At 69.6% G+C, this 111,744-nt stretch carries 115 protein-coding genes and 2 pseudogenes (2 of these 117 only partly in view); 39 read left to right on the forward strand and 78 right to left on the reverse strand.

Features of this window, described 5'->3' with window-relative positions:
• The 4 genes from dapD to ACSQ11_RS00785 all read left to right on the forward strand — a co-directional run.
• Nucleotides 1–581, forward strand: the 3' portion of a protein-coding gene (gene dapD / locus ACSQ11_RS00770; RefSeq protein ID WP_436002123.1) for a 2,3,4,5-tetrahydropyridine-2,6-dicarboxylate N-succinyltransferase. Its footprint begins 343 nt before the window's first position; only the last 581 of its 924 coding nucleotides appear in the window; the start codon falls outside the window, past its left edge; its stop codon occupies nt 579–581.
• Nucleotides 581–1,468, forward strand: a complete 888-nt coding sequence (locus ACSQ11_RS00775; protein ID WP_436002125.1) for a hypothetical protein — start codon at nt 581–583, stop codon at nt 1,466–1,468. The genes dapD and ACSQ11_RS00775 overlap by 1 nt, the downstream gene beginning before the upstream one ends.
• Nucleotides 1,469–1,533: 65 nt before the next feature.
• Entirely contained in the window at nt 1,534–2,175 is a 642-nt protein-coding gene (locus ACSQ11_RS00780; RefSeq protein WP_436002126.1) for a TetR/AcrR family transcriptional regulator, read from the forward strand.
• A gap of 87 nt (nt 2,176–2,262) precedes the next feature.
• Nucleotides 2,263–4,599: an MMPL family transporter gene (locus tag ACSQ11_RS00785; RefSeq protein ID WP_436002128.1), complete on the forward strand. Its 2,337-nt coding sequence runs from the start codon at nt 2,263–2,265 to the stop codon at nt 4,597–4,599.
• Between the two features lie 122 nt (nt 4,600–4,721).
• Here the strand turns inward: ACSQ11_RS00785 and ACSQ11_RS00790 are convergent, their stop codons facing one another.
• The 3 genes from ACSQ11_RS00790 to fdxA form a co-directional block, all read right to left on the reverse strand.
• The gene (locus ACSQ11_RS00790; protein WP_436002130.1) at nt 4,722–6,020 is read right to left on the reverse strand and encodes a citrate synthase; all 1,299 of its coding nucleotides are present in this window, start codon (nt 6,018–6,020) and stop codon (nt 4,722–4,724) included.
• Nucleotides 6,021–6,123: 103 nt separating this feature from the next.
• A complete protein-coding gene (gene dapC / locus ACSQ11_RS00795) occupies nt 6,124–7,266 on the reverse strand; it encodes a succinyldiaminopimelate transaminase (RefSeq protein WP_436002132.1) in 1,143 nt (380 codons plus the stop codon).
• A complete protein-coding gene (gene fdxA / locus ACSQ11_RS00800; RefSeq protein ID WP_035947089.1) occupies nt 7,263–7,589 on the reverse strand; it encodes a ferredoxin in 327 nt (108 codons plus the stop codon). The genes dapC and fdxA overlap by 4 nt, the downstream gene beginning before the upstream one ends.
• 20 nt (nt 7,590–7,609) lie before the next feature.
• On the opposite strand from fdxA, the gene ACSQ11_RS00805 reads away from it, so the two are divergent.
• Nucleotides 7,610–8,671 (forward strand): GNAT family N-acetyltransferase, encoded by a 1,062-nt coding sequence (locus ACSQ11_RS00805; protein ID WP_436002135.1) that lies wholly within the window; start codon nt 7,610–7,612, stop codon nt 8,669–8,671.
• 7 nt (nt 8,672–8,678) lie between these two features.
• Here ACSQ11_RS00805 and ACSQ11_RS00810 read toward each other — a convergent pair whose 3' ends face one another.
• From ACSQ11_RS00810 to ACSQ11_RS00835, 6 genes are read right to left on the reverse strand one after another with little or no spacing between them, the layout of a single operon-like run.
• A complete protein-coding gene (locus ACSQ11_RS00810) occupies nt 8,679–10,394 on the reverse strand; it encodes a VanW family protein (RefSeq protein WP_436002137.1) in 1,716 nt (571 codons plus the stop codon).
• A 37-nt stretch (nt 10,395–10,431) separates the two neighbouring features.
• Nucleotides 10,432–10,917, reverse strand: a complete 486-nt coding sequence (locus ACSQ11_RS00815) for a flavin reductase family protein (RefSeq protein WP_436002139.1) — start codon at nt 10,915–10,917, stop codon at nt 10,432–10,434.
• 20 nt (nt 10,918–10,937) lie between these two features.
• Nucleotides 10,938–11,834: a PIG-L family deacetylase gene (locus ACSQ11_RS00820; RefSeq protein ID WP_436002141.1), complete on the reverse strand. Its 897-nt coding sequence runs from the start codon at nt 11,832–11,834 to the stop codon at nt 10,938–10,940.
• Complete coding sequence (locus ACSQ11_RS00825; protein ID WP_436002143.1) at nt 11,831–13,645, reverse strand: ABC transporter substrate-binding protein; 1,815 nt, start codon at nt 13,643–13,645, stop codon at nt 11,831–11,833. Before ACSQ11_RS00825 ends, ACSQ11_RS00820 begins: the two co-directional genes overlap by 4 nt.
• A gap of 52 nt (nt 13,646–13,697) precedes the next feature.
• The gene (gene typA / locus ACSQ11_RS00830) at nt 13,698–15,599 is read right to left on the reverse strand and encodes a translational GTPase TypA (protein ID WP_436002145.1); all 1,902 of its coding nucleotides are present in this window, start codon (nt 15,597–15,599) and stop codon (nt 13,698–13,700) included.
• 25 nt (nt 15,600–15,624) lie between these two features.
• On the reverse strand, nt 15,625–16,080 hold the full coding sequence (locus ACSQ11_RS00835; protein ID WP_436002147.1) for a (deoxy)nucleoside triphosphate pyrophosphohydrolase: 456 nt from the start codon (nt 16,078–16,080) through the stop codon (nt 15,625–15,627).
• 192 nt (nt 16,081–16,272) lie between these two features.
• On the opposite strand from ACSQ11_RS00835, the gene ACSQ11_RS00840 reads away from it, so the two are divergent.
• From ACSQ11_RS00840 to ACSQ11_RS00875, 8 genes are all read left to right on the forward strand, one after another.
• Nucleotides 16,273–17,946 (forward strand): ABC transporter substrate-binding protein, encoded by a 1,674-nt coding sequence (locus ACSQ11_RS00840; RefSeq protein ID WP_436002149.1) that lies wholly within the window; start codon nt 16,273–16,275, stop codon nt 17,944–17,946.
• A gap of 87 nt (nt 17,947–18,033) precedes the next feature.
• Nucleotides 18,034–19,044 (forward strand): ABC transporter permease, encoded by a 1,011-nt coding sequence (locus ACSQ11_RS00845; protein ID WP_436002151.1) that lies wholly within the window; start codon nt 18,034–18,036, stop codon nt 19,042–19,044.
• A 5-nt stretch (nt 19,045–19,049) separates the two neighbouring features.
• Nucleotides 19,050–20,072 carry an ABC transporter permease gene (locus ACSQ11_RS00850; protein ID WP_436002153.1) on the forward strand — a complete coding sequence of 341 codons (1,023 nt, stop codon included), beginning with the start codon at nt 19,050–19,052 and terminating at the stop codon, nt 20,070–20,072.
• Between the two features lie 7 nt (nt 20,073–20,079).
• Complete coding sequence (locus tag ACSQ11_RS00855; protein WP_436002155.1) at nt 20,080–21,153, forward strand: ABC transporter ATP-binding protein; 1,074 nt, start codon at nt 20,080–20,082, stop codon at nt 21,151–21,153.
• Complete coding sequence (locus ACSQ11_RS00860) at nt 21,150–22,325, forward strand: ABC transporter ATP-binding protein (protein ID WP_436002157.1); 1,176 nt, start codon at nt 21,150–21,152, stop codon at nt 22,323–22,325. The genes ACSQ11_RS00855 and ACSQ11_RS00860 overlap by 4 nt, the downstream gene beginning before the upstream one ends.
• A 142-nt stretch (nt 22,326–22,467) precedes the next feature.
• A complete protein-coding gene (locus ACSQ11_RS00865; protein WP_436002159.1) occupies nt 22,468–22,776 on the forward strand; it encodes a 4a-hydroxytetrahydrobiopterin dehydratase in 309 nt (102 codons plus the stop codon).
• Entirely contained in the window at nt 22,769–23,491 is a 723-nt protein-coding gene (locus ACSQ11_RS00870; protein WP_436002161.1) for a VIT1/CCC1 transporter family protein, read from the forward strand. Before ACSQ11_RS00865 ends, ACSQ11_RS00870 begins: the two co-directional genes overlap by 8 nt.
• Nucleotides 23,491–24,210, forward strand: a complete 720-nt coding sequence (locus ACSQ11_RS00875) for a type 1 glutamine amidotransferase (protein WP_436002163.1) — start codon at nt 23,491–23,493, stop codon at nt 24,208–24,210. Before ACSQ11_RS00870 ends, ACSQ11_RS00875 begins: the two co-directional genes overlap by 1 nt.
• 83 nt (nt 24,211–24,293) lie before the next feature.
• Here the strand turns inward: ACSQ11_RS00875 and malQ are convergent, their stop codons facing one another.
• The 3 genes from malQ to ACSQ11_RS00890 form a co-directional block, all read right to left on the reverse strand.
• The gene (malQ, locus tag ACSQ11_RS00880) at nt 24,294–26,432 is read right to left on the reverse strand and encodes a 4-alpha-glucanotransferase (protein WP_436002165.1); all 2,139 of its coding nucleotides are present in this window, start codon (nt 26,430–26,432) and stop codon (nt 24,294–24,296) included.
• A gap of 92 nt (nt 26,433–26,524) precedes the next feature.
• Complete coding sequence (gene mctP, locus ACSQ11_RS00885) at nt 26,525–28,174, reverse strand: monocarboxylate uptake permease MctP (protein ID WP_436002167.1); 1,650 nt, start codon at nt 28,172–28,174, stop codon at nt 26,525–26,527.
• Nucleotides 28,171–28,554 (reverse strand): DUF3311 domain-containing protein, encoded by a 384-nt coding sequence (locus ACSQ11_RS00890; protein WP_436002169.1) that lies wholly within the window; start codon nt 28,552–28,554, stop codon nt 28,171–28,173. Before ACSQ11_RS00890 ends, mctP begins: the two co-directional genes overlap by 4 nt.
• 170 nt (nt 28,555–28,724) lie before the next feature.
• Between ACSQ11_RS00890 and ACSQ11_RS00895 the strand changes: the two genes are divergently transcribed.
• Both ACSQ11_RS00895 and ACSQ11_RS00900 read left to right on the forward strand, forming a co-directional pair.
• On the forward strand, nt 28,725–28,943 hold the full coding sequence (locus ACSQ11_RS00895; RefSeq protein WP_436002171.1) for a hypothetical protein: 219 nt from the start codon (nt 28,725–28,727) through the stop codon (nt 28,941–28,943).
• A gap of 119 nt (nt 28,944–29,062) precedes the next feature.
• On the forward strand, nt 29,063–30,238 hold the full coding sequence (locus tag ACSQ11_RS00900) for a serine hydrolase domain-containing protein (protein ID WP_436002173.1): 1,176 nt from the start codon (nt 29,063–29,065) through the stop codon (nt 30,236–30,238).
• Between the two features lie 71 nt (nt 30,239–30,309).
• On the opposite strand, the gene ychF is transcribed toward ACSQ11_RS00900, so the two are convergent.
• The 3 genes from ychF to ACSQ11_RS00915 are packed head-to-tail and all read right to left on the reverse strand — an operon-like array spanning nt 30,310 to nt 32,123.
• Complete coding sequence (ychF, locus tag ACSQ11_RS00905; RefSeq protein WP_436002174.1) at nt 30,310–31,395, reverse strand: redox-regulated ATPase YchF; 1,086 nt, start codon at nt 31,393–31,395, stop codon at nt 30,310–30,312.
• Nucleotides 31,396–31,407: 12 nt separating this feature from the next.
• The gene (locus ACSQ11_RS00910) at nt 31,408–31,632 is read right to left on the reverse strand and encodes a hypothetical protein (RefSeq protein WP_436002175.1); all 225 of its coding nucleotides are present in this window, start codon (nt 31,630–31,632) and stop codon (nt 31,408–31,410) included.
• Complete coding sequence (locus tag ACSQ11_RS00915; protein WP_436002176.1) at nt 31,629–32,123, reverse strand: NUDIX domain-containing protein; 495 nt, start codon at nt 32,121–32,123, stop codon at nt 31,629–31,631. Before ACSQ11_RS00915 ends, ACSQ11_RS00910 begins: the two co-directional genes overlap by 4 nt.
• Before the next feature lie 54 nt (nt 32,124–32,177).
• On the opposite strand from ACSQ11_RS00915, the gene ACSQ11_RS00920 reads away from it, so the two are divergent.
• Nucleotides 32,178–33,368 carry a DNA recombination protein RmuC gene (locus ACSQ11_RS00920; RefSeq protein ID WP_436002177.1) on the forward strand — a complete coding sequence of 397 codons (1,191 nt, stop codon included), beginning with the start codon at nt 32,178–32,180 and terminating at the stop codon, nt 33,366–33,368.
• Nucleotides 33,369–33,457: 89 nt separating this feature from the next.
• Here the strand turns inward: ACSQ11_RS00920 and ACSQ11_RS00925 are convergent, their stop codons facing one another.
• Both ACSQ11_RS00925 and ACSQ11_RS00930 read right to left on the reverse strand, forming a co-directional pair.
• On the reverse strand, nt 33,458–34,105 hold the full coding sequence (locus ACSQ11_RS00925; protein WP_436002178.1) for a M23 family metallopeptidase: 648 nt from the start codon (nt 34,103–34,105) through the stop codon (nt 33,458–33,460).
• Nucleotides 34,106–34,132: 27 nt separating this feature from the next.
• On the reverse strand, nt 34,133–35,158 hold the full coding sequence (locus ACSQ11_RS00930; protein ID WP_436002179.1) for a 4-hydroxy-3-methylbut-2-enyl diphosphate reductase: 1,026 nt from the start codon (nt 35,156–35,158) through the stop codon (nt 34,133–34,135).
• A 91-nt stretch (nt 35,159–35,249) separates the two neighbouring features.
• Here ACSQ11_RS00930 and xseA point away from each other — a divergent pair, with 91 nt between their 5' ends.
• Together xseA and ACSQ11_RS00940 are read left to right on the forward strand one after the other, a co-directional pair.
• Nucleotides 35,250–36,494, forward strand: coding sequence for an exodeoxyribonuclease VII large subunit (gene xseA / locus ACSQ11_RS00935; protein ID WP_436002181.1), 1,245 nt, complete (start codon nt 35,250–35,252; stop codon nt 36,492–36,494).
• Nucleotides 36,495–36,504: 10 nt separating this feature from the next.
• The gene (locus ACSQ11_RS00940; RefSeq protein ID WP_436002183.1) at nt 36,505–36,756 is read left to right on the forward strand and encodes an exodeoxyribonuclease VII small subunit; all 252 of its coding nucleotides are present in this window, start codon (nt 36,505–36,507) and stop codon (nt 36,754–36,756) included.
• 9 nt (nt 36,757–36,765) lie between these two features.
• On the opposite strand, the gene ACSQ11_RS00945 is transcribed toward ACSQ11_RS00940, so the two are convergent.
• Entirely contained in the window at nt 36,766–37,317 is a 552-nt protein-coding gene (locus tag ACSQ11_RS00945; RefSeq protein ID WP_436002185.1) for a DUF4245 domain-containing protein, read from the reverse strand.
• A 159-nt stretch (nt 37,318–37,476) separates the two neighbouring features.
• Here ACSQ11_RS00945 and glpX point away from each other — a divergent pair, with 159 nt between their 5' ends.
• From glpX to ACSQ11_RS00970, 5 genes are all read left to right on the forward strand, one after another.
• On the forward strand, nt 37,477–38,475 hold the full coding sequence (gene glpX / locus ACSQ11_RS00950) for a class II fructose-bisphosphatase (protein ID WP_436002187.1): 999 nt from the start codon (nt 37,477–37,479) through the stop codon (nt 38,473–38,475).
• Nucleotide 38,476: 1 nt separating this feature from the next.
• A complete protein-coding gene (locus ACSQ11_RS00955; protein WP_436002189.1) occupies nt 38,477–39,415 on the forward strand; it encodes a PfkB family carbohydrate kinase in 939 nt (312 codons plus the stop codon).
• A gap of 8 nt (nt 39,416–39,423) precedes the next feature.
• Nucleotides 39,424–41,139, forward strand: coding sequence for a fumarate hydratase (locus ACSQ11_RS00960; RefSeq protein ID WP_436002191.1), 1,716 nt, complete (start codon nt 39,424–39,426; stop codon nt 41,137–41,139).
• Nucleotides 41,136–41,651, forward strand: coding sequence for a beta-class carbonic anhydrase (locus ACSQ11_RS00965; RefSeq protein WP_436002193.1), 516 nt, complete (start codon nt 41,136–41,138; stop codon nt 41,649–41,651). Before ACSQ11_RS00960 ends, ACSQ11_RS00965 begins: the two co-directional genes overlap by 4 nt.
• Nucleotides 41,652–41,736: 85 nt before the next feature.
• Nucleotides 41,737–42,591 (forward strand): MOSC domain-containing protein, encoded by an 855-nt coding sequence (locus tag ACSQ11_RS00970; RefSeq protein ID WP_436002195.1) that lies wholly within the window; start codon nt 41,737–41,739, stop codon nt 42,589–42,591.
• 24 nt (nt 42,592–42,615) lie between these two features.
• On the opposite strand, the gene ACSQ11_RS00975 is transcribed toward ACSQ11_RS00970, so the two are convergent.
• Entirely contained in the window at nt 42,616–43,266 is a 651-nt protein-coding gene (locus ACSQ11_RS00975; protein ID WP_436002197.1) for an NAD(P)H-binding protein, read from the reverse strand.
• A gap of 2 nt (nt 43,267–43,268) precedes the next feature.
• Nucleotides 43,269–43,697, reverse strand: a complete 429-nt coding sequence (locus ACSQ11_RS00980) for an organic hydroperoxide resistance protein (RefSeq protein ID WP_147064833.1) — start codon at nt 43,695–43,697, stop codon at nt 43,269–43,271.
• Nucleotides 43,698–43,742: 45 nt separating this feature from the next.
• Between ACSQ11_RS00980 and ACSQ11_RS00985 the strand changes: the two genes are divergently transcribed.
• From ACSQ11_RS00985 to ACSQ11_RS01000, 4 genes are all read left to right on the forward strand, one after another.
• Entirely contained in the window at nt 43,743–45,101 is a 1,359-nt protein-coding gene (locus ACSQ11_RS00985; RefSeq protein WP_436002199.1) for a GH1 family beta-glucosidase, read from the forward strand.
• Between the two features lie 139 nt (nt 45,102–45,240).
• Nucleotides 45,241–46,074, forward strand: a complete 834-nt coding sequence (locus ACSQ11_RS00990; RefSeq protein WP_436002201.1) for a transporter substrate-binding domain-containing protein — start codon at nt 45,241–45,243, stop codon at nt 46,072–46,074.
• A gap of 94 nt (nt 46,075–46,168) precedes the next feature.
• The gene (locus tag ACSQ11_RS00995) at nt 46,169–46,996 is read left to right on the forward strand and encodes an amino acid ABC transporter permease (protein WP_436002203.1); all 828 of its coding nucleotides are present in this window, start codon (nt 46,169–46,171) and stop codon (nt 46,994–46,996) included.
• Nucleotides 46,997–46,998: 2 nt separating this feature from the next.
• Complete coding sequence (locus tag ACSQ11_RS01000; protein WP_436002205.1) at nt 46,999–47,859, forward strand: amino acid ABC transporter ATP-binding protein; 861 nt, start codon at nt 46,999–47,001, stop codon at nt 47,857–47,859.
• A 101-nt stretch (nt 47,860–47,960) separates the two neighbouring features.
• Here the strand turns inward: ACSQ11_RS01000 and glmM are convergent, their stop codons facing one another.
• The 3 genes from glmM to rplM form a co-directional block, all read right to left on the reverse strand.
• Nucleotides 47,961–49,307 (reverse strand): phosphoglucosamine mutase, encoded by a 1,347-nt coding sequence (gene glmM / locus ACSQ11_RS01005; protein ID WP_436002207.1) that lies wholly within the window; start codon nt 49,305–49,307, stop codon nt 47,961–47,963.
• A gap of 156 nt (nt 49,308–49,463) precedes the next feature.
• Entirely contained in the window at nt 49,464–49,985 is a 522-nt protein-coding gene (gene rpsI / locus ACSQ11_RS01010; RefSeq protein WP_436002209.1) for a 30S ribosomal protein S9, read from the reverse strand.
• The gene (gene rplM, locus ACSQ11_RS01015; RefSeq protein ID WP_436002211.1) at nt 49,985–50,428 is read right to left on the reverse strand and encodes a 50S ribosomal protein L13; all 444 of its coding nucleotides are present in this window, start codon (nt 50,426–50,428) and stop codon (nt 49,985–49,987) included. The genes rpsI and rplM overlap by 1 nt, the downstream gene beginning before the upstream one ends.
• Before the next feature lie 279 nt (nt 50,429–50,707).
• Between rplM and ACSQ11_RS01020 the strand changes: the two genes are divergently transcribed.
• Genes ACSQ11_RS01020 through ACSQ11_RS01030 form a run of 3 tightly spaced genes read left to right on the forward strand, consistent with a single transcriptional unit; the run spans nt 50,708 to nt 53,235 of the window.
• Nucleotides 50,708–51,319 carry an ArsR/SmtB family transcription factor gene (locus ACSQ11_RS01020; protein ID WP_436002213.1) on the forward strand — a complete coding sequence of 204 codons (612 nt, stop codon included), beginning with the start codon at nt 50,708–50,710 and terminating at the stop codon, nt 51,317–51,319.
• Entirely contained in the window at nt 51,316–52,605 is a 1,290-nt protein-coding gene (locus ACSQ11_RS01025) for an MFS transporter (RefSeq protein WP_436002215.1), read from the forward strand. The genes ACSQ11_RS01020 and ACSQ11_RS01025 overlap by 4 nt, the downstream gene beginning before the upstream one ends.
• A gap of 33 nt (nt 52,606–52,638) precedes the next feature.
• Nucleotides 52,639–53,235, forward strand: coding sequence for a dihydrofolate reductase family protein (locus ACSQ11_RS01030; protein ID WP_436002217.1), 597 nt, complete (start codon nt 52,639–52,641; stop codon nt 53,233–53,235).
• A gap of 158 nt (nt 53,236–53,393) precedes the next feature.
• Here the strand turns inward: ACSQ11_RS01030 and ACSQ11_RS01035 are convergent, their stop codons facing one another.
• On the reverse strand, nt 53,394–56,498 hold the full coding sequence (locus ACSQ11_RS01035) for an alpha-amylase family glycosyl hydrolase (RefSeq protein ID WP_436002219.1): 3,105 nt from the start codon (nt 56,496–56,498) through the stop codon (nt 53,394–53,396).
• A gap of 196 nt (nt 56,499–56,694) precedes the next feature.
• On the opposite strand from ACSQ11_RS01035, the gene ACSQ11_RS01040 reads away from it, so the two are divergent.
• Nucleotides 56,695–57,357 (forward strand): LmeA family phospholipid-binding protein, encoded by a 663-nt coding sequence (locus ACSQ11_RS01040; RefSeq protein WP_436002221.1) that lies wholly within the window; start codon nt 56,695–56,697, stop codon nt 57,355–57,357.
• 18 nt (nt 57,358–57,375) lie between these two features.
• On the opposite strand, the gene truA is transcribed toward ACSQ11_RS01040, so the two are convergent.
• A complete protein-coding gene (gene truA, locus ACSQ11_RS01045) occupies nt 57,376–58,221 on the reverse strand; it encodes a tRNA pseudouridine(38-40) synthase TruA (RefSeq protein ID WP_436002223.1) in 846 nt (281 codons plus the stop codon).
• A gap of 168 nt (nt 58,222–58,389) precedes the next feature.
• Between truA and ACSQ11_RS01050 the strand changes: the two are divergent.
• The 3 genes and pseudogenes from ACSQ11_RS01050 to ACSQ11_RS01060 all read left to right on the forward strand — a co-directional run.
• A pseudogene (locus ACSQ11_RS01050) lies at nt 58,390–58,806 on the forward strand (MFS transporter); the annotation flags it as partial.
• Entirely contained in the window at nt 58,807–59,697 is an 891-nt protein-coding gene (locus ACSQ11_RS01055) for an MFS transporter (RefSeq protein WP_436006666.1), read from the forward strand.
• A 10-nt stretch (nt 59,698–59,707) separates the two neighbouring features.
• Nucleotides 59,708–60,010, forward strand: a complete 303-nt coding sequence (locus tag ACSQ11_RS01060) for a DUF2087 domain-containing protein (RefSeq protein WP_436002225.1) — start codon at nt 59,708–59,710, stop codon at nt 60,008–60,010.
• Here ACSQ11_RS01060 and ACSQ11_RS01065 read toward each other — a convergent pair.
• The 9 genes from ACSQ11_RS01065 to infA form a co-directional block, all read right to left on the reverse strand.
• Nucleotides 59,974–62,529, reverse strand: coding sequence for a glycoside hydrolase family 65 protein (locus ACSQ11_RS01065; RefSeq protein WP_436002227.1), 2,556 nt, complete (start codon nt 62,527–62,529; stop codon nt 59,974–59,976). The two genes, ACSQ11_RS01060 and ACSQ11_RS01065, sit on opposite strands and share 37 nt — an antisense overlap.
• Complete coding sequence (locus ACSQ11_RS01070) at nt 62,526–63,239, reverse strand: HAD family hydrolase (RefSeq protein WP_436002229.1); 714 nt, start codon at nt 63,237–63,239, stop codon at nt 62,526–62,528. The genes ACSQ11_RS01065 and ACSQ11_RS01070 overlap by 4 nt, the downstream gene beginning before the upstream one ends.
• 137 nt (nt 63,240–63,376) lie before the next feature.
• The gene (rplQ, locus tag ACSQ11_RS01075; protein ID WP_436002231.1) at nt 63,377–64,084 is read right to left on the reverse strand and encodes a 50S ribosomal protein L17, sunset domain variant; all 708 of its coding nucleotides are present in this window, start codon (nt 64,082–64,084) and stop codon (nt 63,377–63,379) included.
• A 27-nt stretch (nt 64,085–64,111) separates the two neighbouring features.
• Nucleotides 64,112–65,152, reverse strand: coding sequence for a DNA-directed RNA polymerase subunit alpha (locus tag ACSQ11_RS01080; protein ID WP_436002233.1), 1,041 nt, complete (start codon nt 65,150–65,152; stop codon nt 64,112–64,114).
• A gap of 207 nt (nt 65,153–65,359) precedes the next feature.
• Nucleotides 65,360–65,968, reverse strand: coding sequence for a 30S ribosomal protein S4 (gene rpsD / locus ACSQ11_RS01085; RefSeq protein ID WP_436002235.1), 609 nt, complete (start codon nt 65,966–65,968; stop codon nt 65,360–65,362).
• A 32-nt stretch (nt 65,969–66,000) separates the two neighbouring features.
• Nucleotides 66,001–66,405, reverse strand: coding sequence for a 30S ribosomal protein S11 (gene rpsK, locus ACSQ11_RS01090; protein ID WP_147064796.1), 405 nt, complete (start codon nt 66,403–66,405; stop codon nt 66,001–66,003).
• Entirely contained in the window at nt 66,405–66,782 is a 378-nt protein-coding gene (gene rpsM, locus ACSQ11_RS01095) for a 30S ribosomal protein S13 (protein WP_147064793.1), read from the reverse strand. The genes rpsK and rpsM overlap by 1 nt, the downstream gene beginning before the upstream one ends.
• Nucleotides 66,783–67,007: 225 nt before the next feature.
• The gene (rpmJ, locus tag ACSQ11_RS01100; protein WP_009775928.1) at nt 67,008–67,121 is read right to left on the reverse strand and encodes a 50S ribosomal protein L36; all 114 of its coding nucleotides are present in this window, start codon (nt 67,119–67,121) and stop codon (nt 67,008–67,010) included.
• A gap of 92 nt (nt 67,122–67,213) precedes the next feature.
• A complete protein-coding gene (infA, locus tag ACSQ11_RS01105) occupies nt 67,214–67,435 on the reverse strand; it encodes a translation initiation factor IF-1 (protein ID WP_006946284.1) in 222 nt (73 codons plus the stop codon).
• Between the two features lie 224 nt (nt 67,436–67,659).
• On the opposite strand from infA, the gene ACSQ11_RS01110 reads away from it, so the two are divergent.
• Entirely contained in the window at nt 67,660–68,907 is a 1,248-nt protein-coding gene (locus ACSQ11_RS01110) for a CPBP family intramembrane glutamic endopeptidase (protein ID WP_436002240.1), read from the forward strand.
• A 64-nt stretch (nt 68,908–68,971) separates the two neighbouring features.
• Here the strand turns inward: ACSQ11_RS01110 and meaB are convergent, their stop codons facing one another.
• The 3 genes from meaB to ACSQ11_RS01125 are packed head-to-tail and all read right to left on the reverse strand — an operon-like array spanning nt 68,972 to nt 73,891.
• Nucleotides 68,972–69,952 (reverse strand): methylmalonyl Co-A mutase-associated GTPase MeaB, encoded by a 981-nt coding sequence (meaB, locus tag ACSQ11_RS01115; RefSeq protein WP_436002242.1) that lies wholly within the window; start codon nt 69,950–69,952, stop codon nt 68,972–68,974.
• Nucleotides 69,953–69,989: 37 nt separating this feature from the next.
• Nucleotides 69,990–72,179 (reverse strand): methylmalonyl-CoA mutase, encoded by a 2,190-nt coding sequence (gene scpA / locus ACSQ11_RS01120; protein ID WP_436002244.1) that lies wholly within the window; start codon nt 72,177–72,179, stop codon nt 69,990–69,992.
• Nucleotides 72,176–73,891 carry a methylmalonyl-CoA mutase subunit beta gene (locus ACSQ11_RS01125; protein ID WP_436002246.1) on the reverse strand — a complete coding sequence of 572 codons (1,716 nt, stop codon included), beginning with the start codon at nt 73,889–73,891 and terminating at the stop codon, nt 72,176–72,178. Before ACSQ11_RS01125 ends, scpA begins: the two co-directional genes overlap by 4 nt.
• A gap of 212 nt (nt 73,892–74,103) precedes the next feature.
• Between ACSQ11_RS01125 and ACSQ11_RS01130 the strand changes: the two genes are divergently transcribed.
• Together ACSQ11_RS01130 and ACSQ11_RS01135 are read left to right on the forward strand one after the other, a co-directional pair.
• On the forward strand, nt 74,104–74,745 hold the full coding sequence (locus ACSQ11_RS01130) for a dihydrofolate reductase family protein (protein WP_436002248.1): 642 nt from the start codon (nt 74,104–74,106) through the stop codon (nt 74,743–74,745).
• Nucleotides 74,745–75,314: a dihydrofolate reductase family protein gene (locus ACSQ11_RS01135; protein ID WP_436002250.1), complete on the forward strand. Its 570-nt coding sequence runs from the start codon at nt 74,745–74,747 to the stop codon at nt 75,312–75,314. Before ACSQ11_RS01130 ends, ACSQ11_RS01135 begins: the two co-directional genes overlap by 1 nt.
• A gap of 6 nt (nt 75,315–75,320) precedes the next feature.
• Here ACSQ11_RS01135 and map read toward each other — a convergent pair whose 3' ends face one another.
• Nucleotides 75,321–76,169 carry a type I methionyl aminopeptidase gene (gene map, locus ACSQ11_RS01140; protein ID WP_436002252.1) on the reverse strand — a complete coding sequence of 283 codons (849 nt, stop codon included), beginning with the start codon at nt 76,167–76,169 and terminating at the stop codon, nt 75,321–75,323.
• A 66-nt stretch (nt 76,170–76,235) separates the two neighbouring features.
• On the reverse strand, nt 76,236–76,796 hold the full coding sequence (locus tag ACSQ11_RS01145; protein ID WP_436002254.1) for an NADPH-dependent FMN reductase: 561 nt from the start codon (nt 76,794–76,796) through the stop codon (nt 76,236–76,238).
• Nucleotides 76,797–76,891: 95 nt separating this feature from the next.
• On the opposite strand from ACSQ11_RS01145, the gene ACSQ11_RS01150 reads away from it, so the two are divergent.
• A complete protein-coding gene (locus tag ACSQ11_RS01150; RefSeq protein ID WP_436002256.1) occupies nt 76,892–77,377 on the forward strand; it encodes a DinB family protein in 486 nt (161 codons plus the stop codon).
• A 164-nt stretch (nt 77,378–77,541) separates the two neighbouring features.
• On the opposite strand, the gene ACSQ11_RS01155 is transcribed toward ACSQ11_RS01150, so the two are convergent.
• The 24 genes and pseudogenes from ACSQ11_RS01155 to ACSQ11_RS01270 all read right to left on the reverse strand — a co-directional run bounded on the left by ACSQ11_RS01155 (nt 77,542) and on the right by ACSQ11_RS01270 (nt 90,656).
• Nucleotides 77,542–78,117 (reverse strand): adenylate kinase, encoded by a 576-nt coding sequence (locus ACSQ11_RS01155; RefSeq protein ID WP_436002258.1) that lies wholly within the window; start codon nt 78,115–78,117, stop codon nt 77,542–77,544.
• On the reverse strand, nt 78,117–79,433 hold the full coding sequence (secY, locus tag ACSQ11_RS01160; protein WP_436002260.1) for a preprotein translocase subunit SecY: 1,317 nt from the start codon (nt 79,431–79,433) through the stop codon (nt 78,117–78,119). The genes ACSQ11_RS01155 and secY overlap by 1 nt, the downstream gene beginning before the upstream one ends.
• A gap of 185 nt (nt 79,434–79,618) precedes the next feature.
• Entirely contained in the window at nt 79,619–80,107 is a 489-nt protein-coding gene (gene rplO / locus ACSQ11_RS01165) for a 50S ribosomal protein L15 (protein WP_436002262.1), read from the reverse strand.
• A 2-nt stretch (nt 80,108–80,109) separates the two neighbouring features.
• On the reverse strand, nt 80,110–80,292 hold the full coding sequence (rpmD, locus tag ACSQ11_RS01170) for a 50S ribosomal protein L30 (protein WP_035931789.1): 183 nt from the start codon (nt 80,290–80,292) through the stop codon (nt 80,110–80,112).
• Nucleotides 80,292–80,966, reverse strand: coding sequence for a 30S ribosomal protein S5 (gene rpsE / locus ACSQ11_RS01175; RefSeq protein WP_436002264.1), 675 nt, complete (start codon nt 80,964–80,966; stop codon nt 80,292–80,294). The genes rpmD and rpsE overlap by 1 nt, the downstream gene beginning before the upstream one ends.
• 43 nt (nt 80,967–81,009) lie before the next feature.
• Entirely contained in the window at nt 81,010–81,384 is a 375-nt protein-coding gene (gene rplR, locus ACSQ11_RS01180) for a 50S ribosomal protein L18 (RefSeq protein WP_436002266.1), read from the reverse strand.
• Between the two features lie 3 nt (nt 81,385–81,387).
• A complete protein-coding gene (rplF, locus tag ACSQ11_RS01185) occupies nt 81,388–81,924 on the reverse strand; it encodes a 50S ribosomal protein L6 (protein WP_436002268.1) in 537 nt (178 codons plus the stop codon).
• 11 nt (nt 81,925–81,935) lie between these two features.
• On the reverse strand, nt 81,936–82,334 hold the full coding sequence (gene rpsH / locus ACSQ11_RS01190; protein ID WP_035931779.1) for a 30S ribosomal protein S8: 399 nt from the start codon (nt 82,332–82,334) through the stop codon (nt 81,936–81,938).
• A gap of 156 nt (nt 82,335–82,490) precedes the next feature.
• Nucleotides 82,491–82,676 carry a type Z 30S ribosomal protein S14 gene (locus ACSQ11_RS01195; RefSeq protein ID WP_035902511.1) on the reverse strand — a complete coding sequence of 62 codons (186 nt, stop codon included), beginning with the start codon at nt 82,674–82,676 and terminating at the stop codon, nt 82,491–82,493.
• Between the two features lies 1 nt (nt 82,677).
• Complete coding sequence (rplE, locus tag ACSQ11_RS01200; RefSeq protein WP_147064760.1) at nt 82,678–83,244, reverse strand: 50S ribosomal protein L5; 567 nt, start codon at nt 83,242–83,244, stop codon at nt 82,678–82,680.
• Between the two features lie 5 nt (nt 83,245–83,249).
• Nucleotides 83,250–83,597: a 50S ribosomal protein L24 gene (gene rplX / locus ACSQ11_RS01205; RefSeq protein WP_035946962.1), complete on the reverse strand. Its 348-nt coding sequence runs from the start codon at nt 83,595–83,597 to the stop codon at nt 83,250–83,252.
• 3 nt (nt 83,598–83,600) lie between these two features.
• Entirely contained in the window at nt 83,601–83,969 is a 369-nt protein-coding gene (gene rplN, locus ACSQ11_RS01210) for a 50S ribosomal protein L14 (protein WP_035913313.1), read from the reverse strand.
• A gap of 64 nt (nt 83,970–84,033) precedes the next feature.
• On the reverse strand, nt 84,034–84,333 hold the full coding sequence (gene rpsQ, locus ACSQ11_RS01215; RefSeq protein WP_436002272.1) for a 30S ribosomal protein S17: 300 nt from the start codon (nt 84,331–84,333) through the stop codon (nt 84,034–84,036).
• A 32-nt stretch (nt 84,334–84,365) separates the two neighbouring features.
• Nucleotides 84,366–84,578 (reverse strand): annotated as a pseudogene (gene rpmC / locus ACSQ11_RS01220) (50S ribosomal protein L29); the annotation flags it as partial.
• Nucleotides 84,578–84,997, reverse strand: coding sequence for a 50S ribosomal protein L16 (gene rplP / locus ACSQ11_RS01225; protein ID WP_009775958.1), 420 nt, complete (start codon nt 84,995–84,997; stop codon nt 84,578–84,580). The pseudogene rpmC and the gene rplP, both read right to left, overlap by 1 nt.
• The gene (gene rpsC / locus ACSQ11_RS01230; RefSeq protein WP_147064756.1) at nt 84,997–85,818 is read right to left on the reverse strand and encodes a 30S ribosomal protein S3; all 822 of its coding nucleotides are present in this window, start codon (nt 85,816–85,818) and stop codon (nt 84,997–84,999) included. The genes rplP and rpsC overlap by 1 nt, the downstream gene beginning before the upstream one ends.
• Nucleotides 85,818–86,186 (reverse strand): 50S ribosomal protein L22, encoded by a 369-nt coding sequence (gene rplV / locus ACSQ11_RS01235; RefSeq protein ID WP_436006668.1) that lies wholly within the window; start codon nt 86,184–86,186, stop codon nt 85,818–85,820. The genes rpsC and rplV overlap by 1 nt, the downstream gene beginning before the upstream one ends.
• Before the next feature lie 38 nt (nt 86,187–86,224).
• Nucleotides 86,225–86,506: a 30S ribosomal protein S19 gene (gene rpsS, locus ACSQ11_RS01240; RefSeq protein ID WP_009775961.1), complete on the reverse strand. Its 282-nt coding sequence runs from the start codon at nt 86,504–86,506 to the stop codon at nt 86,225–86,227.
• A gap of 17 nt (nt 86,507–86,523) precedes the next feature.
• Nucleotides 86,524–87,360 (reverse strand): 50S ribosomal protein L2, encoded by an 837-nt coding sequence (gene rplB / locus ACSQ11_RS01245; RefSeq protein ID WP_436002275.1) that lies wholly within the window; start codon nt 87,358–87,360, stop codon nt 86,524–86,526.
• 31 nt (nt 87,361–87,391) lie between these two features.
• Complete coding sequence (rplW, locus tag ACSQ11_RS01250) at nt 87,392–87,700, reverse strand: 50S ribosomal protein L23 (RefSeq protein WP_147064751.1); 309 nt, start codon at nt 87,698–87,700, stop codon at nt 87,392–87,394.
• On the reverse strand, nt 87,697–88,665 hold the full coding sequence (gene rplD, locus ACSQ11_RS01255) for a 50S ribosomal protein L4 sunset domain variant (protein ID WP_436002277.1): 969 nt from the start codon (nt 88,663–88,665) through the stop codon (nt 87,697–87,699). Before rplD ends, rplW begins: the two co-directional genes overlap by 4 nt.
• A gap of 5 nt (nt 88,666–88,670) precedes the next feature.
• On the reverse strand, nt 88,671–89,327 hold the full coding sequence (gene rplC / locus ACSQ11_RS01260; protein WP_436002279.1) for a 50S ribosomal protein L3: 657 nt from the start codon (nt 89,325–89,327) through the stop codon (nt 88,671–88,673).
• 10 nt (nt 89,328–89,337) lie between these two features.
• Nucleotides 89,338–89,646 carry a 30S ribosomal protein S10 gene (rpsJ, locus tag ACSQ11_RS01265; RefSeq protein ID WP_009775966.1) on the reverse strand — a complete coding sequence of 103 codons (309 nt, stop codon included), beginning with the start codon at nt 89,644–89,646 and terminating at the stop codon, nt 89,338–89,340.
• Nucleotides 89,647–90,077: 431 nt separating this feature from the next.
• Nucleotides 90,078–90,656 carry a hypothetical protein gene (locus ACSQ11_RS01270; RefSeq protein WP_436002281.1) on the reverse strand — a complete coding sequence of 193 codons (579 nt, stop codon included), beginning with the start codon at nt 90,654–90,656 and terminating at the stop codon, nt 90,078–90,080.
• A 234-nt stretch (nt 90,657–90,890) separates the two neighbouring features.
• Here ACSQ11_RS01270 and ACSQ11_RS01275 point away from each other — a divergent pair, with 234 nt between their 5' ends.
• Nucleotides 90,891–91,925, forward strand: a complete 1,035-nt coding sequence (locus ACSQ11_RS01275) for a family 43 glycosylhydrolase (protein ID WP_436002283.1) — start codon at nt 90,891–90,893, stop codon at nt 91,923–91,925.
• Between the two features lie 90 nt (nt 91,926–92,015).
• Here the strand turns inward: ACSQ11_RS01275 and tuf are convergent, their stop codons facing one another.
• From tuf to ACSQ11_RS01350, 15 genes are all read right to left on the reverse strand, one after another.
• Nucleotides 92,016–93,212, reverse strand: a complete 1,197-nt coding sequence (gene tuf, locus ACSQ11_RS01280) for an elongation factor Tu (protein WP_436002285.1) — start codon at nt 93,210–93,212, stop codon at nt 92,016–92,018.
• A gap of 151 nt (nt 93,213–93,363) precedes the next feature.
• Nucleotides 93,364–95,481, reverse strand: a complete 2,118-nt coding sequence (gene fusA / locus ACSQ11_RS01285) for an elongation factor G (protein WP_436002287.1) — start codon at nt 95,479–95,481, stop codon at nt 93,364–93,366.
• A 130-nt stretch (nt 95,482–95,611) separates the two neighbouring features.
• A complete protein-coding gene (gene rpsG / locus ACSQ11_RS01290) occupies nt 95,612–96,082 on the reverse strand; it encodes a 30S ribosomal protein S7 (protein ID WP_035946945.1) in 471 nt (156 codons plus the stop codon).
• The gene (gene rpsL, locus ACSQ11_RS01295) at nt 96,082–96,456 is read right to left on the reverse strand and encodes a 30S ribosomal protein S12 (protein ID WP_147064741.1); all 375 of its coding nucleotides are present in this window, start codon (nt 96,454–96,456) and stop codon (nt 96,082–96,084) included. The genes rpsG and rpsL overlap by 1 nt, the downstream gene beginning before the upstream one ends.
• 384 nt (nt 96,457–96,840) lie before the next feature.
• Entirely contained in the window at nt 96,841–97,374 is a 534-nt protein-coding gene (locus tag ACSQ11_RS01300) for a GNAT family N-acetyltransferase (protein WP_436002290.1), read from the reverse strand.
• A 163-nt stretch (nt 97,375–97,537) separates the two neighbouring features.
• Nucleotides 97,538–101,428 carry a DNA-directed RNA polymerase subunit beta' gene (locus ACSQ11_RS01305; RefSeq protein ID WP_436002292.1) on the reverse strand — a complete coding sequence of 1,297 codons (3,891 nt, stop codon included), beginning with the start codon at nt 101,426–101,428 and terminating at the stop codon, nt 97,538–97,540.
• A gap of 113 nt (nt 101,429–101,541) precedes the next feature.
• On the reverse strand, nt 101,542–105,030 hold the full coding sequence (rpoB, locus tag ACSQ11_RS01310; protein ID WP_436002294.1) for a DNA-directed RNA polymerase subunit beta: 3,489 nt from the start codon (nt 105,028–105,030) through the stop codon (nt 101,542–101,544).
• Between the two features lie 511 nt (nt 105,031–105,541).
• On the reverse strand, nt 105,542–105,931 hold the full coding sequence (gene rplL, locus ACSQ11_RS01315; protein WP_147064732.1) for a 50S ribosomal protein L7/L12: 390 nt from the start codon (nt 105,929–105,931) through the stop codon (nt 105,542–105,544).
• Nucleotides 105,932–106,013: 82 nt separating this feature from the next.
• Nucleotides 106,014–106,631 (reverse strand): 50S ribosomal protein L10, encoded by a 618-nt coding sequence (gene rplJ, locus ACSQ11_RS01320; protein WP_436002297.1) that lies wholly within the window; start codon nt 106,629–106,631, stop codon nt 106,014–106,016.
• 315 nt (nt 106,632–106,946) lie between these two features.
• Complete coding sequence (locus tag ACSQ11_RS01325; protein ID WP_436002299.1) at nt 106,947–107,720, reverse strand: hypothetical protein; 774 nt, start codon at nt 107,718–107,720, stop codon at nt 106,947–106,949.
• An 83-nt stretch (nt 107,721–107,803) separates the two neighbouring features.
• A complete protein-coding gene (locus tag ACSQ11_RS01330; RefSeq protein ID WP_436002301.1) occupies nt 107,804–108,550 on the reverse strand; it encodes a hypothetical protein in 747 nt (248 codons plus the stop codon).
• Nucleotides 108,534–109,025 (reverse strand): hypothetical protein, encoded by a 492-nt coding sequence (locus tag ACSQ11_RS01335; protein WP_436002303.1) that lies wholly within the window; start codon nt 109,023–109,025, stop codon nt 108,534–108,536. The genes ACSQ11_RS01330 and ACSQ11_RS01335 overlap by 17 nt, the downstream gene beginning before the upstream one ends.
• Nucleotides 109,022–110,293 carry an MCE family protein gene (locus ACSQ11_RS01340; RefSeq protein WP_436002305.1) on the reverse strand — a complete coding sequence of 424 codons (1,272 nt, stop codon included), beginning with the start codon at nt 110,291–110,293 and terminating at the stop codon, nt 109,022–109,024. Before ACSQ11_RS01340 ends, ACSQ11_RS01335 begins: the two co-directional genes overlap by 4 nt.
• Nucleotides 110,290–111,546: an MCE family protein gene (locus ACSQ11_RS01345; RefSeq protein ID WP_436002307.1), complete on the reverse strand. Its 1,257-nt coding sequence runs from the start codon at nt 111,544–111,546 to the stop codon at nt 110,290–110,292. Before ACSQ11_RS01345 ends, ACSQ11_RS01340 begins: the two co-directional genes overlap by 4 nt.
• A protein-coding gene (locus tag ACSQ11_RS01350) for an MCE family protein (RefSeq protein ID WP_436002309.1) crosses the window boundary here: on the reverse strand, nt 111,543–111,744 show its 3' portion. The gene runs 1,040 nt beyond the window's last position; 202 of the gene's 1,242 nt are visible here — the last part of the coding sequence; its start codon lies off the right edge, out of view — the gene reads right to left on this strand; its stop codon occupies nt 111,543–111,545. Before ACSQ11_RS01350 ends, ACSQ11_RS01345 begins: the two co-directional genes overlap by 4 nt.

Consider the following 111,744-nt stretch of genomic DNA (forward strand, 5'->3'; position numbering starts at 1 on the left):
GCTTCGAGTCGACCCGTCTCGCCCTGCTCGCGCGCGGTCCGGTGCAGGTGTTCGGGGTCGACAAGTTCCCGCGGATGACGGACTACGTCCTGCCCTCCGGCGTGCGGATCGCCGACGCCGACCGCGTGCGCCTCGGCGCCCACCTCGCCAGCGGCACCACCGTGATGCACGAGGGCTTCGTCAACTTCAACGCCGGCACGCTCGGCAGCTCGATGGTCGAGGGCCGCATCTCCCAGGGCGTCGTCGTGGGCGACGGCTCCGACATCGGTGGTGGCGCCTCGACGATGGGCACCCTGTCGGGCGGCGGCACCGAGCGTGTCTCGATCGGTGAGCGCTGCCTCCTGGGGGCGGAGTCGGGCCTGGGCATCGCGCTCGGCGACGACTGCGTCATCGAGGCCGGCCTCTACGTCACGGCCGGAACCAAGGTCACGCTCCCCGACGGGACGGTCACCAAGGCCAGCGAGCTCTCCGGCCAGTCGAACCTGCTCTTCCTGCGCAACTCGGTCACCGGCACCGTCGAGGCCCGGCCGCGCGACGGCCACGGCATCGTCCTCAACTCCGTGCTCCACGCCAACGACTGATGGGCTCGAGCCGCCGCGCCCTCACCCTCGCCGAGGAGCGCCCGCGCCGCGGGCCCGCCCGGTGGGTCGCGCGCGGGCTCGTGCTCGCCCTCGTGGCCCTCGTGGGACTCGGCGCCTGGTTCGGCGGGAAGAGCCTGTTCCAGAACGTCCTGGGGACCCGCTGCCAGGCCACCGCGGCCGGGAACTCGGTGGACTTCGACCCCGAGCAGATGAGCAACGCCGCCACCATCACCGCGATCGCGCTGCGCCGTGGCCTCCCGGCGCGGGCGGCGACGATCGCGCTGGCGACCGCCATCCAGGAGTCCAAGCTGCGCAACATCCGCTACGGCGACCGGGACTCGGTCGGGCTCTTCCAGCAGCGCCCGTCGCAGGGCTGGGGCACGGTCGAGCAGATCCTCGACCCCGAGTACACGACGAACAAGTTCTACGACGCCCTCGTCAAGGTCAAGGGCTGGGAGACCGGCACGATCACCGTCGTCGCCCAGAAGGTCCAGCGCAGCGCCTACCCCGAGGCCTATGCCGATCACGAGCAGGAGGGACGCATCCTCGCGTCGAGCCTTGCCGGACACTCCCCGCGCGGTGTCGGCTGTCGACTCGACGACCCCGAGGGCGAAGCCGACGTCGCCCTCATCGGACGCCTCCTCGACGCGGAGTACAAGCTCACCGCGAGCGGCGGCGCCGGTGGCAGGCTCACCGTCCAGGCCCCGAGCGACCAGATGGCCTGGTCGGTCGCCTCGTGGTCGGTCGCCAAGGCCGTCGACACCGGCATCACCGGCGTGACCATCGGCGACCGGACGTGGACCCGCAGCCGGGACTCGTCGGCCTGGGAGTGGCGCACCGCCAGCACCCCGGTGGGCGCGCAGGAGGTCGTGCTCCACCTCTCCTGAGGCCGTGCCCTGTCCGCGCACGCAGGGGATTTGCACCCTCACCCTCATGAGTGCAAAATTGCACCATGACCGCAGGAAGTGCAATCTCCCGACGTGAGCAGACCTCCCGTGTCATCACTCGTTGCGCCCAGGACCTCGCGGTCGAGCACGGCTTCGACGGCTTCACCCTCGAGGACCTCGCCGAGCGCGCAGGGGTCTCGCGCCGGACGCTGTTCAACTACTTCCCGGGCAAGGAGGCCGCCGTGCTCGGCGGTCCGGCGGCCCTTGACCCCGACGTCCTCGAGGCGTTCGTCGCGGGCGGGCCCGCCGCCACGACCGCCGCAGGCGCCGACACCCCAGCCGGCGACACCATCGCCTCCCCGACCGGCAACCGGCTCCTCGAGGACCTCGCCACGCTCGTCGTGAGCACCTACACCCGCGAGGACCCCGACCGCACCGACTGGCACCGGGTCCATGCGCTGTTCGAGCGCAACCCACGCCTCATCGCCGCCGCCAAGGACCGCTTCGAGGCCCTCGTGGGCGAGGTGCGCGCCGCGACCGAGGCCCGCGAGCACCTCCCCGCCGGGCACCCACGCGCGCGGGTCGCCGTCGCCGTGATCGCCGGCATCTTCCACGACAGCCTCGGCCGCTTCCTCGCCGACGAGGACATCGACTTCCCCACCGACTTCCTGGCTGGTGTCGACGAGGCCACCCGACTGCTGCGCTGAGCACGACTGAGCACGACCCTGCAGGACCCGCGGTCGCCGACGCCCGCACCCCCCACCCCACCCACTCCACCAAGGAGCGACTCCGTCATGGCGACGTACCTCTACCGACTGGGCCGGACGGCATACCGCCGTTGGCCGTACTTCCTCGCGGCCTGGCTCGTCGCGCTCGTCGCCGTCGGCGGCGTCGCGGCGACGTTCTCCAAGCCGATGGTCGACTCGTTCTCGATCCCCGGCATCCCCTCGGAGCAGGCGCAGGAGCTCCAGCAGGAGCTCTTCCCGAGCTCCGGGGACGCCTTCGACCAGGCGACGGCCACGGTGGTCCTCGCCGCGCCCGAGGGCCAGCGGCTGTCCGACCCCGCGAACGCCGCGACGGTCGACGACCTCCTCGCCCGCCTGCGGGACGTGCCCCAGATGCCCGCCGCCGACTCCCCGGCCGGCGCCCAGCTCGTCAGCCCCGTCGCAGCGGCGCAGGGTCAGCGCGAGCAGATGGTCGCGGCCGCCAGGGAGCAGGGCCAACCCGTCGAGCAGGCCGAGGCCAACGCCGCCGCCCTCTCCCCGCTCAGCACGGACGGGCGCATCGGGACCGTGACGTGGAGCTTCGACGTTGCCAGCGTCACCGACGTCGAGCCCGCCACGCAGGACGCCGTCCTCGCCGCCCTCGACACCGCACGCGACTCCGGCCTCACCGCCGAGGTCGCCGGCGCCGGCATGCAGAGCTTCGCCCCGCCCGGTGGCACCTCGGAGCTCATCGGCATCGCCATCGCCGCCCTCGTCCTCGTGCTCACCTTCGGATCGCTCGTCGCCGCCGGCCTGCGCATCGTCACCGCGCTCGTCGGGGTCGGCATCGGGTCGCTCCTCGTCGTCGGTGCGACTGCCTTCTGGGAGCTCGGCACGATGACTCCGACCCTCGCGACGATGCTCGGCCTCGCCGTCGGCATCGACTACGCGCTGTTCATCCTCAGCCGCTACCGCAGCGAGCTGCGGCACACCGACGACCGCGCCGAGGCCGCCGGACGCGCGCTCGGGACCGCGGGCTCGGCCGTCGTCTTCGCCGGGCTCACCGTGATCATCGCCCTGACCGCGCTGTCGCTCGTGCGGATCCCGTTCCTCACGACGATGGGTCTCGCCGCCGCCGCGACCGTGCTCGTCGCGGTCCTCATCGCGCTGACGCTCACCCCGGCCATCCTCGGCATGCTCAAGGGCAAGGCGTTCGCCGGTCGCGTGCGCCGCGAGACGTCCGACGAGGGCGAGGTCGTGAACAACGGCGTGCGCTGGAGCCGGCTCGTCGGCCGGGCCCCGGCCCTCGTCGCCGTCGTGGCCGTCGTGGTCCTCGGCGCGCTCGCCGTCCCCATGAAGGACCTCCACCTCGCCCTGCCCTCGGACTCGACCGCGCCGAGCGAGACGACGCAGCGCAAGGCCGCCGACCTCATGACCGAGGCCTTCGGTCCGGGCCGCCAGGGTCCGCTCGTCCTCGTCGTCGACGCACGGAAGGTGAGCGACCCCGCGGAGCGCTCCGCGGCATACGGAGAGGTCGTCGCGTGGGCCTCAGGTCAGGACGACGTCGCCAACGCGCAGGTCGTCGGCATGAACGAGGCCGGCACCGGCGCCCAGGTCCTCATCACCCCGAGGAGCGGCCCGGACGACGAGGCCACCCTCACCCTCCTCGACGACCTGCGTGGGTCGAGCGCCAAGATCGAGGCCAACACCGGGACGACGGTGGGCGTCACCGGCCTCACGGCGATCCAGACCGACGTCTCGGAGAAGCTCCAGGGCGCCCTGCTCCCCTACCTCGCGGTGGTCGTCGGGCTGGCGTTCCTCCTGCTCATGGTGGTCTTCCGCTCGGTGCTCGTCCCCCTCACGGCCACGCTGGGGTTCCTGCTGTCGGTGCTGGCCACCCTCGGCTCGACGGTCCTCGTCTTCCAGGAGGGACTGGGCGGGCTGTTCGAGGGCGCACCACTCATGAGCTTCATGCCGATCCTCGTCATCGGGATCGTGTTCGGGCTCGCGATGGACTACCAGGTCTTCCTCGTGACCCGGATGCGTGAGGCGTTCGTCCACGGCGACAGCGCCCGCGAGGCGGTCGTCGACGGCTTCCGCCACGGCGCCCGTGTCGTCGCGGCGGCCGCGGCCATCATGATCTCGGTGTTCGCCGCGTTCATGCTCCAGGACGAGCCGCTCATCCAGTCGATCGGGTTCGCCCTCGCGGCGGCCGTGTTCTTCGACGCCGTCATCGTGCGGATGACCCTCATCCCGGCGCTCATGTACCTCATGGGCGACAAGGCGTGGTGGCTGCCGCGCTGGCTCGACCGCCTCCTGCCCGACGTCGACGTCGAGGGCGAGAAGCTCGGCCGCCCCGGTCGTCACCCGTGGGCCGGGTCCGACGAGCCCGAGCTGGTCGTCGCGGGCCTCGGCTCGCGCGCCTGACCGGTCCGCAGACGCCAGAGCCCCCGTCCCGCATCGCGGGTGTCGGGGGCTCTTGCGTATGCCGTCCGGCTGGCTGGCGCTGTCTGCTCGCCGGCGTGGCCGGGCTCGACGGCGCAGGCGGCTCAGCGACCGGTGATGGCGCGGTACTCGCGCTCGGTCTCGCCGGTGTAGATCTGGCGCGGACGGCCGATCTTGGTGGCCGGGTCCTCGATCATCTCGCGCCACTGGGCGATCCAGCCCGGCAGGCGGCCGAGCGCGAAGAGGACCGTGAACATCTTGGTCGGGAAGCCCATCGCCTTGTAGATGAGGCCGGTGTAGAAGTCGACGTTCGGGTAGAGCTTGCGCTCGATGAAGTAGTCGTCCTCGAGGGCGCGCTGCTCGAGCTGCAGGGCGATGTCGAGGAGCGGGTCGCGCACGCCGTCCTTGTTGAGGATCGTGTCGGTCGTCTTCTTGATGATCGCGGCGCGCGGGTCGTAGTTCTTGTAGACGCGGTGGCCGAAGCCCATGAGCTTGACCCCGTCCTCCTTGTTCTTGACCTTTGTGACGAAGGTGTCGACGTCGCCGCCGTCCTTGAGGATGCCGTCGAGCATCTCGAGGACCGCCGAGTTGGCGCCACCGTGCAGCGGGCCGGAGAGGGCGTGGATGCCGGCCGAGACCGAGTTGAAGAGGTTGGCGTGGGCCGAGCCGACAAGGCGGACTGTCGACGTCGAGCAGTTCTGCTCGTGGTCGGCGTGGAGGATGAGGAGCTGGTCGAGCGCCTTGACCATGTCGGGGTCGATGTCGTAGTCGGTCGCCGGGACGCCGAACGTCATGCGCAGGAAGTTCTCCTGGAGCGACAGCTCGTTGTCGGGGTAGAGGAACGGCTGGCCGATGCTCTTCTTGTAGGCGTAGGCCGCGATCGTGGGGAGCTTGGCGAGGAGGCGGATCGTCGAGATCTCGACGTGCTCCTTGTCGAACGGGTCGAGGCTGTCCTGGTAGAACGTGCCGAGCGCCGAGACGGCCGACGACAGGACGGGCATCGGGTGCGCGTCGCGCGGGAAGCCGTTGAAGAACGCCTTGAGGTCCTCGTGGAGCATCGTGTGCTGGCGGATGCGCGCGGTGAAGTCGTCGAGCTCGGACTGCGTGGGCAGCTCGCCGTAGACGAGGAGGTAGGACACCTCGAGGAAGCTGGACTTCTCGGCGAGCTGCTCGATCGGGTAGCCGCGGTAGCGCAGGATGCCCGCGTCGCCGTCGATGTAGGTGATCGCACTGTTGCACGACGCGGTGTTGACGAACCCGATGTCGAGGGTGGTGTCGCCGGTCTCCTTGAGCAGGGCCGAGATGTCGTACCCGTTGTTGCCCTCGGTGGCCTTCACGAGGGGGAAGCTCAGTTCCTTGTCGCGGACCTGGAAGGTCGCGGTCGAGGCTGCGTCGGTGCTCATCGTCTCTTCAATCCTCACGTCTCGGGCGAGCTCGCAGTGGGCGCCGCTCGCGCACCAGTGACGCTACCTCAGAGGCTCACGACGGCGAAAAGCGCGTTCGGGATCAGGACCCGGCGCCGAGCCGCGCGGCCGCCGCGGCGATCCGCTCGTCGGAGGCGGTGAGGGCGATCCGCACGTGCTCGCGACCGGCCGTGCCGTAGAACGTCCCGGGGGCAGCGAGGATGCCCCTCTCCGCCAGCCGACGGAGCGTGGTCCAGGCGTCCTCGCCCGCGGTCGCCCAGAGGTAGAGGCCCGCGTTGCTGTGCGTGACGTCGAGCCCGAAGGCGCGCACGCCCTCGAGCAGCATCGCGCGCCGCGCGGCATACGTGGCCTTCTGCGCCTCGACGTGCGTTGCGTCGCCCAGAGCCGCTGCCATCGCGACCTGGACGGGCCACGGGACGATCATCCCGGCGTGCTTGCGCACCTCGAGGAGCCGTCGCACGAGGGTCGGGTCGCCGGCGACGAACGCAGCGCGGTAGCCCGCAAGGCTGGACTGCTTGGACAGCGAGTAGACGCAGAGGAGACCCTCGTGCGAGCCGCCCGTCACCCGCGGGTCGAGGATCGAGGGCGTCGTCGGAGCCGTCTCGGAGCCGCGTTCGGTGCGCCAGTCGAGCTCGGCGTAGCACTCGTCGCTCGCCACGACGACGCCGTTGCGTCGCGCCCAGGCGACGACCTTGGCGAGGTGCTCGAGTCCGAGGACCTGGCCGGTGGGGTTGCCAGGAGTGTTGAGCCACAACAGCTTCGGCGTCGTCGACGTCGTCAGGGGCCCGAGGGCGGCGAGCCCGTCGACGACCTGGGGCGTCGCTCCCGCGAGCCGGGCGCCGACGTCGTAGGTCGGGTACGCCGCCGACGGGAAGCCGACGATGTCGCCAGAACGCAGACCGAGCAGCGTCGGCAGCCACGCGACGAGCTCCTTGCTGCCGATGGTCGGCAGGACGCCGTCGGGGTCCAGGTCGGGGACGCCGCGGCGGGTCGCGAACCACCGCGCCACGGCCTCACGCAGGGCCGGGGTCCCCCAGGTCTGCGGATAGCCCGGCGCGTCCGACGCCGAGCGCAGCGCCTCCTGCACGACGTCGGGGGTCGGGTCCACGGGCGTGCCGACGGAGAGGTCGACGAGGCCCAGCCCGTCGTCCGTGGCAACAGAACTCGCCCGCTCCTTGACCGGAGCGAGCGAGTCCCAGGGAAAGTCAGGAAGCGAGAAGGTCACTCGTCGTGTTCCTGCGGCGGGAGCGCCGCGATCAACGGGTGGTCCTTGGGGATGAGCCCCATCTTCGCCGCGCCACCGGGGCTGCCGAGGTCGTCGAAGAACTCCACGTTGGCCTTGTAGTAGTCGGCCCACTGCTCCGGGGTGTCGTCCTCGTAGTAGATGGCCTCCACGGGGCAGACCGGCTCGCACGCACCGCAGTCGACGCACTCGTCGGGGTGGATGTAGAGGGACCGCTCACCTTCGTAGATGCAGTCGACGGGGCATTCCTCGATGCAGGCCTTGTCCTTGAGGTCGACACAAGGCTGCGCGATCACGTACGTCATGCCGCCATAGTATGCCGCTCGTGCCCACGCCTCTCGACGCCGTCCACCTCGGCGCGCGCGTCGTCGTCAGATCGCGACTCGCCCCCGGCCCCGAGGCCCCCGGCGACGGCCCGTCGATGACCGACGCGGTCGGCACGCTCGTCTCCCGGACCGCGGACGAGGTCGTCGTCGCCACCCGCCACGGCGACGTGAGGATCCCGGTCGACCGCATCGTCGCGGCCAAGGAGGTCCCGCCCCGCCCGAGCCGTCGCGGCGCACCGCACCTCGCCGTCTCGGTGGCCGACCTCCAGCGCGTCATGGGCCCGGCCTGGGGCGCCATCGAGCGCGAGTCGCTCGGCGACTGGGAGCTGCGCGCCTCACAGGGCTTCACCCAGCGCGGCAACTCCGTGCTGCCCGTCGGGGACCCGGGGCTCCCCCTCGCCGAGGCCGTGGACCGGGTCGAGGCCTGGTATGCCGTCCGCGGCCTCCCTGCCCGGGTGTCCCTCGCCGGGCCGACCGGCTTCGAGCCGGCCGACGACCCGCTGGGCGCCGAGCTGCTGTCGCGCGGCTGGACGAGCGGTGACCGGACCCTCAACCTCACGTCGTCGACCGAGACCGTCGCCGCAACCGCGGCGGCGACCCCCGACACCGGTGGCGCCGAGGTCCGGATCTCCGCCGACCTCGACGACGCCTGGCTCGACGCCTACTCCCAGAGCCGCCCCCTCGACCGCGACATCGCGGCGCAGGTGCTCACCGGCAGTCCCGACCAGCTCTTCGCCGCCATCGGCCTCGGTGGCGGGCTGGCCCAGCGTCTCGGCATGTCCACCCCCGGGTCGCGCGACCCGCGACCCGTCGCCATCGGCCGCCTCGCGCTCGCCCAGGGGTGGGCCGGTCTCGCGGCAGTGTGGACCGACCCGGCGATGCGCGGGCGTGGGCTGGCGACTCGCGTCACGACCGCACTGGCCGTGCGGGCGCGGGCGGACGGCATACGACTCGTCCACCTGCAGGTGGAGGCCGACAACGCGACCGCCATCCGTCTCTACGAGCGCCTCGGGTTCGAGCGGCACTCGAGCTACGTCTACCTCACGGCCCCGCGGCGCTGAGCGAGGGCTACTTCGCCTCGGGGTGCGTGCAGGTGACGTCGTCCTCGGGGTTGTAGTGCGTGTTGAACGCCTGGGTCCGCACCGTGGCGCCACGCTGGCGGAAGATCCGCGTCACGGTGACGTCGAAGCCGGGGGTCGGCGCCTGGGTGATGCACTTCGGCGACGGGTCGGTGATCTTCTTGGGCTGGACGACGTTGCGTCGCGGGCCCTTGTTGGCCACGACGTCCCACTTCTTGGTCCCGTAGAACGCGACGGTGACCTGGCCTCCGGTCGAGCTGGCGCGGATGTGGATGCCACCGTCGGTGGTGTTGACCCAGCGGTTGTCCGGGTACGGGTAGGAGATCGTGGCCTCGCGACCCTCGGGGTAGCGCGAGATGTAGAAGCCGTGCGCCATGTACTGCTTGAACTCGACACCGGCGAAGAAGGCCGCGTTGAACAGCGTCGTCGAGACCTGCGAGATCCCGCCGCCGTAGTTCTCGCTGAGTCGGCCCTCGGAGATGACGCCGCCCTTGACGTAGCCCTTCTCCGGGGTGCGTCGGCCGAGCACCTCGTTGAGGCTGAACGTGGCGCCCGGCGGCACGTAGGTGCCGTTGAGGGTGCGCGCGGCGAGGCGGATGTTGCTCACCCGACCACCGCCGTTGGCGTTGAAGTACGTCGTGAACGTGGAGATGAGGCCCTTGGGCAGCGTCGCGTTGGCCTGCGCCGTCGTGAACTCCGGCTGGGTGACCTTGACCGGGAGGATCGCGGCCCGCTCGGGCGAGGTCAGCGCCGCGGTCACCGGCTCGACGAGCTTGGCCGGGTCCAGCTCGACACCGGTCTGCGAGGGGACGACCGAGGGCTGCTGGCCCCGGAACCTCACGCGCGCGTCAACGGCCTCCTGCGTCGCGCCGGCCTTCTCGGCTGCCGCCGTCACGGCGGCGACGAGGACCTTGTCGTCGAACTTCGGGGTGATCTTGCCTTCGGCGTCGGCCGGGAAGGAGATGGCCGGGGCGAACGCCGCGGCCGGCATCTCGAACGTCTTGTCGCCCGCCTTGATGCTGATCGGGCCCGACATGGCCTTGTCGGCGAACTCGGTCTTGACCCGGTCGAGCTCCTCGCCCGAGACCTTGGGCGCCTTCTCGGTGACCGGGGCGACGAACGGTGCCGAGCGCGGCCACGACGACGCGACGGTCTCGGCGGTCGGGTCGACCTCGACGTTCTGGCCCGTGACCGGCTGGACGACCGTGACCTTGCCGCCGGTGAGGGCGATGGAGCCCTCCTTGGGAGCGACGGCGAGCGAGGCCGCGGCCTTGGTCACCGCTGCCTTGAGCTTGTCGTCGTCGACCTTGGTGCTGAGGGGGAGGTCCGAGCCGCCGGTGAGGTGCCCGACGACCTTGACCGGGTTGAGGCTGAAGCCGGTGAGGTCGGCGACCGACTGGTCGAGGTCGACCTCGAGACCTGCGTCGGCCGGGGCGAACGTCGCCTTCTTGTCACCGGCAGTGAGTGTCACCGGCGCGGCAGCACGCTTCTGCACACCCTTGGCGATCGCGTCGCGCGCCGCGGACGGCTGCAGGCCACCCACCTGGACCCCGCCGACCGTCGTGTCGCTCGCGATGCGGCCACTGGCCCATGCCGCGACCCCGACGTAGCCCGCCACGAGCAGCGCAAGGGCCCCGAGGATCGAGGCGGCGGCGACGCGCTTGCGTCGTCCTTGGCCCGGGTGGGGGTCGAATTCGCTGGTCATGACTGTCCTCGGTGGTGTGGTTGAGCCGTGTCGTCGGTCACGGGAGCGCGGAGTACTGTCCGCGGAAGTGTACGAGGGCGGGCCTCGGATCCCCGCCAAGCCGGGCGTCGCGGACCTCTCCCACGATGATGCTGTGGTCGCCTGCCGGGTGCACGTCGCGCACCGAGCACTCGAGGGTCGACAGGGCCCCGTCGAGCAGTGGGACACCCGACTCGGTGAGCGTGTGGGGGGCGCGGGCCATCTGTCCCGGCAGCGGGCGGCCGGGCGTCGAGAACCAGACCGCGGTGGCCCGCTGGTCGGCGGCGAGGACGCTCACGCCGAAGGTCCCGCTCTCGATCACCGCGTCGTGGAAGCGGGCGTCGGTCTCGACGCAGACGAGGAGGAGCACCGGGTCGAGCGAGACACTCGTGACCGAGTCGGCGGTCAGGGCGTGGTGGTGACCGGCGGACGTCGTCGTCACGACAGCGACCCCCTGGGCCAGCCGGCCCATGACGTGCCGGTAGACGTCGGTGTCGACCTCCACCGCTCCCCCGTCCGCCGTCGTCACAGCTCTGTCCCGACGAGCCCCGGGCGGTCGACGCCGGTGGGGCCGCTGGGGGCCACGAGCTGGCCGGTCACGGGGTCCATCACGGAGTAGCCCTCGCGGCCGGACAGGCGCGAGACCACGTCGTTGGACAGCGCGAACCAGCCGTCGCCGACGACGACCTGGGTGGCGTGCGAGCGTAGGGCCTCCTGCTGCCGCTCGACGACCGAGGGGTCGACGACGGCGTGCGTCACGAGCGCGTCGGCGACCACGGAGGGCGCGACGGGGTCGGACGGTGAGGGGACGGCATACGGGCTCCCGGGTGCGATGTGGGAGGCGAGCCAGGCACGGTCCTCGGCGACCCACGAGCTCGGTGTCAGGGTGACGAAGAGGGTCGGTGCGGTGGGCATCTGGGCCAACGCACCGCGCACCGCCTCGTGGACCCGGATGTGGTCGGGATGCCCGTAGCCGCCCTGCGGGTCGTAGGTCACGACGATGTCGGGAGCGATCGCCTCGACCGTCGAGCGCATGAGCGCACCGACCTCGGCGAGGTCGGCGCCGGCGAACGACCGCTCGTGCTCGAACGCGGCCGAGCCGACCATCCCGGAGTCGCGGTATGCCGGCCGACCCGGATCGTCCGACCCGTCGTCACCGGGCGTCGGGAGACCGAGGAGGTGGGAGGTCACGCCGAGCGTTCGCGCAGCACCGGCGAGCTCGCCGCGACGGTGCTCGGCCAGCGGGTCGCCCACGGCGCCCTCGAGGTGGGCGAGCTCCGGAGGGATGACCTCGCCCTCCTCCCCCAGCGTGCACGTGAGGACGTGCACGTCGTCGCCACGCTCGACGTGGTGCAGGATCGCGACGCCCGTCGCCAACGTCTCGTCGTCGGGGTGGGCGTGCACGAAGAGCAGTCGGGTCACTGCCGCACCGCGATGTCGGCGAGCTCCACGACGCCGCCCGTGACCTCGTTGGCGGAGAGGTTCCGCACGTCGCTGCCGGCGATGTAGAGCGCCCGCCGCTCCGCGAGGGCGATGTAGGCGCCCTGCGTGAGGAGCTTGACGTCGAGTGCGGCCCAGGCCTCCTCGCGCTTCGTCCGGTCCGCGATCGCCCCGATGATCGGGATCTCGGCGTTGACCTTGGCGTCCGCGAAGTAGCCGTAGTCACGACCCGGCCCTGCGGCGGAGACGTTGATCGAGCTGTCGAAGAGGGCCGGCAGGATCGTGCTGGCCGACGCCCATGCCGGCGACCAGTTCGACCAGAACACGTCATAGCTCTTGGCGGCCGAGGGCTGCCCGATCGTCGCGAAGTAGTCGTCCTTGAGGGGCGTGAGCTTCGGCGCGAAGCCGGCCTCGGTCCACCCGGCGACCAGGGCGGCCATGGCCTTGTCCGCGACGGGGCTCGACCGGTAGACGACGCGCAGGGGCACCGGGAGGCTCAACCCCGCCTTGCTCAGCAGCATCTTGGCCCGGTCGGCGTCACCGCGGTTGCCCGCGGCGAGGGGGTCCTCGTCGTGGTGCGCGGGGAGCGACTGAGGGATGAGCGTGCTCGTCGGACGGCCCGTCGTCGCGCCACCGAGGGCCGTGACGTAGGCCTCGCGGTTGGTCGCCACGGCCAGGGCCTGCCGGGCATCCACCGTGGCGAAGATCGGGCTCTTGAGGTTGGGCGCGAGGTAGTCGACGAGACCCGTGGCCGCGGTCACCGAACGCTCCTTGAGGGCGTCGACGGTGACGATGTGCTGCTGGATCGCCGGTGGTGCGGACCCGAGCGAGACGGCCGCGCGCGAGCTGTCGCCGTCGGCCATGACCTGCTGCGCCACCGTCTGGGTCTCGATGCCCTCCTGGTAGTCGATGCGGTCCGGGTAGGCACGACGCACCTCGTCCGTCGAGGCCTTCCAGTGCGGGTTGCGCTCCCACGTTCCGCCGGTGGAGGCCCGCCACGGCGCCGCGAGCTTGTAGGGGCCGTTGGAGAACACCTCGTAGGTGCCGTCCTTGCCCTTGTCCGCGGACTTCTTGACCGGGGCGAACGCCGGCTGGGTCACCATCTCGTTGAAGTCGCTCACCGGCGTGCTCAGGGTGAAGGTGATTGTCGAGCCCTTGCAGGCCACGGCCTTGTCGTAGGCCGCTGCGCCCGCGTTGCCGGGGACGGTCTTGGCGAAGGGACCGGCGTAGACCGACCCGCCGTTGGGCCGCTTGGGCACGGCGAGGACCGCGAGGGCGTCGGTGGCGCCGCCCTGGATCTCCGTCGTCGCGAAGGTGCGGGAGATGCCGTACTTGACGTCCTCGCAGGTGACAGGCGAGCCGTCCTCCCAGGCGATGCCCTCGCGCAGCGTGAACGTCCAGGACGTGAGGTCCTTGTTGGGCGTGCCGGCGTCGGTCGCGAGGTCGCCGACGAGTCGGGACTGGTTGCGGGGGTCGGTGCTCGGCTGGTAGGCGGTGAGGGTCCGCAGGAACGTCCGTCCGGCGAAGGCAGCGTCGTCGCGGGCACTGATCCGCTGCGGGTCCCAGCTGAGCACCGGTCCGAGCGAGAGGGCCTTGAGCGTGCCGCCCCGCTCGTCGACCCGGTCGTGGGCGGCGGCGACCTGCGGGGTCGAGGACTTCCGGTCGCCGTCCCCGCCCATGACGCTGCACCCGGCCATGCCGGAGACGAGGGCCACGACGAGAGCAGCCAGCATCGCCCAGACGCGGTTGCTGCGCTGCTGTCGTGGGCGGTGCCGGCTGCTTCGGGTGTTCACGTGCGGGTACTTCCTGGGACTTCCTGGGTGGGGACGGCGGCGGTGCGACGCCTCAGTTCTTGCGGGCGCGCGAGGCCGTGCGGCCACGCACGGTCTGGTCGAGCTCGACCTTGCGGATGCGCACGGCCTCGGGGGTCACCTCGACGCACTCGTCCTCCCGGCAGAACTCGAGGGCCTGCTCGAGGGTGAGGCGCCGCGGCGGGACGACCTTCTCGAAGTTGTCGGCGGAGGAAGCGCGCACGTTGGTGAGCTTCTTCTCCTTGGTGATGTTGACGTCCATGTCGTCGGCGCGCGAGTTCTCGCCGACGATCATGCCTTCGTAGACCTCGGTCGAGGGCTCGACGAAGAGGGTGCCGCGCTCCTGGAGGTTGACCATCGCGTAGGCGGTGACGGGACCGGTGCGGTCGGCGACGAGCGAGCCCGACGTGCGGGTCGTGATCGTGCCGAACCACGGCTCGTAGTCCTCGAAGACGTGGTGGGCGATGCCCGCGCCCCGCGTCTCGGTGAGGAACTCGGTCCGGAACCCGATGAGGCCACGCGAGGGCACGAGGAACTCCATGCGCACCCAGCCGGTGCCGTGGTTGGTCATCTGCTCCATGCGGCCCTTGCGCGCGGCGAGGAGCTGGGTGATGGCGCCGAGGTACTCGTCGGGAGTGTCGATGGTGAGGCGCTCGACCGGCTCGTGGAGCTTGCCGTCGATCTGCTGCGTGACCACCTGCGGCTTGCCGACGGTGAGCTCGAAGCCCTCGCGCTTCATCTGCTCGACGAGGATCGCGAGCGCGAGCTCGCCACGGCCCTGGACCTCCCAGGCGTCGGGACGCTCGGTGGGCAGGACGCGGAGCGAGACGTTGCCGATGAGCTCTTTGTCGAGGCGGTCCTTGACCATGCGGGCCGTGACCTTGGAGCCGCGGACGCGGCCGACCATGGGGCTGGTGTTGGTCCCGATCGTCATCGAGATGGCGGGCTCGTCGACCGTGATGACGGGCAGCGGGACCGGGTTCTCGGCGTCGGCGATGGTGTCGCCGATCATGATCTCGGGGATGCCTGCGATGGCGATGATGTCACCGGGGCGGGCGGACTTGCCCTCCTCGAGCGGCTTGCGCTCGAGCGCCTCGGTCATGAGGAGCTCGGTGATCTTGACGCGCTCGATCGAGCCGTCGTGCTTGCACCACGCGACCTGCTGGCCCTTCCTGATCTCGCCGTTGAACACGCGCAGGAGCGCGAGGCGGCCGAGGAAGTTGGAGGCGTCGAGGTTGGTGACGTGCGCCTGCAGCGGCGCCTCGGTGTCGTAGGTCGGGGCCGGGATCGTCGAGATGATCGTCTCGAACAGCGCGGTGAGGTCCTCGCCACCGGGCAGGCCGCCGTTGTCGGGACGCTCGAGGGAGGCGCGGCCGTTCTTGGCCGAGGCGTAGACGATCGGGAACTCGATCTGGTCCTCTGAGGCGTCGAGGTCGATGAAGAGCTCGTAGACCTCGTCGACGACCTCCTGGATGCGGGAGTCGGGGCGGTCGACCTTGTTGATGCAGAGGATGACCGGCATCTTGGCGGCGAGCGCCTTGCGCAGGACGAAGCGCGTCTGGGGCAGCGGGCCCTCGGACGCGTCGACGAGGAGGACGACGCCGTCCACCATGGACAGGCCGCGCTCGACCTCGCCACCGAAGTCGGCGTGGCCGGGGGTGTCGATGATGTTGATCGTCAGGCCGTCGGAGAGCCCGGCGTCCGTGGCGGCCGTGCCGCTGTAGTGGACCGCGGTGTTCTTGGCGAGGATGGTGATGCCCTTCTCGCGCTCGAGGTCACCGGAGTCCATGACGCGTTCGCCAGTGGTCTCGACGGTGGCTCGTTCCGCGAAGGCGCCGGCCTCCCAGAGCATCTTGTCGACCAGAGTGGTCTTTCCGTGGTCGACGTGCGCGACGATCGCGACGTTTCTGATGTCGTCGCGTGTAGTGATGGGCATGATGCCCAGTCTCTCAGGATTTCGCTCAGGGACGAAAACGGCGGGGAACCGCCATGAGCGCGCCCAGTGCGTCCACGATCGGGAGGTCGCCGGGAAGCCAGGGCACGGCATACAGGTCCTCCGCCGCGAGCCACCGGAGGAGGTCGTGGTCCTCGATCGGCGCGGGGTCGCCCTGTGTCACCACGGCGAGGTGCACGGTCATCGCGTATGCCGTCCCCAGCGGCCAGCGACCGCGCGCCAGTGGGCCGTCGACGCGGTCGCCCAGGGCGACCTCGACGCCGAGCTCCTCGCGGAGCTCACGGTGCAGGGCCTGAACCGGCTCCTCCCCCGGGTCGACCTTGCCTCCGGGGAACTCCCAGCCACCCGCGAGCGCCGGGGGTTCGGTGCGTCGCGCGGCGAGGAGCCGGGTCGGCGAGGAGAGGTCGTCCACGAGCGCGGCGGCGACGACCTCGACGGGGTCGTTGGGGTCGTCCGGGGGCATGCCGCAGGTCCTTCCCGTTCGCGGGTCTCACTCCGATAAACAAATGCATTGTGCAGTCGAGACGGCGGGGAATGTCGCTAGGGTCAACCCGTCCGTCGCAGCGAAGCACGACACCGTGCCCGACTGCCTGGTCGCTCCACCCTTCGGGGGCCAACCGTGGCTCCGAGGTTCGCACATCCAAGCGAGGTATCGATGACGTTCAAGCGCAAGGCGACGCCGTTCGCCGTGCTGACGGTTGCAGCGCTGGCCCTGACGGCCTGCGCCCAGTCCGACCGTGACGACTCCGGGTCGGACTCCGGCTCCTCTTCCGGGGGCGGCACGTCCACGTTCACCTTCGGCGCCGCCGGCGCTCCCAAGGTGATGGACCCCTTCTACGCCACCGACGGCGAGACCTTCCGCGTGACCCGCCAGATGTTCGAGGGTCTCGTCGGCATCAAGGCCGGCAGCGCCGAGGTCGAGCCCGAGCTCGCCGAGAAGTGGGAGCCGGACGCGAGCGGCACCAACTGGACCTTCACCCTGCGTGAGGGCGTGAAGTTCAGCGACGGCGAGCCGTTCAACGCCGACGCCGTGTGCAAGAACTTCGAGCGCATGTTCGACCAGAACGCCGCCGGCCAGGTGGCCGCCGAGTACTGGGCGACGACGTTCGGTGCCTTCAAGGCCAAGGCCGCCGAGTCCCTCTACAAGGGCTGCGAGGTCAAGGACGAGAAGACCGTGGTCCTCTCCGTCACCCGCCCGACCTCGGGCTTCCCGACCTTCCTGTCGCTCGACGCGCTGTCGATGCAGTCGCCGAAGGCCATGGACGCCGGCAAGGCCAACGAGGTCGTCGCCCAGGGCGAGGGCTTCACCTACCCGGAGTACGCCAAGAACGCGATCGGCACCGGCCCCTACAAGCTCGACAAGTACGACGAGGCCAACAAGACGGTCACGCTCGTGCGCAACGACGACTACTGGGGCGACAAGGCCAAGAACGCCAAGGTCGTCTTCAAGATCATCCCCGACGAGAGCACCCGTCGTCAGGAGCTCGAGGCCAAGAGCATCAACGGCTACGACCTCCCGAACCCCGCTGACTGGAAGGGCCTCGAGTCCGCCGGCAACAAGGTCGAGATCCGCCCGGCGTTCAACGTGTTCTACATGGGCCTCAACCCCACCAAGAACCCGAAGCTCACCGACATCAAGGTGCGCAAGGCCATCTACCAGGCGCTCAACCGCGACGAACTCGTCAAGACCCAGCTCCCCGAGGGCGCCAAGGTCGCGACGCAGATGATGCCCGACACCGTGAGCGGCTACAACAAGTCGCTCGAGGCGGTGAAGTACGACCCCGCAGCGGCCAAGGCGGCCATCAGCGCGGCCGGTGGGCTCACGCTCAACTTCGCGTACCCGTCCGAGGTCTCGCGTCCGTACATGCCCAACCCGCAGAAGCTCTACCAGGCGATGGCGGGTGACCTCGAGGCCGCCGGCATCAAGGTCAACACCATCACCAAGCCGTGGAACGGTGGCTACCTCGACGGGGTCGACGCCAACGCCTTCGACGCGTTCCTCCTCGGCTGGACGGGTGACTACGACTCGGCGCACAACTTCATCGGCACCTTCTTCGGCAACATGGACGCCAACAACTTCGGTCTCGCCAAGCAGTCGTTCGGCAAGACCCTCGTGGCGGACCTCGCCAAGGCGGACTCGATCGTCGACGAGGCCGAGCGCAACGCGGCCTACGAGAAGCTCAACCAGCAGATCCAGGAGGAGTACCTCCCGGCTCTGGCGATCAGCCACTCCCCGCCGGCGCTCGTCGTCGGTGAGGGCGTCGAGGGCATCGTCGCCTCGCCGCTCACCGCGGAGGAGTTCAGTGGAGTGACCGTCGGCGGCAAGTGAGCCTTCCCGCTCTCAACCGTTGACGGAGGTGGCCGTCCCGGCGAAAGATCGCCGGGGCGGCCACCGCCATGATGCAAGGAGGAACCCGTGCTGAGGTTCATCGTCAGACGCCTGATCCAGATGGTCGGCGTGCTCGTCGTGCTGTCGTTGTTGTTGTTCCTGTGGCTGCGCTCCCTTCCCGGAGGGACCGTCTCGGCCATCCTCGGTGAGCGCGCCACCCCGCAGTCCCGCGCCGCCATGGAAGCGCAGTTCGGCCTCGACCAGCCGATCTGGGTCCAGTACGGCAAGTTCGTCGGTCGTGTCCTCCAGGGCGACTTCGGCCCGTCGACCAGCGTGCTCCCCGGCCGGGACGCGCTCGAGATCTTCTTCCAGCGCTTCCCCGCGACGATCGAGCTGAGCTTCTTCGCGATGCTCATCGCGATCGCGCTCGGCATCCCGCTCGGCTACTTCGCCGCCCGCCGCCGCGCCAGCTTCTTCGACAACGCGTCGGTGATCTTCTCGCTCGTGGGCATCGCCGTCCCGGTCTTCTTCCTCGCGTTCCTGCTCAAGTACTTCTTCGCGATCAAGCTCGGGTGGCTGCCTGTGTCCGGGCGCCAGTCCGGCGACGTCGACGCGACCCGGGTCACCGGCTTCTTCGTCCTCGACGGCCTGCTCACGCGCGAGTTCGACGCTTCGTGGGACGCCCTCAAGCACCTCGTGCTCCCGTCGGTGGCGCTCGCGAGCATTCCGTTCGCGGTGATCTTCCGGATCACCCGCGCGGCGGTCCTCGACGTCCTCGACGAGGACTACATCCGCACCGCCGAGTCCAAGGGCCTGACCAACCGGGTCATCCGTGGCCGCCACATCCTGCGCAACGCGATGCTCCCCGTGACGACGACGATCGGTCTCCAGACCGGAGCGCTGCTCGCCGGCGCCGTGCTCACCGAGCGCGTGTTCTCGTTCGGTGGTGTGGGCGAGGCTCTCGCCCTGTCGTTCGAGCGCCGTGACTACCCGGTGCTGCAGGTCGTGATCCTCGCAGCCGCGGCCGTCTACGTCCTCGTCAACCTGTTGGTCGACATCATGTATGCCGTCATTGACCCCCGAGTCCGGACGAGGTGACCGCGATGCCCCCCTCCCCCATGGATCCGCGCCCGAACGCGAAGAAGGACCGCATCGACTCGCTGGCCAGCACAGCCGGCGAGTCCGGCGGTGCCGCCACGGCCGTCAAGGACGTCCACGTCGGTGTGGCCGGCAAGGTCAAGGACACCGGAGGCGTGTCGCTCATCGCGAGCGCCTGGGCGCGCCTGCGACGCAACCCGGTGTTCCTCATCGGCGCCGCCATCACGCTCCTCTTCGTCCTGCTGGCGCTCTTCGCACCGCTTCTCGCGCCGCACGACCCGACCAAGCGGATGCCCGAGCTGCTCGCGAACCTCAGCCGGTCCACCAACCCGGTCCCCGGTCCGCAGGACGGCTTCCCCCTCGGCTCGGACGACTTCGGCCGCGACCTACTCTCCCGGCTCATCGGCGGAGCCCGGCAGACCCTCATCGTCGGTGTCTTCGCCACGCTCTTCGGGCTCACCGGAGGCATCGCCCTCGGCACCCTCGCCGGCGCCTTCGGCGGCTGGGTCGACTCGCTCGTCATGCGTGTCGTCGACGTCATGCTGTCGATCCCGTCCCTGCTGCTCGCCGTGTCGATCGCCGCGCTGGCCCCCAAGCCGTCGCAGTGGACGGTCATCATCGCCATCGCCGTGGTGCAGGTCCCGATCTTCGCGCGGCTGCTGCGTGGTTCGATGCTCGCGCAGCGCAGCAGCGACCACGTGCTCGCCGCACGCGCCCTCGGTGTGAAGCAGAGCGCGATCGTCTTCCGGCACATGCTCCCGAACTCGCTCGGACCGGTCATCGTGCAGTCGACCCTGGTCCTCGCGACCTCGATCATCGACGCCGCCGCGCTGTCGTTCCTCGGGCTCGGCAACCCGGACGACCGCCAGCCCGAGTGGGGCCAGATGCTCGGTGCCGCACAGCAGTACATCCAGGACTACCCGCACCTCGCGTTCTACCCGGCGGCGTGCATCATCGTCGTCGCGCTCGGCTTCACCCTCATGGGCGAGTCGCTGCGCGAGGCCCTCGACCCCAAGAGCCGGAGGTGATCCGCGCATGAGCAACGCCACTGCATCGAGCACGAGCAACCCGGGCACGGACACGACCAACGTCGCCGACCGTGACAAGGCGCGCCGCTGGCGCGAGGGCGGCAGCGAGCCGCTGCTCAGGGTGCGTGACCTCCGGGTGACGTTCCAGCGCCAGGGACAGGAGCCCTTCGAGGCCGTCCAGGGCGTGAGCTTCGACGTCCACCCCGGCCAGACCGTCGGCCTCGTCGGCGAGTCCGGCTGCGGCAAGTCGGTGACCTCGCTCGCGATCATGGGTCTGCTGCCCGAACGCGGCAACAGGGTCAGCGGGACGGTCGACTACGAGGGCACCAACCTCCTCGAGCTGTCCGACCAGCAGATGCGCGACAAGCGGGGCAAGGACATCGCGATGGTCTTCCAGGACCCGCTGTCCTCCCTCAACCCGGTCATCCCGATCGGCCTGCAGGTCACCGAGGTGCTCGAGCGGCACCGCGGCATGTCCCGCAAGGCGGCCACGCCCGTCGCCCGCGAGCTCCTCGACCGCGTCGGCATCCCCGACCCGGACCGGCGTCTCAAGGACTACCCGCACCAGCTGTCGGGCGGCATGCGCCAGCGTGCGCTCATCGCCATCGCCCTGGCCTGCCAGCCGCGACTGCTCATCGCCGACGAGCCGACGACCGCGCTCGACGTGACGATCCAGGCCCAGATCCTCGCCCTGCTCAAGGAGCTCGTCGAGGAGACCGGGACGGCGCTCGTCATGATCACGCACGACCTCGGCGTCGTCGCCGGTCTCTGCGACGAGGTCAATGTGCTCTACGGCGGCCGCATCGTCGAGCGCGGCGACCGGCACGACCTCTTCGCGCAGCCGCGCCACCCCTACACCAACGGCCTGCTCGCCTCGATCCCCCGGATGGACGCCCCGCGTGGGCAGCGCCTGCAGCCCATCCCGGGCTCGGTGTCCGACAACCTGCCGTGGACGAGCGCCTGCGCCTTCGCCCCGCGGTGCTCGCAGCCGATCGAGGTCTGCACCCAGCAGATGCCCGAGCTCGAGGAGCACCACCAGCGTGCCCTGCGCTGCTTCAACCCCGTGGAGGCGACCCGATGAGCCAGACGACCACCGACGCGACGCAGCCCACGGACGGGGAGCACACGGCATACGACAGCAGTGACGTCCTCGTCGACGCCAAGGGCGTCAAGGTGCACTTCCCGATCAAGCGCGGCGTGATCTTCGACAAGACGATCGGCCACGTCTACGCCGTCGACGGTGTCGACCTGCAGATCCGCCGAGGCGAGACCTACGGCCTCGTCGGCGAGTCCGGCTGCGGCAAGTCGACGCTGGGTCGGGCGATCCTCAACCTCGAGCCGCCGACCGACGGGTCGGTGGTGTTCGACGGGGTCGACATCGCCACGCTCAAGGGTGAGGAGCTCCGCAGGAAGCGCCAGGACATCCAGATGGTCTTCCAGGACCCGCTGTCGAGCCTGGACCCGCGCCAGTCGGTCGAGTCGCTGCTCTTCGAGGGGATGAAGGCGCACGGCATCGCCAAGAACGCCAAGGAGGCCCGGCCCCGGCTCGTCGAGCTGCTCAATGCCGTCGGCCTGCCCGAGGCGGCCCTGGCGAAGTATCCGCACGAGTTCTCGGGCGGCCAGCGCCAGCGCATCGGCATCGCCCGCGCGCTGTCGGTCAACCCCAAGCTCATCGTCGCCGACGAGCCGGTGTCGGCCCTCGACGTCTCGGTGCAGGCGCAGGTCATCAACCTGCTGGAGGACCTCCAGGAGGAGTACGGCCTCACCTACCTCGTCGTCGCGCACGACCTCGCCGTCGTCCGCCACATCAGCGACCGGATCGGGGTCATGTACCTCGGGGCGCTCGCCGAGGAGGCCGTCGCCGACGACCTCTACGCGCAGCCGCTGCACCCCTACACGCGGGCGCTCATGTCCGCCGTGCCGGTGCCGGACCCGGTCATCGAGGACCGTCGCGAGCAGATCCTGCTCACCGGCGACCTGCCCTCGCCGTCGCACCCGCCGACGGGGTGCCGCTTCCACACGCGGTGCCCGTGGCGGCAGGAGACCAAGTGCGACACCGAGCGGCCGGTGCTGCGCGTCCCGGACATCCCGGGCGTCTCGCAGAGCCACCGGGTGGCGTGCCACTGGACCGAGCAGATCGAGTCCGGTGAGATCGAGCGGCACGAGGTCGTTCCCGAGGTCACCGACCTCAGCGACCTCCTCGACGGCGACGACTCCCTCATGGGCCCGGCGTCGATCTCCGAGGCGCTCTGACGCTAGCCCTGCTCGTCCGTGAGGCCGGTTCCGCGATGCGGAGCCGGCCTCACGGCACACGGCGCAGGTATGCCGTCCGCTCCCGACGTCGGGTAGGCGCGCCTTGCTGGACGGGTGCCCTCGCGAGGGACAGGCTGGGGCCATGAGCCGCCAGCTGACCGACGAGGAGATCGAGCGCCAGCTCGCCGACCTCCCCCTGTGGACCCGCGAGGGCGACGCCATCGTCGCCACCATCGAGGCGCCGGACTTCCCGGCCGCGATCCGGATCGTCGCCGACGCGGCCGACGTGGCCGAGGAGATGAACCACCACCCGGACATCGACATCCGGTGGCGCACCACGTCGTGGCTGCTCACGACGCACGACGCCGGCGGCCTCACCCAGCTCGACATCGAGCAGGCCCACCGCATCACCGAGATCGCCCAGCAGCACGGGGTCGTCATCGATGGCTGAGCCCTCCGCGGCTCTCGCCGACCACGACGAACCGCACGACCAGTCCTTCGGCGAGCGCCTCAACTGGCTGCGCGCCGGCGTCCTCGGCGCCGGTGACGGCATCGTCTCCACCGCCGGTCTCGTCATCGGCGTCGCGGCAGCGACGACCGACCGTGGCGCCATCCTCACCGCCGGTCTCGCCGGCCTCGCCGCCGGCGCCATGAGCATGGCGGTCGGGGAGTACGTCTCGGTGAGCACCCAGCGCGACGCCGAGCTCGCCCTGCTCAACAAGGAACGGCGCGAGCTGCGCGAGGAGCCCGAGGCCGAGCTCCAGGAGCTCGCCGAGCTCTACCAGGCCAAGGGGCTCAGCCCGGAGCTCGCGCAGGACGTCGCCGTCCAGCTCACCGCGCACGACGCCCTCGCCGCCCACGCCGAGACCGAGCTGGGCATCGACCCCGAGGCGCTGACGAAGCCCTGGCACGCCGCGTGGGCCTCCTTCATCGCCTTCACCGTCGGCGCCCTCATCCCGCTCGTCGCGATCGTGGTCTCGGGCGTCTCCGCCCGGGTGCCCGTCACCGTCGCAGCGGTCGTGCTCGCCCTCTTCCTCACCGGCTGGGCGAGCGCCCGGCTCGGTGGCGCCCCCATCCCACCGGCGGTGCGCCGCAACGTCCTCGGCGGCATCCTCGCCATGGCCGTCACCTATGCCATCGGCTCCCTCGTGGGCACCCAGGTCTGATGACGCGGTACCTCGTCGTCCAGCACGAGCCCGAGGCGCCCGGGGGCTGGCTCACCGAACGCTGGACCCAGGTCGGCATCACCGTCGACACCGTCCGCGGCGACCTCGCCGAGCCCGTCCCACGACACCTTGAGCACGACGCGCTCGTCGTCCTCGGTGGCGCCATGAACGCCGACGAGGACGACGCCTTCCCCTGGCTCGCACCGACCAAGTCCCTCATCCGCGCCACGGTGGCGGCCGGCATACCGACCCTCGGGGTCTGCCTCGGGCACCAGCTCATGGCCTCCGCCCTCGGCGGCGAGGTCGTCCTCAACCCCCGCGGCCGCACGAGCGGCCTCGTCCGCCTCTCCCTCGGCGCTGCCGGCGAGTCCGACCCCCTCCTGGTCGGACTCGAGGGCGTCGACGTCGTGCACTACAACGGTGACGTCGTGAGCCGCCTGCCCGACGGTGCCGAACGCCTCGCCACCGCACCCGACGGCTCCGTCCAGGCCGCGCGCTTCGGCCCCCGCGCCTGGGGCGTGCAGTTCCACCCGGAGACGACGCCCGAGATCTTCACGGGGTGGATGACGAACTTCGCCCCCGAGCCCCACGAGGCCCCCGACTCACCCGCGACCTGGCTCGCGCAGATGGAGTCCCGTCGCGAGGCCAACCGCATGACCGGGTACGCCGTCGCCGACGCCTTCGCTCGGGTGCCCCTTGCGTTCCGCGTGACGCGCTAGCGAACCTCCATCCGTCGCGCCCCCTTCCGCGTGGCAGAGACCGCGAGGGGCGACCCGACGCGCGGGCCTGGGTGGAGCGGCGCTCAGTCGCCGTCGGTGGCGCGGAAGAGGGGCTCGGCGAGCGTCGACTGCATCGCGTCCTCGAGTGAGAGCGGCTGACCGTCGGGCCCGGCGAGGGGGAGGCGCCAGTTGGGGTACTCGTCCTCGGTGCCGGGCTGGTTGATGGCGCGGCGGTCGCCGACGACGTCGGAGAGCGAGACCGCGCGCAGCACGCTCGGGGTGTGGCCGATCCAGCGGTGCATCGCCTCGACCATGGACGACGGACCGGCGCCGGGCTCGAGCCAGCCGCGGGCGACGAGGGCGTCGCGGACCGTGGCGATCGAGCGCTCCTCGGTGGCCCGCTCCTCCTCGACGGGTCGGGTGAGCAGGCCGAGGCGCTCGCGGATCGCGACGTGCTCGAGCGCGAGGAAGCCTGCGGTGGGCGGCAGGTCGTGGGTCGTCACTGACGACAGGCACAGCTCGCGGTAGTCCTCGGGCGGGATCGGGGCTCCGTCGGCGTTCTCGAACCACATGATGCTCGTGCCGAGGACGCCGCGCTCCTTGAGGTAGTCGCGGGCGTTGGCAGGCACGACGCCAAGGTCCTCGCCGATGACGACGGCGCCGGCGCGCTCCGCCTCGAGGCAGAGGATGCCGATGAGCGCTTCGTGGTCGTAGGCGACGTACGTGCCGTCGGCGGGTGTCAGTCCCTCCCCCTGCGGGATCCACCAGAGGCGGAAGAGTCCGATGACGTGGTCGACTCGGATGCCGCCGGAGTCGCGCAGCACCGTGCGGACCATGTCGCGGAAGGGGGCGTAGCCGAGCTCGGCGAGGCGCTCGGGGTGCCAGGGCGGCTGCGACCAGTTCTGGCCGAGCTGGTTGAACTGGTCCGGTGGGGCGCCGACGGTGACGCCCGTGGCGAGCGCGTCGGCCAGCCCCCACGAGTCGGCGCCGTGCGGGTGGACGCCGACGGCGAGGTCGTGGACGACCCCGAGCGACATCCCCGCGTCGAGGGCCTCGCGCTGCACCTCACCGAGCTGGCGGTCGAGCAGCCACTGGAGCCACATGTGGAACTGCACGAGGTCCTGCTGCGCGGCGGTGAACGCGGCGACGGCCGGGGAGGTCGGGTCGTGCAGCTCGACCGGCCAGTCCGTCCACGGGAGCCCGTGCCGCTCCGCGAGCGCGCACCACGTAGCGAACGTCGTCAGCCCCTCCCCCTCGCGCTCCCGGAAGCGCTCAAAGTCGCGGGCCCGCCGTCCCTCGAGTCCGAGTGCGTGGACGATGCCCAGCGCCTCACGCTTGGCGGTCCATGCCGCGTCGCGGTCGATGAGGTCGGAGGTGTTGAGTGCGCGCGCCGCCTCCCCGAGCGCGTCGACCCGGGCCCGGTCGGCCTCGTCGAGCCGCAGGACCTCGGGGATGTCGGAGATCCGGAGGTAGACCGGGTTGACGAAGCGGCGCGTCGTCGGGAGGTAGGGCGACTCCTCCATCGGCGCGATCGGCTCGGCCGCGTGCAGCGGGTTGACGAGGACGAACTCGGCGCCGAGGTCGGTCGCGGCCCACGAGGCGAGCTCCCCGAGGTCGCCGAGGTCGCCGACACCCCACGACTGCGCCGACCGCACCTGGTAGATCTGCGTCATGAGCCCGGTGACGCCGCCGTGACGCACGACCTCGGGCAGCTCGAGACGCTGCGGCGTGACGATGAGGGTGGCGGTGTCGGTCCCGTCGGCCAGTGGGGCGCCGTCGAGGTGGGCGACGATCCGGTGCCACCCGGTGGGCAGGTCCCCCGGCAGCTCGAAGGTCGCCTCGCCGACCTCGCGCCCGTCGACCACCCGGGGCTCGACCCACCGCTCGACCTGGGCCACCTCGCGCGTGCCGCCGCCCTCGAGCTCGACGGTGAGGCGTACGCCCTCCCCGTGGGGCACATGGGCGAGAACCCACGGGGTCCAGCCCTCACGGCATACGACGGTTGCGGGAAGGGTGCGCCGCCACGGACGGTTCGCGGCGTCCGCGAGCGAGGCCGCGACCGCCTCCTCCGACTCGGCGTCAACGCCGAGGGCGCCGAGGATCGTGCGCAGCGTCGTGTCCGAGATGACGGTGTGGGCACCGAGCCAGTCGTGGAAGTCGGTCGCGACGCCGTGGGCGTGAGCGAGCTCGACGAGGGCGGCGGACGGCGCTGAGGAGGTCACGCACCCATCCTGCCCGCCGACCTCGCCGGGACCGGCGAAGGGCGCCACCGCGTGTGCGGTGACGCCCTTCGTCGTGGCCGAGTCGGCTCAGGTCACGGGCTGGCCGTGGTCTCGTGGATCCCCGTGTCGAGCTTCTCGACGCGCGGGTCGCCCGCGTCGGCGAAGTAGTCGCCCTTGATGGTCTCGTCCACGCCGTTCGACACCTTCATCGCGTTGAGGACCGCGCTGATGACGGCGGCGATGACGAGGTTGATGACGAACGCCGTCATCGCGATGTAGCCCATCTGCGCGATGCCGGGGATGTTGGCGAGCGAACCACCGAAGTGCGCCCCGGTCACCGGGTTGACGACGTTGTATGCCGCGTACGTCCCGTAGACCATGCCGATGGCCCATCCGACAAGCAGGCCCCAGCGGTGGAACCAGCGCGTGTAGAGGCCGAAGACGATCGACGGGAACGTCTGAAGGATCCAGATGCCACCGAGGAGCTGGAAGTTGATCGCGTTCTGCTTGTCGAGCAGGAGCACGAAGACCAGCGCGAACGCCTTGACGACGAGCGAGACGAGCTTGGAGACCTTGGCCTCCTGCTGCGGCGTTGCCTCCGGCTTGAGCCACTCGCGGTAGATGTTGCGGGTGAACGTGTTCGCCGCTGCGATCGACATGATCGCGGCGGGCACGAGGGCACCGATCGCGATGGCCGCGAACGCGACACCCGCGAACCAGCTCGGGAACATGTCCTCGAACAGCTGCGGGATGACGAGCTGCGCGTTGGGCTTGCCGTCGAGGCCGATCGGCTTGGTGCCGGCGGCGATGGCGACCCACCCGAGCAGGGCGAGGAGGCCGAGGACGAACGAGTACGCCGGCAGGATCGCGGCGTTGCGCCGGATGACGTTGCGGCCACTGGCCGACAGGCTCGCCGTGATCGAGTGCGGGTACATGAAGAGCGCGAGCGCGGAGCCGAGGCCCAGGGTCGCGTAGGCCCACATCTGGGTGCTGCCGGGGATGAACGCGCCCGTCGGCTTGGCCGGGTCGGCCACGCTCGGCTTGGCCATCTTCTCCTGTGCCGCACCGAAGATCGCGTCCCAGCCACCGACCTTGGAGGGCAGGTAGATGATCGCGACGATGATGACGAGGTAGATGAGCGTGTCCTTGACGAACGCGATCACGGCGGGGGCCCGCAGGCCGCTGCTGTAGGTGTAGGCCGCGAGCAGCGCGAACGCGATGAAGAGCGGCGCGTCCTTGGCGAGGATGTTGTCGCCGCCGCCGAGCCCGACGACCTCGAGCACGGCCTGGATGCCGACGAGCTGGAGGGCGATGTAGGGCATCGTCGCGAGGAAGCCGGTGACGGCGATCGCGAGCGACAGCGGACGGCTGCCGTAGCGACCCTTGACGAAGTCGGCCGGCGTGACGTAGCCGTGGCGGTGGCTCACCGACCACAGCCGCGCCATGAAGACGAAGATGATCGGGTAGAGCACGATCGTGTAGGGCACGGCGAAGAAGCCGGCGACGGCTCCCGTCGCGAACATCGCGGCCGGGACCGCGACGAACGTGTATGCCGTGTAGAGGTCGCCTCCGAGGAGGAACCACGTGATCCACGTGCCGAACGAGCGACCGCCGAGGCCCCACTCGTCGAGGGACTCCATGCTCGTCGGGCGGCGCCACCGGGTGGCCATGAAGCCCATGACGGTGACGGTGCCGAAGAGCAGCACGAGGATGACCAGAGCGGTCCAGTTGACGTTGCTCATCGCTGGCCTCCATCGGCGTCGAACGGCTGACCGTCGTGCAGGTCGGTGTCGGTGGAGTCACCGATCGTCGCGCCGCCGGCGTGGCCGTGGTGGCCGTGCCTGCGGTGCGGTCGCCGCTGCGCCTCTCCCATCGGGCGGTGCGGGCGTGCCCGGAGCACGAGCTTGTAGGCGGTCCAGGTCATCGCGGAGCAGAGGAAGACCCAGAGGAACTGGTACCAGATGAAGAACGGGAAGCCCCAGAGCTTCGGCTCGATCTTGCTGTAGGAGCTGACCCACATCAGCGCGACGATCGGGATGGCCAGGAGCACCCCGGCCGCAGCGAGCAGCCCCTTGTTGGCGGGTGGGACCGTGTCATGGTCCACGACCTCGTGTTCGTCCACGAGAACAACCTCTTTCGTCTCGGATGCGGGCACCGTTGAGCGCACCACCGGTGAACACTAGGGGGTCGACGTGCTCCAGGTCACAGGGCGCGCCGCCTGTTCCCGGGCCTGCCCGAACCGTGATCTTTCTCCGTTGCGCGGCCGTATGCCGTCCTGCCACCCTTGCGCGCGTGGGCACACCGACCGGGTTCGACTGGACGCAGCGCACGGACGGCAGCGTCGTCATCACGCACCACGGTGCGGTGGCGACGGTCCTGCGCGGACGTCGCGCGCAGGACTTCGTCGACGACGCGGAGTCTGGCGACGAGCAGGAGCTCATGGCGCGGGTCACCGGCAACTACAAGCACGGCAACGAGCGCACGGCGAAGAACCACCCGCGCAACCGCTGAGCCGGTCGGCGACGACCGCGGGCCGCACCGCGGTTCTCGTCACGGCGTCACCTGTCGCGTGTTTGTGAGGACGCCGGACAGGGGCCTCCGGCGGGAGTAGCGTCGGGATGGAGGACGCCATGACGCCGTGGACCCGCAGCAGTGCCGCCGTCGCGCTCGGTGTCCTGCTGTGCGCCTGCTCCGCCACCGAGACCACGGTGCGCCCGACGCCCAGCCTCCCCGCCCGGCACACCATCGAGCCCGGGCTGCCGTGGCCGGCGCTGACCGCCGCGCCCGTCGCTCCTGTCCGCCGTGACCAGATGCAGAAGGAGCTCGAACGGTGGGTCTCCACCGGCCTGCTCCCGGGGGTCACCGCCGCGGTCGTGGGACCGGTCGGGACCTGGAGCGGAGCCGCCGGCAAGGACGGGATGGGCACCCCGCTGCGACCGGACACCGGCATGGCGCTGGCCAGCATCACCAAGACCTTCGTCGCCGCGGAGGTGATGGCGCTCGCCGAGCAGGGCAAGCTCGACCTCGACGCCCGGGCCGCGACCTACGTCAGGGTGCCGTGGGTCGCGAACGGCGTCACCGTGCGCCAGCTGCTCGGTCACCGGTCGGGCATGAGGCCGGGGCCGGACGACGCGTACGCCGACCTGTACTCCAAGCCGGCCCAGCGGTGGTCCCCCGAACGCTTCCTCGGCACCTTCCCCGTGCCCACAGGGCCTCCCGGACAGCGCTTCGAGTACGTCAACGGCAACTACACGCTTCTCGGGCTGCTCGTCGCCAAGGTCTCGGGCACGACGACGGCAGAGGCGCTGCACCGTGACCTCCTGCTGCCGCTCGGCCTGACCCGCGTGGCCTACCAGGACGACGAGGCACTCCCTCCCCCGGTCGCCGCGCACGGCGTCGACGGAGACCTCGCGGCGCCCACGAGGGCCGAGACGTACGTGCCGTTCCGCTCGGTCGCCAGCGCCGCCGGTGCCGCCGGCGGGATGGCCGCGGATGCCGCTTCCGTCGCCCGCTGGGGGTACGCGCTCTACGGTGCGCAGCGGCTCAAGCCCGCGTCGGTCGACCAGATGACCGACTTCTCCGACGGTGACGGCTACGGCCTGGGGACGTTCGACTTCACGGCCGATTACTGGCAGAACTTCGGCATGGACGGTTTCGGGCACGTCGGCGAGATCGACGGCTTCCGCACGGTGCTCGTCGTGCTCCCGGAGCACCAGCTGTCGATCGCGATCCTCAGCCCGTCGAGCACCCAGACCCACCCCTTGGTCCGCCAGCTCGTCGCCGCCGGTTCCCTCCTCGCCGACTGAGACGACAAGGTCCCACGGAACGCGACCTCTATGCCGCGTTCCGTGGGACCTTCTGGGCCGAGCCCGAGGCGTCAGACGTTGAAGCGGAACTCCACGACGTCGCCGTCCTGCATGACGTAGTCCTTGCCCTCCATGCGGACCTTGCCGGCAGCCTTGGCCGCGGCCATCGTGCCCATCTCGTCGAGGTCGGAGAACGACACGATCTCGGCCTTGATGAACCCGCGCTGGAAGTCGGTGTGGATGACGCCGGCGGCCTGCGGCGCGGTCCACCCCTGCCCGATCGTCCATGCCCGCGACTCCTTGGGGCCGGCCGTTAGGTAGGTCTGCAGCCCCAGCGTGTGGAACCCGGTGCGCGCGAGCTGGTCGAGCCCGGACTCGGTCGCACCGAACCCCTCGAGCATCTCCTGCGCATCCTCGGGCGACATGTCCATGAGGTCCATCTCGAGCTTGGCGTTGAGGAACACCGCGTCGGCGGGCGCGACGAGCTCGCGCAGCGACGACTGCAGACCTTCGTCGGTGAGCTGGTCCTCGTCGAGGTTGAACACGTAGATGAAGGGCTTCGTCGTGAGCAGCCCCAGCGCCTTCGCCTCGGCGAGGTCGACACCGGCAGCCGGCCCGCCGGCATACAGGGTCGTGCCCTCCTCGAGGACCTTCTGGGCAGCCAAGGCGTTGTCCAGCAACGGCTTGGACTCCTTCTTGATGCGGGCCTCCTTCTCGAGGCGCCCGACGGCCTTCTCGAGGGTCTGGAGGTCGGCGAGGACGAGCTCGGTGTGGATCGTCTCGATGTCCGACTCGGGCGAGACCTTGCCGTCGACGTGGACGACGTCGCCGTCCTCGAAGGCGCGCACGACCTGGCAGATGGCGTCGGCCTCGCGGATGTTGGCGAGGAACTTGTTGCCCAGGCCCTCACCCTCCGAGGCGCCGCGCACGATGCCGGCGATGTCGACGAACGAGACCGTCGCGGGGAGGATCTTCTCGGACCCGTGGATCTCCGCGAGCCGCTCGAGGCGCGCGTCCGGCAGCGGGACGACGCCGACGTTGGGCTCGATGGTCGCGAACGGGTAGTTCGCGGCGAGGACGTTGTTCTTGGTCAGGGCGTTGAACATCGTCGACTTGCCGACGTTGGGGAGCCCGACGATTCCGATGGTGAGTGCCACGGGGACAGGAGTCTAGTCGCGCGCGGGCCGTGCCCCTGCCACGCGTCGGGCCACCCAGCCGGCGAGGAGGCACGCGACGAGTCCTCCCGCGAGCAGGGCGAGGTAGGTGCCGGCCGCCGATCCGTTGCCCTCGACGAGGGCGAAGACGAGCGCGGCCAGGCAGACGACGACCCACGTGAGCAGCAGCGCCCCGACGAGCATGGCGACGAGCGCACCGAAGAAGCCCTTCGCACTCACCCGAGCCCGCCGGGGATCTCGCTGTTCTCCATGTAGGCCGCGTGCTCGCCCTGCAGGACCTGCTCCAGCATCCGGACGTTGTAGGGCGCCACGTGCGCGGCCACGTCCTCCGGAGCCACCCAGTGCACGGCCTTGAGTTCGCGCTTGAGCAGGGTGAGGTCGTCCGTGAAGGAGCGCGACACCGTGCCGAGGTCGTAGAGGAAGAGCACCGCGTCGTCCCACCCGCGCCACGGTGGCAACCAGTTGACGGTGACGAGCCCCTCGATGCCGACGCTCACCCCGAGCTCCTCGCTGATCTCGCGGACGACGCAGGCCGCCGGCGACTCCCGGGGATCGACGACACCCCCGGGCAGGTCCCACTCGGACTTGTAGGTGAGCTCGCACAGCAGGACGTCGCCGTCCTCGTTGCGGAGCAGCCCCTGGGCGATGTTGCGCTTGCGCGGCAGCCGTTCGTTGAGCACGTGGATGAACGAACGCCCACTGTCAGCCATGGCCCGAGGCTAGCCTGCGGCCCGCTGTCGGCACCCCGTGGCACGGTGTCGCCCATGAACCCGTGGATCGCGTTGGTGGTCGGCATCGTTCTCGGTGCGCTGACGGCATACCTGCTTCTCAGGCAGGCGTATGCCGTCCGCGCGGCCTCCGTGGCCACCGAGCGCGACCTGCTGCGCGAACGGGTCGTCGACCTGGAGGCATCGCTCGCCGAGGACCTCGAGACGGCCTCGCTGCTCGCTCCCCTGCGCGACGCCCTCGGCCGGGTGGAGCGCCAGGTCGGCGTGCTCGAGCGCGACCGGGTCGAGCAGTTCGGGGCGATCCGGGCGGTCATGGGGCGGGTCGAGTCCGAGGCCCAGCACCTCGGGCGTCAGACCCAGTCGCTCGCCGGCTCGCTGCGCTCGTCGTCGGTGCGCGGGTCATGGGGTGAGGTCCAGCTGCGTCGGGTCCTTGAGGCGTCCGGCATGCTCGCCCGCTGCGACTTCGAGGAGCAGGTCCGGGCTCGCAGCCGCCACGACCGCGAGGTGCGGCCCGACGTCGTCGTCCGGCTGCCCGGCGACCGCGCCCTCGTCATCGACGCCAAGGCGCCGATGGCGGCGTTCCTCGACGCCCAGACCGAGGACCTGCCCGACGACGAGCGCTCCGAGCTCCTCCGCGACCACGCCCGGGCCCTGCGCCAGCACGTCCACGGCCTCGCCGCCAAGGACTACTGGTCGGCGTTCGACACCACCCCCGAGATGGTCGTCTGCTTCGTCCCGAGCGACGCCATGCTCGCCGCGGCGCTCGCCGCCGACCCGGGGCTGCACGAGCGGGCGATGGGCGACAAGGTCGTGCTCGTCGGCCCGGGCGCGCTGCTCGCCCTGCTGCGCACCGTGGCGTTCGGGTGGCAGCAGGACTCGCTGTCGACGAGCGCCCGTGAGCTGCTCGCGCTGGGCCAGGAGCTCTACCGCCGGCTCGCGACGCTCGGCACCCACGCCGCCAAGATGGGGCGCTCGCTGCACGCGACCGTCGAGAGCTACAACCAGTTCGTCGGCGCTCTCGAGTCGCGGGTCTTCGTCACGGCCCGACGGATGCAGGACCTCGAGCTCGTCACCGACGACCTCCCCGACCTCGGGCCGGTCGAGACGGGTCCGCGTGTGCTCACCGCCGTGGAGCTGCTCGAGGTCGTCGGCGCCGAGGACGGTCGCGCCGAGCTGCTCCTCGACCCGCCCCCGCCGCAGGACAGCTCGGGCTCGCGAGCCGGGTGACCGCTCGCGCGCCTGGACAATCGGGCTCGCAAGAAGCACCTGGGCTTGCGAGCCGGCGTGAGAGCGACCGCATGGCGGGGTTCGCTGGCTCAGCGACCGACGCGGACGACCTCGCCCTCGCCCGGTACCCCGACCGTGCCGTCGCCGCCACGGAAGGCGAGCGGGACACCCCGGGCGCCGATCCCGTCGAGGGCGTCGCTCACCTGGACGTGGACGTGCGGCTCGGTGCTGTTGCCGCTGTTGCCGCACTCCCCGACCGGCTGACCGACCTCGACGGTGTCCCCCACCGCGACGCGGGCGGAACCCCGCCTCAGGTGGGCGAGCAGGACATACGGCCCACCGTCCGCGAGCGCGATGCCCACGTGGTTGCCCGCCAGCCCCACCACACCGCGTCGGGCGCGCCGGGCCTGACCCAGCATGTAGGCGGCCAGCCGCACCTGCGAGCGCCTGGCCCCGTGATCGAGCTCGGTGTCGTGCACGGCGACGACGACCCCGTCGACCGGCGCGAGGACCGGTGCGCCGAACCCGACGAACGTCTCGGGCGCCTCCACGGCCACCCACGTCCTCCACGTGTGCGGCGCCGACAGCCCTCGCTCGTCGACGGCGACGAAGTCGATGGCGTGCGAGACCCCGAACGCCTCCGTGCCGTGGCTCGGCACCCGGCGCGCGGGCGAGTTCTCCGCCCGCCACAGCCCGGTGAAGGGATAGGCGAGGACGACCGGCTCGGGTGCGCTCACGGCATACCTTCGCTGAAGCCCGGTGGGTCAGTGCAGCGAGCCGGCCTCGGCGAACGAGCCGTCGTGGCGCATCTTGTCGGACATGCCCGCGGCCTTGAGGTCGCGACGGATCTCGTTGGGCAGCGAGAACATGAGCGACTCCTCCGCCGCGACGACGGGTTTGACGTCCTCGAAGCCGTGCTCGACGAGGAAGTCGAGGACCCCGCGCACGAGGATCTCGGGGACCGATGCTCCCGACGTGACGCCGACGGTGCGGACGCCGTCGAGCCAGGTCTCGTCGATCTCCTCGGCGTAGTCGACGAGGTGGCCGGCCTTGGAGCCGTGCTCGAGCGCGACCTCGACGAGTCGCACCGAGTTCGAGGAGTTGCGCGAGCCGACGACGATCATGAGGTCGCAGTCCGGGGCCATGTGCTTGACCGCGAGCTGGCGGTTCTGGGTGGCGTAGCAGATGTCGTCGCTGGGCGGGTCCTGCAGCTGCGGGAACTTCTCGCGCAGGCGCCGCACGGTCTCCATGGTCTCGTCGACCGAGAGCGTCGTCTGGGAGAGCCACACGACCTTGTCGGGGTCGCGCACCTCGACGTTGTCGACGTCGTCGGGGCCGTCGACGAGGGTGATGTGCTCGGGCGCCTCGCCCGCGGTGCCGACGACCTCTTCGTGCCCCTCGTGGCCGATGAGGAGGATGTCGTAGTCGTCGCTGGCGAAGCGCACGGCCTCGCGGTGGACCTTGGTGACCAGCGGGCAGGTGGCGTCGATCGTCTTGAGGCCGAGCGCCTTGGCCTCCTCGTGGACGACCGGGGCGACGCCGTGCGCGGAGAAGATCACGGTCGCACCCTCGGGGATTTCGTCGGTCTCCTCGACGAAGATCGCGCCGCGCTTCTCGAGGGTCGTCACGACGTGCTTGTTGTGGACGATCTCCTTGCGGACGTAGACCGGTGCGCCGTAGAGGTCGAGCGCCTTCTCGACCGTGACGACGGCCCGGTCGACCCCGGCGCAGTAGCCGCGGGGCGCGGCCAGGAGGACGCGCTTGGTGGCCTGGTCAGTCGTGGCGGTCATGTCCCCCATCGTACGGGCGGACCTCAACGCTCCCTGTATGCCGGCCCCGCTGGGTCGCTGCGCTGACACCGCCCGCTCCTAGAGTGTGCGCGTGAGCGAACCCGCCCAGCGACCAGCCCTCCCGGAGCGCGCCGCCGACACGACGGCCGAGTCGCCGTGGCCGGTGCGGTTGCTGTCGATGAAGATCGCCGACTACGTCGAGAAGATGTCGGTCGTCTGGGTCGAGGGACAGGTCATCCAGCTCAACCGCCGACCGGGGGCGCGGACGGCCTACCTCACGCTGCGCGACGCCGACGTCGACATGTCGCTCTCGGTCTCCATCCACGTCAACGCCCTCGACGCGATGGCGGCCCCGGTCACCGAGGGCGCCCGCGTGGTCGTCCAGGCCAAGCCGTCCTTCTGGACCCAGCGCGGCACGCTGACCATGGACGGACGCCAGATCCGACCCGTCGGCGTCGGCGAGCTGCTCGCGCGGATCGAGTACCTCAAGCGCAACCTCGCCAGCGAGGGCCTGTTCGACGCCGACCGCAAGCGTCCCCTGCCCTTCCTCCCCCGACGCATCGGCCTCATCTGCGGCCGGGCGAGCGCCGCCGAGAAGGACGTCGTCGAGAACTCCCGCCGGCGCTGGCCGACCGCGCGCTTCGAGATCCGCCAGGTCGCGGTGCAGGGCGCGACCGCCGTCACCGAGGTGACCCAGGCACTCGGCGAGCTGGACGGCATACCGGATGTCGACGTCATCGTCATCGCGCGCGGCGGCGGCAACGTCGAGGACCTCCTGCCCTTCAGCAACGAGGCGATGCTGCGCGCGGTCGCTGCAGCGCGCACCCCCGTCGTCAGCGCGATCGGGCACGACGTCGACACCCCGCTGCTCGACCTCGTGGCCGACCACCGCGCCTCGACCCCGACCGACGCGGCCAAGGCGATCGTCCCCGACGCCGAGCGCGAGCACCAGGCCGTCGACACCGCCCGGTCGCGGTCGCGCCGGGCGGTCCAGGCCCGGCTCCACCACGAGCGACGGCGTCTCGTCGAGCTGCGCTCGCGCCCCGTGCTCGCCGACCCGGGCGCCTTCGTGCGCGTGCAGCGCGAGGTCGTCACGGCACTCCGCTCGCGGGCCCGGCACCGGGTCGAGGCGCAGGTGCACCGCCACCAGGACGGCATCGGACACCTGCGGGCACAGGTCCGCACGCTGTCGCCGCAGTCGACGCTCGACCGGGGCTACGCGATCGTGCAACGGGTCGACGGGTCCGTCGTGCACGACCCCACCGACCTCGAGGTCGACGAGCTGCTCCACGTCACGGTCGCGCGCGGCGACTTCGGCGTCCGGACCGAGGGTTAGGGTGCTCGACATGGCCAAGGACACCCCGCAGCCCGAGACGGTCGACGCCGAAGGCGCCGCCCCGGCCGCTGACGACGCCAACGCCGACGTGGCGCAGATGAGCTACGAGGCCGCGCGCGACGAGCTCGTCGACATCGTGGCCCGCCTCGAGAACGGCCAGGTCGGGCTCGAGGACAGCATGGGCCTCTGGCAGCGCGGCGAGGCGCTCGCCGCGCACTGTGCGCAGTGGCTCGACGAGGCCGAGGCGAAGCTCAGCGACTGAGCGCGGCGCTCACTTGACCGGGCCGAGGTGCTCAGCCACGAAGACCATCTCCTCGAAGGACCCGGTGCCGGTGAGCAGGGTGGTGAGCTCGCCCGGTTCGGTCCGGCGGTTGACGAGGCTGTTCTGGACCTTGCCGCCACGCTCGTACTTGACCCACGTCAGGCCGGCCGCCTGGAGCTCGCCGATCCGGCGGGCCCGGTTGGTCTGGGCCTCGACCCACGTGCGGGTCGCGTCGCGGGTCTGCTCGACGGCCACGTAGTTGCCCGACGGCGCCTGGTAGCCCGCGTGCCACGTCATGAGCCCGTCGGTGCCCTTGACGTAGCGGGCACTCGTCGTCTTCCAGTCGGCGGGCAGGTCGACGGCCTCCGAGATGGGCCACCCGCTCTGCTGCTTGACCTCGAGCGCCGTGCCGTGGACGTCGACGACGGGGCCGCCGAGGGTGTTGACGCGCGGCGTCATGAACCAGATGAGGGCCATGAGCGCGCCGATGACGACGAGGGAACGCACCATGTTGGGGGTGGACCCCATGGAGTAGCGGCTCTTGGTCGGCGTCTGGCTCACCCCTCCATGGTCGCTGATGACCGTCGGTTTCCCTATATCGGGTCGGCGATAGAGTCGGGGCCGCAGGTTCACGCACCCCCGAAGCACCCTCTTCGCGTCCCACGCGTCCCGGACCAGACGGGCGCCCCCGCCGCGCCCGTCAAGGAAGACAGGTTCCCCATGCCCGACGTCCCGTCCTCGAACGTCCCCGACCGCAACCTCGCGCTCGAGCTCGTCCGGGTCACCGAGGCCGCCGCGATGGCAGGCGGCCGCTGGGTCGGCAGGGGTGACAAGAACCGCGCCGACGGCGCCGCCGTCGAGGCGATGCGCGCGCTCATCTCCACCGTCGAGATGCGGGGCACCGTCGTCATCGGCGAGGGCGAGAAGGACAACGCGCCGATGCTCTTCAACGGCGAGAAGGTCGGCGACGGCACCGGGCCCGAGGTCGACGTCGCGGTCGACCCGATCGACGGCACGACCCTCACCGCCAAGGGCATGCCCAACGCCATCGCCGTCATGGCGGTGAGCGACCGCGGCTCGATGTACGACCCGAGCGCCGTGTTCTACATGGACAAGCTCGTCGCCGGTCCCGAGGTCGCCGACGTCGTCGACATCCGCCTCCCCGCTGCCGAGAACGTCCGCCGCATCGCGAAGGCCAAGAAGCAGCAGCCCGAGGACGTCACCGTCGTCATGCTCGACCGCCCGCGCCACGACACGCTCGCCCAGGAGGTCCGCGACAGCGGCGCCCGGATCAAGCTCATCTCCGACGGCGACGTCGCCGGCGCGATCTCGGCGGCCCGCGAGACCACCGGAATCGACCTCCTGCTCGGCGTCGGCGGCACCCCCGAGGGCATCATCACCGCCTGCGCCATCAAGTGCCTCGGGGGTGTCATCCAGGGTCGGCTCTGGCCGCAGGACGACGACGAGCGGCAGAAGGCCATCGACGCCGGCCACGACCTCGACAAGGTCCTCACCACCGACGACCTCGTGACGAGCGACAACTGCTTCTTCGTCGGCACGGGGATCACCGACGGCGAGCTGCTCCAGGGCGTGCGCTACTCCCGGGGCCGCGCCACGACGAACTCGATCGTCATGCGCAGCAAGTCCGGCACCGTGCGCGTCATCGAGAGCCATCACGTGCTCGACCGGACGGCAGGCCTCCCGCGGAGCGAGGGCTGACATGAGCGAGAGCGCCGTGACCACCGGCCCCCGCGTCCTCGTCGTCGGCGAGACGCTGGTCGACATCGTCCACACGCCCGACGGCTCCGTCGCCGAGCACGTGGGCGGCTCCCCCGCCAACGTCGCCATGGGCATCGCCCGGCTCGGGCACGAGACCGTCCTCGCCACGACCCTCGGCGACGACGACCACGGCACCCGCTGCCGCGAGCAGATCACCGACCACGGCGTCACCATCGAGAACCTCGACGCAGGTGGTCACGGGACCTCCACCGCCAAGGCCACGCTCGACGACTCCGGCGCGGCCGAGTACGACTTCGACCTGCACTGGGAGCTGCGCCCCGTCAGCGACCTCGGCCGCTTCGGCCACGTGCACACGGGGTCGATCGCCGCGACCCTGCTGCCCGGCGCCGAGGTCATCACGCAGACCCTCAGCGACGCCCGTGAGCACGCGACCATCTCCTACGACCCCAACGTCCGCCCGACGATCATGGGCTCGGTCGACGAGGTCCGCGTCCGGATCGAGGAGCTCATCACGGTGAGCGACGTCGTCAAGGCGAGCGAGGACGACGTCGAGTGGCTGTATGCCGGCCGCTCACTTCCCGAGGTCATGGCCGCGTGGGGTGGGCTGGGCCCCGGACTGGTCGTCATCACTCGGGGCGGCGACGGCGTGACCTACCGCGTGAGCTCCACCGGCGACGTCGCCGAGGCACCCGCACGTGTCGACCGGGTCGCCGACACCGTGGGCGCCGGAGACTCCTTCATGGCCGGTCTCGTCTCGGGCCTGCTCGATGCCGGCCTGCTCGGTGACGCCGGCGCCCGCGAGCGCCTCCGGGCCGCCGCCCTCGATGCCGTCGCCCCCGCGGTCGACCGAGCCATGGGGACGAGCGCCGTCACCGTTGGCCGCTCCGGCGCCTACGCCCCCACCCGCGAGGAGATCTGAAGGACACCATGGCTGACTTCGCCTACGAGGACCTGCTGCCGATCGGCAGTGACGACACGGCATACCGGCTCCTGACCACCGAGGGCGTCGAGGTCGTCGACGGGCCCGGAGGACGCCAGTTCCTCCAGGTCGCGCCCGAGGCGCTGCGCCTGCTCAGCGAGACCGCGATGCACGACATCGCGCACTACCTGCGCCCGGCCCACCTCCAGCAGCTGCGCACCATCCTCGACGACCCCGAGGCGAGCAACAACGACAAGTTCGTCGCACTCGACCTGCTCAAGAATGCCAACATCGCGGCCGGGGGTGTCCTGCCGATGTGCCAGGACACGGGCACGGCGATCGTCATGGGCAAGCGCGGCCAGCACGTGCTCACCGACGGCGTCGACGAGCGCGCCCTCTCGCGCGGCATCTACGACGCCTACACGACGCTCAACCTGCGCTACTCGCAGATGGCGCCCGTGACGACCTGGGAGGAGAAGAACACCGGCTCCAACCTCCCGGCCCAGATCGAGCTCTACGCCGACACCGCCCCCGGGCACGAGACGGCATACAAGTTCCTCTTCATGGCCAAGGGCGGCGGCAGCGCCAACAAGTCGTTCCTCTTCCAGGAGACCAAGGCCGTCCTCAACGAGACCGCGATGATGCGCTTCCTCGACGAGAAGCTGCGCGGCCTCGGCACGGCGGCCTGCCCGCCCTACCACCTCGCCATCGTCATCGGCGGCACGAGCGCCGAGTTCGCCCTCAAGACAGCGAAGTACGCAAGCGCCAAGTACCTCGACACCCTCCCCACGAGCGGCGACTCGGCCACCGGGCACGGCTTCCGCGACACCGAGCTCGAGGAGCAGGTGCTCGGCCTGACGCGTGAGTTCGGCATCGGCGCCCAGTTCGGCGGCAAGTACTTCTGCCACGACGTCCGCGTCGTCCGCCTGCCGCGCCACGGGGCCTCGCTGCCGGTCGCCATCGCCGTGTCGTGCTCGGCCGACCGCCAGGTGCTCGCCAAGATCACCCCCGAGGGCGTGTTCATCGAGCAGCTCGAGACAGACCCCGCGCGCTTCCTGCCCGACACGACGCACGCGGGCCTCGAGTCCCACGACGACGAGGCGACCGGCGCCGGGTCGACCGGCCAGGGTGCCGTGGTCGAGGTCGACCTCAACCGCCCCATGGACGAGATCCTCGCCGAGCTCACGGCCTACCCCGTCAAGACCCGGCTGTCGCTCACCGGCCCGCTCGTCGTCGCCCGCGACATCGCGCACGCCAAGATCAAGGAGCGCCTCGACGCCGGTGAGGAGATGCCCGACTACCTGCGCGACCACCCCGTCTACTACGCCGGCCCCGCGAAGACCCCCGAGGGGATGCCCTCCGGCTCGTTCGGTCCGACCACCGCGGGCCGCATGGACTCCTACGTCGAGCAGTTCCAGGCTGCCGGCGGCTCCAAGGTCATGCTCGCCAAGGGCAACCGGAGCAAGGTCGTCACCGACGCCTGCGCATCGCACGGCGGGTTCTATCTCGGGTCCATTGGTGGCCCTGCGGCCCGACTCGCCCAGGACTGCATCAAGAGCGTCGAGGTCCTCGAGTACCCCGAGCTCGGCATGGAGGCGATCTGGAAGATCGAGGTCGAGGACTTCCCGGCGTTCATCGTCGTCGACGACAAGGGCAACGACTTCTTCGCCTCCGTGACCAAGCCCCTGGCCATGACCATCCCCAAGAGAGCAGGACTGCTGTGAGCGAAAACCCCACTGCCGCAACCGAGTTCGACGACCTTCTCGACGCGAACCGGGCCTTCGCCTCGGACTTCGCGCTCGGTGGCTTCGACGGCATCGCCAAGGCCGGCGTCGCCCTCGTCACCTGCATGGACTCGCGGATCGACCCCCTCGGGATGCTCGGCCTCTCCCCCGGTGACGCCAAGATCTTCCGCAACCCGGGTGGCCGCGTCACGGCCGCCGCGCTCGAGGCGCTCGTCCTCGGCGTGCACCTGCTCAATGTGCAGCGCATCCTCGTGGTCCCGCACACCCGCTGCGCCATGACCAAGCACTCCGAGGCCGAGCTCCGCGAGGTCATCAGCGAGAAGTCCGGCACCGACGCGTCGTGGCAGGGCTTCCACGTCATCGCCGACCAGGAGGCCGCGCTCAAGGCCGACGTCATGGCCGTGCGGTCGCACCCGCTCATCCCCGACACGGTGGCAGTCGGCGGCTTCCTCTACGACGTCGACAGCGGCCTGCTCGACCGCCGCATCTAGCCTCGACTGATTGCCCTGCCGGGACGGCGAGCGCCAGCGAGCTGTCCCGGCAGGGCAATCAGTCGAGAGAGAGAAGGGGTATGCCGTGTCGTCACCTCGCGTCGTCGCGCTCAACGTGCACCCGGTCAAGAGCTGCGCCATCAGGCCGGTCGAGACCGCCACGGTCGAACGGGCCGGGTTCACCGATGACCGACGGTGGATGGTCATCGACGCGGAGTCCCGGCTCGTGTCGGCTCGCGAGCTCCACCAACTCTTCTCCGTCGTCCCCGACACCGCTCACACCGCCTCGGACGTCACCCAGGGACTGCGACTCCGGGCGCCCGGCGTCGCCGACCTCCACGTGCCGGACGTCGCGAGCGACGGTGAAGTCATCGGAGTCCGGCTGCACCGGCACGACCTCACCGGCGCCCTCGTCTCCGCCGAGGCCGATGACTGGGTGAGCACGGCGGTCGGCCAGCCCGGCCTGCGCCTCGTGCGCTGCGTCGACCCCACGGCCCGTGCCCTCAACCCGGCGTTCAGCCGCGAGGGTGACCACACGGCATACGCCGACGGTTATCCGGTGACGCTCGCGAGCCGGACGTCGCTCGCCCGGCTCAACGACTGGATCGCCGAGGCCGCGGTCGAGCGCGGCGAGAGCGTGCCCGAGCCGCTGCCGATGGCGAGGTTCCGCCCCAACGTCGTCGTCGACGGTGAGCTCGAGCCGTTCGTCGAGGACTCGTGGGCACGGGTGCGGCTGGGCGAGGTGACCTTCCGGGTCGCCAAGCCCGTCGACCGCTGCGTCATGACGACCATCGACCTCGACTCGCTCGCGACCGGCAAGGAGCCGATCCGCACCCTGGCCCGGCACCGTCGCTGGGACGGCGCCACGTGGTTCGCCGTCCAGCTCGTCCCCGACGGCACCGGGGTGGTGCGCGTCGGGGACGACGTGACGCCCGGCTGAGCCGGTCGCGACGCGCGACCTGCGTCAGACGAGGGCGTCGAGCGCCTCGGCGACCGGGGTGTCACCGTTGTTGAAGCGGATCGTCCGGCCGGCGAGGTGGGGGTGGTCGACGACGTGCGCGATGACCGCTGCCACGTCGTCGCGCGTCACCTCGCCGCTGTCCGCGACGTCGACCTCGATGCGACCGGTGCCGGCCGAGTCGCTCAGGGTGCTCGGGCCGAGGACGACCCAGCGCAGGTCCGAGCCACGCAGGTGCTCGTCGGCCGCTGCCTTGGCCTCGGCGTAGGCGAAGAACGGGTTGTCCTGCGGCACCCCGTGATCCGGCTTCGCGCCGAAGTACGAGACCATGACATAGAGGGGGTCGCCGATGGTCGCAGCGGCCTCCATCGAGCGCACCGCGGCCTCGTGGTCGACGGCGCGGGTGCGCTCGGCAGAGCCACCCCCGGCACCGGCCGACCACACGACGACGTCGGCGCCCGCGAGCGCGTCAGCCATCTCCTCGCTCGTCATGTGCTCGGCGTCGTGCACCGCAGCGGTGGCCCCGGTCGCCTCGACGTCGGCGGCATGGTCGGGGTTGCGCACCCACGACGTGACCTCGTGCCCGGCACCGGCGAGGAGGCGAGAGGCGCGCAGGGCGACCTTGCCGTGCCCACCGATGATCGTCACGGCGGCCACGGTCAGGACCCCCGGACCGTGACGGTGACGTCGATGTTGCCGCGCGTGGCCTTCGAGTACGGACAGGCCTGGTGGGCGGCGTTGACGAGCTCCTGGGCCGTGTCGTCGTCGACGCCGGGGATGACCGCCTCGAGGGCCACCGCGAGGCCGACGCCGGAGTCGGTGCGGCCCAGGGTGACGCTGGCGGTCACCGTGGACTCGCTGACGTCGAGGCCCTCGCTCGCGGCGACGCTGATGAGGGCGTTGCCGAAGCACGCGGCGTACCCGGCGGCGAAGAGGGTCTCGGGGTTGGCCTTGGGATTGGACTTGCTCCCGGGCTTGCCGAGGACGAGGTCGATGACGCCGTCCTCGCTCGTGACGTGTCCCTGCCTGCCACCCTTGGCAGTGGCCGCGGTGACGTAGAGGGGGGTGGTGATCGCTTCATGGGGCATGGGAACACCCTGCCCCACAAAGGACGGCCGGACTAGGTTGGGTCCATGACGTTCGACACGAGGTTCCCCGACGGATTCCTGTGGGGCGCGGCGACCGCCTCCTTCCAGATCGAGGGGTCGACGACCGCCGACGGTCGCAGCCCGTCCATCTGGGACACCTTCTGCGAGATCGAGGGCAAGGTCGTCAACAAGGACACGGGTGACCCGGCGTGCGACCACTACCGCCGCATGCCGCAGGACGTCGTCCTCATGAAAGAGCTCGGCCTCGACGCCTACCGCTTCTCGGTGGCATGGCCCCGCGTCATCCCCACCGGCACCGGGGCCGTCAACCCCGCGGGGATCGACTTCTACTCGCGCCTCGTGGACGACCTGCTGGAGCACGACATCCGGCCGTTCGTCACGCTCTACCACTGGGACCTCCCGCAGGTGCTCGACGACCGCGGCGGATGGCTCAACCGCGACATCAAGGACTGGTTCGCCGAGTACACCCAGACCGTCGTCAGCCACCTCGGCGACCGCGTCACCAACTGGACGACGCTCAACGAGCCGTGGTGCTCCTCGCTCCTCAGCTACTCGCTCGGCCACCACGCACCCGGACACACGGACCCGGTCGAAGGGCTCGTCGCGGCCCACCACCTCATGCTCGCCCACGGCACCGCGGTCCCGGTGATCCGCGAGAACTGCCCCGGGGCCGAGGTGTCGATCACCCTCAACCCCACCCAGGTCTACGGCCCCGACGACGCGACGGACGCTGACGCCGACGCGGTCCGCCGCGCCGACAACGCCCTCAACGGCATCTTCTTCGGGCCGCTCTTCCACGGCGCCTACCCGCAGTCGCTGCTCGACGACACCGCACACCTCACCGACCACGCCTGGATCCACGACGGCGACCTCGAGGTCATCAGCGCCAAGCTCGACAACCTCGGCGTCAACAACTACTTCCCCACGCGGGTCAAGGCGACCGAGGGCGCCGTCCACCCCCTCCCCGGGGGCGATGGCGTCGAGGAGACCGACCCGCACCCGCCGCTCACCGACATGGGCTGGGAGATCTCCCCGCAGGGGCACCACGACATCCTCATGCGCTCGGCGCAGGAGTGCGGGCTGCCCATCTACATCACCGAGAACGGCTCGGCCTGGCCCGACGAGGTGAGCGAGGACGGCGCGGTCCACGACCCGGACCGGACGGCATACCTGCACGGCCACCTCGACGCCGTGAAGCGGGCCATCGACGACGGCGCCGACATCCGCGGCTACTTCGCGTGGTCGCTCATGGACAACTTCGAGTGGGCGTTCGGCTACAGCAAGCGCTTCGGCATCGTCCACGTCGACTACGACACCCAGAAGCGCACGGTCAAGGACTCCGGCCACGAGTACGCCCGGATCATCGCCACCCACCACGGCTGAGCCGCGTCACACGGTCGCAACACAGGTCACGATTTCGGCCCTGAGACGGGAAATACGGTCGTATGCCGTGTGCCGCTGGGTAGGGTCGGCGCCAGTCGGTCGTGGGTCGACCACGCCAACACCTCAACAAGGAGTACCCGTGAGCACCTCACGCCCCCGCCGGGTCGGCGCCTTCGCCGCAGCGGCCCTCATCTCCGTTCTCGGCCTCGCCGCCTGTGGGTCCGACGACGGTGACGGCGACGCAGCCGCCACCAACGCCAGCGGCGTCTCGACCATCACCCAGGGCAAGCTCAAGGCCTGCACGCACCTCTCCTACAAGCCGTTCGAGCACAAGGAGGGCGCCAAGGTCGTCGGCTTCGACGTCGACCTCATGGACCTCGTCGCCAAGAAGCTCGGGCTCGAGCAGGAGGTCGTCGACATCGAGTTCGCGACGATCACCTCCGGTGCTGCCTTCGCAGCCAAGAAGTGCGACGCCGCCTACGGCGCGACGACGATCACCGACGAGCGCAAGAAGGCCGTCCTGTTCTCCGACCCGTACTTCGAGGCCACCCAGGCGCTCATCGTCAAGAAGGACTCGGGGATCACCGACCTCGCCGGCCTCAAGGGCAAGAAGCTCGGTGTCCAGACCGACACCACCGGTCAGAGCTACGCCGAGGACAACAAGGGCGCCAACGGCTACACCCCCGTCGTGTTCGAGGACCTGCCGACGCAGCTCGCGGGTGTCCTGTCCGGTCGCGTCGAAGGCGCCATCAACGACAACGGCCCCCTGTTCGACTACGTCAAGGACAACCCGACGACCGCGGTCGTCAAGGAGTTCGAGACCGGCGAGAAGTACGGCCTCATGTTCAAGCTCAACGACCCCAACGGCCAGAAGCTGGCCGACGCGGCCAACGAGGCCCTCAAGGCCGCGCAGGCCGACGGCACCTACAACACGATCTACAAGAAGTGGTTCGGAGTCGACGCACCGAAGTGACCCTTCCACGACGTCGGGGGCGGCGGTACGGTTTCGACCGGCCGCCGCCCCTCGGCGTTGCGGTCCATGACCCCTCAGGTCGGCAGGAGAACTCATGAGCAGCACCAGCACCACGGAAGCCCCACCGAAGAAGAAACTGTCCCCTCGCAAGCGCGCACAGCGGAGGCGGTGGGCGCAGTACGCCCTCCTGGCAGTCGTCGTCATCGTCTTCGTGCTCACGGCGGACTGGGCCCAGATCCAGAGCGTCTTCTTCCGCACCGACCTCATCAAGGCGACCCTGACCGAGGGGATCGGCAACGCCCTCAAGAACACCGTGGTCTACACCGCCGGCGCGTTCCTCATCGGACTGCTGCTCGGCACGGTGCTCGCGCTCATGCGGCTGTCCTCCGTCGCGCCGTACCGCTGGATCGCGACGGTGTGGATCGAGTTCTTCCGAGGGCTGCCGGCCATCGTCGTCTTCATCGCCTTCAGCCTGCTGCCGCTCGCGTTCGCCGGACTCGTCATCCCGTTCGACCCGTACGGCACCGTCTGGGTCGCCCTCGGCTTGGTCGCCTCCGCCTACATGGCCGAGACGATCCGCGCCGGCATCCAGGCCGTCCCCCCGGGCCAGATCGAGGCCGCCCGGTCCCTGGGTATGCCGGCCGGTGCCGCGACGCGCAAGATCGTCCTTCCGCAGGCGTTCCGGATCATCACCCCTCCCCTGACCAACGAGGTCATCCTGCTCGTCAAGGACTCCTCGCTCGTCTACGTCCTGGGACTCGCGGCGACCGGGTACGAGCTCACCAAGTACGGCCGCGACCTCTCGAGCTCCAACGTCAACCTCACCCCCCTCGTGGTGGCCGGGTTCTGCTACCTGATCATCACGCTGCCGCTGTCATACCTCGTGCGCCGCATGGAAGCCCGCCAGAAGAAGGAGCGCTGAGCATGACCACGTCAGCCACCCGGACGGGTTCACCCGTCGTCGAGGTCACCGACCTCCACAAGTCCTTCGGGACCAACCACGTCCTCCAGGGCCTCAACGCCACGATCGCGCAGGGCGAGGTCGTCTGCGTCATCGGCCCGTCGGGGTCGGGCAAGTCGACCTTCCTGCGCTGCATCAACCTGCTCGAGGAGCCGACGAGCGGCTCGATCAAGGTCGGTGGGGACGAGGTCACCGACCCGGACTGCGACATCGACGCGATCCGTCGCAACATGGGGATGGTCTTCCAGCAGTTCAACCTCTTCCCCCACTTGTCGGTGCTCGCCAACTGCACCGTCGCGCAGACGACCGTGCTCAAGCGGGGCAAGGAGGAGGCCGAGGCCAAGGCCCGCGAGAACCTCGAGAAGGTCGGGCTCTCGGAGAAGGCCGACGCCTATCCGGCGCAGCTCTCGGGTGGCCAGCAGCAGCGCGTGGCCATCGCCCGCGCGCTGTCGATGGACCCGCAGCTCATGCTCTTCGACGAGCCCACGTCGGCCCTCGACCCCGAGCTCGTCGGCGACGTCCTCTCCGTGATGCGCCGGCTCGCGAGCGAGGGCATGACGATGTTCGTCGTCACCCACGAGATGGCGTTCGCCCGTGAGGTCGCCGACCGGGTGATCTTCATGGACGGCGGCAACATCGTCGAGGAGGGCGCCCCCAGCCAGGTCATCGGCGACCCGCAGGAGGAACGCACCCGCGTCTTCCTCCAGCGCGTGCTCGACCCGACGCACGTCGACCCGGGAGCCGAGGACACGGCATACGCCAAGCGCCACGAAGCGGGCGCGAGCGCGCCGCACACCGACCCCACGGTCGAGAACCACCACTGATCCCAGCTTGTGCTCCCCATGGGGAAACCTTGAGGGGCCGGACGGAACATTTCCGTCCGGCCCCTCAAGGTTTCCTCCCCAGGAGCACAAGCTGAGGCGCGTCAGAGGGCGAGGCGCTCCTTGACGACGCTCACGAGGCGGTCGGCGACGGCCTTGGCCTCGTCGGCGGTGGCCGCCTCGACCATGACGCGCACGACCGGCTCGGTGCCCGACTTGCGCAGCAGCACGCGACCGGAGCCGTCGAGTCGCGCGGTCTCCTCGGCGACGGCCGCCTGCACACCCTCGTCGGTCTCGACGCGGGCCTTGTCGACGCCCTTGACATTGATGAGCTCCTGCGGGAGCCGGCTCATGACGGTGCCGAGCTCGGCGATCGTCTTGCCGGTGGCGGCCATGCGGGCGGCGAGCATGAGGCCGGTGAGGACGCCGTCGCCGGTGGTCCCGTGCTCGAGCAGGATGACGTGGCCGGACTGCTCTCCGCCGAGTGTGTGGGCTGAGGCCCGCATCTCCTCGAGGACGTAGCGGTCACCCACCCCGGTCTGCTTGACCTTGATCCCCTCACGCTCCATGGCGTGGAGGAGGCCGAGGTTGCTCATGACCGTCGCGACGAGGGTGTCGTCGTGCAGGGCGCCGCGCGACTTCATGTCGACGGCGAGGATCCCCATGATCTGGTCGCCGTCGATCTCGTTGCCGTCGGCGTCGACGGCGAGGCAGCGGTCGGCGTCGCCGTCGTGGGCGATCCCGATGTCGGCGCCACGCTTGACGACGGCGTCCTTGAGGTGCTGGAGGTGAGTCGAGCCGTAGCCGTCGTTGATGTTGAGGCCGTCGGGCTCGGTGCCGATCTCGAAGACGTCGGCGCCGGCGAGGCGGAAGACCTCCGGCGAGACGGACGAGGCCGCGCCGTGGGCGCCGTCGATGACGACCGTCAACCCGTCGAGCCGGTTGGGCAGGGCCTCGAGCAGGTGGGCGACGTAGCGCGCCTGGCCCGCGCGGTTCTGGAGGACCCGGCCGACCTGGGCGCCGGTGGGCCGCTCCCAGTCCTTGCCGAGACCGGCCTCGATCTCGTCCTCGACGGCGTCGGGCAGCTTGTGCCCGCCGGACGCGAAGAACTTGATGCCGTTGTCCGGCATGGCGTTGTGCGACGCCGAGAGCATGACCCCGAAGTGGGCGTCCATGTCGGCGGTGAGGAACGCGACGGCGGGCGTCGGGAGCACCCCGACGTCGTGGACGTCGACACCGGCGGAGGCGAGACCGGCGATCACGGCGGCCCCGAGGAACTCACCCGAGGCACGTGGGTCGCGCCCGACGACAGCCTTGGGCTTGCGGCCCGACTCGCGCGCCTCGCGCCCGAGCACGTGCGCCGCCGACACGGCGAGCTGCAGTGCGAGGTCGGCGGTGATGTCGACGTTGGCGAGCCCCCGGACTCCGTCGGTCCCGAACAGTCGTGACATACGTGTGCCGTGCCTTTCGTGGTTCTGTCGTGAGTGCAGGTGGCGGCGCTCCGGAAGAGGCCGACGAGACAACCTATCCCCCGCACGCCGAAGGCGGCATCCCGTGAGGGATGCCGCCTTCGGTGCAGGGAGCCCCACGAGGGGCTGCGGCTGCGATCAGCGCTTGCTGTACTGGGGCGCCTTGCGGGCCTTCTTGAGACCAGCCTTCTTGCGCTCGGGGACGCGGGCGTCACGGGTGAGGAAGCCGGCCTTCTTGAGCGCCGGACGGTTCAGCTCCTCGTCGACCCCGTTGAGCGAGCGGGCGACACCGAGACGGACGGCACCGGCCTGGCCGGAGGGGCCACCACCGTGCACGCGGACGAGCACGTCGTAGGCGCCGTCGAGCTCGAGGACCTTGAGCGGCTCGTTGACGATCTGCTGGTGGACCTTGTTGGGGAAGTAGGCCTCGAGGGTGCGGCCGTTGATCTTCCACTCACCGGTGCCGGGGACGATGCGCACGCGGGCGACGGCCTGCTTGCGACGACCGGTCGCGGCGCCGGGGGCGGACGCGGACGGACGACGGGCCGGCTCGCCGGCGACCTCACCGGAGGACTCCGAGGTGTACTCGGAGATCTCCTGGTCGTCGGCGTCGGTGCCGAACTCGGCCTCGGTCACGTCGAGGTTGGTGTTCTCGGTCATTACTGGGCCACCTGGGTGATCTCGAAGGGCTTGGGCTGCTGGGCAGCGTGGGGGTGCTCGGAGCCGGTGTAGACCTTGAGCTTCGTCAGCTGCTGACGGCCGAGGGAGGTGCGGGGAAGCATGCCGCGGATGGCCTTCTCGACGGCCTTCTCCGGGAACTTGTCGAGCATCTCGACGTAGGTGCGGCTCTTGAGACCACCCGGGAAGCCGGAGTGGCGGTAGGCCTTCTTCTGCTCCGCCTTGGCGCCGGTGAGGGCGACCTTGTCGGCGTTGATGATGATGACGAAGTCACCGGTGTCGACGTGGGGGGCGAAGATCGCCTTGTGCTTGCCGCGCAGGAGGGTCGCAGCCTGGCTGGCGAGGCGACCGAGCACGACGTCGGTGGCGTCGATGACGTGCCACTGCCGCGTGATGTCGCCCGGCTTCGGGGTGAAGGTACGCACGATGTTGCCTAACGTGTGAATGGAACGGGAGGACCTGTCGGTCCCGTCGAGAGACGCAACCGCAGGGGTATGCCGTGTGCTCCCGCCAGGGTTCTCACCTCTCGGGCCACCCTGGGAAGGGCGCACGGCACAACAGTCCTCAAGTTTACGGAGAACCCGCCCCGCACCCAAATCCCCCCAACCACACCCCGAAACCAGGCCTGACCTGCACAAACACACTCTGCCACACGGCATACACAATAGTTGTGCAAACAGACTGTGCAGAGGTATTGTGCACGCATGGCCCCCGACATCCCGCTGCACCCGGACCACCTCACCGGCATCCGCCTCGACGCCGCATCGCTCAAGGTGCTCGCCCACCCGCTCCGCTCGAGACTGCTCTCCACGCTCCGGCGCAGCGGCCCCGCCACGGCGACCGACCTCGCCACCGCCCTCGGCACCAACACCGGCGCGACGAGCTACCACCTCCGCAAGCTCGAGTCGGTCGGCCTCGTCGCCGACACCGGCGACGGCGAGGGCAAGCGCCGCCTGTGGCGCGCCGCCACCGAGAGCCACCAGTTCGAGCCGAGCGACTTCGCCGGCGACGAGGACTCCGAGACCGCGCTCAACTGGCTCGTGCGCGACTACACCCGGCACTTCGCCGAGCAGTTCGAGAAGTGGCTCGACGTCGAGGCCGCCTGGCCGGCATCGTGGCGCGACGCCGCCGGGATGAACGACTCCTACGTCATCGCCACACCCGCCCAGCTGCAGGAGATGAAGGCCGAGATCGACGACGTCGTCGACCGCTACCGCCGGGTCGGCCAGGGCAACCCGGCCGCGCGCCGACTCGCCGTCTACAACGTCACCTACCCGCTCGACCTCGACCGCATCCCGCGAGGTGAGGACGCATGACCACCACCCTGTCCCCCACGGCGGCCCGCCGCGTCTTCTACCTCCTGTCGACGACACGCTGGCTGCCGGTCGGCTTCGTCGTCGGGATCTTCGCCCTCGTGGCCCGCGAGCGCGGGCTGTCGGTCGAGCAGATCACGCTCTACATGACCGCGCAGGGGATCATGGTCTTCCTGCTCGAGCTGCCGACGAGCGGCTTCGCCGACGTCCTCGGTCGCAAGCCCGTCCTCCTCGCCGCGGGCGTCATCAACATCGTCGCGGGCTTCGCCTACCTCTTCGCGCAGTCGTTCTGGACGTTCGCCCTCGCGGCCGGGCTCATGGGCGTCTACCGCGCGCTCGACTCCGGTCCGCTGGAAGCCTGGTACGTCGACACCGTCCACGAGCGCCAGCCGGGGGCCGACGTCCACGGCGCCATGTCGATCCAGGGAGTCCTCGTCGGTGTCGGCATGGGCGGTGGCGCGCTCGTCTCCGGCGCCCTCGTGGCGTGGCACCCCTTCAAGGAGTCCAGCGCCCTGCTCCTGCCGATCCAGGTCTTCGTCGCGCTGTGCGTCGTGCACCTCGTCGCCACCCTTGCCCTCCTGCGCGAGTCGCCCCGAGGCGAGGGCCGCCTGGGCGCCCGCCTCGGGTCCTCGGTGCGCGAGACACCGGGCGTCATCCGCGACGGGCTCCTCCTGCTCCGGACCAACACCGTCCTGCGCAACCTCGTCCTCGTCGAGCTCTTCTGGGTGGTCGGGATGATGGCCTACGAGACGCTCATGCCCCTGCGTCTGGCCGAGCTCCTCGGGTCCGAGGCGCGGGCCGGTGTGTGGATGGGACCGGCGGCCGCAGGTGGCTGGGCGCTGTTCTCGTTCGGCTCGTGGCTGGGTGGGCGTCTGGCGGACCGCCTCGGGCTGGTGCGGGCGGCCATCGTCGGCCGGGTCGTCAACGGGCTGGGCGTCGTCGCCATGGGCCTCACCCTCGGCCCCGCCGCGCTCCTCGTCGCCTACCTCTTCACCTACACGATGCACGGTGCCGCCAGCCCTGCCTACACGGGCCTGCTGCACCGCGAGGCCTCGTCGCGGAACCGCGCGACGATCCTGTCGATGAGCTCGCTCGTCATGCAGGCCGGTGGCGCGCTCACCGGACCGCTCCTGGGCGTGCTCGCCGCTCGCACCTCGATCGGCACGGCGATGGTCGTGGCCGGTGTCGTGAGCACGATCGGCTTCGTGTGCTTCCTCCCGGCCCGGCGTCGCGAGCGCCAGCAGCGCTCCGCAGTCGAGAATGCAGGAGTCGCCCCCTCCCAGGGCTGACCGTCCGAGCAGCCACGACCCGAGGAGCACGGCGTGCGCAAGGTCATCGTCAGCGAGATCCTCTCCCTCGAGGGCCACTTCACCGGGCCCGGTGGGGACGTCTCGGTCATGCCGTTCGACGCGGGATTCAGCGAGAGCAACGCCGCGCTGCTCCGGGGTGCGGACACCGTGCTCCTCGGCCGCACGACGTTCCTCGGGTTCCGGGACTACTGGCCCGGGGTGAGGTACGACCCGGGCCAGCCCGAGCTCGAGCGCGAGATCTCGAGGCTCAACTGGACCGTGGACAAGGTCGTCGTGTCCGACACGCTCACCGCCGCAGACACCGAGCCGTGGTCCGAGACCACCCGGATCGTCCCGCGCGCCGAGGCGCACGACGTCGTCTCCGCGCTCCGGGCGGGCGACGGCGGCGACGTCGTCGTCTTCGGCAGCCACGTGCTGTGGAACGACCTGCTCGAGCACGGACTCGTCGACGAGCTGGTGCTCATGGTCGGCCCTGGTCTCGTCGGAGCCGGTGGCGTCCCCGCGTTCACGGCGACGCAGCCCGCGCGGCTGCGGTTGCTCGATGTGCAGCGCCCTGACGGCTCCGACCTCGTCCGTCTCCGGTATGCCGTCGACTCAGCTCAGCCCTGAGCGGACCCGCGCCCGCACGGATCCAGCCCCCGCCTCAACTTTTGCTCCTGGGGAGGAAAGGTTGAGGGTCCGGACGGAAAGTTTCCGTCCGGACCCTCAAGGTTCCCTCATGGGGAGCAAAAGCTGGGGTGGGCGACACCCTCAGCCCGTGGTGGGTGTCAGGGGGCGACGACGGCGCTCGTCACCGTGGTGCGGTGGGTCGCCGAGTCGTAGACGAAGTTCGTCCGCGCCCCGTCGGCCGGGACCGTGAGCGTGATGGGCGCGCCACCGGGTGCACCGCCGTCGCCGTAGGTCTCGGTCATCGAGCGGTCGTGGGCGACCACGAACGTGTAGGTCCCCGCGGGGATCTTCGTCGTCGCCCAGGTGAAGACGCCGTCACCGTCCTTGTCCTGCAGCCACGGGCGCATACACGTGGCGCTGTTGTCCGCCGGGCAGCCGAGCTCGGACTGGAAGGTGCCGGGCGTCGTGATGATCTCGGTCTCCTCGTCCGAGGTCGCCCAGTGCGTCGTCGGGTCGTAGAAGAACGTCACGGTGCCGTCCGCCGTCTCGAACGAGATGTTCGGACCCTCTCGCACGCCCTTCTCGCCGTAGTTCTCGGTCCACGACTTGTTGATCGTCGCCTTGTACGAGTACGGCCCGGCGGGCAGGGTGAACGCCTTCTTCCAGATCTTGTCGGCCGGGTCGAGGGCCAGCTGCGAGGTGTCGCACAGCTCGTCCCAGTCCTTGCTGCAGCCCATCTCGGAGTTGTGCGTGCCGGTCGTGCCGACGGTCGAGGGCTGGGTCGCCGGCGAGTCACCGATCTCCCCTTCCGTCGAGCCGCCCGTCTTCGGCGCCACGACCGAGGCCCAGGAACCACTCGCCGCGACCCGTCCAGCCGCGTCCTTGACGACCGCGCGGTACTCGAGGACCGAGCCCAACGGCATACCCGCCACGTCGTGGAAGACGCGGAAGGGAGCGTTGTCGTCGGTCCCGATGGTCCGCCACAGCTTCGTGCCGACGGGACGGTAGAGGAACGTGGTCTGGGCGAAGGTGCTCGCGGAGACGTCGGCCGAGACCTCGGCACGGTCGGCGACCGTGTGGTCGGCGCCGGTCGAGACCGTGACCGTCGGCGCGGCACCCGCGGTCGAGATCGGTTTGTTGGCGCGCCAGATGCTCACCGACAGCGGCGGCACGTTGACGGTGATCGAGCCGTCGGCAGCCGCCTTCACCGCGCGCCTGGCCCCGGACACCGGCGTGAACACCACGCCCTTGCCCTTGCTCCAGGTCGGGATGGTCGCCCGCGACGTCTTGGTGGCGTTGTTGGCGGCCACGACGTACTCGACCTTCTGCTTCGCGTCGATCCGGGAGACGGCGAAGATGCCGGCACCGGCAGCCACGAAGCGCTGGACCTGCGCACCGTCCGCGAGCGCCGGGTGCTTGGCACGCACCGCGGACAGGTCGCGGATGTGGGTGTAGAGCGGGTGGGTCGTCGAGAAGCGGTCGCGCGAGCCCTCGGGCCCGGCGAGGACGTCCTCGGTGTTGTAGACGTCGACCTTGCTCGCGAACATGTCCTCGCGGGCGAGCTGGTCACCGCCGGTGCCGATGAAGCCCTGCTCGTCGCCGTAGTAGGTCACCGGGTTGCCGCGCGTCGCGAACATCAGCGACTCGGCGAACTTCACCCGGGCGAGGTGCTCGGCCTCGCTCGTGGTGCCGTCCTTGAGGAACATCGCGACGCGGCCCATGTCGTGGTTCCCGAGGAACGTCGGCAGCTGGTAGGCGTTGCTGTCGGGGTCGGTGTACCAGTCGTCCTTGCCGAAGAAGTCGGCGAGGACGTTCGCGGGCTTGCCCTTGGCGAAGTCGACGCCCTGCTGCTGGAACCCGAAGTCGAGCGTGGCCTGGAGCTTGCCGCGGGTCGTGTACTCCGACATCACCGCCGGGTTGCCGTCGTAGACCTCGCCGAACGCGAAGAAGTCGTCGTTCTTGACCGCCTTGGCCTCGCCGAGGATCGCCGGGACGAACTTCTGCCAGAACTCGAGGTTGACGTGCTTGACGGTGTCGATGCGGAAGCCGTCGATGCCGAAGTCGACCCACTTCTTGTAGATGTCGCCCATGCCGTCGACGACCTCGGGGCGCTCGGTGAAGAGGTCGTCGAGGCCGATGAAGTCACCGTACGTCGAGGACTCGCCGGCGAAGGTCGAGTCGCCCCGGTTGTGGTACATCAGCGGGTCGTTGAGCCACGCCGGCGTCTTGGCCTTCTCGTCACCGGGGTGGAGGAACGGCGTGTACGGGAACGACGTGGCGGGGTTCATCGCCGGGAACGCCTTGTTGACGTAGTCGCGGTCATCGAACGCCTTGCCCGTCGCGTCCTTGTACGGGTAGTTCTTCTTGGAGCGGTAGGTGTACTGCCCCTCCTTGTAGTCGATGACGTCGGCCGTGTGGTTGGTGATGATGTCGAAGAAGACCTTCATCCCCTTCTTGTGCGCGGCCGCGATGAGCGCCTTCATCTCCTCGTTGGTGCCGAGGTGGGGGTCGATCTGGGTGAAGTCGGTGATCCAGTAGCCGTGGTAGCCCGCGCTCTCCTCGCCCGGCTTGCCCTGGACCGGCTTGTTCTTGAAGCTCGGCGTGAGCCAGATCGCCGTCGTGCCCATGCCCTTGATGTAGTCGAGCTTGTTCATGACGCCCTTGAGGTCGCCACCGTGGTAGAAGCCCTTGTGCGTCGGGTCGAAGCCGGTCGTGAGCGGACCACCGGTGAGCCCACCGCGGTCGTTGTCGGTGCGGCCGTTGGCGAACCGGTCGGCCATGAGGAAGTAGAACCGCTCCCGCGTGAGCGGCGAGCGCAGCGAGCTCTGGGCGAGGGCGGCGTCCGCGGAGGTCGTGCCGCCGGAGAGGTTCTTGGGCGTGACGCTGACGACGTGGGTCGTGTGGTCGTAGGTGAACTCCAGCGTCGCCGGACCCTCGAGCACGAGCGGGATGTTGGGGCCGTTGAACACTCCCCCGGCGCCGTAGTTCGTGTCCCACGAGTCGTTGAGCGCGACCTTGTACTCGTAGGTCCCGGCCGGGACCGTGAACGTCTTCGTGTATGCCGTCGTGTCACCGACCCGGGCCAGCTCCGACGCCGCGCACTCGGGCTTCCAGTCGTCGGCGCAGCCGATCTCGGACTGGAGCGAGCCGACGAGGGCGACGGAGACCGTCTCCGCCGAGGCGGGGACCGACACCCCCAGGGCTGGGACCAGGGCGACAGCGGCACCCGCTGCGACGGCATACAGACGGCGTGGACTGGGCATCGTTGCTCCTCCGGGCTGTCCCGCGGCACCGACGGTGGCGCTCGCGGCTGAAACGTCTGCGGTGGAGGCTAGCTGCGTAAACGTTTTACATGTAGCCCCCTGATGACCCGTTCTGTCCGGTCGCGGTGGCCCGGCAGCGTCAGCGACCACGTGACCCGCGATCCCCGGACCGTCGGGTGCGGGCAGGATGGGCGTCGTGAAGCAGTTCCTCCTCGGTGCGGTGACCATGCTCGTGGCGCTCGTCGTCGCTGCGCTCGCCCTCGTCTGGTCGGTGGGGAGTCCGGGGACCGGCACCGACGTGCCCGTGCCCTCGGCATCGCCCTCCACGGGGCCGACGTCGCCGAGCGACCTCCGCGACGGCGAGACCTGGCTCGGGGACGTTCGCCTCACGAGCAGCCAGGTCGTCACGGGCGACGGTGGGCTCACGGACGTCACGGCCGTCGGTTCTGGTGTGACGCTCACTGGCGACGGGCTCCGCGCCTCGCGGCTCGACATCGACGCCTCGATCCCGTTCACGACCGCCGCGTCACAGATCGGAGGCGGCGTCACCCTCTTCGCCGCGGGCGACGGTCTCGCCGGCCTGAGCCGCCGGGTCAGCGTCCTCGGCCAGGACGTCGAGGTCCGAGCGGCCGGTGTCGTGCGCGCCCAGGGCGGCCAGCTCGTCATCGAGCCGCGGACGATCGACCTCGACGGGCCCGACTGGCTCGACACGGCGGCCTCATCGATCGTGCGGCGGCTCGTGACCATCCGGCACACCATCGAGGGCGTGCCCGAGGGCATGGCGTTGACGTCGGTCTCGGTGCAGCCCAACGGGTTCCGCGCTCATTTGCGGGGCGCCGAGGTCGCCGTCTCTCCCTGACGAGGTGCTGTCGCTGACTCAGTCGTCGAGTGACCTCGTCGCCCGGGCCTCCCGTGCGCGTGCGGCGAGGTCGGCGTCAGCCGGGTAGTCGACCTCCTCGAGCGAGAGACCGTGCGCCGGCATGACCGTGACCCGGGGGTCGCGCGCCCGTGCGGTGAGCACGTCGAGCGGGAACTGCACCGGCGCGCGACCGAGGCCGACCGGCACGACGGACCCGACGAGCGCGCGAACCATGCTGTGGCAGAACGCATCCGCGACCACCGTGGCCTCGACCGTGCCGTCGGGCGCGCGCGCCCACGAGTACTCGAGGAGCGTGCGCACCGTCGTCGCGCCCTCCCGCTTCCTGCAGAACGCCGCGAAGTCGTTGAGCCCGACGAGCCGGCCCGCCGCCTCCTCCATGGCGCCGACGTCGAGCTCGTCCTTGACGACCACGGTGTCGTGTCGGCGCAGCGGGTCGAGCTGCCCGGTGCGGTCGCAGATCCGGTAGAGGTAGCGCCGCTGGGTGGCGGAGAACCGGGCGTCGAAGCCCTCGGCCGCGGGCGACACCTCGCGCACGACGATGTCGGCGGGGAGTATGCCGGCCAGCCGGGTGAGTGCCGCCTCCTCGGGTGAGCGGGTGGACCGGCCGGGGGTCACGGCCCAGGCCGTCGGGTCGACGTCGGCGTGGGCGACCTGTCCGCGGGCGTGGACTCCGGCGTCGGTGCGCCCGGCGACGGTGAGCCGCACCGGTTCCGACGCCCTGAGCAGTGTCGTGAGGGCGTTCGACAGCTCGCCCTCGACCGTCCGCCGACCGGGCTGGGCGGCCCAGCCCGAGAAGCCGGTGCCGTCGTAGGCCAGGTCGATCCGCACCCGCAACAACGTCATGGCTCCGCAGCCTAGCCAGCCGAGCGTGCTGCGCCTTCGGCGCGCGGAGCCGGGTCGGCCCCAGGTGTATCCCGCTGGAGGAGTGTCTTTGCGTCATGTGGCGGGAGCAAAGACACCTCTCCACCGGGTGCATCTCGGCACGGCCGTCAACACGCTCCACCACGCACCGCCCCGGCGCGGCCCGCGGAATCCGGCCCTCGCACCCTCCACCCGTGGCACGCTGCACGGGTGGACCTGCGCCCCTCCCGCATCGCGATCAGCGCGGCCTTCTTCGTGCAGGGCCTGCTCTTCATCTCGCTGACCCTGCGGCTGCCCGTCGTCCGCGATCTCTTCGACCTGTCAGAACTGGCCCTGTCCGGGCTCATGCTCATGCTCGTCCTGCTCGCCGGCCTCGGCTCGGTCGTCGCCGAACGCCTGGCGGCGCGCACCGACAGCGCCACCACGCTCCGCCTCGCGCTCGCCCTCATCACCCTCGGCTTCGCCGTCATCGGCGTCGGAGTCCGCGGCGACGGGACGTTCGCCGTCTTCGTCGCCGGCGTGGCCTGCTACGGCCTCGGCCTCGGCGCCAACGACGCGGCGAGCAACATGCAGGCCGTCGCCCTCGAGCACCGCGTCGGCCGTCCCGTCCTCCCCTCCTTCCACGCCGCCTGGACCGCGGGGGGCCTGCTCGCCACCGGCCTCGCCTTCGTCCCCGTCTCCTTCCCCTTCATGGCGTGGCTGCTCGCGCTCACGCCACTGGCCGTCACCGCCGCCCCGCTCCTGCGACGTGACGTCCCGACGACCGCGGCACCTCCCTCGGTGCAGGACCTCGGCCTGCCGTGGCGCCGCATCGCCCTCGTCGGCGCCGCCCTCGTGCTCTTCTACATGGTCGACACCGCCGCCACCGCCTGGGGACCGACCTACCTCAGCAGCACCACCGTCTTCGACGACCCACCCACGAGCAGCGCCATGTTCGCTCTCGCCACACTCCCCTACCTCGCCGCCACCCTGCTCGCTCGCCTCCTCGGCGACGGCCTCACCGCCCGGTTCGGCCCCACCACCGTCATCCGCGTCGGCGCCCTGCTCTCGTTCGCCGGGCTCGCGGTCGTCGTCTTCGCACCCGGCTCGATCTGGCAGGTCGCCATCCTCGGCTTCTTCGTCGTCGGTCTCGGCGTCGCCGTCATCGCTCCCCTCGCGTTCTCGGCCGCCGCCCGGATCGCTGCGGACTCGACCGATCCCCACGCCGCCGACCCCGCGGCGCGACAGGCCAGGGTCGACGCCACGATCGCCCGCTTCAACCAGTTCAACTACCTCGGCGCCCTGCTCGGAGCGGTCCTCACGGGCGCGATCGGAGCCGGCAACCTACGGATCGGGTATGCCGTCCCGCTCGTCCTCGTCCTGGCACTCGTCCCGCTGGCCCGGCACTTCGCCGGGCCCACGCCCCGCCACACGCGCGCACCCGAGAACTCGCTCGCCCCCGGGACCCCCGCTTCGTAGGCTCGAGGACATGGACCGCCCCGCACTCACCCACGCCCTCGAGAACCGCGACGCCGTCCTGCGCGCCTTCGTCGGCGCCGACGGCCGGCTCTCCGCCATTCCGACGAAGATCGCCAAGCGCCTCGTCGTGCTCGATCTGCTCGCGCAGGACTTCGAGCTCGGCGAGATCTATCCCGAGGCCCGCGTCAACGAGATCCTGCAGCGCCGCCACGCGGACCATGCCGCGCTGCGGCGCTACCTCGTCGAGGAGGGCTTCCTCGAGCGTCGGGACGGGACCTACTGGCGCTCGGGCGGCACCGTCAGGCTCGACTGACCACTGAAGGACGCCTGCACGGCCGCCTCCTCCGCCAGCGTCTCGGGATCGGTCGGGACACCGGCGGTGATGACGGTCCCGTCCGCCCGCACGACCGGGGCAGGCTGACGCGGCACGAGGTGCGTGAGCCGCGGCCCCTGGTTGTCGAGCTCGACCCGGGTGGGCCCGTCGGCCCCCACCTCGTGGTCGGCACCCCTCACGCTCACCGTGATCGGATCGCCCTCGACGAGGGTGAACGTCATCGCGTCCTGCTCGACCTCGACGCGGATCCGGGTGCCGTGCACCCGCAGAGGGAAGGCGAGGCGCGGCCACGCAGCCGGCAGGCGCGGGTCGAAGGTCAGCCCGTCGCCGTAGTCGCGCATCCCGGCGAAGCCGTAGACGAGCGCGTTCCAGACCCCACCAGCCGAGGCGATGTGGACGCCGTCCGAGGTGTTGCCGTGGAGGTCGGCGAGGTCGACGAAGAGCCCGGACAGGAAGTAGTACATCGCCCACTGGTGGTGCCCCACCTCGGCAGCGATGATCGACTGCACGACCGCGCTGAGCGACGAGTCACCCGTGGTGATCGGGTCGTAGTACTCGAAGTTGCGCCGCTTCTCCTCGAGCGTGAACCGGTCGCCCTGCAGCAGCATCGCGAGCACGACGTCGGCCTGCTTGAGCACCTGGAACCGGTAGATCACGAGCGGGTGGTAGTTGAGCAGCAGCGGGCGCTTCTCCGGCGGCGTCTGCGACAGGTCCCACAGCTCGCGGTCGAGGAAGTTCTCGTCCTGCGGGTGGATCCCCAGGTCCTGGTCGAACGGCACCGCCATGTGGGCGGCGCACTCCTCCCACTCGGTGACCTCCTCGTCGTGGAGGTTGAGCCGGGACTGCAGACGCGTGTATGCCGTCGGGTCACCCTCGCGCAGGTCGCGCACCGTCGCGGCGGCCCGCTCGAGGTTGAACCGGGCCATGACGTTGGTGAAGAGGTTGTTGTTGACGACCGTCGTGTACTCGTCGGGCCCGGTGACGCCGTGGATGTGGAAGGTCCGGCCGCCGTCGACCCGCCAGAACCCGAGGTCGGCCCACATGCGGGCGGTCTCGACGAGGATCTCGGCGCCGTCGCGGCGCAGGAAGTCCCGGTCGCCCGTCGCGTCGCTGTACCGGCTCACGGCATACGCGACGTCCGCGTCGATGTGGTACTGCGCCGTGCCGGCCGCGTAGTACGCGGACGCCTCGAGCCCGTTGATCGTCCGCCACGGGAAGAGGGCTCCGCGCTGGGCCAGCTCACGCGCCCGGGCGCGGGCGTGGTCGAGCAGGTTGACCCGGAAGCGCAGCAGGTTCTTCGCCGCCGTCGGGAAGGTGTAGGCGAGGAACGGCACGACGTAGATCTCGGTGTCCCAGAAGTAGTGGCCCTCGTAGCCGCTGCCCGTCACGCCCTTGGCCGCGACGCCGAGCTGGTCGGCGCGCGCCGACGCCTGCGCGATCTGGAAGAGGTTCCAGCGGACTGCCTGCTGCACCTCTGGGTGGCCCTCGACCTCGACGTCGGCGTTGGCCCAGTACTTCTCGACCCAGTCTCGCTGCTGGTCGAGCTCGCGCTGGACGCCGTCGCGCCGGACCCGGTCCAGGGTGCGGCGGCAGCGGTCGAAGAGCTCGCGCGCGGGCACGCCCCGTGAGGAGTGGTAGGCCACGCACTTGGTGATCGTGATGGTGCGGCCCTCGGCGGCGTCGACCCGGTAGACCTTCTTGCCCAGGTCGGGCTGGGTGTCGATGAGCTCCTCGACGACGTTGTCGGTGTCGATCGCGTGGTCGGCGCCGACGGCGAGCGTCATGCCCGACCGGGCGCAGCGGTAGCCCAGGATCATCCGCCGGTCGCTGTGCCAGTCGCCCTGCGGCTCGAGCACCCGCGAGGTGAACCGTCCCGCCTGGCGCGGGTCCCAGCCGGACTTGCGGTTCATCGCCTCGCGGTCCTGGTACTCGTCCGCGCCGTCCTGCCGGTTGAGGATCTGGCTCGAGATGACGACGGGCGCGCTCCCGGCCAGCATCGTCACCTCGATGGTCATGATCGCGAGGTGCCGCTCGGTGAACGAGATCATGCACGTCGTGTCGACCTGGACGATCTTGCCCGAGGGGGTGCGCCAGATCAGATGGCGGCGCAGGGTCCCGTCACGGAAGTCGACCGAGCGCTCGTACTCCACGAGGTCGGCCGTCGACAGCAGGAGCGGCTCGTCGTCGACGTAGAGCTTCATGACCTTGCTGTCGGGCACGTTGACGATCGTCTGGCCGGTGTGCGCGAACCCGTACGCCTGCTCGGCGTGGTGGATGTCCCACGTCTCGTGGAACCCGTTGACGAACGTGCCGTGCGCCGACGACGGGCGGCCCTCCGGCGGGTTCCCGCGCATGCCGAGGTAGCCGTTTCCGATCGCGAAGAGGGTCTCGGTGAGCCCGAGGTCGTCGTCGCTGGGGAAGGTCTCGACGAGCCGCCACTCGTCGACAGGGAAGCGCTCGCGGTCGAGCGGGTCCGTGCCGTCGAAGTCGAGCCTCACGGGAGGAGCTCCTCGAGGTCCGTGACGACGACGTCCGCGCCCGCATCGGTGAGACCGTCGGCACCGGCGCCGCGGTCGACGCCGACGACGAGGCCGAAGTCCCCGTCCCGCCCCGCCTTGACCCCCGACGTCGCATCCTCGAGGACGACCGCGCGATCCTTGTCCACCCCGAGCTCCCGGGCCGCGTGGAGGAAGGTCTCGGGCGACGGCTTGCCCGCGAGACCGAGCTCGGCCGCCACCGCACCCGACACGACGACGGGGAAGCGGTCGGCGATGCCCGCGGCCTCGAGCACCGCCGGCGCGTTCTTGGACGACGAGACCACGGCCATCTTGGTGCCACGCTCGGCGAGGGCGTCGAGCAGCCGGATCGAGCCGGCATACGCCTCGACGCCGTCCCGGGCCAGGACGGCGTTGAACGCGTCGTTCTTGCGGTTGCCGAGTCCGCTCACGGTCTCGGCCTCGGGGCTGTCGGACGGGTCGCCCTCGGGCAGCTCGATCCCCCGCGAGGTGAGGAACGCACGGACCCCGTCGTAGCGCGGGCGCCCGTCGACGTGGTCGAAGTAGTCCTGGTCGGTGTAGGGCTCCTCGATGCCCTTGGACGTGAGGTAGGCGTTGAACATCTCGTCCCAGGCCCGCATGTGCACCTCCGCCGTCGGGGTGAGCACCCCGTCGAGGTCGAAGAGGGCAGCGTCGTAGGCGTTCCAGTCCATGGCGGCCAGCCTACGGAGCCACACCGCCCGGCGACGAACCGGCAGCCCAGGGTCCCGCGGCGGACGGCATACGACGAGGGCCGGTCACCTCCCGCAGGAAGTGACCGGCCCTCGTTCGTATGCCGTGGTGCAGCAGGTCAGGCGTCGTCGCCCTCGGCCTGCTTGGTCTCGCCGCCGGCCGGCTCGAAGCCGGCAGCCTTGGCGTCCTCGGCCGAGGCGAACCAGAACTCGGCCTCGGTCTGGTCGTACCACTGCGAACCCTCGACGTGGTACTTGCCGGAGTCGGCGTTGCCCTTGACCGAGTAACCCTCGGGAGCCGAGCCGTCCTCGTTCGCGGCGACGGCACCCTTCGGGAGCTCGACGACCGCGGCAGCCTCGGCGGCCGGGGCCTCCGTGGTCTCGGCGGTGGCCTCGTCGGCAGCCTTGGACTCCTTGGCGGCACGCTTGGTCGCGCCCTCGGCCTCCTTGACGGTGGCCTTCTTGGCGACGGGCTCGCGGACGAGCTCGATGACCGCCATGGGGGCGTTGTCACCCTTGCGGGCACCGATCTTCGTGATGCGCGTGTAGCCACCCTGGCGCTCGGCCATGTCGGGGGCGACCTCGACGAAGAGGCGGTGCACGACGCCCTTGTCACGCACGACCGTCATGACCCGGCGACGGGCGTGGAGGTCACCGCGCTTGGCGAAGGTGATGAGGCGCTCGGCGAGGGGGCGCAGGCGCTTGGCCTTCGACTCCGTCGTCGTGATGGAGTCGTGCTCGAAGAGCGAGGTCACGAGGTTGGCCAGGATGAGCCGCTCGTGAGCCGGGCCGCCTCCGAGACGGGGACCCTTGGTGGGGGTAGGCATGTCTTTACTCCTTGATGTGGGTCAGCGTCAGAGCTGCTCGTCCTCGGCGAACGACGCGTCCTCGGCGTCGTCGGCGTCGGAGAAGCTGAACTCGTCGTCGTAGGAAGCGATCTGGCTCGGGTCGAAGCCGGCGGGGCTGTCCTTGAGAGCCAGGCTCATGCCGTGGAGCTTGGCCTTGACCTCGTCGATGGACTTCTGGCCGAAGTTGCGGATGTCGAGCAGGTCCGCCTCGCTGCGACCGACGAGCTCACCCACGGTGTGGATGCCCTCGCGCTTGAGGCAGTTGTAGGAGCGGACCGTGAGGTCGAGGTCCTCGATCGGGAGGGCGAGGTCCGCGGCGAGCGCGGCGTCCGTCGGCGACGGGCCCATGTCGATGCCCTCGGCCTCGACGTTGAGCTCACGGGCGAGGCCGAAGAGCTCGACGAGGGTCTTGCCGGCGGAGGCGAGCGCGTCACGCGGGGAGACGGCCTGCTTGGTCTCGACGTCGAGGACGAGGCTGTTGAAGTCGGTGCGCTGCTCGACTCGGGTCAGCTCGACCTTGTAGGTGACGTTGAGGACCGGGCTGTAGATGGAGTCGACCGGGATGCGGCCGATCTCCTGGTCACCGGACTTGTTCTGGGCGGCGGAGACGTAGCCGCGACCGCGCTCGACGGTCAGCTCCATCTCGATGCTGCCCTTGTCGTTGAGCGTCGCGATGTGCAGGTCGGGGTTGATGACCTCGACGCCGGCCGGCGGCGCGATGTCAGCAGCCGTGACGGCGCCGGCACCCTGCTTGCGCAGGTACATGACGACCGGCTCGTCGTGCTCCGAGGAGACGACCAGACCCTTGATGTTGAGGATGATCTCGGTGACGTCTTCCTTGACCCCGGGGATCGTGGAGAACTCGTGGAGCACGCCGTCGATGCGGATGCTCGTGACCGCGGCACCGGGGATGCTCGAGAGCAGGGTGCGGCGGAGGCTGTTGCCGAGCGTGTAGCCGAAGCCCGGCTCCAGCGGCTCGATGACGAACCGGCTCCGGTTCTCGGAGATGACGTCCTCGGAGAGGAGTGGACGCTGTGCGATGAGCACGGTGATTTTCCTTCCCACGGGCGACCGCTATATGACGCCTCGTGAAACTGCCGGGTCCTACCCGGCGCCCTGGTCACCTCTGTCTGCGACCAGGACAAGCATTCGGTATGCCGTGGCGCACCCAAGTGCCCACGGCCCCGACGTATTGCCCGTTTGGGACAACTCGCTGGAGCTCGTCGTCCCAAACGGGCAAGACGTCGGCTGAGATCAGTTCTTGGAGTAGAACTCGACGATGAGCTGCTCGGTGAGCTGGCTGTCGATCTGCGCCCGCACGGGGAGGGAGTGGATCAGGATCTGCAGCGAGCCCGGGACGACCTGGATCCAGGCCGGGGTCGGGCGGTCGCCGAAGGTCTCACGAGCGAGCTGGATCGGCAGCTTCTCCGTCGACTGCTTGCGCACGGTGATGATGTCGTACTGCTCGACGCGGTAGGACGGGACATCGACGCGCTGGCCGTTGACCTCGAAGTGACCGTGCGTGACGAGCTGGCGCGCGGCACGACGGGTGCGGGCGAGGCCCGCGCGGTAGATGACGTTGTCGAGTCGCGACTCGAGGATCGTCAGGATGTTCTCACCGGTCTTGCCGGGGCGGTTCGCCGCTTCCTTGTAGTAGCGACGGAACTGCTTCTCCATGACGCCGTAGGTGAAGCGAGCCTTCTGCTTCTCCTGCAGCTGGGTGAGGTACTCCTTCTCCTGCATCCGGCGACGGCCGTGCTGGCCGGGCGGGAAGGGACGCAGGTCGAAGTTCTTGTCGCCGCCGACGAGGTCGACCTTGAGGCGACGCGACTTCTTGGTGATGGGGCCGGTGTAACGAGCCATGTTCTAGTTCTCTTTTCCGTCTTCTCAGGCGCTCAGACGCGGCGGCGCTTGGGCGGGCGGACACCGTTGTGCGGCGAGGGCGTGACGTCCTGGATGGACCCGACCTCGAGACCGGCAGCGGTCAGCGAGCGGATCGCGGTCTCACGGCCAGAGCCGGGACCCTTGACGAAGACGTCGACCTTGCGCATGCCGTGGTCCATGGCGCGACGGGCAGCGGCCTCAGCGGCGGTCTGCGCGGCGAACGGGGTGGACTTGCGCGAGCCCTTGAAGCCGACCTGGCCGGCCGAGGCCCAGCTGATGACGGCACCGGTGGGGTCGGTGATCGAGATGATCGTGTTGTTGAACGTCGACTTGATGTGGGCCTGGCCCACGGCGATGTTCTTCTTCTCCTTGCGGCGCACCTTCTTGGCGCCGGTCAAACGGCCCTTGGGAGGCATTACTTACCAACCTTCTTCTTGCCGGCGACGGTGCGCTTCGGACCCTTGCGGGTGCGCGCGTTGGTCTTGGTCCGCTGACCGCGAACGGGCAGGCCCGAGCGGTGACGACGACCCTCGTACGAACCGATCTCGACCTTGCGGCGGATGTCGGCCTGGACCTCACGGCGGAGGTCACCCTCGACCTTGAGGTTCTCGTCGATCCAGTCGCGCAGGGCGACGAGGTCGGCGTCGGTGAGGTCCTTGACGCGGGTGTTGGCGTCGACGCCCGTGGCGGCGAGAGCCTTCTGCGAGCTGGAGCGGCCCACACCGAAGATGTAGGTCAGTGCGATCTCGACGCGCTTCTCGCGCGGGAGGTCGACTCCTTGGAGACGTGCCATCGTGTGATGGTTCCTGTTCTGGTGTTCCGGAGGTCTGGTGCAGTCGCCGGTCCGGACTCTGATCCGGTCCCCGGCCTCCGGGCCGGGGGTGACGTCCCTCGCTCACCTCTACAGGTGACGGACAAGGGGGTCGGGCGCTGCGTTCTCAGTCATTCTTTTGTGCGTGTGCTCGAAGCCGTGCCTCGTGCAGGTGCTTCGTCCCGGGGGACGGAGCTGGCGATCTGGTCAGCCCTGGCGCTGCTTGTGGCGCGGGTTCTCGCAGATGACCATGACCCGGCCGTTGCGGCGGATCACCTTGCACTTGTCACAGATCTTCTTGACGCTCGGCTGAACCTTCATTGCCTCTGCTGTCTGTGTCGATCGGCCCGGCACGACGGAGGTCGTGCCCGGTGGAGCTGGTGGAGCGTGCTGCTGCTGAGAGCCGAGGCCGGTCAGCGGTAGCGGAAGACGATGCGGCCTCGGGTCAGGTCGTAGGGGCTGAGCTCCACCACCACGCGGTCCTCGGGGAGGATCCGGATGTAGTGCTGGCGCATCTTGCCCGAGATGTGGGCGAGCACCTTGTGCCCGTTGGTGAGCTCCACGCGGAACATCGCGTTGGGGAGCGCCTCAACGATGGTGCCCTCGATCTCGATGACGCCGTCCTTCTTGGCCATACCCTCTCAATCCTTTGCTGGTCCCACCCTGGGTGCGGCCCGGGGGCCACCAGTGAAACCATGGGGGTGTGGTCGCGCATGGCTGAGCACACGAGACCGACGCTCCATCCTACGGGAGTGCGCGCCGAGCACGAAATCGGTGCCGGGGCCGTCAGACCAAGGTCGTATGCCGTCCGCGACGCCCGGTGGATGCCCCTCCCGACTTGCTCGGCGAGACTTCACCCATGACCGTGCGCATCGCCGCCGTGGGTGACCCCGGCCACCTCGAGGACCAGCAGTCGCTCGCCCGGGCCCGGGCCCTGTCGCGTCAGGGGGCGCCGGACCTCGAGTGGTCACCCCTCACTGTCGGCGAGCCGGGGGCGCAGGGCCTCGAGGGCTACGACGCGGTCTGGCTCATGGCGTGGCCGCAGGCGCCCGAGGCCGAGGGCGTGCGGCGAGCCGCCTGGCAGGCCCACGCCACCGGCACCCCGGTCCTCGTCTCCCCCACCGAGCCACCGGCCGGGTTCGTCGGGCAGGCGCGGGAGCGGGCGGCATACCGGATCCGGGGTGAGCACCGCGCGGCCGAGGCCGCGAGGATCGAGGCCGGCGAGCGCGAGCCGCGCACCTACGTCTCGCAGATGCGCGGGCCGCGCCACCGCGGGTGGCGGCCGCTCGTGGCCCTGGCCGTCGCGGCCGGGGTCTGGGTCCTCGGGGCGTTCGTCGTGTTCCTCCCGACCCTGTTCCTCGTCGACTCCGAGGAGGAGATGGCCAACCCGGTCAATCCCTGGGCGTCGGTCTCGCTCAACCTCGTCCTCGCCCTGCTCATCCCCGCGACGCTGCTCGGACTGTGGGTCGGCTTCCGGCGCAGCCCGTGGCGGGTGCTGTCGGTCACCGGACGCCTGCGCTGGGGTTGGCTCGGGTGGTGCCTGCTCGTCGTGACGCCGCTCTGGGCGGCCTACCTCGTCATCACGTGGTTCGTCTTCGACCAGGAGGTGCTCGACCGGCCCGAGCACTGGGTCGCACTGCTCGTCATCACCCTGCTCACCACGCCGCTGCAGGCGGCCGGCGAGGAGATCGCCTTCCGCGGCGGGCTCGTGCAGGGCGTCGGGGCATGGTTCCGCACCCCCGTCGTCGCCCTCGTCGTGACGACGGTGCTCTCGACCGCGTTCTTCGCCGCGGCGCACGGGTCGGCCGACGTCTGGGTCGTCATCGAGCTCGGGTCCCTCGCCGTCGCGGGTTGCTGGCTCGCCTGGCGGACCGGGGGGCTCGAGGCGGTCATCGTCCTGCACGTCGTCAACAACGTGCTCATCATGGTCACCGGCATCCTGCTCGGCGGGCTCGAGGAGTCCTACGTCGACGGGTCGACGCAGGGGTCACCCGTCTCGGCCGGCATGAACGTCGTCGCCACCGTCATCGTCACCGCGGTCCTGCTCCGGCTGGCGAGACGGCGTGGCATCGCCCCCGCCGGGTGGAACACCCCCGCCACCGGCTGACCCCTCCGACTGATTGCGACTTTGCAGAGTGACGAGCGCAGCGAGGAACTCTGCAAAGTCGCAATCAGTCGTGCTGTGGAGGCTGGAAGAGGTCGAGGATCCGCGCGGCGCCGTCGACGGCGCTGAGCTTGCCCGAGCGCACCGCCGCCTCGATCCGCGCCCGCTGCTCGCGCACCCCGGGCGCCGAGCGGACGGCGTCCTCGAGGTGGGCGTCGACGAGCGCCCACATCCAGTCCTGCTGCTGCCGGGCGCGGCGCTGCTCGAGCGAGCCCTCGGACTCGAGGTGCGCACGGTGGTCGAGCACGGCGGCCCACACCTCGTCGAGGCCTGCGCCGGTCTGCGCCGAGCAGGTGAGCACCGGCGGACGGCGGACGTCCTTGCCCGGGAGCATGAGCCGCATCGCGGCGGTGAGGTCCTTGGCGGCGGACCTGGCCGGGACCTCGCCGTCACCGTCGGCCTTGTTGACCGCGATGACGTCGGCGAGCTCGAGGATGCCGCGCTTGATGCCTTGGAGCTGGTCACCGGCACGGGCCAGCGTGAGCAGGAGGAAGGTGTCGACCATCTCCGAGACGGCGATCTCGTTCTGCCCGACACCGACCGTCTCGACGATGACCACGTCGAAGCCGGCGGCCTCGAGGACGAGCATCGACTCGCGCGTCGCCCGCGCCACTCCCCCGAGGTGGCGACCGCTCGGGCTCGGCCGCACGAAGGCCGAGTCGCTCGCGCTGAGGTCACCCATGCGCGTGCGGTCACCGAGGATCGACCCACCGGTGCGTCGCGAGCTCGGGTCGACCGCGACGACCGCGACCCGGCGGCCGGCCTCGATGAGCCGCAGCCCCATCGCGTTGATGAACGTCGACTTGCCCGCACCGGGCACGCCCGAGATCCCCACGCGCACAGCAGAACCCGTGTATGCCGTGAGCTCGGTGAGCAGGGCACCGGCCCTCTCGCGGTGGTCGGGGCGCGAGGACTCGACGAGGGTGATGGCGCGCGCGATGGCGGCCCGGTCGCCCGCGCGCAGGCCGTCGAACAGCTCGTCGGTCACGGCTGCGCACCCAGCCCGGTGCGGCGTTCCGCTCCGGTCACGCGCCCGCCCGGTCGGCGCCATCGAGGCGGGACCTCAGGTCACCGATGAGGTCGATGGCTGCCGTGGCGATGACGGTGCCCGGCGGGTAGATCGCGTCGGCCCCGGCGGCGCGCAGGTCGTCGAAGTCCTGGGTCGGGATGACCCCGCCGACGACGATCATGAGGTCGTCACGGCCGAGCGCATCGAGCTCCTTGCGCAGGGCGGGCACCAGGGTGAGGTGACCGGCAGCGAGCGACGACACCCCCACGACGTGGACGTCGGACTCGACGGCCTGACGGGCAACCTCGGTCGGCGTCTGGAAGAGCGGGCCCACGTCGACGTCGAAGCCGAGGTCGGCGAACGCCGTGGCGATGACCTTCTGGCCGCGGTCGTGACCGTCCTGGCCCATCTTGGCGACGAGGATGCGGGGGCGACGTCCCTCGGCCTCCTCGAACTCCTCGACGAGGTCCTGCGCCCTGCGCACGGTGGCGTCGGAGCCGGCCTCGTCGGAGTACACGCCACCGATCGTACGGATCTGCGCGGTGTAGCGCCCGAACGCCTCCTCCATCGCCTGCGACATCTCGCCGACGGTGGCCTTGGCCCGGGCGGCGTCGATCGCGAGCGCGAGGAGGTTGGTCTCGAAGGACCCGTCCGAGCCAGCCTTGGCGGCGGCGGTGAGGCGCTCGAGCGCCTCGCGGCACGCCTCGTCGTCGCGCTCGGCCCGCAGGCGCTCGAGCTTGGCGATCTGGCTGGCACGCACGGCGGCGTTGTCGACCTTGAGCACCTCGATGGGCTCGTCGACGTCGGGGATGTAGCGGTTGACGCCGATGACGGGCTGCTGGCCGGAGTCGATGCGTGCCTGGGTGCGGGCGGCCGCCTCCTCGATGCGCATCTTCGGGATGCCCGCCTCGATGGCCTTGGCCATGCCGCCGGCCGCCTCGACCTCCTCGATGTGGGCCCAGGCCCGCTCGGCGATGTCGTGGGTCAGTCGCTCGACGTAGGCCGAGCCGGCCCACGGGTCGATGGTGCGGGTCGTGCCCGACTCCTGCTGGATGACGAGCTGGGTGTTGCGGGCGATGCGCGCGCTGAAGTCGGTCGGCAGCGCGATGGCTTCGTCGAGGGCGTTGGTGTGCAGGCTCTGCGTGTGGCCCTGCGTCGCCGCCATCGCCTCGATGCAGGTGCGCACGACGTTGTTGAAGACGTCCTGCGCGGTGAGCGACCAGCCGCTGGTCTGGCAGTGCGTGCGCAGGCTGAGCGACTTCGGGTTCGTGGCGCCCTGCTGCTCGACGAGCCGCGCCCAGAGCAGGCGGGCCGCCCGCATCTTGGCGACCTCCATGAAGAAGTTCATGCCGATGGCCCAGAAGAACGACAGCCGCGGCGCGAACCGGTCGACGTCGAGCCCGACGGCCTTGCCGGCGCGGAGGTACTCGACGCCGTCGGCGAGGGTGTAGGCGAGCTCGAGGTCCTGCGTGGCCCCGGCCTCCTGCATGTGGTAGCCCGAGATCGAGATCGAGTTGAACCGCGGCATGTTCTCGGAGGTGAACGCGAAGATGTCGCTGATGATCCGCATCGACGGCTCGGGCGGGTAGATGTAGGTGTTGCGGACCATGAACTCCTTGAGGATGTCGTTCTGGATGGTCCCCGAGAGCTGCTCCGGTGCGACGCCCTGCTCCTCGGCCGCGACGACGAAGAGCGCGAGGATCGGGATGACCGCGCCGTTCATCGTCATCGACACCGACATCTGGTCCAGCGGGATGCCGTCGAAGAGGGTGCGCATGTCGTAGATGGAGTCGATCGCCACACCCGCCATGCCGACGTCGCCCTCGACACGCGGGTGGTCGCTGTCGTAGCCGCGGTGGGTGGCGAGGTCGAACGCGACGCTTAGCCCCTTCTGCCCGGCGGCGAGGTTGCGACGGTAGAAGGCGTTGGACTCCTCGGCCGTCGAGAACCCGGCGTACTGGCGGATCGTCCACGGCTGGTTGACGTACATCGTCGGGTAGGGCCCGCGCAGGAACGGTGGGGCGCCGGGGATGGTCTCGAGGAAGTCGAGGCCCTCGAGGTCGGCCTCGGTGTAGAGCGGAGGCACCTCGATCTGCTCGGGCGTCGTCCACGTCTGGCTGTCGAGGTGCAGGTCCAGCGGCTCGGCGTCGGCTGCCGGTCGCCCGTCACCGAGGTCGACCTGGCTGAAGTCGGGGATGGCGCTCATGCAGGTGCTCCGATCACGTCGAGCAGCGAGGAGAGGAAGTCGACCACGTCCATGCCGGGGGTGACGCCCTCGTAGCCCTTGTTCGCCGCCACGAGCACGGCCTCCGAGGGGCTGTCGATGTCGACGGCCTCGATCCCGGCGACCGTGAGCAGGTTGACCGCGTCGATGCGGCGGTCGGCGGCGCGGGGGACGTCGAGGGTCGGGACCGCGACACGCGGCGCGTGCCCATGACGTTCTGCGTATGCCGTCGAGCGGTCCCGGAGTGCCTCGAAGACCGCGGAGTCACGGTGGGACTCAAGGGCCTCGGGCGACACCTCCAGCACGCGACGGGACCGGCGCTCCAGCGGCTTCTCGCCGGCCAAGGGGAAGGTGCTCACGCCGGTGATCGGCTGGGTGCGCGTCGCCAGCGCGGCGTCCCGCTCCGCACGGCCGTCCGAGATCCGCTGTGCGACAAGGCCACTCGCGAGGGCCGAAGCCATCCCACCGGATCGCTCCACCTCTTGGAACGCGGCCCAGGCCGCAGTGGCCACCTCGTCGGTGAGCGCCTCGACGGCCCATGCACCACCGGCGGGGTCGGTCACCCGAGCCACGTTGGACTCCTCGGCGAGCAGGATCTGCGTGTTGCGGGCGACGCGCCGCGAGAACGGCGTCGACAGTCCGGACACCGTGTCGAACGGCAGCACGGTGATGGCGTCGGCGCCACCGACGCTCGCGCCGAACGTCGCGAGGGTGCTGCGCAGGATGTTGGTCCACGCGTCGTCGCGGGTGAACATCCGCCCGGCGGTCACCGCGTGGGTGAACGCGCCGCGTGAGCGCTCGGGGACGCCGAGCGTCTCACCGATGCGCGCCCACGTCCGGCGCAGGGCGCGCAGTGCGGCGACGGTGAGGAACTGGTCGGCGCTCGCACTCACCCGGAACTCGATGTGGCGGAAGGCCTCGACGACGTCGACGCCCTCGGACTCGAGGTGCCGGAGGTAGGCCACACCGGTGGCCAGCGCGAAGGCGATCTCGTCGGGCACGGTGGCCCCGGCGTCGGCGTGGACGCGGGTGTCGACGGTGATCGCGCGGACCTCGCCGTGGTCGTGCAGCCGCGTCACGGCGTCGGCGAGCGGCGAGAGGTCGGCTGTCACTCCGGTGCGTGCCGCGGCCCCGATCGGGTCGTGACCGAGGTTGCCGGAGCTGGCACGCGAACCGGACAGGACGGCATACAGGGCATCCGCGGCAGCGGTCTGGTCGTCCCACGACGAGACGACGACCGGTGCGAGGTCGAGCCGTACGTCCGCGAGCGCCTCGGCGACGTCACCGGCGGCCAGGCCGTCGGTGCCGACGTGCAGCCACACCGAGGTGACGCCGTTCTCGAGGTCGGCGAGCACGGCGGCCCGGGTGGCGGCGGCATCCGGGTCGTCGTGGACCTGCCGCACGTCCCACGGGACGTCGGCGTCGCGGAGCGCCCGGCCACGGGTGAACGGCATCGCGCCGGGAACCCCGAGCGGTGCCGGGTCGGTGGGCCGGGTGTACAGCGGCTCGACCTCGATGCCGCCGGCGAGGTGGGTGCGCATCGACGCCACCGCGGCGTCGGCGTCGAGGTGCTGGTCCTCGGGTCGCCCCTTGTTGACCACGGCGGCGGCGAGGTCGCGCCACTCCGCCTGCGTGCGCTCCGGGAAGTGTGCCGCCAGCGTCATCGCCGCGGGCCGCTTCGGGGCCACCGTCATCCACCGCTCCTCTTGGCTTGTCCGTGCGGTCCGCACCTGCATGAAGGAGGTCTGCGGACCTCTCGTCACCCTACCGGCGGACCCTCGACCGCCAGACGAGAGTTTGCGCACACAACCCCGGCGCAACGGCTGGCGCACTTTGCCATGGTCCACGAGCATGGAGGGCGACGGCGGGTGCACCTGGCACCCGCCGAGAGGACCAGGAGCGGCCCATGTCACGCGTGCTCGTCACCCAGCTCAGCATCTCGCTCGACGGCTACGGAACCGGTGAGCCGCAGACGCTCGACGAGCCGTTCGGTCACGCCGGCCAGCGGCTGCACCGTTGGCTGTTCGCGGACGAGCCCGGCGGCGACCGGGTCTCGACGGGCGTCGACGCCGCCTTCGGAGCGGTGGGCTGGGACGGCTCCGTCGGCGCCGAGATCATGGGGCGGCGCAAGTTCTGGCCCTACGCCGGCGAGTGGACCGACCCGGAGTGGAAGGGCTGGTGGGGCCCCAACCCGCCGTTCCACACCCCGGTCTTCGTGCTGACGCACCACCCGCGCGAGTCGATCGTGATGGAGGGCGGGACGACGTTCCACTTCCTCGACGCCACCCCCGAGGAGGCCGTATCCAGGGCCAAGGAGGCGGCCGCCGGCAAGGACGTCCGCATCGGCGGCGGACCCTCGACGGTCCGGGAGTTCGTGCGCGCGGGCGTCGTCGACGTCATGCACGTCGTCGTCGTGCCGATCGTCCTCGGTCGCGGGGAGTCGCTCTGGGAGGGGCTCGGCGACATCGACTCGCGGTTCGACGTCGAGGCTGTCGCCTCCCCCGCGTCCGGTGTCACCCACCTCACCTTCACGCGCAAGGCGAGCTGATGGCCCGCCTGCGCTACGGGATGCTCGTCTCCCTCGACGGCTACGCCCGCGACGACTCCGGCTCGTTCGACTGGGCCACTCCCGACGACGAGCTGCACGGCTACGTCAACGACCGCGAGCGGGACGTGCGGACCCTCGTCTACGGGCGCGGGCTGTGGGAGACGATGAGGTGGTGGCAGGACTCCCCCGCGGACGACGAGCCCGGCGCCGCTCCCGAGCACCACGACTTCGCCGCGATGTGGAGGCAGGCCGACAAGATCGTCGTCTCGACGACCCTCGAGCCGCCGGCCGAACCGCGGACCGAGCTGTGGCCGACCCTCGACCTCGACCGCCTGGCAGCGCTCGTCCGGGACAGCCCGACCGACGTGAGCATCGGCGGGCCGACCCTCGCCGCACACGCATTGCGAGCCGGGCTCGTCGACGAGGTCACTGCCTACGTCGTTCCCCACCTCGCCGGCGGCGGGCTTCCCTGGCTGCCCACCGGCGTGACGACTGGACTCGTGCTGCGCGAGCAGCGGAGGTTCGGCAGCGGGGCGGTCGCTCTCACCTACGACGTGACGAAGGGCTGAGCGACCTCAGGCCAGAGGGGCGTACGTCGCGCCCAGCTCGCGCAGCTTCGCCTCGCCGCCATCGACGGCGGTGAGGACCCACAGGCCCTGCGACGTGGCGGCGACGGTGTTCTCCCAGTGGCTGGCCCGAGACCCGTCGTCGGTGACGACCGTCCAGTCGTCCTCGAGCACCCGGTTGGACTCGTCACCGAGGGTGACCATCGGCTCGATCGCCACGGTCGTCGCGTCGACGACGATCGGACCCTTGCCACTCACGCGGTAGTTCGGCACCTGCGGGTCCATGTGCATCGACGTCCCGATGCCGTGGCCGACGTAATCCTCGACGATGCCGTACTCACGACCGCGCCGCTCCCCCGCCTCGGTGAGGCTGTCCTCGACGGCCGCGCCGACGGCATACAGGCTCTGGCCGACCGCGAGGGCGGTGATCCCGGCCCACATGGAGGCCTCACTGTCGTCGATGAGCTCGAGGTCCTCGGGACGCCCGACCTCTCGGCCGCCGACGATGACCGAGATGGCCGCGTCACCGTGCCACCCCCCGACGATCGCGCCGCAGTCGATCGAGAGCAGGTCGCCCTCCTCGAGGACGCGCGACCCCGGGATGCCGTGGACGACCTCGTCGTTGACCGAGGTGCACAGGGTGCCAGTGAAGCCGTGGTAGCCCAGGAAGCTCGGGGTGCCACCACCGTCGCGGATGTGCGCCTCGGCGAGGGCGTCGAGCTCCTTGGTCGTCATGCCGGGCCGCACCGACGAGCGCATGAGGTCGAGCGTCTGCCCGACGAGCAGCCCGGCGGCACGCATGAGGACCACCTGCTCGTGGGTCTTGGCCTCGATGCGCTCACGTCCGAACAGTCCCATGCAGGTCAGCCTACGGCGACGCCTCCTGCTCCCCCGAATCGCGGGAACAGGAGGCGTCGGTGAGCGTCAGGAGCGGGCGGAGGCCTGCGCGAGGTCCCCGACCTTCGCGGCAAGGGCGTCGAGCATCGCGCCGAGCTCGCCGGTCGCCTCGGCGCCGGCGTCCACGACCGACCCGTCGACGGTGAGCTGCTCGGGGAAGCTCAGCCCGAGGTCACCCACGACGTCGGCGTGGACGTGCGTGAGCACCTTGGCGAGGTCGGCGCGGGCGTCAGCCGCACCGGTCCAGCCGTAGCCGACGATGCCGATCGGCTTGCTGTCCCACTCGGCGAAGAGGTAGTCGACGGCGTTCTTGATGGGGGCGGGGAAGCTGCGGTTGTACTGCGGCGTCACGACGACGATCGCGTCGGACTCGAAGATCGCGCTGGCCCACGCCTGCGTGTGCGGCTTGGCGTAGTTGCCGTTCTTGGGCATGTCCTCCTCGTCGAAGAAGGGCAGGTCGATCTCGGCGAGGTCGAGGACGGTCACCTGCCACTGCTCGGGGTCGGCCTGCTGGCTCACCCAGGAGGTGACCTTGTCGCCGATACGGCCGGGGCGGGTGCTGGACACGATGATGCTGAGATTGTTCACGGTTCAACCAACAGGGTATGCCGTCCGCCCATTCCCGATCCCGGCCGCCGGTTTCGAGCGGCTCACCAGAGGTCGAGTCCACCTAGGCTCGGGCCATGCCCTCGGAGGACGAGTCCCTGCTCAGCGCGCTCACCGGTGTCCGGCGCCATGTGCTCGACCAGCTCGAAGGACTGGCGGAAGGTGACCTGCGACGCTCCGTCCTCCCTTCCGGATGGTGCCCGCTCGGCCTGGTGCGCCACCTCACGCTCTCCGACGAGCGCTTCTGGTTCGAGGTCGTCGTCGCCGGCGGCCCGCTCGACTGGTGGCCCGAGGGCGAGCGTGGCGACTGGCTCGTCGGCCCCGACGAGCCGGCGACGGCGGTGCTCTCCGCCTACCGCACGGCCATCGTGGCGTCGGACGAGATCCTCGCTGGCACCTCTCTCGACGCGGCGCCCCTGCACCGCGAGCCCGACTGGCCGGACGAGCGCTTCGTGGACGTGCGCAGCGTCGTTCAGCACGTCATCGTCGAGACCGCCACGCACGCGGGGCAGCTCGATGTCGTGCGCGAGCTCATCGACGGCCGCCAGTACATCGTCCTCTGACCACGAGGCACGACGTTGGACCCCACCGCTCGCTCCCCGCGGTTGTCGTGGCCTCCCCGCGCTGTCGGGGGTCGCGATGCCCCCGAGGACGCGAGATGGCCCCGACAACCAGGTGTCGGGGCCATCTCGGGCGTTTCACGAGCGAGGTGCTCGAGCGCGCACGTTCAGCTCAGGGCCTTGATGATCCGCTCGGTGACCTCGTCCATCGCGCCGAGACCGTCGACCTCGACGAGGAGCCCACGCTCGGCGTAGACCTCGACGAGCGGCGCCGTCTCGCGGCGGTAGATCGCCTGGCGCTCACGGATGACGTCCTCGGTGTCGTCGGCCCGACCCTCGGTCTCGGCCCGCTTGAGCAGGCGCGAGACGACGGCGTCCTCGTCGACGGTGAGCGCGAGGACCTTGTCGAGTCCGTGGTCGTGCTTGCCGAGCATCCAGTCGAGCGCGGTGACCTGACCGGTGGTGCGAGGGTAGCCGTCGAGGAGGAAGCCCTCACGGGCGTCGTCCTCGTTGAGCCGGTCCTCGACGATCGCGTTGGTGATGTCGTCGGAGACGTAGCCACCGGAGGCGGTGATCTCCTGGACCTGCTTGCCCAGCTCGGTGCCGTTCTTGATGTTGGCGCGGAAGATGTCACCGGTGGAGATCGCCGGGATCCCGAAGTGCTCGGCGATGCGCGCGGCCTGCGTGCCCTTGCCGGCGCCGGGGGGCCCGAGGATGATGAGGCGCCTGCCCTGAGAAGTCATTACTTGAGGAACCCTTCGTAGTGACGCTGCTGCAGCTGGGACTCGATCTGCTTCACGGTCTCGAGACCGACGCCCACGATGATGAGGATCGAGGTGCCACCGAACGGGAAGTTCTGGTTGGCGCCGACGAGCACGAGGGCGATGAGCGGGATGATCGAGATCAGCGCGAGGTAGATCGCACCCGGGACGGTGATGCGGGTGAGGACGTACTGCAGGTACTCCGCCGTGGGTCGCCCGGCACGGATACCCGGGATGAAGCCGCCGTACTTCTTCATGTTGTCGGCGACTTCGGTGGGGTTGAACGTGATCGACACGTAGAAGAACGTGAAGAAGAGGATGAGCACGATGTAGGTGAGCGCGTACTCCCAGGTGTCGCCACCGGCGAAGTTCGCGTCGATCCACTGCACCCAGCCAGCGCTGGAGCCGTCAGCCTTGCGGTTGAACTGCGCGAGGAGGGTCGGCAGCGCGAGCAGCGAGCTCGCGAAGATCACCGGGATGACACCGGCCATGTTGACCTTGAGCGGGATGTAGGTCGAGGTGCCGCCGTAGACGCGACGACCCACCATGCGCTTGGCGTACTGCACCGGGATGCGGCGCTGGCTCTGCTCGACGTAGACGACGAGCGCGATGATGACGAACCCCATGAGGATGATCCCCAGGAAGATGTCCCAGCGACCCTCACGCTGCTGGATGGCCCAGAGGGCGCCCGGGAAGGTCGCGGCGATCGACGTGAAGATGAGGATCGACATGCCGTTGCCGACACCCTTGTCGGTGACGAGCTCACCGAGCCACATGACGAGACCGGTACCGGCCGTCATCGTGAGCACCATGATGAGGATCGTGACGATCGAGTCGTCCGTGAGGATGTTGGTGCAGGCCGGGTTCGCGAACAGCTGCGAGGGGTTCTGCGCGAAGGTGATGAACGTGGCCGACTGGAGGACGGCGAGCGCGATCGTGAGGTAGCGCGTGTACTGCGTCATCTTCGACTGCCCGGCCTGACCCTCCTTCTTGAGGGCCTCGAACTTCGGGATGACCACCGTGAGCAGCTGGATGATGATGCTCGCGGTGATGTACGGCATGATCCCGAGCGCGAAGATGGACAGCTGGAGCAGGGCTCCACCGCTGAACAGGTTCGCAAGACCCAGGAGGTCGTTGGCGTCGCCTGCACCCTTTTGGCATGCCTGGATGAGCGAGTAGCTCACTCCGGGCGTCGGCACGTGTGCGCCGAGCCGGTAGATCGCGATGATCGCGAGGGTGAACAGGATCTTCCTGCGCAGGTCGGGCGTCTTGAACGCGCGGCCGAAGGCGGTGAGCACAGGTCCTCCAGGTGGGCGGCGGTAGCCGCATCAGTGTGGCAATCGACGAACAAAGATACCCCGGTGCGGGCAGCGGTCAGGAACCGCCGCTCCCACAGGGGGTCAAACGACGTATGCCGCAAGGCGAGTTCCGAAGGAAGGCTCCGGAACCACGCCCTGCGGCATACGAACCATGCGGTTCAGCGTCAGGCAGACGCGCCCGAGGTGGTCGAGCCGCCAGCGGCCTCGATCTTCTCCTTGGCGGTCGCCGAGAACTTGTCGGCAGTGACGTTGACCGCGACGGCGATCTCGCCGGTGCCGAGCACCTTGACGAGGTGGCCACCGCGGACGGCGCCCTTGGACACGAGGTCCTCGACCGTCACGTCGCCACCGTCGGGGTAGAGAGCGGACAGCTTGTCGAGGTTCACGACCTGGTACTGGGTCTTGAACGGGTTCTTGAAGCCGCGCAGCTTCGGGAGACGCATGTGGAGGGGGGTCGAGCCACCCTCGAAGCGCTCCGGAACCTGGTAGCGCGCCTTCGAGCCCTTGGTACCGCGACCGGCGGTCTTGCCCTTGGAGCCTTCACCACGACCGACACGGGTCTTGGCGGTCTTGGCACCGGGGGCCGGACGCAGGTGGTGGACCTTGAGGGCAGTGCCCTCGGTCTTGGCCTGCGTTGACTTGGAATCAGCCATGATCACTCAACCTCCTCGACGGCGACGAGGTGCGTCACCGTCTTGACCATCCCGCGGATCTCGGGGCGGTCCTCCTTGACGACGACGTCGCCGATGCGCTTGAGACCGAGGCTGCGCAGGGTGTCGCGCTGGTTCTGCTTGCCGCCGATCTCCGAACGGGTCTGGGTCACCTTGAGACGAGCCATCACGCACCAGCCTTCGCTGCGTCACGGGCCTCGGCGATGCCGGCCGCCTGGGCGCGCAGCATCGCGGCGGGGGCAACCTGGTCCACGGGCAGACCGCGGCGGGCAGCCACGGACTCCGGACGCTCGAGCTCCTTGAGGGCCTGAACGGTCGCGTGGACGATGTTGATCGCGTTGTCCGAGCCGAGGCTCTTGGACAGCACGTCGTGGATGCCGGCGCACTCCAGGACCGCACGCACCGGGCCACCGGCGATGACACCGGTACCGGGGCTGGCGGGACGGAGCATGACGACACCGGCAGCGGCCTCACCCTGGACGGGGTGCGGGATCGTGCCCTGGATGCGCGGGACCTTGAAGAACTCCTTCTTGGCCTCCTCGACACCCTTGGCGATCGCGGCGGGAACTTCCTTGGCCTTGCCGTAGCCGACGCCCACGGTGCCGTCACCGTCGCCGACGACGACGAGAGCGGTGAAGCTGAAGCGACGACCACCCTTGACGACCTTGGAGACACGGTTGATGGTCACGACGCGCTCGAGATACTGGCTCTTCTCGGCCTCGCGGCCACCGCCGCGACGGTCGTCGCCGCGGCCACCGCGACGGTCGCCGCCACGGTTGTCGCTGCGGTTGTCGCCGCCGGTGGAAGCGGGACCGGTGCCTCGACGCTGGGGTCCTGGCATCAGATGTTCCTCATTTCAACACTGGTCTGGGAAAGCATGTGGGTCACAGCGACAGCCCACCCTCGCGGGCGCCGTCGGCGATGGCCGCGACGCGACCGTGGTACTTGTTGCCACCACGGTCGAAGACGACTGCCTCGACACCGGCTGCCTTGGCACGCTCGGCGACGAGCTCGCCGACCTTCTTGGCCTTGGCGGTCTTGTCGCCCTCGAACGCACGGACGTCGGCCTCCATGGTCGACGCCGACGCGACGGTCTTGCCGACGGTGTCGTCGACGACCTGGACGAAGACGTGGCGCGAGGAGCGCGAGACGACGAGACGAGGGCGAACCGCCGTGCCCGTGACGTGCTTGCGCAGACGGATGTGGCGACGGCCGCGTGCGGCGACCTTGCCCTTGGCGCGCTTGATGATCATTGCCATGGCTTACTTACCAGCCTTTCCGACCTTGCGGCGGATGTGCTCGCCGGCGTAGCGCACGCCCTTGCCCTTGTACGGGTCGGGCTTGCGGAGCTTGCGAATGTTGGCGGCAACCTCACCGACGAGCTGCTTGTCGATGCCCTCGACCTGGAACCGGGTGGGGTTCTCGACGGTGAAGGTGATGCCCTGCGGCGGCTCGACCGTGATCGAGTGCGAGTAGCCGAGCGCGAACTCGAGCGAACCGCCCTTGTTCTGCACGCGGTAACCGGTGCCGTGGATCTCGAGCTTCTTGACGTAGCCCTCGGTGACACCGAGGACCATGTTGTTGATGAGCGAGCGGGTCAGGCCGTGGAGCGAACGCGACTCGCGCTCGTCGTTGGGGCGGCTGACCTCGACCTGGTCATCGTTCTTCTCAACCTTGATCGGCTGAGCCACCGTGTGTGCGAGCTCGCCCTTGGGACCCTTGACCTTGACGGTCTGGCCCTCGACGTTGATCTCGACACCGGAGGGGATGGCAACCGGAAGACGTCCGATGCGCGACATGTCAGATCCCCTTACCAGATGTAGGCGAGGACTTCCCCACCCACACCCTTGTTAGCGGCCTGCCGGTCAGTGAGCAGACCGGACGACGTCGAGATGATGGCAACACCGAGGCCACCGAGGACCTTCGGCAGGTTGGTGCTCTTGGCGTAGACGCGCAGTCCGGGCTTGGACACGCGACGCACACCCGCGATGGAACGCTCGCGGTTGGGGCCGTACTTGAGGTTGATCGTCAGGGTCTTGCCGACCTCGGCGTCCTCGACGGTCCAGCCGGCGATGTAACCCTCGGCCTCGAGGATCTCCGCGATGTGCGACTTGAGCTTGCTGAACGGCATGGCGACCGTGTCCTTGTGCGCCGAGTTGGCGTTTCGGACGCGGGTCAACATGTCCGCAATCGGGTCAGTCATTGTCATTGGGCTTCTCCGCCCTCCCTCACCGTGGTTTCATCCGGGGCTGCTGCTCCGGCTGACCTTCGATGTAGATGGTCTTGGGGTATGCCGCGTGGTGCGGCGGGATGGTCGCCGCGGGGCTCGCGCCCCACGGCATACCGGGAATTCAGTTCTGGAACGTCACCAGGACGACTTGGTCACGCCGGGGAGCTCGCCGCGGTGGGCCATCTCCCGCAGGCAGATCCGGCACAGGCCGAACTTGCGGTAGACCGAGTGGGGACGGCCGCAGCGCTGGCAGCGCGTGTAGCCGCGCACCTTGAACTTCGGCTTCTTGTTCGCCTTGTTGACAAGAGCGGTCTTGGCCATGTCAGTTCTCCTTGAAGGGCATGCCGAGCGCCTTGAGCAGCGCGCGTCCCTCGTCGTCGTTCGTCGCGGTGGTGACGATGGTGATGTCCATGCCACGCACGCGGTCGATCTTGTCCTGGTCGATCTCGTGGAACATCGACTGCTCCGTGAGGCCGAAGGTGTAGTTGCCGCGACCGTCGAACTGCTTGGGGCTCATGCCACGGAAGTCGCGGATGCGGGGAAGCGCGACCGAGATGAGTCGGTCGAGGAACTCCCACATGCGGTCGCCCCGCAGCGTGGTGTGCGTGCCGATCGGCATGCCCTCACGCAGCTTGAACTGGGCGATGGACTTGCGCGCCTTGGTGACGACCGGCTTCTGGCCGGTGATCGCCGTGAGGTCGCGAACCGCGCCCTCGATGAGCTTGCTGTCCTTGGCCGCGTCGCCGACACCCATGTTGACGACGACCTTGACGACGCCGGGAACCTGCATGACGTTGGCGTAGCCGAACTGCTCCAGCAGGGCCGAGCGGATCTCGTCCGCGTAGCGCTGCTTGAGGCGGGGCGAAGCCGTGGTGGTGGTTTCGGTCATCAGGCTCACAGGTCCTTGCCCGAGCGCACGCCGACGCGGGTCCGGACGGCCTTCTGGCGTCCGTCACGCTCGACGGTCTCGACGCGGGTCTTGGTACGGGTCGGCTTCTTGTCGGACGGGTCGACGACCTGCACGTTGCTCACGTGGATCGGCGCCTCCTGCACGACGAGGCCACCGGTCTGGCTGCCACGGGCAGTCTGGCCGGCCTTGGTGTGGCGGGTGACGCGGTTGACGCCCTCGACGAGGACACGGTCGTTCTCGCGGTAGACCGCGATGACCTTGCCGGTCGAACCCTTGTCCTTGCCGGTGAGCACCTGGACGGTGTCACCCTTCTTGATGCGGAACTTCGCCATGGCTCAGAGCACCTCCGGCGCCAGCGAGATGATCTTCATGAACTTCTTGTCGCGAAGCTCGCGGCCGACCGGGCCGAAGATACGGGTACCACGGGGGTCACCGTCGGTCTTGAGGATCACTGCGGCGTTCTCATCGAACTTGATGTAGGAACCGTCGGCACGACGGCGCTCCTTCTTGGTGCGGACGATGACCGCCTTGACGACGTCGCCCTTCTTGACGTTGCCACCGGGGATGGCGTCCTTCACCGTGGCGACGATCGTGTCGCCAATACCGGCATACCGGCGACCCGAGCCACCGAGAACACGGATGCACAAGATCTCCTTGGCACCGGTGTTGTCGGCGACGCGCACTCGCGACTCCTGCTGGATCACTTATCTGTCTCCTATACGTCGTGCTGGTTCTCCGCCTCGCGGCAGAGCCTGGCCGAACAGTGGCTTACTTGGCCTTCTCGAGGACCTCGACCAGGCGCCAGCGCTTGGTCGCGGAGAGCGGGCGGGTCTCCATGATGAGGACGCGGTCGCCGATGCCGGCGACGTTCTCCTCGTCGTGGGCCTTGACCTTGCTGGAACGACGCAGGACCTTGCCGTACAGGGCGTGCTTGACGCGGTCCTCGACCTCGACGACGACGGTCTTGTCCATCTTGTCGCTGACGACGTAGCCCTGACGGGTCTTGCGGTAGTTCCGAGCGCTCTCGGTCTGCTCGGTCACGTTCTCGTCCTTCACGTTCTCACTCACTTGGTGTCCTCCGACGTCGCCGGGGCGGAACCGATGCCGAGCTCGCGCTCACGCATCTCGGTGTAGATCCGGGCGATGTCCTTGCGGACGGCGCGGAGTCGACCGTGGTTGTCGAGCTGACCGGTCGCGGACTGGAACCGCAGGTTGAACAGCTCCTCCTTGGCCTTGCGCAGCTCGTCGACGAGACGCTCGTCGTCGAACCCACGAAGCTCCTTGGAGATCAGGTCCTTGGAACCGACTGCCATCAGAAGTCACCACCCTCACGCTGGACGAAGCGGCACTTCATCGGCAGCTTGTGCATGGCCAGGCGCATGGCTTCGCGCGCGACCTCCTCGGACACACCGGAGATCTCGAACATGATGCGTCCGGGCTTGACGTTGGCGATCCACCACTCGGGCGAACCCTTACCGGAACCCATGCGGGTCTCAGCCGGCTTCTTGGTCAGCGGGCGGTCGGGGTAGATGTTGATCCACACCTTGCCGCCACGCTTCATGTAGCGAGTCATCGCGATACGCGCGGACTCGATCTGACGGTTGGTGACGTATGCCGGCTCGAGAGCCTGGAGGCCGTAGTCACCGAAGGCGATGGTCGTCCCACCCTTGGCAGCACCCGAGCGACCCGGGTGGTGCTGCTTGCGGTGCTTGACGCGACGGGGAATCAACATCAGCTGGACGCTCCCTCTGGGGTCGTCGCCGGGGCCTGGGCCTCGGCGGGCGCCTCGGCGGTCTGGGCCTGGGGGGCGTCCTGACGGTCGCCGCGACGAGCGCGGGCGGGACGGTCAGCACCGTCGCGACGGGGGCCGCGGCCCTGGCGAGGCGCGGTGGCCTGCTGGGCGGCGAGCTCACGCGCGGTGAGGTCACCCTTGTAGATCCAGACCTTCACGCCGATGCGGCCGAAGGTGGTGCGGGCCTCGTAGAAGCCCACGTCGATGTTCGCGCGCAGGGTGTGCAGCGGCACGCGACCCTCGCGGTAGAACTCGGTGCGCGACATCTCCGCGCCGCCGAGACGGCCAGAGACCTGGACGCGGATGCCCTTGGCACCGGCGCGGGTCGCCGACTGCATGCTCTTGCGCATGGCGCGACGGAACGAGACACGAGCAGAGAGCTGCTCGGCCACGCCCTGGGCGACGAGCTGGGCATCGGTCTCGGGGTTCTTGACCTCGAGGATGTTCAGCTGCACCTGCTTGCCCGTGAGCTTCTCGAGCTCGCCGCGGATGCGGTCGGCCTCGGCGCCACGGCGACCGATGACGATGCCGGGACGCGCCGTGTGGATGTCCACGCGAACGCGGTCACGGGTGCGCTCGATCTCGACCTTGGAGATGCCGGCTCGCTCCATGCCCTCGGACATGAGCTTGCGGATGGCGACGTCCTCCTTGACGTAGTCGCGGTAGCGCTGACCCTCCTTGGTGGAGTCAGCGAACCAGCGGCTGCGGTGCTCGGACGTGATACCCAGACGGAAGCCGTGCGGGTTGACCTTCTGACCCATTAGCGGTTGCCTCCCTTGCTGGGCTTGGGCGCGACGACCACGGTGATGTGGCTCGTGCGCTTGTTGATGCGGGATGCGCGACCCTGGGCGCGCGGACGGAAACGCTTCATCGTCGCGCCCTCGTCGACGTACGCCGACGTGATGACGAGCTCGCGCTCGTCGAAGCGCTCGGCCGTCTTGTCGGCCTTGACGCGGGCGTTGGCGATGGCGCTCTCGAGCACCTTGAGGATCGGGTCGGACGCCGACTGCGGGGCGAAGCGCAGCGTGGCGATGGCCTCGCTGGCGTTCTTGCCGCGGATGAGGTCGATGATCCGACGCGCCTTCTGCGGGGTCACCCGGACGTGGCGGGCCTGGGCCCGAGCCTCCAGGGTGACCTCGACGGCCTGGTTTTCGGTCTTGGTGGCCATCAGCGGCGCCGGCCCTTCTTGTCGTCCTTCACGTGACCCTTGAAGGTGCGCGTGGGTGCGAACTCGCCGAGCTTGTGGCCGACCATCGACTCGGTGACGAACACCGGGACGTGCTTGCGGCCGTCGTGGACGGCGAGGGTGTGGCCGAGCATGTCCGGGCTGATGACCGAACGGCGCGACCAGGTCTTGATGACGTTCTTGGTGCCCGCTTCGTTCTGGACGTCGACCTTCTTCTGAAGGTGGTCGTCGATGAAGGGGCCCTTCTTCAAGCTACGAGGCATGTGTCAATGGCTCCTTGTCAGCGCTTCTTGCCAGTGCGGCGTCGGCGGACGATCATCTTGTCGCTGGGCTTGCCGGGACGGCGGGTGCGGCCCTCGGGCTTGCCCCACGGGCTCACCGGGTGGCGACCACCGGAGGTGCGGCCCTCGCCACCACCGTGCGGGTGGTCGACCGGGTTCATGACGACACCACGGACGGTCGGGCGCTTGCCCTTCCAGCGCATGCGGCCGGCCTTACCCCAGTTGATGTTGGACTGCTCGGCGTTGCCGACCTCACCGATCGTCGCGCGGCAGCGTGCGTCGACGTTGCGGATCTCACCGGACGGCATACGCAGCTGGGCGTAGGGGCCGTCCTTGGCGACGAGCTGGACGCGGACGCCGGCCGAACGCGCGATCTTCGCGCCGCCACCGGGGCGGAGCTCGACGGCGTGGATGACCGTACCCGTCGGGATGTTGCGCAGCGGCAGGCTGTTTCCGGGCTTGATGTCGGCGCCGGGGCCGTTCTCGATGTTGGCGCCCTGCTCCAGACCCTTGGGGGCCAGGATGTAGCGCTTCTCACCGTCGGCGTAGTGCAGCAGTGCGATGCGGGCGGTGCGGTTGGGGTCGTACTCGATGTGAGCGACCTTGGCCGGGATGCCGTCCTTGTCGTGGCGACGGAAGTCGATGAGGCGGTAGGCGCGCTTGTGGCCACCACCGATGTGACGCGTCGTGATGCGGCCGTTGTTGTTGCGGCCACCGCTCTTGGTGAGCGGTCGCACGAGCGACTTCTCAGGCGTGGAGCGCGTGACCTCGACGAAGTCGGCGACGCTGGAGCCGCGACGGCCAGGCGTCGTCGGCTTGTACTTGCGGATACCCATGTCGTGTTTCCTTAAGTTCCTCAGTCGTCTCTCAGGCGCCGGCGCTGCCGAAGATGTCGATCGTGCCCTCGCGGAGGGTGACGATCGCGCGCTTGGTGTCCTTGCGCTTGCCCAGGCCGAAGCGCGTGCGGCGCGTCTTGCCCTTGCGGTTGAGCGTGTGGACGGAGTCGACCTTGACGTTGAAGATCTGCTCGACGGCGATCTTGATCTCGGTCTTGTTCGAACGGGGGTCGACGATGAAGGTGTACTTGCCCTCGTCGAGCAGCCCGTAGGACTTCTCGGACACGACCGGTGCGATCAGGATGTCGCGGGGGTTCTTGCCCGTGGTTGCGGAGCTCACTTGCCCTCCTCCTCGGAGATCTGCTGGGCGGCCTCGCCACCGGCCGGGACGAACCCGGCGGCCTTGGCGGCATCCGCGGAGCGGAACCAGACCTCGGCGTCAGTGGCGTCGTACCAGCGCGAACCGGGCACGTGGTACTTCATCGAGTCCTTGTTGCCCTTGACGTCGAAGCCCGCAGGAGCGGACCCGTCCTCGAGCGCGGCGGCGCTGTCGGGGCCGAAGCCACCGTCGGCCTCACCCTCGGTCTCGACGACCTTGGCCGGCTTGGCGGCCTTGACGGGCTTGTCGGCCTTCGCAGCCTTGTCGGCCGCGGGCGCCGGAGCGGCCTCGGTGACGACGACGGCGTCGAGCGACGTGACCTGCGCGGTCGGGCCGGCGATGAAGGTGTCGAGCGCAGCCTGCGTGAAGACCACGTCGTCGGCGCACAGCACGTCGTACGTGTTGAGCTGGTCGACGGCGATGACGTGGAGGTTCTCGAGGTTGCGCACCGACTTCATCGACACGATGTCGCTGCGGTCCAGGACGACGAGCATGTTCTTGCGCTCGGTCAGGCCGGAGAGCAGCGCGACGGCGTCCTTGGTGGACGGGACGTCACCCGTCACCAGCGAGGTGACGACGTGGATGCGGCCGTTGCGGGCGCGGTCCGAGAGGGCACCGCGCAGGGCGGCGGCCTTCATCTTCTTGGGGGTGCGCTGCGCGTAGTCGCGAGGCGTCGGTCCGTGGACCACGCCACCGCCGGTCCAGTGCGGCGCGCGGGTCGAGCCCGCACGGGCGCGGCCGGTGCCCTTCTGGCGGTGCGGCTTGCGTCCACCACCGCGGATCTCGCCGCGGGTCTTGGTCGAGTGCGTGCCCTGGCGCGCGGCAGCGAGCTGGGCGACGACGACCTGGTGGATGAGCGGGACGTTGGTCTGCACGTCGAAGATCTCGGCGGGCAGGTCAGCGTTCACGGTCTTGGCGGTAGCCATCCGGGTCACGCTCCCTTCACGGCGTTGCGGACGAGCACGACCGCACCGCGGGGACCGGGGACGGCGCCCTTGACGAGCAGCAGGCCCTTGTCGGCGTCCACGGCGTGGATCGTGAGGTTCTGGGTGGTCTGGCGCACGCCACCCATGCGGCCGGCCATGCGCATGCCCTTGAAGACACGGCCCGGGGTGGCGCAGCCACCGATGGAGCCCGGCTTGCGGTGGTTCTTGTGCGCACCGTGCGAGGACGAGACGCCGTGGAAGCCGTGACGCTTCATGACACCGGCGAAGCCCTTGCCCTTGGTGGTGCCGGAGATGTCGACGGCCGTGCCGGCCTCGAACGTCTCGGCGGTGAGCTCCTGGCCCAGCGAGTACTCGGCGGCGTCCGCGGTGCGGAGCTCGACGATGTGGCGGCGCGGCGTGACGCCGGCCTTCTCGAAGTGGCCGGTGAGCGGCTTGGTCACCTTGCGCGGGTCGATCGCACCGAAGGCGATCTGCACGGCGGCGTAGCCATCGGTCTCGGCGTTGCGGACCTGCGTCACGACGCAGGGGCCGGCCTCGATGACGGTGACGGGGACGAGCTTGTTGTCGGCGTCCCACACCTGGGTCATGCCGAGCTTCTTGCCCAGCACGCCCTTCACGGTCTTGGTTGCAATGTCAGTCATCAGTCAACCCTCAGAGCTTGATCTCGATGTTGACGTCAGCCGGCAGGTCGAGACGCATCAGCGAGTCGACGGCCTTGGGCGTCGGGTCGATGATGTCGATGAGGCGCTTGTGGGTGCGCATCTCGAAGTGCTCGCGGCTGTCCTTGTACTTGTGCGGCGAACGGATGACCACGAAGACGTTCTTCTCCGTGGGCAGCGGCACCGGGCCGACCACCGTTGCGCCGGCACGGGTCACCGTGTCGACGATCTTCCGCGCCGAGTTGTCGATGACCTCGTGGTCATACGACTTCAAGCGGATGCGGATCTTCTGTCCCGCCATCTTGGCTTCCGTCTCTCTCTCGCCGTCTTCTTACTTCTGTCTGGGTCGATTCCCTGGCTCCGACCCCCGAGGTCGGGCGTGTCGCGCCCGCTCCGCGGTCCAACGGCATACGCGATTCCGCGCCAGTCCGTCAGTTGGATCGAAGCTCCGGTGAACCGGAGATGCTCGTACCTGCCGTGTGTCGCCCCGGCACTGGCCGGTTCGGTGTGTTCTCACGTGCAGTGGCGGGCCGATTCCTCTCGAGAGTCGAGGGGATGACGTCCTGCACCAAGCAACCTGACAAGTGTGCCAGAGGCGGGGGCGACCTACCAAATCGGGGCGGGAGCGGGCGGCATACCGGCGCGCGTGGCGCGTCGACTCCCTCCCCTCCGCACGCGCGGAAGCCCCCGCGGCTCCCTGTCCCGCGAGGGCTTCTGCTGTGTGGGGTCAGGTCAGCGCGGACCACCGCCGAGGACGCCGGCGTCGAACGCCTTGAGGACGGACGCCTTGTCCGCCGCGGTGAGCTTGCCCGCGTCGACCGCCTCGTCGATGCGCTCCGACAGCTGCGTGCGGTGCTCGGCCTCATGGGCGGTGCGCACCGTCGCGAGCGCCGCGGTGAGCTTGGCCTCGGTGACACCGAGCTCCTTGGCCAGGGCCGTGACGTATGCCGTCTGCCTCGCCTGGCGGTCGGCCTCGCTCGGCGGCGTGCCCTCGGTGGGCTTGTCCGTCGGACGGTTGGCCTCGCGCACCTTGGTGATCGCGGCCTCGACCTTGGCCTCGTCGAGGCCCAGCGCCTTGGCGAGGGCGGCGCCGTCGGCCCCGCGCATGCCGCCGGGGCCATGGCCCCGACCACCGCGGTCGCCGGGTGCACCCGGTACTGAGCTGCCGGGCTGCTCGGTCGACGTCGACGAGCTCGGCGACGGGGTGGGTGTGCTCTCGGCGAGGGCGGCGTTGGCTCCGAAGCCGGCCAACGTCACCGCGGCGGCTCCCGCCACCCCGGCGAGGGCGCTGGTCCTGGTGATCCTGGGCATGAGGGGTGTCCTCTCGTCTCAGCCGACCCGGTCTGGTCGACCCTGCTCGCTCCAGAGTGGTGGGCCGTTCTGGGGCGATCCCATGGCGAACCTGTCACGAACCTGTCAGTCCGGAACCTGCGCCGCGGCTGTCCCTCGGCCCACGGGGAAGCGACCCTTGCCAGATCGGTGTGGCTGAGTAGTGTGCGCGTCACTCGGGGGTCATCGAGGACGCCCGACGACCTTGGGGGAACCATGCAACGACCCGTGCCCGCGCACCCGTTGGGCCGCACAGGACCACGCCGCACGCGACTGGGGAGGGCCTCGGCCGGCGTCCTCGCCGCCGGACTGCTGCTCGTCGGTGTGGCGTTCCCGGCGCAGGCAGCCCCCAGGACGATCCACGACACGGGCCTCAACCTCCCGGACCCCGGCTTCATCTTCACCGGCGGTGGCGTGACCATCCACGGGACGGGCGCCGGGTTCCCCGCGTCGTCGGCGCTGTCCTACGACAGCCCGTACAGCCCCGTGCCCGCCGAGCCCTCCATGAGGGTGCTTCCCGACTGGATCGGCGAGGCGCCGTCGATGGGCCGCCGCCTGTGGGCGCCCAGCGTCATCCAGGTGGGCGGCACCTTCGTCATGTACTACACGGCCTGGCATGCCCGGCAGGAGCGCAACTGCGTCGGCATCGCCACGTCGACCGACGTCATGGGTCAGTTCGTCGCGGAGGGCGGGCCCCTCTGCGCCCCCTCGACCGCGGGTGGTGGCGCCGAGGCGATCGACCCCTCGGCCTACGTGTCCGCCGAGGGCAACTGCTACATGGTCTTCAAGACCAGCCAGGGCAACACGAGGAACTTCAAGATCTGGGCCAAGCCCATGGGCAAGGACTGCGTCACCCGCGGCTCCGCCGCGAAGGTCAAGCTCCAGCACCATGGCCGGATGGAGGCTCCCTTCGTCCTCAACCCCGTGGCCGTGCGGGGCGGCGTCTACCTGTTCGTGTCGCGGAAGGACTACGTCGGCTGCGGCTACAACATCGAGGTCTGGCGTGCCGACAGCCTCTGGGAGGGCGAGTTCCTGCCGAAGGACAAGAAGGTGCTGCTCGACCAGGAGTCGTCGGGCCTGTGCGGGCCCGGAGGAGCAACGCCCATCGAGACACCTGCGGGGACGCGCATCGCCTTCCACGCGTGGGACACCGCGACCCCGGCCACGGACGTCCTGCCGACCACTGACGTCCGCTCGACCTACACCGCGGCGATCACGTGGGACAAGAAGGGCCGTCCCCGCATCGGCTGACCGAGCGCTCGACCATGCGGAAGGGCCCCGCCTGCTTCACGCAGACGGGGCCCTTCTCGAGTGCGTCAGGAACGCAGTCGCTCAGTCAGATCACTTGGTGATCTTGGTGACGCGACCGGCGCCGACGGTCCGGCCACCCTCACGGATGGCGAACTTGAGGCCCTCTTCCATGGCGATCGGCTGGATGAGCTCGACCGACATCTCGGTGTTGTCACCGGGCATGACCATCTCGGTGCCCTCGGGCAGCGAGACGACGCCGGTGACGTCCGTGGTGCGGAAGTAGAACTGCGGGCGGTAGTTGTCGTAGAACGGCGTGTGACGGCCGCCCTCGTCCTTGGACAGGATGACGACGTTGGCCTCGAAGTTCGTGTGCGGGGTGATGGAACCCGGCTTCACGATGACCTGGCCGCGCTCGACGTCCTCGCGCTTGATACCGCGGATGAGGAGGCCGACGTTCTCGCCCGCACGACCCTCGTCGAGGAGCTTGCGGAACATCTCGATGCCGGTGACGGTCGTCTTGGTGGCGGGACCCTCGTGGATGCCGACGATCTCGACGTCCTCGTTGACGGTCAGGACGCCACGCTCGATACGACCGGTGACGACGGTGCCACGACCGGTGATCGTGAAGACGTCCTCGACGGGCATGAGGAACGGCTTGTCGATGTCACGCTCGGGCTCCGGGATGGCCTCGTCGACCGCGTCCATGAGCTCGATGACCGACTGGCCCCACTCGGCGTCGCCCTCGAGCGCCTTGAGCGCCGAGACCTTGACCACGGGGACGTCGTCGCCCGGGAACTCGTAGGTGGACAGCAGCTCGCGGACCTCCATCTCGACGAGCTCGAGGATCTCCTCGTCGTCGACCATGTCGGCCTTGTTGAGCGCCACGACGATGTAGGGGACACCCACCTGGCGGGCCAGGATGATGTGCTCCTTGGTCTGCGGCATCGGGCCGTCAGTGGCGGCGACGACGAGAATCGCACCGTCCATCTGCGCAGCACCGGTGATCATGTTCTTGACGTAGTCCGCGTGACCCGGGCAGTCGACGTGCGCGTAGTGACGCTTCTCGGTCTGGTACTCGATGTGCGCGATGGAGATGGTGATACCGCGCTGCTTCTCCTCGGGCGCCTTGTCGATGTCGTCGAACGCGAACTGCGGGTTCAGGTCCGGGTACTTGTCGTGCAGGACCTTGGAGATCGCAGCCGTCAGCGTCGTCTTACCGTGGTCGATGTGACCAATGGTGCCGATGTTGACGTGCGGCTTGGTCCGCTCGAACTTTGCCTTCGCCACTTGGTGTCCTCCTCAGGACTCTTTGGTGAAACGCCTCACGACCGGGCAGGACGTGGCGTCGTACTTGGGGGTGGTTGAACTGAGTGCGGTCGACGGCATGTGCGTGTCGACCTGGGTGCTCAGATCCGTGGACCAGCGACCAGTCTAGCGGTCACTCGCCTCGGGTCTTGGCGATGATCTCTTCGGCCACGGACTTGGGAACCTCTGCGTAGGAGTCGAACTCCATCGAGTAGTTCGCCCGGCCCTGCGTCTTCGACCGGAGGTCTCCGACGTAACCGAACATCTCGGACAGCGGGACAAGGCCCTTGACGACCTTGGCGCCGCTGATGTCCTCCATGGCCTGGATGTGGCCACGGCGTGCGTTGATGTCGCCGATGACGTCGCCCATGTACTCCTCGGGCGTACGCACCTCGACGGCCATCATCGGCTCGAGGATCACGGGGTCGGCCTTGCGGACGGCCTCCTTGAGCGCCATCGACCCAGCGATCTTGAACGCCATCTCCGAGGAGTCGACGTCGTGGTAGGCGCCGTCGAGCAGCGCGGCCTTGATGCCCACGAGCGGGTAGCCGGCGAGGACGCCGTACTGCATCGCGTCCTGGATACCGGCGTCGACCGACGGGATGTACTCGCGCGGGACGCGACCACCGGTGACCTTGTTCTCGAACTCGTACAGCTCACCGGACTCGGTGGTGTCGAGCGGCTCGAGGCGGATCTGGATCTTGGCGAACTGGCCCGACCCACCCGTCTGCTTCTTGTGGGTGTAGTCGTGCTTCTCGACCGTGCGACGAATCGTCTCGCGGTAGGCCACCTGCGGCTTGCCGACGTTGGCCTCGACCTTGAACTCGCGCTTCATGCGGTCGACAAGGATGTCGAGGTGCAGCTCGCCCATGCCGGCGATGATCGTCTGGCCGGTGTCCTCGTCGAGGTGGACCTGGAAGGTCGGGTCCTCGGCCGAGAGCTTCTGGATGGCCGTGGAGAGCTTCTCCTGGTCACCCTTGGTCTTCGGCTCGATCGCGACCTGGATGACCGGGTCGGGGAACGACATCGACTCGAGGACGATCTGGTGGTCCGGGTCGCTCAGGGTGTCACCGGTGGTGGTGTCCTTGAGGCCGATCGCGGCGTAGATGTGACCCGCGAGGGCCTCCTCCACCGGGTTCTCCTTGTTGGCGTGCATCTGGAAGAGCTTGCCGACGCGCTCCTTGCGGCCCTTGGTCGTGTTGACGACCGGCGAGCCGGCGGCGATGCGGCCGGAGTAGACGCGGATGAAGGTGAGCGTGCCGAAGAACGGGTGCGCCGCGACCTTGAAGGCGAGAGCCGAGAACGGCTCGTCCTTGCTCGGCTTGCGGGTCATCTCGACGGTCTCGTCGCCGGCCTTGTGACCCACCATGGGCGGGACGTCGAGCGGGGACGGGAGGTAGTCGACGACCGCGTCGAGCATCGGCTGGACACCACGGTTCTTGAACGCCGAGCCACACAGGATCGGGTAGAGCTCGGAGGTGACGGTGAGCTTGCGGATGCCGGCCTTGATCTCGGCGACCGTGAGCTCCTCGCCACCGAGGTACTTCTCCATGAGGTCGTCGTCGGACTCGGCGACGCGCTCGATGAGGTGGTGGCGATACTCCTCGGCCTTGGCCTGGAGGTCGGCGGGGATCTCCTGGACCTCGTACTTGGCGCCCATGGTCACGTCGCCCTTGGCGTCGCCGGGCCACACGAGGGCACGCATCTCGACGAGGTCGATGACACCGATGAAGTCGTTCTCCGCGCCGATGGGCAGCTGGATGACGAGGGGCTCGGCGCCCAGACGGTCCTTGATGGTCTGCACGGTGAAGTAGAAGTCCGCACCGAGCTTGTCCATCTTGTTGACGAACGCGATGCGGGGGACGTCGTACTTGTCGGCCTGGCGCCACACGGTCTCGGACTGGGGCTCGACGCCCTCCTTGCCGTCGAAGACCGCGACGGCGCCGTCGAGGACGCGCAGCGAGCGCTCGACCTCGACGGTGAAGTCGACGTGGCCGGGGGTGTCGATGATGTTGATCTGGTTGTCACCCCAGAAGGAGGTCACGGCGGCAGACGTGATCGTGATGCCGCGCTCCTTCTCCTGCTCCATCCAGTCGGTCGTCGAGGCGCCGTCGTGCGTCTCGCCGATCTTGTGGTTGACGCCGGTGTAGAAGAGGATGCGCTCCGTCGTCGTCGTCTTGCCGGCGTCGATGTGCGCCATGATGCCGATGTTGCGGACCTTGGTCAGGTCCGTCAGGACGTCGAGTGCCACTCGGTTATCTCATCTCGCTCGTTGCGGAAGTTCTGCTGTGCGGTTCTGCTGTCGTGCCGTGCAGTTCAACGGAACTGCGGTTCCCGGTATGCCGTCCGCTCGCGGGGAGCGGACGGCATACCGGACGCTGTCACCAGCGGTAGTGCGCGAAGGCCCGGTTCGACTCGGCCATCTTGTGCGTGTCCTCGCGACGCTTGACAGCGGCGCCGAGGCCGTTGCTGGCGTCGAGGATCTCGTTCATGAGGCGCTCGGTCATCGTCTTCTCACGACGCTGACGCGAGTAGCCGACGAGCCAGCGCAGCGACAGGGTCGTGGCGCGGTTGGGCTTGACCTCGATCGGGACCTGGTAGGTCGCACCGCCGACGCGGCGGGACTTGACCTCGAGGGTCGGCTTGATGTTGTCGAGCGCGCGCTTGAGGAGCAGCACGGGGTCGGTGCCGGTCTTCTCGCGGGCACCCTCGAGGGCACCGTAGACGATGGTCTCGGCGATCGACTTCTTGCCGTCGAGGAGGATCTTGTTGACGAGCTGCGTCACGAGCGGGCTCTGGTAGACCGGGTCGATGACGAGCGGGCGCTTCGGAGCGGGGCCCTTACGAGGCATTACTTCTTCTCCTTCTTGGCGCCGTAGCGGCTGCGAGCCTGCTTGCGGCCCTTGACACCCTGGGTGTCGAGCGAGCCACGGATGATCTTGTAGCGGACGCCGGGAAGGTCCTTCACACGGCCACCGCGGACGAGCACGATGGAGTGCTCCTGGAGGTTGTGGCCCTCACCGGGGATGTAGGCCGTGACCTCGATGCCCGAGGTGAGCTTGACGCGCGCGACCTTGCGGAGCGCGGAGTTCGGCTTCTTGGGGGTGGTGGTGTACACGCGCGTGCACACACCGCGGCGCTGCGGAGAGCCCTTGAGGGCAGGAGTGGTGACCTTGGTGGTCTTGTCCTGCCGGCCCTTGCGCACCAGCTGGTTGATGGTAGGCAACCTGGATCCTTTGTCTGTCTGGTCGATGTCACGGCGGATGCCGCGACTCCTTGTGGTGTCCGGCGCTCGACCCCCGCGGTCGGGTGTGTCGCACCGGATGCTTTCCCCTGCTCTCCCCTGCTCCAGCCCGCGTCACAGGAAGGTGACTCGGTCGTGGTGAGGGGCGCCCGGCGAAAGGTGGGCGGCCGTGCGCTCTCGCACTCGGCACGTGTCGTCTGGGCCTAGCCAGACACGGTGCTCAACGATACCGGTATGCCGTGAGTGCTCCAAATCGCGGACGCCGGGGCCGGGGTGCCCGGCCCCGCCGCACCAGGTGTCGGGAATCCGGGGCCGTCGTGGGTCGTGTGGGCCCGGATCCCCGACACCCGACGGTCACGGTCACCCTCAGGCGTCGAGGCGCTCGAAGGCCGGGGCGTAGCGGAACGGGCCCGCGAGCTCGGGGCGCCAGGCCCGCAGCGTCTTGACCTGGAAGTAACGGTCCTCCCACGGGCCGGGTGAGCCGATGCCCCGCTCGGCCGCGGGGACGAAGCCGAAGTGGCCGTAGTAGTCGGGGTCGCCCAACAGGACGATCGCCGTGTCGCCGCGTTGCTCGGCGGAGGCGATGACCGACGCCATGAGTGCGGCGCCGATGCCTTGGCGCTGCAGCCGCGGGGCGACGGCGATCGGACCGAGCCCGACAGCGGCCCCCTCCCCCAGCGTCGCGGCCGAGCAGAGCACGTGTCCGACGACCTCGCCGTCGAGCTCGGCGACGAAGCTCAGGTCCTCGATGACGTCGCCGTCCCCACGCAGCTCGTCGACGAGGCTGGACTCCACCGAGCGCGCCGCACCGTCGACCCGCACGAAGGCGTCGTCGTGCAGGGCCGCGATCGCCGCGAAGTCCTCGGCGCGCTCGCGCCGGATGATCATGTCGTCACGCATGGGGCCAAGCCTCTCACCCTCCCCCGCGACGTCAGCGCCGATGGCGGTTCCAGCAGCCACTCACGCTGACGTCGCGCTTGAAGGGGACGGGACGACGAAGGGCGGGTATGCCGTGTGGTGACCACACGGCATACCCGCCCTCGCGGATCAGTCAGGACGCGCCTCAGAGGCGGTCGAGACCCAGCTCGCTGTCGTCGAGGCGGACGGCCTCGCCCGAGCCCGGACCGAAGGCCGGGTAGGCGAACTCGTCGTAGCTCGGCATGGAGTACATCGCGGCCTTGGCCTCTTCGGTCGGCTCCACGTTGATGTTGCGGTAGCGCGACAGACCGGTGCCGGCCGGGATGAGCTTTCCGAGGATGACGTTCTCCTTGAGACCGAGGAGGGAGTCGGACTTGCCCTCCATCGCGGCCTCGGTGAGGACGCGGGTGGTCTCCTGGAACGACGCCGCGGACAGCCACGACTCGGTCGCGAGCGAGGCCTTGGTGATGCCCATGAGCTCGGGACGACCCGAGGCAGGGGTGCCACCCTCGGCGACGACGCGACGGTTCTCGTCCTCGAAGCGACCGCGCTCGGCGAGCATGCCCGGGAGCAGGTCCGCGTTGCCGGCCTCGATGATCGTGATCCGGCGGAGCATCTGCCGGACGATGACCTCGATGTGCTTGTCGTGGATCGACACACCCTGCTGGCGGTAGACGTGCTGGACCTCGTCGACCAGGTGGATCTGCACGGCGCGCGGGCCGAGGATGCGCAGGACCTGCTTCGGGTCGATGGAGCCGACCGTCAGCTGGGTGCCGACCTCGACGCTCTGGCCGTCGGTGACGAGCAGACGCGCACGCTTGGTGACCGGGTAGGCGTGCTCCTCGGAGCCGTCGTCCGGCGTGAGCAGGATGCGACGAGCCTTGTCGGTCTCCTCGATGGTGATCCGGCCGCTGGCCTCGGCGATCGGGGCCACACCCTTGGGGGTACGGGCCTCGAAGAGCTCGACGACACGGGGCAGACCCTGCGTGATGTCGTCACCGGCCACACCACCGGTGTGGAAGGTCCGCATCGTCAGCTGGGTACCGGGCTCACCGATCGACTGGGCCGCGATGATGCCGACGGCCTCGCCGATGTCGACGAGCTTGCCCGTCGCGAGCGAACGGCCGTAGCACGCGGCACAGGTGCCGACCTTGCTGTCGCAGGTGAGGACCGAGCGGACCTTGACGCTGTCCACGCCGGCGGCGAAGAGCGCGCCGATGACGATGTCACCGAGGTCGATACCGGCCTCGGCCAGCGTCTCGCCGTCCTTGACGACGTCCTCGGCCAGCGTGCGGGCGTAGACCGAGGTCTCGACGTCGTCGTGCAGGCCACGGGTGCCCGTGCGCTCGTCGGTCGCGGCGATCGGCATGGGCAGGCCACGCTCGGTGCCACAGTCGTCCTCGCGGATGATGACGTCCTGCGACACGTCCACGAGACGACGCGTGAGGTAGCCGGAGTCGGCGGTACGCAGGGCGGTGTCGGCCAGACCCTTGCGCGAGCCGTGCGTCGAGATGAAGAACTCGAGCACGGACAGGCCCTCGCGGAAGTTCGCGCGGATCGGGCGCGGGATGATGTCACCCTTCGGGTTGGACACCAGGCCACGCATACCGGCGATCTGGCGCAGCTGCATCCAGTTGCCTCGGGCACCGGACGAGACCATGCGGAAGATGGTGTTGGTGGCCGGGATGTTGGCCTCCATCTCCTTCGCGACCTCGTTGGTGGCCTGCGTCCAGATCTCGATGAGCTCCTGACGACGCTCGTCGTCGGTGATGAGACCACGCTCGTACTGCGTCTGGACCTTGGTGGCCTTGGTCTCGTAGCCCTCGAGGATCTCGAGCTTGCGCGGCGGCGTGACGACGTCGGAGATGGCGACCGTGATGCCGGACCGGGTGGCCCAGTGGAAGCCGTACTCCTTGAGCGCGTCGAGCGAGGCCGCGACCTGCACCTTGCTGTAGCGCTCGGCGAGGTCGTTGACGATCGTCGAGAGACGCTTCTTGTCGACCTGGTCGTTGACGAACGGGTAGTCGACCGGGAGCGTCTCGTTGAAGAGCGCGCGACCCAGGGTCGTCTCCGGCAGCCACTCGGCGAGGTAGCCCTCGTCGTCGACCTCGACGCCCTCGGGCACCTCGGTGCCGGGCGTCGGGACGACGTCCTTGAGCCGGATCCGGACCGGGGTGCCGAGCAGGATCTCGCCGGCGTCGAAGGCCATGCGGGCCTCGGAGACGGTCGAGAAGACGCGACCCTCGCCCTGCGAGCCCTCGACCTGGGAGGTGAGGTGGTACAGGCCGATGATCATGTCCTGGGTGGGCATGGTCACGGGACGGCCGTCGGCCGGCTTGAGGATGTTGTTGCTCGACAGCATGAGGATGCGGGCCTCGGCCTGCGCCTCCGCGGAGAGCGGCACGTGCACGGCCATCTGGTCACCGTCGAAGTCCGCGTTGAAGGCGGTGCAGACGAGCGGGTGGATCTGGATGGCCTTGCCCTCGACGAGCTGCGGCTCGAAGGCCTGGATGCCGAGGCGGTGCAGGGTGGGTGCGCGGTTGAGCAGCACGGGGTGCTCGGTGATGACCTCTTCGAGGACGTCCCACACGACGGAGCGGTGACGCTCGACCATGCGCTTGGCCGACTTGATGTTCTGCGCGTGGTCGAGGTCGACCAGGCGCTTCATCACGAACGGCTTGAACAGCTCGAGCGCCATCTGCTTGGGCAGGCCGCACTGGTGCAGCTTGAGCTGCGGGCCGACGACGATGACCGAACGGCCGGAGTAGTCGACGCGCTTGCCGAGGAGGTTCTGGCGGAACCGGCCCTGCTTGCCCTTGAGCATGTCGGACAGCGACTTGAGCGGACGGTTGCCGGGGCCCGTGACCGGGCGACCACGACGGCCGTTGTCGAAGAGGCTGTCGACGGCCTCCTGCAGCATCCGCTTCTCGTTGTTGACGATGATCTCGGGCGCGCCGAGGTCGAGCAGTCGCTTGAGGCGGTTGTTGCGGTTGATGACGCGACGGTAGAGGTCGTTGAGGTCCGACGTCGCGAAGCGGCCACCGTCGAGCTGCACCATCGGGCGCAGGTCCGGCGGGATGACCGGGACGGCGTCGAGGACCATGCCGGCCGGCTTGTTGGTCGTCGTCATGAAGGCGGAGACGACCTTGAGGCGCTTGAGCGCACGGGTCTTCTTCTGGCCCTTGCCGGTGGCGATGATCTCGCGCAGGAGCTCGGCCTCGGCGTCGAGGTCGAAGGACTCCAGACGCTTCTGGATCGCCGCGGCGCCCATGCCACCCTCGAAGTACAGACCGAAGCGGTCACGCATCTCGCGGTAGAGGATCTCGTCGCCCTCGAGGTCCTGGACCTTGAGGTTCTTGAACCGGTCCCAGACCTGCGCGAGGCGCTCGACCTGGGCGTCCGCACGCTTGCGGATCTGGTTCATCTCGCGCTCGGCCGAGTCACGGACCTTGCGCTTGGCGTCGGACTTGGCACCCTCGGCCTCGAGGGCCGCGATGTCGGCCTCCAGCTTCTTGGCGCGGGTGTCGACGTCGGCGTCGCGACGGTTCTCCAGCTCCTTCTTCTCGACCTCGATCTGGGCCTCGAGCGAGGGCAGGTCGGAGTGACGCTGGTCCTCGTCGACGCTCGTGATCATGTAGGCGGCGAAGTAGATGACCTTCTCGAGGTCCTTCGGCGCGAGGTCGAGCAGGTAGCCCAGGCGCGACGGGACGCCCTTGAAGTACCAGATGTGGGTGACGGGGGCGGCGAGCTCGATGTGGCCCATCCGCTCACGACGGACGGCCGCACGGGTCACCTCGACGCCGCAGCGCTCACAGATGATGCCCTTGAAGCGGACGCGCTTGTACTTGCCGCACGCGCACTCCCAGTCCCGGGTCGGGCCGAAGATCTTCTCGCAGAAGAGGCCGTCCTTCTCGGGCTTGAGGGTGCGGTAGTTGATGGTCTCGGGCTTCTTCACCTCGCCGTGGCTCCACTCGCGGATGGAGTCAGCGGTGGCGAGGCCAATGCGCAGTTCGTCGAAGAAGTTGACGTCGAGCACGTGGTTCCTTCTCTCGTTGCTCTAGAAAGTGTCGAATGTGGGTCAGAAGCGGGCTGCGTATGCCGTGCGCTCACCTGGCGCGTCGTGCGAGGGGTGAGCGCACGGCATACGGATCAGACCTCTTCGACCGAACTGGGCTCGCGGCGCGACAGGTCGATGCCGAGCTCCTCCGCAGCGCGGAAGACGTCGTCCTCGGCCTCACGCATCTCGATCGCCTGGCCATCGCTGGACAGGACCTCGACGTTGAGGCAGAGGCTCTGCATCTCCTTGATGAGCACCTTGAAGGACTCGGGGATGCCGGGCTCGGGGATGTTGTCGCCCTTGACGATCGCCTCGTAGACCTTGACGCGACCGTTGACGTCGTCGGACTTGATCGTGAGGAGCTCCTGCAGCGCGTAGGCGGCGCCGTAGGCCTCGAGCGCCCACACCTCCATCTCACCGAAGCGCTGGCCACCGAACTGGGCCTTACCGCCGAGCGGCTGCTGGGTGATCATCGAGTACGGACCCGTGCTGCGCGCGTGGATCTTGTCGTCCACGAGGTGGTGCAGCTTGAGGATGTACATGTAGCCGACCGACACCGGGTCCGGGTACGGCTCGCCGGAGCGGCCGTCGAAGAGCTGCGTCTTGCCGGAACCGTCGATGAGGCGCACGTCGTCGCGGGTCTTGCGGGTGCTGTCGAGCAGACCGACGATCTCGTTCTCGCGGACACCGTCGAACACAGGCGAGGCCACGCGCGTGCCCGGCTCGGCGGCGCGGGCGTCGGCGGGGATGAGTTCGGCCCACTCGGGGTTTCCCTCGATCTCCCACCCTCGGCTCGCGGCCCAGCCCAGGTGCAGCTCGAGGATCTGGCCGATGTTCATTCGACCGGGGACGCCGAGCGGGTTGAGCACGACGTCGACCGGCGTGCCGTCCTCGAGGAAGGGCATGTCCTCGACGGGGAGGATCTTGGAGATGACGCCCTTGTTGCCGTGGCGGCCGGCGAGCTTGTCACCGTCGGTGATCTTGCGCTTGTTGGCCACGTAGACACGCACGAGCTGGTTGACGCCCGGGGGCAGTTCGTCGCCGTCGTCCTTGTCGAAGACCTTGACCGCGATGACCGTGCCGGTCTCACCGTGAGGGACCTTGAGCGAGGTGTCGCGCACCTCGCGGGCCTTCTCACCGAAGATCGCACGGAGCAGGCGCTCCTCCGGGGTCAGCTCGGTCTCACCCTTGGGCGTGACCTTGCCGACGAGGAGGTCACCGTCGCGGACCTCGGCGCCGATGCGGATGATCCCGCGCTCGTCGAGGTCCGCGAGGACCTCCTCGGAGACGTTGGGGATGTCGCGGGTGATCTCCTCCGGGCCCAGCTTGGTGTCGCGGGCGTCGACCTCGTGCTCCTCGATGTGGATCGAGGAGAGGACGTCGTCCTGCACCAGACGCTGGCTGAGGATGATCGCGTCCTCGTAGTTGTGGCCCTCCCACGGCATGAACGCCACGAGGAGGTTGCGACCGAGCGCCATCTCGCCACCGTCGGTCGCGGGACCGTCGGCGATGAGGCCACCCTTCTCGAGCCGGTCACCCTCGGCCACGACCACACGCTGGTTGTAGCTGTTGCCCTGGTTGGAGCGGGTGAACTTGTCGATCCGGTAGGTGCGCGACGTGCCGTCGTCGGCGGCGACCGTGACGAGGTCGGCGGAGACCTCGGTCACGACACCGGCCTTCTCGGCCACGACGACGTCACCGGAGTCGACCGCTGCGCGGAACTCCATGCCGGTGCCGACGAGCGGTGCCTCGGCCTTGACGAGCGGGACGGCCTGACGCTGCATGTTGGAACCCATGAGCGCACGGTTGGCGTCGTCGTGCTCGAGGAACGGGATGAGCGCGGTCGCGGCCGACACCATCTGGCGGGCGGAGACGTCGATGTAGTCGACGTCGTCGGCCGGGATGTACTCGACCTCGCCACCCTTGACGCGCACGAGGACGCGCTCGTGGGCGAAGCGCTCACCGGTGGAGTCGAGCGTGGCGTTGGCCTGCGCGATGACGTGCTCGTCCTCCTCGTCGGCCGACAGGTAGTGGATCTCGTCGGTGATGCGACCCTTGACGACCTTGCGGTACGGGGTCTCGATGAAGCCGAACGCGTTGATGCGGCCGTAGGACGCGAGCGAACCGATGAGGCCGATGTTGGGACCCTCAGGGGTCTCGATCGGGCACATGCGGCCGTAGTGCGACGGGTGGACGTCACGGACCTCCATGCCAGCGCGGTCACGGGAGAGACCACCCGGGCCCAGCGCGGACAGACGACGCTTGTGCGTCAGCCCGGAGAGCGGGTTGTTCTGGTCCATGAACTGCGACAGCTGCGAGGTCCCGAAGAACTCCTTGATCGAGGCCACCACGGGGCGGATGTTGATCAGGGTCTGCGGGGTGATCGCCTCGACGTCCTGCGTCGTCATGCGCTCGCGCACGACGCGCTCCATCCGGGACAGGCCGGTGCGGACCTGGTTCTGGATGAGCTCGCCGACGTTGCGCAGGCGACGGTTGCCGAAGTGGTCGATGTCGTCGGTCTCGACGCGGATGTCGACGGCCTCGCCCTTGCGGCTGCCCGGGAGGGTCTCGTCACCGTTGTGCAGCGCCACGATGTACTTGATCGTCGCGACGATGTCGTCGATGGCGAGCGTCGAGTTGGTGAGCTCGCCGTCGAGGCCGAGCTTCTTGTTGATCTTGTAGCGACCGACCTTGGCGAGGTCGTAGCGCTTGCCGTTGAAGTAGAGGTTGTCGAGCAGGTTCTGCGCGGCCTCACGGGTGGGCGGTTCGCCCGGACGGAGCTTGCGGTAGATGTCGAGCAGCGCGTCGTCCTGGCCCTCGGTGTTGTCCTTGTCGAGGGTGAGCTCGATGGACTCGTAGCCGGCGAACTCCTCGCGGATCTGGGCCTCGGTCATGCCGAGGGCCTTGAGGAGCACGGTGACGGACTGCTTGCGCTTGCGGTCGACGCGGACGCCGACCATGTCGCGCTTGTCGATCTCGAACTCGAGCCAGGCGCCGCGGCTCGGGATGATCTTGGCCGTGTAGATGTCCTTGTCGGACGTCTTGTCGGCGGTGCGCTCGAAGTAGACGCCCGGGCTGCGGACGAGCTGCGAGACGACGACACGCTCGGTGCCGTTGATGATGAACGTGCCACGCTCGGTCATGAGCGGGAAGTCGCCCATGAAGACCGTCTGGCTCTTGATCTCGCCCGTGGTGTTGTTCATGAACTCCGCGGTGACGAACAGGGGCGCGGAGTAGGTCTGGTCGCGCTCCTTGCAGTCCTCGATGGAGTACTTGACATCTTCGAAGCGGTGGTCGCGGAACGACAGCGACATGGAGCCGCTGAAGTCCTCGATCGGGGAGATCTCCTCGAAGATGTCCTCGAGCCCGGAACGCTCCGGGACGTCGTCGCGGCCGGCGGCGCGCGCCTCAGCGACACGCTCCTGCCAGCGCTCGTTGCCGAGGAGCCAGTCGAAGCTCTCGGTCTGCAGGGCGAGGAGGTCGGGGACCTCCAGGGGCTCACGGATCTTGCCGAACGAGAGACGGCCCGAAGCCGTCAATGCGGTGGTCACGGTCTTGGACGCGGTGCGCGAGGCAGCCAAGGATGGTCCTTCCACTGGCCATGTGTTTTCAACGGTGGTCGCACTCCCCACGTCGACCGGTCTGCTCTCGAGGTGGAGAGGACCTCTCACTCGTGCGGGAGCCGGGTTGCGGCGGGGGCACGACGGAGGTCGCTCGGCGAGAGCGGGCGGAGGTCATGGGCAGGGCAAAGCAACAGTCTAGACAAAAAGGGCGCAACAGTCCAACCCTGTCCAATCCCGCCCGAGGGGGCGTGATGCGGGTGCGGTCAACCGTCGCATGCGGGAGGCACGCGGTGTGACCCGCACAGGATGACTGGCGGGGCGGCGCACGTCAAGCGCCGGGAACGCCTCCCCGGGCGTGTCGGCCCACGTCAGGGGCCCTGACCATGCCGTGCGCCACCTCGTGCCGCCGCCTGCGCCCCCGCCTCGTGGCCCACCACGTGACCTGCCCGGACATGCGGAACGGGCGGGGAGGATCTCGTGGATCCACCCCGCCCGTTCGCGGATGAGTCAGCCTCTGTCGAGGCTCAGCTCACTTGAGCTCGACGGTCGCGCCTGCGCCCTCGAGCTGCTCCTTGGCCTTGTCGGCCGCGGCCTTGTCGACCTTCTCGAGGACGGGCTTCGGGGCGCCGTCGACGAGGTCCTTGGCCTCCTTGAGACCGAGGGAGGTCAGCGCGCGGACCTCCTTGATGACGGCGATCTTCTTGTCGCCGGCGGCGGTCAGGATGACGTCGAACTCGTCCTGCTCCTCCGCGGCGGCAGCGTCGCCGCCACCGGCGGCGGCAGCGACACCGGCGACCGCGACGGGCGCGGCGGCGGTGACGTTGAAGGTGTCCTCGAACTGCTTGACGAACTCGGAGAGCTCGATGAGGGTCATCTCCTTGAAGGCCTCAAGGAGCTCGTCGGTGCTGAGCTTGGCCATGATGGCGCCTTTCTACTGTGTGTATGCCGTGAGTGGCGGTGGTGTGGAACGACCTGGAGCGGTTGCGCTGACGCGCAGTCGCTCAGGCCTCGTCGCCACCCGTGGCGACGTCTTCGGTGGCCTCGGCCGCAGGTGCGGCGTCGGCGGGGGTCTCCTCCGGAGCGGACTCGGCGACAGCCGGACCCTCCGTCTCGACCTTGGCGCGCAGTGCGTCGACGACCCGAGCGGTCTGCGACAGCGGCGCGGCAAAGAGGTAGACAGCCTGCGTGAGCGACGCGTTCATGGCGCCGGCCAGCTTGGCGAGGAGCACCTCGCGGGACTCGAGGTCCGCGAGCTTGGTGATCTCCTCGGACGAGAGCGCCTTGCCGTCGAGCAGGCCGCTCTTGATCACGAGGAGGGGGTTTGCCTTGGCGAAGTCACGCAGACCCTTGGCAGCCTCGACCGGATCGCCCTCGACGAAGGCGATGGCGGACGGTCCCACGAGCTGGCCGTCGAAGGCCGTGACTCCGGCCTCCTTGGCGGCGAGCTCGGTCAGCGTGTTCTTGACCACGGCGTAGGTCGCGTTGCCACGCAGGGCGCCACGAAGCTCGGTGATCTGAGCCACCGAGAGCCCGCGGTACTCCGTGAGGACAGCGGCGTTGGAGCTACGGAACTTCTCCGCGAGCTCGGCGATCGCCGCGGACTTGTCTGCACGAGACATTCGGGCCTCCTTTACGTCGGTCACGACCTCCGGGAAGGACCACGGAAACAGATCGAGCCCCGGCGCAGGGCGCGGGGCTCGTGGCGGCACGTCGCGGTGGACGCACTGTTTCGAAACTCGGCCTGCGCTGGTTGCCCGCTCTCGCGGAACCTTCGGTCTGGTGCGGGTGCACCGGACAACCGGCGGTCTTTGGTCAAGGGACACAGTAGACGGGCAGGGCCCCCGCCACCAAATCGCTCTCGACCTCTTGCCCTGCTGGGATGGCGAGCGCCAGCGAGCTGTCCCAGCAGGGCAAGAGGTCGAGCAGCAGATCGGTCAGCCTGCGGACGGCATGCTGATCGGGCCGACCTGGTCGGCCGGCGGCGCGGAGATCTCGACCTTCTTGCCCCAGTCGCCGTAGGAGACCTCGATGCCCTGGCCCGCGGCCGAGGTCGAGATCGTCACCGGGCGGTCGTCCTTGTCGAGGACGTAGGTCATCGTCAGCGGCTTCATCGTCGCGCTCGGCGACGGGCTCGGCGTGCTGCCCATGGCCTTGGCCGGGTCGACCGAGAACTCGTAGGTCGTCTTGTCGCCGTCCTTCGACTTCACCGTCGCCTGGGCGCCCTTGAGGTTGGCGGCCATCTTGGTCGGGTCGCTCACCCCGCCCTCGACGATGCCCTTGAACATCTGGCTGATCGGGTCGTCGGCCTTGGGGTCGATCTTGACCCACGGCTTGGCCTGGCCCGGGAGGCCCTTGAGGTAGACGAAGTCACCGACGGCGATGATCTCCATCTCGGAGCCCTCCACGGGGACGTTGGTGTGCTGCTCGAGCTTGCCGTCGACGTAGCGGAAGTCGCCGGTCGCCTCCTGGCCACCGGTCTTCATCGTCATGGTGCCGCTGCCGGCCTTCTCCATCGCCTTGACCATGCGGCCCGCGACCTCGCCGGCGTCGACCTTGTCCCCCTGGGCGACGTCGGTGCCCGCGTCCTTGGACGCGGTGTCGGACGTGCCGGTGGTCGAGCCCTCGTCGGCGGAGCCGCAGGCGCCGAGTGCGAGCAGACCGGCGAGCGCGAGTGCGGCGCCGCTGGAGCGGCGCATCGAGATTGTCATCGTGTGTGGGTTCCCTCCCGGTTGAGTCCTTCGAGGGTAGCCGCGCCCCGGGCCGTGGGCCGAACCCGCCTCGACAGGGGTGCTCAGTAGGCCTTGAGCGAGGAGACCAGCCAGCGGTTGCCGACGCGGGTCATCGTGGCGATGACGCGGTTCTGGTCGATCGAGGGCTGCTTCTGGGCGTCGCTCGTGCGCGCCTGGTCGACGAAGGCCTGGACGGTGACCGTGTCGTCGTCCTGCGACATGACCCCGACCTCGTAGGCGCGGGCCTTGACGACCGTCTTGTCCTTGGTCGCCAACGGCACGATCGTCTTGGTCATCGTCGTGGCGAACTCGTCCTTGAACGTGCCGGCGAGCAGGGCCTGGTTGGCCGGGATCTGCTGGGTCATCGTCTCGGCGTTGTAGCTGAGGATCTGCTCGAGCGTCGAGCGGGCCGTGGCGCTGGCGGCACTGGCGTCCCGCCCGCGCTGCGCCGGGTCCTCGCGGGTGACGAGGAGGAGCGCGGCGAGCAGGGCGAGGCTGAGCGCGAGCGCGACGGCGGAGGCGAGCAGGGCCGCGCGCGAGACCGGGGTGGCGCCGTCGTCGTCGTCGTGGGTGTCGGTCTCGATCGCGTCGTCGAGGTGGGTGTCGTCCGGGTCGTCGGCTGCGGCAGGTGATGCCTGGTCGGTGCCGTCGGTGTCGTCAGCCTCGACGGTCTCGTCGTGCTCGCCGGCACCGACGGTCTCGTCGTGCTCGGCAGGGCTCGTCGTGGGGTCGACGACGGAGCCGTCCGGGCGGGCCGGCCGACGACGCTGCCCGGCGACTCGGGGACGACGGTTAGCCGACGAACTCAAGGCGCTCCACCTTCCACTGCTCCCCCACCCGGCGCAGGCCGAGCTTGGTGCGATAGGTCTTCTTCTCGCCCTTGGGCACGACGGTGTTGCTCGTCGGCGCGATGAGGCCGACGATCACGGTGGCGGAGTCCTCGTCCCCGTCGACGAGCGCGGCCTCGGACCGCTCGACCTTGCTCACGGACTTGTTGTCGACGATGACCTTGCGCAGGTCCTCGAGCTGCGAGGTGTAGCTCGCGAGGAACTCCCCCGTCGCCCCGGCCTTGACCCGGTCGGTGTCCTCGGTGACCTTGCGGTAGTCGATCGTCGCGAAGTTCACGGCGAGCTGGCGTCCGGCGGCGAGCGCGTCGTTCTGCGCGTGCTCGGTCGCCCGGGCCTGCCACCAGTCCCGTCCGCGGGTGGCGGCGAGCGCGACGGTGGCGACGAGGACCACCGCCGTGAGGGCCCAGAGCACCCGCACGGTCGTGCTCCGGCTCATCGCGCCGCTTCCTGCAGGATCCACGACCACGAGTCTGCCCCTGCGGCTCCGCCGGTCGGAGCGAGGGGTGCCGAGATCTGGGGCACACCGTCGGCCACGGCGGCGTTGCCGAGCGGGAGCAGCCGGTCGGCCAGCGACATGGGGTGCGAGGACGCGACACCGCTGCGCGGGCGCGGCGCGTTCTGGGCTCCGCGCACGTTGGAGGCCGACCCGCGCGGCAGGGTGCAGCCGGCCCTGGCATTGAGCGGCGGGAGGTTCTGGGTCTGGTTGGGGTCGGTCTTCCTCGTCCCCTCGTAGCCCTTGGTGCAGACCGGCGGGTTCTGCGCCGTCTGGACGCCGAAGTGGGCGGTCCCGTCGCCCGGGACCACGGTGTAGCCGCCGACGACGACCTCGGGGTAGGTGACGAACATCTGCTCGATGCCGTCGATGCGCGAGGTCGTCACCTGACCGATGGTGATGAAGTTCGCGATGAGCACGGCGAGGTCGGCCTGGTTGTCCTTGACGAGGCCCTCGAGCTCCTTGGAGGCGACGACACCGCGGTCGAGGATGAGCCGCAGGTCGCTGTCCGACGCCTGGAGGGTCTCGGAGAGGTTGGCGAAGTCGGTCGCGAAGTTCTTGATCTGCGGCGCGGTGTCACGCTGCGTGTCGAGGACGGTCTTGCTCTGCTGGATGAGCCGGACCGTCTCGGGGAGGGCGTCGATGGCCGCCTGGGTGAGCAGGTCCCCGTTGTCGATGAGGCGCGAGAGGTCCGGGCCGGAACCGTCGAAGCCGGCACCGAGCTCGTCGACGACGGTGCGCAGGTCGTCGCGGTCGACCGAGCGGACGGTCTTGTCGACGTGGAGGAGGAGCTCGTCGACCCGGATCGGGTATGCCGTGTCCTTGCGCGGGATGACGTCTCCCGTCGCGAGCATCGGACCGTCCGAGGACCGGGGTTGCAGGTCGAGGTACTGCTCGCCGACGGCTGACCGGTTCTCGACGACGGCCCGGGTGTCCTTGGGGACCTCGGTACCGCGGTCGAGCTGTGCCTCGACGAGCACCCCGTCCTTCTCGAGCTCGAGCCCGGACACCCGTCCGACCTTGACGCCGCGATAGGTCACCTCGGAACCGACGAAGATGCCGCCGGACTGGGCGAACGACGCCTTGACCTTGGGGCCCCCGCCCAGGATCCGCTCGGTGAGCCCGATGTAGTTCGCCGAGAGGATCGACACCGCCACGATGGTGATGAGGGTGAAGGCCGCGAGCTGGAACCTCGTGAAGGTGCGGATCATGCGGCACCACCTCCGTAGAGCGAGGTCCACGACCGGTCACCGGGGGCGCTGCCGGTGCACAGCGGCGGGCAGAGCGGGTTGGTCGGGGGCTTGGTGGCGGTGGGCCGGGGGACGGGGATGGACGGGACGGGGACCGAGGGAACCGGCACGGACGGGAGTGGCACCTGGGGCAGCGGCACGTTGGGCAGGCTCGGAACGCCCGGCAGGGTCGGCGCTCCCCCACCTTGGAGGATCTTGAGCTCGCGCAGGTCGAGGTCCGCGGTGACGGACAGGTTGGTGTAGTCACCCTTGATCGCGCCGAGGGCGGCGTCGGGGAACGGGTAGGTCAGCAGCAGCTCGAGCGACTTGGGCAGCGCGTCGCCGGCCTTGTTGAGCTGTCCGAGGATGGGCCCGAGCAGCTTGAGGTTGGCCAGCAGGTCGGCCTTGGACCCCCGGATGACCTTGGTCCCGACATCGCCGAGCCGGCTGAGTGCCTGGAGCATCTGGGTGAGCTGGACGCGCTGGTCGGCGAGGACCTTGAGCCCCTTGGGCATCTCCTCCAGGGTGCGGGCGATGAGGTCCTTCTGCGCGGCGAGCCGGGCTGCCAGCCGGTCGATCATGTCGATGGCACGGACGATCTCGGCCTTCTGGTCCTCGAGGCCCCCGACGAAGGTGTTGAGCTCACCGATGAGGTGCTTGATCTCGTCGGTGTTGCCGCGCAGCGCGTTGTTGAGCTCGCGCTCGATGACGGCCAGCTGGCCGACGCCACCACCGTTGAGCAGCAACGACATCGCTGAGAGCACTTCCTCGACCTCGGGGTTGCGGTTGGTGCGCTCGAGCGGGATGAGGTCACCCTGCGAGAGGGTGCCGACCCCCTTGCCATCGGCCGGCGGCGCGAGGGCGATGTACTTCTCGCCGAGCAGCGAGGACTGCTTGAGCTCCGCCGTCGCGTTGTCGGGCAGCTTGCTCGAGCGTGGGACGCTCAGCGTGACGCGGGCGGTCCAGCCGTTGAGCTCGATCTCCTCGACCTGACCCACGGCCACCTCGTCGATCTTCACCGCCGACTTGGGGACGAGGTCGAGGACGTCGGCGAAGTCGACCTTGATCGTCATCGACGGGCCGTCGCCCTTGGCACCGCCGGGGAGCGGGAGGTCGAACGCGCCCTGGCACGAGGTGAGCCCCATGGCCAGGGCAGCAGCCACGGCGACGACCCGGAGGCGTCGGGACGCGCGAGGTGCGCGCGGGGCACGAGGTGAGCGGCCGGCATACGTCATGGCGTGTCCTTCGCGAGCAGTCCGCCGAGGGTCACGTCGGCACCGCGAACGGTCACGTCCGGGGCCGAGGGAGCCGGCGGCGCCTGGGGCCCTGCGGCCGCCGGTGCGGCGCCCGCGGCCGTCATGGACGCGGGCACGGCCGACAGCCCGGGCAGGTTGAGCAGGCCCGGCAGCGGCAGTCCGCCCTTGGGGATGAGC

Origin of the sequence: Knoellia sp. LjRoot47 (assembly GCF_964253435.1) — a bacterium.
GTDB lineage: Bacteria > Actinomycetota > Actinomycetes > Actinomycetales > Dermatophilaceae > Knoellia.

Bases quoted from the DNA above. Each gene is read 5' to 3' on its own strand.
- glpX (WP_436002187.1), top strand. From the start codon at position 37,477: ATGCCCGACGTCCCGTCCTCGAACGTCCCCGACCGCAACCTCGCGCTC.
- ACSQ11_RS01345 (WP_436002307.1), bottom strand. From the start codon at position 111,546: ATGACGTATGCCGGCCGCTCACCTCGTGCCCCGCGCGCACCTCGCGCG.
- ACSQ11_RS00955 (WP_436002189.1), top strand. From the start codon at position 38,477: ATGAGCGAGAGCGCCGTGACCACCGGCCCCCGCGTCCTCGTCGTCGGC.
- ACSQ11_RS00865 (WP_436002159.1), top strand. From the start codon at position 22,468: ATGAGCCGCCAGCTGACCGACGAGGAGATCGAGCGCCAGCTCGCCGAC.
- ACSQ11_RS01340 (WP_436002305.1), bottom strand. From the start codon at position 110,293: ATGATCCGCACCTTCACGAGGTTCCAGCTCGCGGCCTTCACCCTCATC.
- ACSQ11_RS00995 (WP_436002203.1), top strand. From the start codon at position 46,169: ATGAGCAGCACCAGCACCACGGAAGCCCCACCGAAGAAGAAACTGTCC.
- rplR (WP_436002266.1), bottom strand. From the start codon at position 81,384: ATGGCAATGATCATCAAGCGCGCCAAGGGCAAGGTCGCCGCACGCGGC.
- ACSQ11_RS00840 (WP_436002149.1), top strand. From the start codon at position 16,273: ATGACGTTCAAGCGCAAGGCGACGCCGTTCGCCGTGCTGACGGTTGCA.
- rplP (WP_009775958.1), bottom strand. From the start codon at position 84,997: ATGTTGATTCCCCGTCGCGTCAAGCACCGCAAGCAGCACCACCCGGGT.
- rpmD (WP_035931789.1), bottom strand. From the start codon at position 80,292: ATGGCTCGTCTCAAGGTGACCCAGACCCGTTCGGAGATCGGCGGCAAG.
- ACSQ11_RS01150 (WP_436002256.1), top strand. From the start codon at position 76,892: ATGCCCTCGGAGGACGAGTCCCTGCTCAGCGCGCTCACCGGTGTCCGG.
- scpA (WP_436002244.1), bottom strand. From the start codon at position 72,179: ATGAGCGCCATCCCCGACTTCAGCCAGGTCGACCTCGGTGACGGGCGA.
- typA (WP_436002145.1), bottom strand. From the start codon at position 15,599: ATGCCCATCACTACACGCGACGACATCAGAAACGTCGCGATCGTCGCG.
- rplD (WP_436002277.1), bottom strand. From the start codon at position 88,665: ATGGCTACCGCCAAGACCGTGAACGCTGACCTGCCCGCCGAGATCTTC.
- map (WP_436002252.1), bottom strand. From the start codon at position 76,169: ATGGGACTGTTCGGACGTGAGCGCATCGAGGCCAAGACCCACGAGCAG.
- ACSQ11_RS01000 (WP_436002205.1), top strand. From the start codon at position 46,999: ATGACCACGTCAGCCACCCGGACGGGTTCACCCGTCGTCGAGGTCACC.
- ACSQ11_RS00900 (WP_436002173.1), top strand. From the start codon at position 29,063: ATGACGCCGTGGACCCGCAGCAGTGCCGCCGTCGCGCTCGGTGTCCTG.
- rpsD (WP_436002235.1), bottom strand. From the start codon at position 65,968: ATGGCTCGTTACACCGGCCCCATCACCAAGAAGTCGCGTCGCCTCAAG.
- rpsJ (WP_009775966.1), bottom strand. From the start codon at position 89,646: ATGGCGGGACAGAAGATCCGCATCCGCTTGAAGTCGTATGACCACGAG.
- ACSQ11_RS01275 (WP_436002283.1), top strand. From the start codon at position 90,891: ATGCAACGACCCGTGCCCGCGCACCCGTTGGGCCGCACAGGACCACGC.
- ACSQ11_RS01325 (WP_436002299.1), bottom strand. From the start codon at position 107,720: ATGACAATCTCGATGCGCCGCTCCAGCGGCGCCGCACTCGCGCTCGCC.
- ACSQ11_RS00980 (WP_147064833.1), bottom strand. From the start codon at position 43,697: ATGCCCCATGAAGCGATCACCACCCCCCTCTACGTCACCGCGGCCACT.
- rpsI (WP_436002209.1), bottom strand. From the start codon at position 49,985: ATGACCGAGAACACCAACCTCGACGTGACCGAGGCCGAGTTCGGCACC.
- ACSQ11_RS00780 (WP_436002126.1), top strand. From the start codon at position 1,534: ATGACCGCAGGAAGTGCAATCTCCCGACGTGAGCAGACCTCCCGTGTC.
- ACSQ11_RS01110 (WP_436002240.1), top strand. From the start codon at position 67,660: ATGACCGTGCGCATCGCCGCCGTGGGTGACCCCGGCCACCTCGAGGAC.
- rpsM (WP_147064793.1), bottom strand. From the start codon at position 66,782: ATGGCACGTCTCCAAGGAGTCGACCTCCCGCGCGAGAAGCGCGTCGAG.
- ACSQ11_RS00855 (WP_436002155.1), top strand. From the start codon at position 20,080: ATGAGCAACGCCACTGCATCGAGCACGAGCAACCCGGGCACGGACACG.
- rplC (WP_436002279.1), bottom strand. From the start codon at position 89,327: ATGACTGACATTGCAACCAAGACCGTGAAGGGCGTGCTGGGCAAGAAG.
- rpsE (WP_436002264.1), bottom strand. From the start codon at position 80,966: ATGCCAGGACCCCAGCGTCGAGGCACCGGTCCCGCTTCCACCGGCGGC.
- ACSQ11_RS01020 (WP_436002213.1), top strand. From the start codon at position 50,708: ATGGCCCCCGACATCCCGCTGCACCCGGACCACCTCACCGGCATCCGC.
- ACSQ11_RS01055 (WP_436006666.1), top strand. From the start codon at position 58,807: ATGCAGGCCGTCGCCCTCGAGCACCGCGTCGGCCGTCCCGTCCTCCCC.
- truA (WP_436002223.1), bottom strand. From the start codon at position 58,221: ATGACGTTGTTGCGGGTGCGGATCGACCTGGCCTACGACGGCACCGGC.
- rplE (WP_147064760.1), bottom strand. From the start codon at position 83,244: ATGACCGAAACCACCACCACGGCTTCGCCCCGCCTCAAGCAGCGCTAC.
- ACSQ11_RS01070 (WP_436002229.1), bottom strand. From the start codon at position 63,239: ATGGACTGGAACGCCTACGACGCTGCCCTCTTCGACCTCGACGGGGTG.
- ACSQ11_RS01335 (WP_436002303.1), bottom strand. From the start codon at position 109,025: ATGAGCCGGAGCACGACCGTGCGGGTGCTCTGGGCCCTCACGGCGGTG.
- ACSQ11_RS01035 (WP_436002219.1), bottom strand. From the start codon at position 56,498: ATGCCCAGTCCACGCCGTCTGTATGCCGTCGCAGCGGGTGCCGCTGTC.
- ACSQ11_RS00915 (WP_436002176.1), bottom strand. From the start codon at position 32,123: ATGGCTGACAGTGGGCGTTCGTTCATCCACGTGCTCAACGAACGGCTG.
- ACSQ11_RS01125 (WP_436002246.1), bottom strand. From the start codon at position 73,891: ATGACGGTGGCCCCGAAGCGGCCCGCGGCGATGACGCTGGCGGCACAC.
- fdxA (WP_035947089.1), bottom strand. From the start codon at position 7,589: ATGACGTACGTGATCGCGCAGCCTTGTGTCGACCTCAAGGACAAGGCC.
- rpsG (WP_035946945.1), bottom strand. From the start codon at position 96,082: ATGCCTCGTAAGGGCCCCGCTCCGAAGCGCCCGCTCGTCATCGACCCG.
- mctP (WP_436002167.1), bottom strand. From the start codon at position 28,174: ATGAGCAACGTCAACTGGACCGCTCTGGTCATCCTCGTGCTGCTCTTC.
- rplF (WP_436002268.1), bottom strand. From the start codon at position 81,924: ATGTCGCGCATCGGACGTCTTCCGGTTGCCATCCCCTCCGGTGTCGAG.
- ACSQ11_RS00960 (WP_436002191.1), top strand. From the start codon at position 39,424: ATGGCTGACTTCGCCTACGAGGACCTGCTGCCGATCGGCAGTGACGAC.
- rpsH (WP_035931779.1), bottom strand. From the start codon at position 82,334: ATGACAATGACTGACCCGATTGCGGACATGTTGACCCGCGTCCGAAAC.
- glmM (WP_436002207.1), bottom strand. From the start codon at position 49,307: ATGTCACGACTGTTCGGGACCGACGGAGTCCGGGGGCTCGCCAACGTC.
- ACSQ11_RS00860 (WP_436002157.1), top strand. From the start codon at position 21,150: ATGAGCCAGACGACCACCGACGCGACGCAGCCCACGGACGGGGAGCAC.
- ACSQ11_RS01130 (WP_436002248.1), top strand. From the start codon at position 74,104: ATGTCACGCGTGCTCGTCACCCAGCTCAGCATCTCGCTCGACGGCTAC.
- ACSQ11_RS00940 (WP_436002183.1), top strand. From the start codon at position 36,505: ATGGCCAAGGACACCCCGCAGCCCGAGACGGTCGACGCCGAAGGCGCC.
- ACSQ11_RS01300 (WP_436002290.1), bottom strand. From the start codon at position 97,374: ATGCGTGACGACATGATCATCCGGCGCGAGCGCGCCGAGGACTTCGCG.
- rpsS (WP_009775961.1), bottom strand. From the start codon at position 86,506: ATGCCTCGTAGCTTGAAGAAGGGCCCCTTCATCGACGACCACCTTCAG.
- ACSQ11_RS00850 (WP_436002153.1), top strand. From the start codon at position 19,050: ATGCCCCCCTCCCCCATGGATCCGCGCCCGAACGCGAAGAAGGACCGC.
- ACSQ11_RS00985 (WP_436002199.1), top strand. From the start codon at position 43,743: ATGACGTTCGACACGAGGTTCCCCGACGGATTCCTGTGGGGCGCGGCG.
- rplJ (WP_436002297.1), bottom strand. From the start codon at position 106,631: ATGTCTCGTGCAGACAAGTCCGCGGCGATCGCCGAGCTCGCGGAGAAG.
- rplX (WP_035946962.1), bottom strand. From the start codon at position 83,597: ATGGCGAAGTTCCGCATCAAGAAGGGTGACACCGTCCAGGTGCTCACC.
- infA (WP_006946284.1), bottom strand. From the start codon at position 67,435: ATGGCCAAGAAGGACGGCGTCATCGAGATCGAGGGCACCATCGTTGAG.
- ACSQ11_RS00870 (WP_436002161.1), top strand. From the start codon at position 22,769: ATGGCTGAGCCCTCCGCGGCTCTCGCCGACCACGACGAACCGCACGAC.
- ACSQ11_RS01060 (WP_436002225.1), top strand. From the start codon at position 59,708: ATGGACCGCCCCGCACTCACCCACGCCCTCGAGAACCGCGACGCCGTC.
- ACSQ11_RS01025 (WP_436002215.1), top strand. From the start codon at position 51,316: ATGACCACCACCCTGTCCCCCACGGCGGCCCGCCGCGTCTTCTACCTC.
- ACSQ11_RS00775 (WP_436002125.1), top strand. From the start codon at position 581: ATGGGCTCGAGCCGCCGCGCCCTCACCCTCGCCGAGGAGCGCCCGCGC.
- ACSQ11_RS00920 (WP_436002177.1), top strand. From the start codon at position 32,178: ATGAACCCGTGGATCGCGTTGGTGGTCGGCATCGTTCTCGGTGCGCTG.
- ACSQ11_RS00790 (WP_436002130.1), bottom strand. From the start codon at position 6,020: ATGAGCACCGACGCAGCCTCGACCGCGACCTTCCAGGTCCGCGACAAG.
- ACSQ11_RS01270 (WP_436002281.1), bottom strand. From the start codon at position 90,656: ATGCCCAGGATCACCAGGACCAGCGCCCTCGCCGGGGTGGCGGGAGCC.
- ACSQ11_RS00875 (WP_436002163.1), top strand. From the start codon at position 23,491: ATGACGCGGTACCTCGTCGTCCAGCACGAGCCCGAGGCGCCCGGGGGC.
- rpmJ (WP_009775928.1), bottom strand. From the start codon at position 67,121: ATGAAGGTTCAGCCGAGCGTCAAGAAGATCTGTGACAAGTGCAAGGTG.
- ACSQ11_RS00835 (WP_436002147.1), bottom strand. From the start codon at position 16,080: ATGCCCCCGGACGACCCCAACGACCCCGTCGAGGTCGTCGCCGCCGCG.
- ACSQ11_RS01195 (WP_035902511.1), bottom strand. From the start codon at position 82,676: ATGGCCAAGACCGCTCTTGTCAACAAGGCGAACAAGAAGCCGAAGTTC.
- ACSQ11_RS01135 (WP_436002250.1), top strand. From the start codon at position 74,745: ATGGCCCGCCTGCGCTACGGGATGCTCGTCTCCCTCGACGGCTACGCC.
- ACSQ11_RS00785 (WP_436002128.1), top strand. From the start codon at position 2,263: ATGGCGACGTACCTCTACCGACTGGGCCGGACGGCATACCGCCGTTGG.
- ACSQ11_RS01155 (WP_436002258.1), bottom strand. From the start codon at position 78,117: ATGACTTCTCAGGGCAGGCGCCTCATCATCCTCGGGCCCCCCGGCGCC.
- ACSQ11_RS00930 (WP_436002179.1), bottom strand. From the start codon at position 35,158: ATGACCGCCACGACTGACCAGGCCACCAAGCGCGTCCTCCTGGCCGCG.
- rplB (WP_436002275.1), bottom strand. From the start codon at position 87,360: ATGGGTATCCGCAAGTACAAGCCGACGACGCCTGGCCGTCGCGGCTCC.
- rplQ (WP_436002231.1), bottom strand. From the start codon at position 64,084: ATGCCTACCCCCACCAAGGGTCCCCGTCTCGGAGGCGGCCCGGCTCAC.
- rplL (WP_147064732.1), bottom strand. From the start codon at position 105,931: ATGGCCAAGCTCAGCACCGACGAGCTCCTTGAGGCCTTCAAGGAGATG.
- rpsC (WP_147064756.1), bottom strand. From the start codon at position 85,818: ATGGGTCAGAAGGTCAACCCGCACGGCTTCCGTCTGGGTATCACGTCC.
- rplO (WP_436002262.1), bottom strand. From the start codon at position 80,107: ATGGCTGATTCCAAGTCAACGCAGGCCAAGACCGAGGGCACTGCCCTC.
- rpsK (WP_147064796.1), bottom strand. From the start codon at position 66,405: ATGCCTCCCAAGGGCCGTTTGACCGGCGCCAAGAAGGTGCGCCGCAAG.
- ACSQ11_RS00810 (WP_436002137.1), bottom strand. From the start codon at position 10,394: ATGACCAGCGAATTCGACCCCCACCCGGGCCAAGGACGACGCAAGCGC.